The organism is Chitinophaga cymbidii (assembly GCF_007992715.1).
In the GTDB taxonomy this organism is placed as follows: domain Bacteria; phylum Bacteroidota; class Bacteroidia; order Chitinophagales; family Chitinophagaceae; genus Chitinophaga; species Chitinophaga cymbidii.
This window is the reverse complement of sequence record NZ_BKAU01000002.1, coordinates 57,672-173,014: the sequence shown is the minus strand read 5'-3', so window position 1 is coordinate 173,014 and position 115,343 is coordinate 57,672. Positions and strand designations below refer to the sequence as shown.

Sequence of the window (115,343 nt, the reverse complement as noted above, 5' to 3'; positions counted from 1 at the left end):
GCCCGCTTTATCCGCATCCACAAAAACAAGGTCGAACACCTCATCCAGCTGCGGTATAATTTCAGCGGCCTTCCCGGTATGCTGCACGATCTTTCCGCTGAGGCCCGCTGATGCAAAGTAGCGGGACGACATGGCTTCCAGTTCTTCGTTGATATCGATCGTGTGCAAAATGCCGTCTTCCGTGAGGCCCTGCGCGAGGCAGATCGCGGAGTAGCCGGTGTATGTACCGATCTCCAGTATCCGCCGTGGGCGCAGCATCTGGCTGACCATCGTCAGGAAACGGCCCTGCACATGGCCGCTGAGCATATGAGGCTGGTCTACCTTCAGGTAAGTCTCCCGGTGTAAACGGTACAGCAGCTCCGGTTCCGGTGTGCTGTATTGTTCTGCAAACGCCTGAATGTCCTGCGGTATTACCTCCATGCCCTGTTTTTTTGCAAACCTACGCAATAATCGGGAGGCAGCAAGGCATGGATGCCTTTTCATGGTATCTTAACGGGACCGCCTTAGAAGTTGGGCCGCAGCTTGTTGGTGGTGTAGAATACCCGGAAGTACTCCACCACTTCATCGGCGGTGTCGAACACTTTCAGCAGGTCCAGATCTTCCGGGTGAATATTGCTTTCTTTCTTCATCATCACCGCGCTGATCCATTCCAGCAAACCGGACCAATAGGCTTTCCCTACCAGCACCAGCGGCGTTTCCGTCATTTTTTTCGTCTGGATAAGCGTCGCCACTTCAAAGAACTCGTCCATCGTGCCGAAGCCTCCGGGCATCATTACGAAGCCCTGTGAATATTTGGCGAACATCACCTTGCGTACAAAAAAGTAATCGAAGTTGATGCTCTTGTCATAATCAATAAAACTGTTGGGATATTGCTCATGCGGCAGCGTGATGTTCAGTCCCACGCTTTTGCCGTTGGCCTTCTGCGCGCCTTTGTTGGCGGCTTCCATGATGCCGGGGCCGCCGCCGGAAATAATACCGAAGCCATCGGTAGCGAGGCGCTCCGCAATTTCACAGGCCAGGTCATAATAAGGATTGCCTTCCCGCGTGCGCGCGGACCCGAAAATAGAAATGCAGGGCCCGATCTTCGCCAACACTTCAAACCCTTCCACAAACTCTGCCATGATCTTGAAGATCTGCCAGCTGGAATGGGCTTTGGTTTCCGTCCAGTCACGATCTTTCAGGTTCTTTAACGACTCATTCATCTGCTGTTCTTTTTTTTGTTTATCTAAACTACAATTTTTTACCGGAGTGAGGGCCGCGTTATGCTGCTTTGTGCGCACAGCCACAGGCCCGCGTACGTCAATGCGCCGTTCAGGATCAGCAGCTCGTTACCGAATCTGTATCCGCCGAACCACTCCGCGGAATATTTTTTCAGGATAAAACAGATCAGGGGCGCGATGATGCACACCGGGATAGAAGCGCCGTCCGGCGCCTTGCGCCGGCTCAGTATGCCGAACGCGAACAGGCCCAGCATGGGGCCGTAGGTGATGGTGGAGAGGAACAGTACGGTATCGATCACCGCGCTTTGATTAAAGGCTTTAAAAAGCAGCACCGTCAGCAGCAGCAACACCGCGCAGGCGATGTGAATGCGCTGCCGCAGTCGCTTCTTCCGCCCGTCCATATCTTCCGTACTGTAACCGAGTATATCGATGTAAAATGAAGTGGTCAATGTAGTGAGTACGCTGTCCGCGCTGGAAAAGGTTGCCCCGAGGAGGCCCGCTACGAATGCAACCGCGGCAAAAGTACCAAGACCGTTCAACGCCACCAGCGGGAAGATGCTGTCCGTTCCCGCGGGCATCTGCATGCCGTGGGCGCGGATGAACTCATATAGCAGCACGCCGAGCGACAGCAGGAATATATGCACTACCAGCTGCATGACGCCGAAGGAATAGACGTTCTTCTTCGCTTCGCGGAGCGTGCGGCAGCTGAGGTTCTTCTGCATCATATTCTGATCCAGCCCCGTCATCGTTACCGCTATCATCATCCCGCCAAAAAATTCCTTCGGAAAAAAATCCGGCTGCTTCCAGTCCCAGAAAAATACTGTAGCCTTTTCGCTGCGAACAATGTTACTGACCAGCCCGCCGAAGTCCCACCCGAGATCTTTTGTGATCATCACGATGGTGATCACCACGGCCGCCACCAGGAAAACAGATTGCAGCGTATCCGTCCATACCAGCGTTTTGATGCCGCCACGATAAGTATACACGAGCATCAGCGCGATCATAATGGTAACGGACAAAGCGAATGGCACATGATAATGATCGAACATAAAAAGCTGTAACACGCCGGTGACCACAAACAGGCGGGCCGCGGAGCCTGTGAGCCGGGAAAGGATGAAGAACACCGCGCCCATCTTCTGCGTGAGCGGGCCGAAGCGTTGCTGCAGATAAGTGTAGATAGAGGTAAGATGGCGGCTGTAATACAGCGGCAGCAGCACCATGCCGATCACCACATAGCCGAAGGCATAACCGAGCACCGTTTGCAGGTATGCGAAAGCGCCGGTGCCTACCTTGCCGGGCACGGAAATGAACGTGACGCCGGACAAAGAATCGCTGATCATGCCGATGGCCACCAGGTACCAGACGGAGTTGCGGTTGCCGATGAAATAGGATTGCGCGTCCGCTTTGCGGCCGGTGAGGTAAGAGATCAGCAGCAGCAAAAAGAAATACGAACAGATGAACAGTACGAGTAATCCGGGCGCCATTGCAAACGGGTTACAGGCCGAGATTCACGCCGCCGGAAAAGATGGGACGGTTCATATAGGGTGAGTTCCTGTCCTGCAGCACATCGTAGAGGATCATAAATGTAATGGCGGAGTTGCCGCCGATCGGTTGGGCGTAACCGCCGCCGAGCAGCAGGCTGGGCGTAAAGTAACTGTCTTTTCTAACGATGCGTTCGTCGCCGTAAGTTGTATTTTTTACAGCGATCCTGTTATACTCCGGTTGCGCATGAATGAAGAACTGATCAATGGGATAAAAGCGGGCGAACACGCCGCCACCAAAGATGGAATAATTATTTCGTTCGGTGATCTCCCCTTCATACCGAAAGCGCTGCGCGGCATATTGCGCGTTGATGTTGATGCCCGCGGCGAACATGGGAGAAAAGCGGTAGCCTATCAGCGGGGATACGTTCACAAAGGTATAGTCACCAAATGAAAAGCCGAGCGCTCCGCCAACCATCAGCCTGCTTTTATCAAAACCGCGGGAGCTGTCGGTTACATAACCTTGCGCGGATGCGGCATGCACGCTGAAGAGCAATATAACGGCGAGGAGTAAACGTTGCATAGTACATATTTATGTCCGGCTAAATTATCGGTTTTCCGGCAATTGGCAGGCATATTAAATGTTAAAATGAGGGGCACAGCGATGCTCTTCTTGCCCTGCCGAAAGCGCGGTTCGGATAAACGCCGGTGTACACAAGGCTCAGCTCGTATGCGCCCTGGCGGCTGTTCGCCACGGCAAGATTGGAAGAAGTAACATCGTAATTGAACATCAGGCGCACGTTGCTCATCTGGTAGCCAACCACGAACGGAAAAGCATCCTTCACGCGGTAATACAATCCGCCGAACACCTGCTTGTCGCCGTCACCGGAGAGGTTGTAGGCGGCGTAAAAGCCGAACATCGTTTCGCTGGAATTGGCCTGGCGGGCGTAATAGGCGCCGGGGTTGAGGATGATGTAATCGCTCATTTTCAGGCTGGCATTCAGGAAGCCGATGTACCGCGGCTCTATCTGGTTGTTGCCGCTGTAAAAGGTTTCACGGGGCTTGTTCACATGATGCACGGAAAAGCCGCCGTTAATGTAGATATTGTCGGTCGGGAAATACGCATAGTTCATGCCTACCTGCATATCGAAATACCCGATGGAGGAGTTGTCGATCGGCTCGCCGGACACCATCTGGGAATCGAAGAACTGTCCGTTCCACTGGGTGCCGAAGGTCAGCTTGCTCAGGTCTACCCGTTTATTCGCATATCCGAAATTGAAGCCGGCGGACAACAGACTGCTTTGCCCCAACAGCTGGTGATAGGCCACGGAGCCGTAAGCCTTGGTGGAAGTGAGATTGCCGGTGCCCGCCACATCGCGGAGCAGCATGCCGCCAACGCCTACCCATCCATATTCCAGCTGATCGCGGAACAGCTGGAAATCGCCGAACAGCGACATCGTTTTATATGGAACGGGGATGGTGGCCCACTGGTTGCGGTAATTGATGCCCAGGCGGTAGTTGCCATCCGGGATAAAACCTGTATTGGCGGGATTGGTGGAAAGCGGTGAGTTGAAGAACTGCGAAAAGTGCAGGTCCTGGGCGGAAGCTGAAACAGCACCCGTCAGGCAACAAACCAGGATCATGTGGTAGGCAATCTTTCTCATAACCAAACTATCTTAACAAAGTAACGTTTCCTGTTTTGGTCACCCGCTCACCATGACTGAACTCAATATTCAATACGTAAGCATAAGCGTCCATCGGCTGGAGGGCGCCGTTGAAGCGGCCGTTCCATCCCAGCTTCTGATCGTTCGACACGAACACCAGCTGGCCCCAGCGGTTAAAGACCTTCATTTCGTATTTCGTTATACCGAAGCTTTTCACTTCCCATATATCGTTGATACCGTCTCCGTTAGGCGAAAATGCGGTAGGCACGTCAAACAGCGGGTTCACGATCGCGCTAACGGTCTGACAGATCGTATCATGGCATCCGAACTCGGTTTCCGCGATCAGGCAAACCTCATAGGTGCCTGTGGCGAGATACTGGTGCGTGGGGTTCACGGCCGAAGAAGTATCCCCGTCACCAAATGTCCACCAATAGTGTGCCGCACCTGTGGAAGTATTGGTAAAAACATGCGGCGTGTTCTCCACGGGCGTAGTGGGCTGGTAGGTAAACCCTGCCACCGGCGGAGGTAACACCGTGATATACATGGAAGTATCGTCCGTGAGGTTACAGGTGTTCGGGTCGTTGGCGATCATGGTCACGAGGTAACGGCCCGGTTGTGTGTAGATGTGGGTGGGGTATATTTCTGTGGAAGTTGTTCCATCCCCGAAATCCCACTCGAAGGTCACACCTCCTTTGGAGGTGTTATCGAATATAGCCGCGTAAGGCGCGCAGGAGCTGTCCGGCACTTCGAACAGGGCGAACACGTTGGCCGCCACACGAAGCTGGCGGGTGATCACTTCCGGCGCGTTACAGTAATTGGTGTCGATGAGGGTGAGCGTTACCGTGTACACGCCTTCCGCGGCGTAGCTATGCGTTTGGGTGCTTTCATCCGTTGTATCCGTGGGCGTGCCGTCGCCAAAGTTCCACACGAAAGACCGGTTGGTGAACGGTTTGCCGGCGGGCGCTACGGATGTATTGTCAAATTCGTAGTTCAGTTCGGTGCAGGGGTCCAGGCGGCGGTCGGTGAAGCCAACAGTAGCCTCGTCCGCCCGTACGCGGATGTCCAGGAAAGCGGTGTCCCGTAAATTACAGCTGGCCGGATCGTACTTGATCATCATCACGGTGTAATCTCCTACCACGCTGTAGGTATGGGTCATGGTGGAGCTGGTGTTCGTTACTTCAGGGGTGCCGTCGCCGAAGTTCCAGGTCCAGCTTTGCGCCGGTACGTTGGTGGTATCGAGGAACGTGATGGTGGCGGGCACGCAGTAGTTCCTTTTTCTTTCCTCCGTGGTAAGCCCGGCCCGTACACCGTCCAGGTTAAAAGCGATCTTCAGCGCACCGAGGTTACATCCGTCCGGAATGCCGCTGTTATAAGCGCCGGGCGTGGTGGGGAAGCGGGGCTTGCGGCCGCTGCCGCAGGCGGCGCAGATGGCCTGGTAGATCACCCCGTTCTGGTCAAAGCGGCTGGTGCCGCCGTCTACGTGTTCGGCAAGACCGTTACCGCCGTAGAAAGTACCATACAGGATGCCCAGCGCATCGCGCTGCATCACGAAGAAATAAAAGTCGCTGTTATCGGATGTGGGCTTGCGGGCGTCGGAAGTTACCGGCAGGCCGGCGGTGCCCGAGTTTGAAAAATTATTGCCGGAGTTCAGGGAGCCGCCCCACCCGGACACATACACGTTCTGGCAGCGGTCTACCAGGAAGGCTACGGGTGACAGGCTGGGCTGCGCCGCGGCTTTGCCGAAGGTGGTGGAATAAATGAACCCGGAAAGATTGGGCCGCAGCTTGCTGATGAACTGTTTGGAATTGTCGTTATAGAAAGTGGCGGTGCCGGTAGGCTGCTGAATCGGCCAGTTGCCTTCCGTTGTTCCCATTACATATACATCGCCGTCCCGGTCCAGCTGAATGCCATACACCTGGTCCGCCCGGCTGTTATCAGAGCCCATGAAGGTGGATTGCAGGATGGACGTGCCGTTGCCGGCGATATGGGTGATGTAGCCGTCGCATGCTCCGCCCCTGTAAGCAGGATACAAAGCGCCGGCGCGTGTCGGGAAATTGCTGCTGGCGGTGCCGCCGGCCACGTATACGCTGGTGCCGTTGTTAACAGCCAGCACATATGCCGCATCCTCCGCACTGCCGCCAAGGAAGCTGGCCCACTGCAGGCGCACGTTCGGCGTGAGCTTGATCACCACGCCATCCTGGCGGCCGCCGCCGTAAGACGGCTGGAAAGCCGTTGCTGAAGCGGGAAAATCGCCGGATTGTGTGGAGCTGGCGATGTAGATCGCTCCGGCGCCGTCTATCACCACTTCGCTACGGGCGTCATCCCCGTAATTCCTCAACAGCACATCGGTAGGCCCTTTTTTGTCCGGCCGCATATTGACGCCGTCGTTGCTGGTGCCGCCGATCCGTACAGACCCCATCAGCGCGTTGCCGGTGGCGGACAATTTCGTCACCGTAATATCAAAACCGCCGCCGGGGCCGTAAGTAGTGTCAACGGGGAAGTCGGAAGAGTTGGTGCGGCCGGAGATCACCAGCTGGCCCTGCGCATCCACAAAAAGACTGTGCGGCTGATCTTCGCCGCCACCGCCCACATAGGTGGAGTAAACGATCTGCGAGCCGGCGGGATTGAACTTGGTGATGGACATATCGAATGAACCGCCGTTGAAGGAGTTATCGTAAGCGCCGGTGGAAACGGGATAGCCGGTATTAAAGGCAATGCCGCCCGCATAAAAGTTGCCCTGCGCGTCGTAGGTAGCGGTAAAGCCCCAGTTGTCCGCGCGGGAGCCGCTGAGCGTGGCGAATACCACGGTGGGATCTATCACCAGCGGATACTGGCTGTCGTATTTGCCGGACACCTTGAAGCGCACGGTTGTTCCGCTTAACTGGTAAGACACGTTTACGCGCTTGCGCTGGCTGTTGATATACTGGTAAGCGAAGGGCGCCAGTTCTATGGCTTCTCCCACGGAGGTCTGCACATGCAGGTTGCCTTTTTTCAGCGAAAGCGCCGTAGCGCCGGAATAGGAAAACTGTATGTTATCAGGATTGCCGCCGGGATGTACGATCAGATCATATTTCATCTGTCCGCTTTCCGAATATACCTGCATATCTATATTCCGGTACAACTCTTTGTACAGCAGGCTGGTATATGCGCCGATGCCGGATTTCCAGCGGGAGCGGTCGTTACCAAGTATATAGGTGATATTGTTTTCGCGGGTGGGTTTGGAGGGAATGATCTCCGGGTTGGGCAGGGTGTTGAGGAACTCCAGGTCGTACGCATGGCCCCTGACGGGGGGATGGGCGATGCCGCCGTTCTCGCCGTTGCCGGAACCGGGTTTGCCGGGGAGCTTGCCGGGCAGGTTCACGTGACCGGGGTCCGGGAAATAGATGGGCTTGCCGCCGGAGGAATCCTGCATGTGGCCGTGGTTCAGCTCGGGGATGCTGGCCAGGTCTTCTTTGCTTAGCAACAGGAACCGGAAACCGTTTTTCTTTACGAAGATACTGGCCGTAGCGAGGTCCGCCCGGTATTGAAAATCGCCGGTCCACTGGCCTTTGTTCTCAATATATTCGAGGGGCGAAAAATTGCTGCTGCTCTCCTGTCCCCGCGCAGGCACACCTATCATAAAGAGGAGACAGACTTGAAGTGCAATAAAAAGGCCGATAGGGTGAGTAGATTTCAAGCGGTTCTGATTTTTAAGATTGTTTCCTGTTAAAGTAATATACTTATTTTAACGGTTTGTTACCTCAATTTGTTACGGTTTAACGGAGAAATGGCGGATTGAGTGGCGGCCGGCGGGTGATGAACGTTTTCGGTAAAGGCAAGCAACAATTTCATAGTCAATCCTCCCCCGCCGGCGCATCCAGCAATACAACGAAAAAGTGATCAGGATATTTTGCTCCATGCGGATTTTGACCGTTGGGTGGCGAGATAGTCGTGAAGGGGTTTATTCTCAGCCAGTTCCAGGTCGGGATCTTCTTCCAGTATTTTTTCGGCGGACTCCCGGGCGGCCGCGAGCATGGCGCGGTCCTGCACAATATCGGCCAGCTTCAGGTCCAGCAGCCCGCTTTGCCGGGTGCCTTCGATATCGCCCGGCCCCCGCAGTTCCATATCCTTTTCCGAGATCACAAAGCCGTTGTTCGTCTGCACCATCACTTTTACCCGCTCCTGCGAATCTTTCCCCACTTTGTTGCCGGTCATCAATATACAATAGCTCTGTTCCGCTCCCCTGCCAACCCGCCCGCGCAACTGGTGCAGCTGCGACAATCCGAACCGCTCGGTGCTTTCTATCACCATCACGGAGGCATTGGGCACGTTCACGCCTACTTCTATCACCGTGGTGGCCACCATGATCTGGGTGTCGCCGGTCACGAAGCGGTGCATGTTGGCTTCCCGCTGGTCTACCGGCTGGCGGCCGTGCACCATGCTGATGTAATATTTCGGTTCGGGGAAGAAGGCTTTTACCTCTTCGTATCCTTTGGTAAGGTTCTCGTAATCAAGGCTCGCGGATTCTTCGATGAGGGGGTAAACGATATAAGCCTGCCGGCCTTTGCGTATTTCGTCCTTGATGAAATCCATTACCTGCGGGCGCTGGTATTCCGTGCGGTGTACGGTGGTGATGGGCTTGCGGCCCGGCGGCATTTCGTCGATCACGGATACGTCCAGGTCGCCATACACGGTCATGGCCAGCGTTCGCGGGATAGGCGTTGCCGTCATCACCAGGATGTGCGGCGGGATATGGTTCTTTTCCCACAGGCGTGCCCGTTGGGCCACGCCGAAGCGGTGCTGCTCATCCACGATGGCCATACCGAGGTGGGAGAATTTCACTTCATTTTCCAGCAATGCGTGCGTGCCGATGAGGATGTGGATGTTGCCTTCCGCGGTTTCTTTCAGTATTTCCTTGCGCGCTTTGCCTTTAACGTTTCCCGTCAGCAGCGCCACTTTCACCGGCATGTCTTTCAGCAGCTCCGAGATGCCTGCAAAGTGCTGCTGTGCCAGTATTTCCGTGGGCGCCATCAGGCATCCCTGGAAACCGTTGTCCAGCGCCATCAGCAGCGTGAGCAGGGCCACCATGGTTTTGCCGCTGCCTACATCGCCCTGCAGCAGGCGGTTCATCTGCCTGCCGGTCATGGTATCCTTGCGGATCTCCTTGAGCACTCTTTTTTGCGCGCCGGTGAGCGGAAAAGGTAGATGATCGTTATAAAAAGTATTGAACGTTTCGCCGACCGCGCCGAAGACGAATCCCTGGCTCGCTTTATGCCGCCGGATCTTGAGGCGGCAGATGCGTATCTGGGCGAGGAACAGCTCTTCGAACTTCAGCCTGCGCTGCGCCTGCTTTGCTTCTTCTTCGGAAGCGGGCAGATGTATCTTGAAAAAAGCCCTGGCGCGGGGCATCAGGCGGAACTGCTGCAGCACCGGCGCGGGAATATTCTCGGGTATCTCGCCGGGTGAAAGCTGTTCCAGCAGGTTGCGGGTAAGTTTTCCTATAGCCTTCGCCGTTAGTCCGCGCGCTTTGAGTTTTTCCGTGGTGTAATATACCGGCTCCAGGTGTTGTTTGCCGGTGGCGGTTTCTTCCGTGAGCAGGTCCATTTCCGGATGTGCCATCTGCACGGTGCCGTTGAACTGCGATATCCTGCCGAATACGAGGTAGGCCACATTTTCCCGCAGGGATTTCTGCATCCATTGCCATCCCTGGAACCACACCAGGTCTATCCGGCCGGTTTCATCCTGCAGGGTAGCCACGAGCCTTTTGCCTCTTTTCTCTCCTACTACTTCCATGTGTATGATGCGCCCCCTGATCTGCACGAAGTCTTCAAACCCGCTCAGGTGACCGATCCGCTCCACTTTTGTGCGGTCGATGTACCGGAAGGGGTAGTATTCGAGCAGATCGCGGAAGGTGTGCAGGTTGATCTCTTTCCGCAGCAGCTCTCCTTTCTGCGGGCCTACGCCTTTCAGGTATTCGATCGGATTGGATAATATGGAAGTGATGAGTGACATCGATGCACGAAGTACGGCATTTTCGGAAAGAAAGGCAACAGGGTGTGAGGCGTGGGAGCACAGCGGGACGCCTGTTCCTAAAAAAAAGCAAACAGCCGGGGCGACTGTTTGCTTTACAAATATGATGCGGTCAATCTATTCTGCGATGGCTTCTACCTTACCTTCCACGAACAGTTTCATCCATTCGGAGGTAACGGATTTCGGTCTTTCGAGCGACAGGCCGAGGGCGCGGTCCCAGCAGAGGGAGGCGAGTACGCCGAGGGCGCGGGAAACGCCGAACAGCACGGTGTAAAATTCATATTCCACCAGGCCGTAATGCACGAGCAGCGCGCCGGAATGGGCGTCTACGTTAGGCCAGGGGTTTTTCACCTTGCCGAGATCTTTCAGGATATCGGGCACTGTTTCATACACGAGCCATACGATGCGCACGAGCTCTTCATCGGGCAGGTGTTTCTTTGCGAACTCCATCTGCGCGGTGAAGCGGGGATCGGTCTTGCGGAGTACGGCATGGCCATAACCCGGCACCACTTTGCCTTCGGCAAGGGTCTTCTTCACGTATGCTTCGATCTGCGCTTTGTCCGGCATGCCGCCGCCGAGTTCTTCGCGCATGTCCAGTATCCATTTGATCACTTCCTGGTTGGCGAGGCCGTGCAGGGGGCCGGCAAGACCGTTCAGTCCGGCGGCGAATGACAGGTAGGCGTCGCTGAGCGCGGAGCCTACGAGGTGCGTCGTGTGTGCGCTCACGTTACCACCTTCGTGGTCGGCGTGGATCACCATGTACAGGCGCATCAGTTCCTTGAAATCTTCATTCCGGTAGCCGAGCATGTGCGCGAAGTTGGCGGCCCAGTCCAACATGCCGTCCGGTTGTATGTGGTCGCCGTTCTTGTATTTGCGGCGGTAGATATACGCTGCGATGCGGGGGAGGCGCGCGATGAGATTCAGCGAATCTTCATACATGTAGCTCCAGTAATCTTTTTTGCTCATACCGTCAGCATACGCTTTTGCAAACACGGATTCGGTTTGCAGGGCCATCACGGCCACGGTGAACATGGTCATGGGGTGAGTGGAAACAGGCAATGCTTCGATGGCGTCAAACACATGGTTCGGCACGTGTGAGCGGCGGCTCAGCACGCTGCTCAGGTTCTGTACGTCCGCTTCTGTCGGCAGCTCACCGATCAGCATGAGGTAGAACAGACCTTCGGGCAGGGGTTCCTGGCCGCCCGGGGCTTTCGGAAGATGCTCGCGCAGTTCAGGAATGGAATACCCACGGAAACGGATACCCTCATTCGCATCCAGCAGCGAGGTTTCAGTCACCAGTCCTGTGATCCCGCGCATCCCCTGGTAGGCCTGCGCCACAGTCACCTCATCTATTTTCTTTGTGCCATGATTCTTGAGCAGGTCCTTAACTTCTGCGCTCAGCTCATCTGCCTTTGCCTTGAATTTCTCTTTTATATAACTCATTTTCCCGCAATGATTTAGAAAAATTAACGAATTCGATCAATAGACAAAAGTAACGATTAATCGCATAAACAGTATCCCTGCATGCAGATTTAACGTATTATTTCAGCCATTTTTTGCGAAAAAATGCGATTATTTTGGTGCGCGCAGATACAGCCAGAAGGCCAGCGCGCCGAACAGGAAATTGGGTATCCAGGCCGCCAGCAGCGGGTTCAGGTCTGCTTTCGTGGCGAATACAGTGGAGAATTGTAAAAATAAAATATATGATGCGCTGATCACGATCCCCAATGCGAGGTGCAGGCCGCTCCCGCCACGAACTTTACGGCTAGAAATGATCGCGCCGATGAGCACGAGTATAACAACAGCCACAGCCGCGGAGGTACGCCGGTATTTTTCCACGTAATACACGCTCAGCCCTTCCGCGCCCCGCAGCTCTTCCCTTTCCAGGTAGCGGTTCAGCTCCGGCGTGGTCATCCCTTCCTGCCGGTTCTTTTCCTCGATCAGCTCGGAGGGATGCAGCGGTATCTTCAGCACGGAATCCTGTTTCGAGGTCAGCTTTTCCCGCAGGCCGTCGATCGTGCGTTCGGTAATATATTCCAGCTTCCAGGAGCGGCCCACGGAATCCCATACCACCCTTTCCGCGCGGAGCTTGTATTTCACCTGCTGCCCCTCGATGGTTTGCATGGTGAAGTCGGAGCCGGTCTTGTAGTTGGGATCGTAATAGTCAAAGGTGATATAACGCACGCTGTCTATCCGCAACGTTTTGTTGCGCATGGCCTCGGCGGTCTTCGGCCTGCTTACGTATTTGTTCTCGAACGATGTGCGGATGCGGTTGGCTACCGGCACCACGTACTGGTTCGCGGCCCAGAGGATGCCGGCAAAAAGCGCCGCCCCCACCCAGTAAGGGCGCAGGAAACGGCGGAAGCTCACGCCACTGCTCAGGATGGCTACGATCTCCGTTCTGTAGGCCATCTTGGAAGTGAAGAAAATAACCGAGATGAAGATGAACAGGGGAAACAGCAATGCCGCAATATGCGGAATGAAGCCGATGTAATAATTCGTCAGCACGAACCAGAAGGAAAGGCTGTGCGTCATAAAGTCATCGATCTTTTCCGTGATGTCTATCACCACCGAGATCACCAGCAGGATCATCAGGGAATAGACGAAAGTGCCGACGAACTTGCGAAATATGTACCAGTCGATCTTCTTCATATAAATTATTGCCAAAACTAATGTTCCTGCCGCATCAAATATGCAATATTATCGTATGATGTGCAATTTTAACATTGTGTTGTTACAGCCTTGTTTTCAGCTGCGGTATCATGCGCTGCTTCCAGGCGCCGTAAGTTCCCTGCAGTATCTGTTCCCTTGCAGCCTTCACCAGGTCCAGGTAAAAGCAGAGGTTATGAATGCTGGCGAGGGTGAGCCCGAGGAACTCGCCCGCCACGAAAAGGTGCCGCAGGTATGCTTTTGAGTAGTTCCGGCTGGCATCGCAGGGATTCATTTCATCCACCGGCGAAAAATCCGCCGCCCATTTTTTATTGCGGATGTTGATCACGCCGTTCCAGGTGAACAGCATGCCGTTGCGGCCATTGCGGGTAGGCATCACGCAGTCGAACATATCAATACCCAGCTCAATATTTTCAAGGATGTTCCAGGGAGTGCCCACGCCCATCAGGTAGCGGGGCTTTTCTTTGGGCAGTATTTCCGTGACCAGGCCGCACATTTCGTACATCTCCGCTTCCGGCTCCCCCACGCTCAGGCCCCCGATGGCATTGCCCGCGCAGTTGCGGGCGGCGATCGCCTCGGCGGATATTTTGCGGAGATCTTTATAGGTGCTTCCCTGCACGATGGGAAACAGCGTTTGTTCATGACCGTAGGCCGGCGAAGTTTCGTTCAGCCGTTTGATACAGCGGTCCAGCCACCGGTGCGTCAGCTCCATGCTTTTTTTGGCGTAGCGGTACTCGCTCGGGTAAGGAGGGCATTCATCGAACGCCATGATGATGTCCGCCCCGATGGTCCGCTGGATGTCCATCACGTTTTCGGGCGTGAAAAGGTGCCGGCTGCCGTCGATGTGGCTCTGGAACACCACACCTTCCTCCTTTATCTTCCGGTTGGCGGCGAGAGAGAACACCTGGTAGCCACCGCTGTCCGTCAGTATCGGCCGCTCCCATCCGTTAAATTTATGTAAACCGCCGGCTTCCCGCAGCACGTCCATACCGGGGCGGAGATAGAGGTGATAGGTGTTGCCGAGGATGATCTGCGCGTTGATATCCTGGCGCAGCTGCTCCTGGGTAACGGCTTTCACGCTGCCCACGGTGCCTACCGGCATGAATATGGGCGTTTGTATGGCGCCGTGGGCGGTGGTGATAACGCCGGCCCTGGCCCCGGAGGGATCGGTGGTGATCAGATCGAAATTCAAGACATCGGATTTTTTCAGGGGGCAAAGGTATTGAATATTGGGGAGGTAATTTTTCCACAACCTTACATACATAATTAAAAACATATATTTTTGCCCCTTATGTCAGACAATCCGGGGATTATCATTTTCTATTGCTTCGCCGCTACCGCGGGTATACAGGTGCTTTACTACCTGATCTTCTTTTCAAGAGTGGCTTTTTACAAGCGGAAATTTGAGGAAGAACACCCTCCGGAAGAACAGCTGTCCGTTATCATCTGCGCGAAGAACGAAGAACGCAGCCTGCCGAAAAACCTGCCAACGGTGCTGCAGCAGCGCTATCACCGGCAGCAGGACCCGGCCTATGAAGTGATCGTGGTGAACGACAACTCCGAAGATGATTCCAAATATTACCTGGCATCCATCGAAAAAGGCTATTCCCATTACCGTCATATCGAGATCAAGCAAACGGCGCAATTCATTCCGGGCAAGAAATACCCTTTGTCCATCGGCATCAAGGGCGCGCAATATGATACCGTGGTGTTGACGGACGCGGACTGCAAGCCGGGCAGCATTTACTGGCTGTCTTTAATGGCGCAGGGGTTCCGGAACGGCAAGGAGATCGTGCTCGGCTACGGGCCTTATTATAAAAAGCCGGGCTTCCTGAACAAGGTGATCCGTTACGAAACCTATTTTTCCGCATTGCAATACCTTTCCTTCGCCCTGTCCGGCGTCCCTTACATGGGCGTGGGGCGGAACCTGGCTTACAAAAAGGAATTGTTCTTCCGGCATAAGGGATTCACCGCGCACCAGAACCTCGCTTCCGGCGATGACGACCTGTTCGTGAACCGCGCGGCCAACGGCGGTAACGTGGGCGTGGTGATCAACAAGCTGGCCTTTGCCTACTCCGAGCCGAAGACGAAATGGAAACACTGGTTTAACCAGAAGACCCGCCATATGTCCACCGGCAAGCATTACAAGTTCGGGCACAAATTCCTGCTCGGCCTGTTCTCCCTTTCCCACTTCCTGTTCTATCCCGCGCTGGTGGCGGCGCTGTTTTATCCGCCCATGCTGCTGATCACCCTGTACATTCTTGGCGGCAAAATACTGGTGCAGTCCGTGATCACGTACCTGGCGCTCAAACGGCTGGACGAGAAGGATTTATTCTGGTATGCGGGGCTGATGGACATTCTCATGTTCCTATATTATATTATCTTCACGCCCGCATTGTTCTTCAATAAAGGAAGAACGAAGTGGAAATAAGCGATGGAGGTTGTATTAAAATATTTCAGCGATTTTACACCGAAGCAGCTGGACCAGTTCAGCACACTGGCGCCGTTGTACAGGGAATGGAACGAAAAGATCAACGTCATTTCCCGCAAGGATATTGACGCGCTTTACGAGAAACACGTTTTGCATTCCCTGGCTATTGCCGCGGTGGCCGAGCTGCCGGCGGGCATGCAGGTGCTCGATTTGGGCACCGGCGGAGGATTTCCCGGCATTCCGCTAGCCATTTTCTTCCCGGAAGTGCAATTCCACCTCGTAGATTCTATCGGTAAAAAGATCAAGGTGGTGGAGGCCGTTGCGGAAGCGCTGAACCTCACGAACGTGACTACCGCCCACTCCCGCGTGGAAGATATTAAGAACCGCAAGTTTGACCTGGTGGTGTCCCGCGCGGTGGCGCCGCTGAAGGACCTCTGGCGGTGGAGCAAGCCCCTGGTGAAAAAGGGGGCGCCGGCGGAGCGGCCGTCCGGACTGATCTGCCTCAAGGGAGGCGACCTGGCGCAGGAGATTTCGGAAAGCGGCTGCCGGCCCAAGATGGTCAATATCCATAAGATATTCCCGGAGGAATACTTTATGGAGAAGTTTGTTGTAGCCGTAAAATAACCCCTATACCCGTCATTTCCCGCTGATACTGAACGATTTCCGTGCAGTTGGCAACAATTCAGCAAAAATATTCTGCACCTTTACAATATGCAATTCACTGGTTCGTCTACCTAATTAAGATGAACGAGTGGCTTTCCATACAAAAATCCATGGCAGCAGCGGAACAAAACGAACGCATTAAGCAAACGGTGGAAAAGGAACGCAAACGGCTCCTGCATTTCATCCGGAAACGGGTGGATAATGTGGCCGATGCGGAAGACATCCTGCAGGATGTGCTATTCCAGTTCACCCAATACCTGCGCCTGGGAACGGATATCGACTCGCTCACCGGCTGGCTCTTTGCGGTGACGCGCAACCGCATTACGGACTGGTTCCGGAAAAAGCGGGAAGACCGCTTCTCCGATACCATGCTGCCTTCCGCGGAAGGCGACGGCCCGCTGTACCTTTCAGACATCCTGCCGGACACTTCGGCGCAGACGGACGAACCGCTGCTGCGCAAGATCATGTCGGAAGCGATCATGGAAGCAACGGATGAGCTGCCGGAGGAACAACGTTATGTTTTTCTGCAACACGAGGTAGAGGGGCGCTCATTCAAGGAGATTGCAGCAGAAACAGGGATCTCGGTCAACACCCTGCTGTCCCGCAAACGTTACGCCGTGCTTTACCTGCGGGAGAGGCTTTCGCAGGTCTACCGGGAATTACTGAATGATTAAAACAACTGATCTTATCGGGTCACTAAAAAATTAAAACGATGAAAAAGAAACGTATTGTCTGGAAAGTCTTTGCCATTCTGATGATGGTGGCGCTCTGCGCCCTCCTCCTGGGCTATGGCACCATGCTGCTCTGGAACTGGCTCATACCCGAGCTGTTCGCGGGACCGGTGATCACTTTCTGGCAGGCGCTCGGATTGCTGCTGTTGTGCAAGCTGCTGCTCGGCTTTCCCCATAAACACCATGAAGGCGGATGGGCCGGCAAAAAGAGAAAATGGCGGGAGCACTGGGAAGCCCGGATGGGCCACATGACGCCGGAAGAAAAAGAACGCATGAAAGACCAGCTGTCCCGCTGCATGGGCGGACGCTGGGGAGGATGGAAATCCCCCCGGGAAGAAAATCCCGGCGACAACGAAAATAAAGACGAAGAACAACCCAAAAACTGATCATCTGAAACCTGACTTTATGCTTTACCTAAACCCAAGTGCTATGATCGGCATCTTCAAAACCAATATCGGCACCTATCACGAACGAAATCTCGTTATCAGGGCAATTTGCAATAACTTTGACGTAACCTCCTGCAACGTGGATATCGAGGATTGTGATAAAGTATTACGCATCGTAGACATGAAAGTGGATGAACATCACATCATCAGCTTCGTCAAACAACAGGGGTTCCAGTGCGAAGTACTGGAATGATCACTAACGGCTAACAGAAAAACCTTATGAACAAAGAAACCATTAAAACCATATTGGAGAAAAGCTTTACAGACTTCACCTCATTCACAGATACCCTTTCAGATCACCGCTTCATCGTTTCTCCCGAAGGAAAGTGGTCGGCCGGGCAGCAACTGGACCATCTCATCCGCAGCGCCAAACCGGTGAACACCGCCATGGGCCTGCCTAAAATACTGCTTCGTTTCTTTGGCAAACCCGTATCCCGCTCCCGTTCTTACGAGCAGGTGGCGGAATCTTACAGACAGGTATTGCAGCACGGCGGCGTAGCGGCAAGGCCCTACATCCCTCCGGTAACGGAAGCGGAACAACGCGGCATCCTGCAATTGCAGTTCCATCAGCAGAAAGAAAGATTGTTGCAGCAGATCGAACAGTGGACGGAAGAAGACCTGGACAAATACCAGGTACCGCATCCGCTCCTGGGCAGGATGACCATCCGCGAAGTGCTATATTTCACCGCCTACCATAATCAGCATCACCTGCAAACGCTGGAACAGCGCGAGCAGAGAAACCCTTCGTGGTCTGAACAGCTCGAGCGGGCTTTGTTCTGATTTTCCCATGATTGTCGTAACTTCAGGAAGATAATTAACCCCATTTCATCACCGGACCGCATCAGGCTACCCCAAAAGATTTTCAGCAAGCGCCTGCTGCGCCGCCAATGTTAATTCCATGAAGTACAAACATTCCCTGCTGTTAGGAGGGCTGCTGCTTTGCATGGCAGTCCGAAGTACCGCCCAGAGCGAGTTTGCGAGAGGATGGATCTTCCCCCTCGAGCTAGGCCAGGGTGCTGTGACCGCATTGTCCGCATCGCCGGACCTCTATCTTGCCACACTGGCTTTCTCCCCGCAAATCACCGTTGTACCCGGGCGACTGCGCGCGGGCGTGACCGGCGGCAGCGCTTTCACCAACAAACGCTTCTACGGCATCGGCGGCGGCCGCCTGTCGCTGCTGCTATGGAACGGCCCGAAAGTGCTGGAAAGTACGGTATTCAATGTGCAACTGGTGGGCGAACACCTCTGGGGCACGAAAGACCAGCGGCTGGCCGGCGGGGGGCTTACCGCGGAGATCGGTACCATGGCCACGATATCCGTTAAAACGCACCGCGATTACATGCTGAACAACTGGTGGTTCCAGGGCACCCTCGGCCTGCACCTGTTCAGAAAAAAGATAGCTCCGCCACCCGATCTGTAACCCAAAAACGCATCCATCATGAGCAAAACAGCCCTTGTTATCAGCGGTGGCGGCTCCAAAGGAGCCTTTGCCGTAGGCGTGCTGAAATATATGGCCGCCACTCCCAAAATTAAATTCGATACCCTTTGCGGCACCAGTACCGGTTCTCTCATCATTCCCATGGCGGCGATCGGCGAGATCAACCTGCTGGAAAAACTCTACACCACCCACGTCACCAGCGACATCATCCACACCGGCAACGTCATCAACCGCTTCGCCAGCAAAGACGCCTACTCCCTCTTCGATGCGCAGCCGCTCAGCCTGCTCATCAAGAACACGTATACCGATCAGTTCTACAACTCCCTGCTGCAAAGCAAAAGAGCAGTATATCTCACCACCGTCTGCCTGCAAACCGGCAGGATCGTTTACTTTACGAACAACGACCTGCCTATGACCTCGCCGGACTATGATGTGATACAGGTGCATGACGCGGGCACCTTCCGCCGTGCGATGTTCGCCTCTTCCTGCCAGCCGGTGTTCATGCCACCGTACCAGGTGGTGGAATCGGAAAGATGGCAGTATGTGGACGGGGGCCTGCGGGAATATGCGCCCATCGATCTGGCGATAGACACCGGCGCCACAGAGATCTACGCCATCCTGCTGACGCCGGAAACACCGGACGTGGACGATCATCATTTCAAAAGCCCTTTCGAAATACTGCAGCAGACGCTCGACTGGTTCACCATGGACGTTGCGATCAACGACCTGAAGATGCCAAAGTTCATCAACCGCAGCCTGCAATATCTCAAGGCCGTAAAATCAAAAATGAGATCGGCGGGTATGAAGACAAAGGAGATAGAAGCGTTTTTTGATATTCCTTTTGAAAATCCCTTTGTTGGTAAATCTGATCTGAAGCTGCACATCATCCGCCCGGAGAAGCCCCTTGGCGGCGGGCCCGGCGGGCTTACCTTCAATCCTGCGGAGATGAAGAAGATGGTGGCATATGGGGAGGAAGTGGCGAGGAAGTATTTTGAAAGTTTGTAAATCGGAGCTGGTTTGGAAGAAGTTTTCTTCCAATAAGAAAGCGCCCCGTTCGGGACGCTTTCACTATTATACTTTTACTGACTGACAACCTTATTATTACTCCTGTCCACATCCGCCAGTCGCATGCTCGGATCGATCTCCACACTCTTCACCTCCGACAACGGCACATCCAGTGTAACCGTATACGTTGGATGCGTCCACTTCCATCCGTCATGCACCACCCATTTCACAGACGGCGTTTCGTTCTGCTTGCCGCCGAACATCAGCGTCAGCGGAACATAATGCATCTCCTTGCTGCCGTTGGACAATTCAATCTGCAGATCTACCGGCATCGGGAACTCGCCTGTCCGGCGCAGGAGCACCACCGCTTTACCATCCGCGTTCTGGTAAACGCTGTCCAGTGCGTAATCGATATGCTTGGTAGTGTTCATCATGTATTGCAGGTACCAGTCCAGCTGCAGCCCGCTTTCCTTTTCCATCACGCGGATGAAATCATGTGCATTGGGATGCTTGAAGCGCCAGTCGCGGTAATACCTTAGCAGCCCCGCATCCCGCTGTTTCGCGCCGATCACATAGCCCAGCTGCTCCAGGAACACCGCGCCTTTTGAATACGCGCTGGCGCCATACCCGTAGTTGCTGCTGTAATGATCGGAATGTGTGCTCATGGGCTCTTCATACCCGCTTCTCACCAGGGAGAAATAGGAACGGTACGCGGAGGCCAGGTGCCAGCGGCCCTGCAGGGAATCCACGGTGTTGCCGATCGTATTGTCTTCCGCGAAGGTGGTGAAACCTTCGTCCATCCAGGGATAGAGGCTTTCATTAGTCGCCAGCATGCCCTGGTACCAGCTGTGCATCCATTCATGAATGGCTACGCCGTACAGGCCGTTCATCTTGCCGTTGCCCATGATGAGCGTAGCCATCGGGTATTCCATTCCGCCGTCGCCGCCCTGTATGAACGAATATTGCTTGTAGGGATAAGCGCCGAAATGCTTTCTGATATAGGCGTATGCGTTAGGTATCATTTCCGCCAGCTGCGGCCAGGTCTGGCGGGTAGTATCATTTTCAAGATAAAAGAAATGCGCGGTGAAACCATCTACCTGCTTTTTGATATGCTTGTAGGACGGGTCTGCGGCCCATACGAAATCATGCACATTGGGAGCGAGGAAGCGCCAGGTAAGCGTGCCGCCCTGCGGGGCCACCACTTTTGTGCCGGCGCTTTCGTAGCCGTGCCCGATGGCGTTCGGGTTTTGCAGATAACCGGTGCCGGCCAGCACATATTTTTTATCGATGGTGATGCTAACGTCAAAATCACCCCAAACGCCGTAAAATTCACGGGCGATATAGGGCGTGGGATGCCAGCCTTCCTGGTCATATTCGCAGAGCTTGGGGTACCACTGCGCCATGGAGTAATCGATCCCCTCCTTGTTGTTCCGGCCGCTGCGGCGGATCTGCACGGGCACCTGCGATTCAAATTCCATGTCGAACACCACTCTGCTTTTAGGCAGGATGGGCCTGTCCAGCTCCACGACCAGGATCGTTTCTTCCGTTCTGTACGCCTGCTGGTGGCCGTTCATTTTCAGGGAGTTCACTTTCTGGTAGCCGATCTCATCGGGCTGGAGCTTTGAAATGCGATCTGTTACACGGGCATCCCAGTCATAGCGCGTATTTCCTTTCGCGTCCTTCCCGAGCACCGTTTTCCCCAGCTCCTGGCTGCGCACGTCCATCATGCTGCCGGGCTGAAAGGCATTCCAGTAGAGGTGGTAATATACACGGAACAGGGTATCCGGCGAGTTGTTGGTGTATTCCAGCCGCTGTTTGCCGGTAAACCGGTGCGTCTGCACGTCCATGCGGATATCCATTTTGTACTTCACGCGCTGCTGCCAGCGGTCGGGCTGGGCTGTTGCAACCGTAGTCCCCAACAGGAGCAAAACTGCCGGGAAGAAAGATTTTCTCATAGTTCAGATCGTTGGATAAAGGACGAAAATAGTGAATTTATTTTCTAGTCCTCATCCATCAGGCGGATCATATCGTCCACCCAGCCGGGATCATCGCGCAGATATTTCTGGCGTACGGGGTGTTGCAGGTCGAGCCCCTGCAATCCTTTCCAGGCGCGCTCGAATTTTGATTCGGCTGCTTTCCGGTTCTGCGTCATGTGATCATAGGCTTCGGAACGCGGAACAGCGCCGGATTCCATCAGGCCGGTAAAATATTGTTCCGTCAGTGTTTTAAGCTGACGCAGGTATGCCTGGTAGAATGCTTCCCGCGCCTTTCCCTGCACCGCGTGATCTGTCTGCTCCTTCCACACCAGGTACGCGCGCTGATCGGCCATATAGACCCATTCCACCACATTGATATATTTCCCTTCCGCTTTCAGGGATGCATTCATGGCATCTTCCAATGCGGTGAGCACAATTTCCGTGTGTTCGTTCCGCAGCACCACCACGTCCTCCTCTTCCCGCGAAGCGGTAAAATGGTATTGCGTGATGATATCCTGCCAGATCTCTTTTACATCGTCCGGGAAAGATGCATATCCTGCGTGCATAGTCTATTTTTTATACGTTTTCGTGGCGGGATCATAAGTATAACCGTTCTGTTCCAGTATCTGCACTTCCTTTCCAAAGCCGGTGCGCTTGCGCACGGTGTTGGCGGGAGGATCGGTGTACACCCAGTCGCCGGTTCCCTTGTCCCTTTCAAATATAAATATTTCCTTCTTCGGATCGGTGGCCACATAGAATATGTCATCGCGTTTGATGGCTTCTTCCAGCCAGGGGCGGTTGTATTTCTGGAAGAAAGTACCGGGCTCATAGAACCCTTCGCCAACGTTCAGCACATTGAATCCGCCTTTTTTTGCACCGAAATCCGCTGTTTTCAGGTTGCCGAAATTATCGAACAGCTGCGGCATGTCCGTATAGGTGATCTTTCCATCCTGTGCGACATACGCGCCGAGAATGGTGGTGGTTTTGTCGGGATGCGCCACAATGCTGGCCTTGCTGGAGAAGTTGCCGGTGAGCGGCACGCTCTGGTCTTTCAGGCCATGATAGCGCATCAATTTCTCCACCGCTATCCCCATGTCTTTCATCGGGTCGTTCACGAGCGTTTTGGTATATTTCGTGGGATAAAGCCGTCCTTCATCGAGATAGAACCCGAGTATGCGGCCGGACTGAATTTCACCGATCAGCAGGCGGCCCTGCGTGGTTTCATATTTGATGTAGTACTCGCCGGCATATACCTGGTCGTACATATTGGGACCGGTCTCGTTCCAGAAGTCTTTCGCCGTACTTACATCCGTGCTGCCTTTCAGGATGATCAGGCCGCGTGTGCTATCAATATTGTTCCACTGTACGTCCACCGAATGCGGAACATCGGGTTCGAGTTTTGTAGCGGGCCTTTCGAGGATGGAGCGGTTGACCTGTTTTTCTTTGGTTTCGGGATAGAAGGTAAGCTCCCGTCCATCCGGCGTCTTCACTTTCAGCATGCCGTCCGCATCCGGACCTGTCACATTTTCTTCCCCATAGTACTCCTTGATATCCTTCACGGCTTTATTGCCGGGTTTGTAGCTGATCCGGTCGCCGGCAAATGCGTTCTGCTTAAAGCCGATCTTCTGCTGGAACTCCACGATCTTTATCTTCTCTATCGCAGATTCTACTTTGAGCAGCTCGCTGTCCACATCCCTTTCGTACTGCACGTCTTTGGCCGCTTTTATTTCACGGAGGATGCCCGCATATTTTTCCAGCAATACCCGTTGTTCGCTGAGGAACTTCACTTTGGTGGGCGTATCCGTATCTCCTTTTGCAAGCAGTTCCGCCAGCTTCGTTTGTGAGGAACTGATCTCTCCTCTCAGCACCGTGATCTTTTTGTTGATGATGCCTACCCTGGCGGAAAGGCCAACGGTGTACATGCCTTCCGTGAGCGTTCTGGCGAGTACGCCGCCGGCTTCAATGGCGGCCAGCGTCACCAGTTGCTCGTAGATGAACAGCGGTATCTCCTCTCCTTCCGGCAATCCCTGGCCGGTGACTATGCGGCGGCCAAGGCTGTACCCGATGAATGCGCCGCCGGTTACGGAAATCCTCCAGACGGCCCCCGCATTCTTCATAACGCGGCCGATGCCGGAAAAGATGAACGACAGCGCAAGGTTTTCGAGGAATGCCTTCCCAAGTTCCTTTATGCCGCCTTCCTTGCCCAGGGCGCCGCCCTGCCCGATGCCCGCGGCGCCGAGCGCCTGGCTGAACGCCTCGCCCATGATCGTCATGGAAAGCGCGGATACCGCCACGGAAGTAACCATGAATGCGGCCGTTCCCTCCGTGAAGAACACCGCCGCCACACCCGCGCCGATGCCGCCGGAAAGGATCACGATCGCCGCCGTCACCAATGCCATAGCGGTGATAGCCGCCACTTTTATTACAACGGAAGCATTGGCGCTGTGCGCAGCATAATTGGCATATATCTGCTCGTACAACCCTGAATAGTCCATCGCGTTGCCTGACAGCGCCGTGGGGAACAGGCCGGTGGTCTGGTCCCTGTGCGGGAAGCTGTCCGCTGTGAGCCGGGTGAACCCGAAGTCCTGGTACACCCTTTCACGGATCACTTTTCCGAAATCGCCATCGATCATCAATGCGTTCAGCTGGCCTGCGCTGATCTGCTCTTTCACCGTCGCCAACTCTTTCGTGATCGTTTTAAGGCCCGAGCGGAGCGGTTCCATGCCTACCGTTTTCACCTTTATCCCGAAAGCGATCTGGTAGGCCGTTTCCTTATCCGCCAGCACTTTGCGGTAGTAGTCGCGTTTATCTTCTTCCACGCCCAGCATCGTCAATGCTTCGGCCTGATCTTTCGCGCTCATGTCCGGGAAACGGATGATGAACGCGCGGAATGCATCTTCATCGTCCTCCAGCATTTTAAGGCCCGCATGTGCTTTGGTCACCACGTCCAGCGCCAGCCGGTTGCCCGCGGTCATCAGCTTGTTCAGCATCACATAGGTCAGCGCGTTCTGCAGGTATTTTTTATCCTTGATGACATCGCGGAAGGAAGTATCGTGTAAAACGCCTTTGTCCAGCTGCCCGTCGAGGTATTGCTGCACCTTATCGCCGTTGGGCGAGTTGTAGAGATAATGCAGGAGCGGTGGCGCCCCGGTGTCACCCGGCTTGGAAGGGTCTACGACCGTCACATCGCGATCGAAGTAATCGATGTTCCTGTTGAACCACAGCTTTCCTTCCACATACTTTCCATCGATATGATGATATTCAGCGGTTCCTTTTACATAGAGCGCCACAAAAATGCCGTCCTCCAGCTGCGTGCAGTCTTTCAGCCTTTCCGGGAATTCCACGTCATCATCGATCTTGTCCCACAACGTCATCGCTTCATCATGAGAGATGGGCTTACGCGCATAAAAGCCACTGTTCTTCATCCGGTAGATGATCGCTTCGCCACCGGCTCTTCCCCTGCCTTCGCCCGCGGTGATCGGATCTGGATAATAGAGATTGTTCACCACTTCGTCCATGTCCATTTCCTTGCCATCCAGCACGATCTTCTTGGCCGTCACGGTTTCATCCACCGTCCGCACCCGCACTTTGTTAGCCGCATCGTTAAGACGCAGCTCGTTGACGATGTTGAACATGTCCATCTGCGTCATCTGGTAGGTATGGAATTTCCCGTCCGGAGACTGCACGGTGATACCGTCCCATTTGCCTTGCCGGCGGATATGCTTTTCTGCTTCTTCCAGCGTTTTGGTTTCTTTATCCTTCAGCTTTCTTGAATTGTCCTGCAATGCGATGGCGGCGTAGGGCACATAGGTCAGCAGCAGGTGGATGGCCGCATTATATTGCTGTTTTGGCGGGATGTCGATCCCCACGAGGTCCTGCGAATATTTTCCGATGAGGCTGTTGAGGGAAGTGACCTGCTGATCATGGATGGGATCGGCGCTGTCGGGATCGCCACCGGGAAATGTATGATTGAAAAGTATGGAGATGGATGAATTGGAAACGCCCTGGTTGAGTACTTCTTCCACGATGGCGGTGCCGCTGTCTGCGGTAAATTTGAATGACTTCGGCAGATCGGTATCTGCCGTCATCACGATGTTCGCTTTCACCTGGTTGCGGGTATGGATGCTGATCCGGCGGGTGATACGGAGCACTACGCCTTTCCCTTTGGCTACGGGCGCTGAGGGCATGGTCGTATGCGGCTCCGGTTCCTTTCCGGTAGGTTCTCCCCTTTCTTCATACAATTCAAAAAATTCCGGTTGCTCCTGCGGCGGCTCTCCTTCTATCGGGGGATTGAACTCCGGGCCTTCGAGCCGGAGCCCGCCGCCCTTACCCTCTTCCGGCATATCCAGCTTCAATCCCCGCTGATCGCTGCCGGGCGTATCGGGCGGCAGAAATTCACTCGCCACATCCGCGGGGATATTCAGCAGCTCTATCCGCACATATCCTTTCACCAGCGTTCCGGGATAAAGATGGTCTACCCATACTTTCGTATAGGCGTGTTCCAGTATCATGGCGTTCTTCCATACCTGCAGGTGTTTTTGCTGGTCGGGTTCCTTGGGGGCACGGTGGATGTTATTGCCGTTCTGCTGCACCACGTGCGTCAGCTCATGCGCGAGAAGGTGCCGGCCGGAAGAAGAGCCGGGATCGAATTTACCGGCATTGAAATAAATATCGCTGCCATGTGTGAATGCCTGGGCGTTCAGTCCGTCAGACAACTGCGCGGCCTCTCCGTCCGTATGCAGCCGAACGTCCCCGAAGCTGCGGGAAAAGCGGCTTTCCATAAAATCTTTCGTGGGGCCGGGAAGCGGCGCGCCGCTTCCTTTGCGCCGTACAATGGCCTGCGATGCGGCGTCGTTCACCACGGGATCGCCATCACCGCTCGCCTGCAGGAAAACGGTATTCTCCTCCCCGCTTTCTTCCTCGCGCTGCAGCTTTTCTTCTTCTTCCGCGCAATGTTCGCAAACGCGCTGTACGGGCGGCGCGGCGGGTTTGAAGAACGACGGCTGTGTGACCTTGTCTGCCACCTGGTCCGCTTCCCTTTCCAGTGCATCGCCCGGCGGGCTTACTTTCAGTTTGGGTTGCACAAAGGGTTGGAAAAAACGGGGCGTACCGGCATCCGGACCACTGGAAACATTTCCAGGCTTTGGGGTTGTGTGTGACTGCTTGTTCAAAACATGGGTCTGATCAGGGGATCGTAACGCCCTGTGTGGTGACGGGCAGGTCCAGCATCCAGTTTCCTTTGTCCATTTCGTTCAGAAACGTTTTGGTGCGGTAAACGGTGGGATGGAGGATCTTCTTTGAATGCGTGGCCAGCCAGTGCTGCCTTGTTTTTGTGTAGGCCTTGATCCATGCCTTTTCATCGCCGCCGCGCAGCGGCGTGCGTTCGGGGAAACGCGAGCGCAGGAAAGCGGGAACGGCGCCGGAATGGATGTAGCTGTCGTATATCACCAGCAGGCTGAGCGGCAGCGCGAACTGCTCCGCGTTGAAGAAATGCAGCGCGGGCTGGAAGTACAGGATCTCAAATGTTTCATCCTGCGCCTGCCGCATGAGCGCATCTTCGCGCGCACTTTTTTTCAGCAGCTCTTTGAATGCCTTGTCGTTTACCAGCGGCACCGATCCTACCTTTGGAATGTAGGGCCGGAAGTCTTCCGCAAACATGCCGTTGAGCGCAATATAACGTTCCAGCAAATTGCGAAGGTTGCCCTGTTCGGTCGTCTGGCTGCGGCCGTAGGTGATCTGCCGGCTGCCGTTCCTTCCATCCGGAAAAATAACGAGGGCGTCATATTTGCCTTCCGGCGTGCCTGTTTCAAATACGTTTACAATTCGGATGATCTTCGTTTTGATACCTGGAGTGATCATGGTAGCGGTATTGAGGATGATGAGATTATTTTCCTTCCTTTTCCAGCTCCCGCCGGACGCCTTTGAGAATATCCGCCTGCGACACTGTAAAGTTATTCCTTTCCAGCGCATTCAGGGAGATGTATTGTACGATATTCATGATGTGCGACCCCGTGAGGTCGTATGCCGCCGCGATGGCCTCCAGGTCCGTATCTTCCTGCAGCCGGAGCTTCCGGGGGAAGGACTTCTGCAACAGCAGCAGCCTTTCCGCGGGGCGGGGCGGCGGGAAATAGATGATGGAGCTGAACCGCCTGATAAAAGCGTCGTCCATATTATTCCTGAAATTGGATGCGAGGATCGTGAGGCCGGCATGCATTTCTATGCGCTGCAGGAGGTAAGAAACTTCCTGGTTGGCGTATTTGTCATGCGCATCCCTTACGCCGGTGCGCTTGCCGAATATCGCGTCCGCTTCATCAAAGAAAAGTATCCAGTTCTTGTGCTCCGCTTTATCAAAGAGCGCGGCGAGGTTCTTTTCGGTTTCACCGATGTATTTGGAGATGATCATCGAAAGGTCTACCCGGAATACTTCACGGCCGGTATACTTTCCGAGCAGCGTGGCGGTGAGCGTTTTGCCGGTGCCGGGCGGGCCGTAGAAAAGCACACGGTAGCCGGGTTTCAGCTTTTTTCCCATCCCCCATTCCTTCATCAGCGTATCATGATGCTTGATCCAGCTTTCCAGTTCATGCACCTGCCGCCATACGCTTTCCGGCAGCACGAGGTCGTCCCATTCCATTTGCGTGGTAATGTGCTCCGCGGGGAAATGCATGCCGGGTTTCGGCAGCGCTACTTTGCCGGTGGTGAACACTTCCGCGTATTCGGTGTCCAGCATCAGGCGGCCGCTCAGCGCGGGCTCGCCGGTGCGCACTGCCTCGAGTGAAAGGATGTGATGCCGGAATAAAAAGCTGGCATCGGAGAACAGCGTCAACAACGACAACCTTGCCATGGGATCGGTGCCGGCCAGCAGGAACAGCGCGGTTTCGCCGGTAGGCAAGGTGCCGCGGTGGTGCTGCCCCTTGATGCCGCCGAACTCCGGCAGCTCGCCGCCCTGCGGCAGGAACTGCTGCATGATGTTGTCGTAGAAGCCGGTCAGCACATGCGGCGCCAGCGCCGCCAGCACAACGATCATCTCCTCGCGCGAAGGCAGCGAGTGACGCGCGAACCGCGCAAAGGGCGTTTCATCGTAAGGCTGCGGGGGACTGAGATCATACTCCACCGGCGGGCCGTTCTGCAAATGCATGGCGAGCCGGCCGGTCACGAAGCGCCTGAAATAATCCAGCGCCGTCACCAGGTAATTCTCTGCCTGCCCGTTGCCGTTGATATGGCCTGTTAATTCTTTTTTTATCCGCGTTGTTTCCATTATGCATGATTTAAGCTACTGCCGTTCCCTCCGCTGAAGGAACAGGCAACGGAAAATCTCCCATCGGCGCCACGCGCTGCCGCAATCCCGCGCAGTATTCGGGGCTTACGCCATTACCCTGGCAGGCGGCCAGTGTTCCGTGCGCCACATCGTGGCCCACGGTACCGCTGGAAATATGCCACAGTTCATGCGCGAGGGCATTACAGTTGGTATTGGGATTGTCCCGCTGGTTCGCGGCGATCACGGCGTAGGTACGGCCGGTGTAGGTGGCGTCAAAGCGGTTGTCTACCGTTACGCCGCCGCCGGAATCGGCTACATTGTCCACTACCAGGATGGGAATGCCCCTGCTGCCGTCGAAGGTATTGCCTTCGCCCAGCGCCTGTGCTTCTTCGAGGTAGCTCCAGGTGCCGTCGCCATGATCGTCCAGGAAAGTGAAGTCGCCGCCGCCGCGCAGGAGCGTCCAGTTGAATTCGCATTTCAAGCGCAGGCAGCAGTTATTCAGGATGGTGCGGGCGCCGTTGATCTGGTCCCTGATCCAACGCATGGTGGCCCTGGTGGCGCGCCTCCTGAAGTAAAAGGTGATCCAGAAATCGCGGATACCGCCATCGCAGCTGTCACAGGCGCCGTCGCTGCAGGAGCGTTGCACGGCATGATCGGAAGCGCCTTGCACGGATGCATTATCATTGACGGAGCGCTGCCCAACACGGCCTGAAGCGCCCTGCTGCACCACATGCGTCAGCTCATGCGCCAGCAACTGCCTGCCGGACGCGGAGTGCGGTGCATACTCGTTGGTATTGAAATAAATGTCGCTACCGGTCGTGAACGCCTTGGCATTCAGATCACGGCTTAACTGCACCGCATCAGCATCCGTATGTACGCGCACATTACTGAAATCCGCGCCGATGCGCTGCTCCATAAAATCTCGCGTTTCGCCGGGAAGCGATTGCCCCCGGCCTTTGCGGGACTGTATCGACTGCTCCACGGAAGGATGCACAGCGCCACCGCCATCGCCGCTCTTGCGGTGAACGGACGTAATGCTGTCTGACAAAGGTTTACGGTGCGCATGTTTTTCCTCATCCTCCTTTTCACATGCCGCGCACTTTCGCTGCACCTGTGTATCCGGCATCCGCATCACCCTGTCCGCCATCGCGTCTGCTTCCTGCTCGTGCGCGTCACCGGGACTGTTCACCGTCAGCTTTGGCTGCACAATGGTATGCGTGCCGAAAAAATTTCCGTGGCATGTTTGCGACGGGGTATTTTTCTTTTCTGATAACAGGTTTGCGGTATGCATAAAAAACTGTTTTGAAGGTAAACGCTATCTGTCAAGGTCAAACTGAAGGTTCACACCCAGCAAGTGGGTATACGGACTATTTCCCAGCACATCTATCAGGCCCGTGTAATTCACACCCGCACTGAAGCCGCTCCACCGCACGCCTACCGTGGCGCTTAGCGGAATGTTCAGTGATTCCGGGCGGCGGGGATCTTCCGGATCGTACAGCAGGCCGGTGCCGATATCCACATACAGCGGATGCGCAAGACGGTTCAGGCTGAAATCCAGCGTGGGGCCGAACATGAGATTGCCGCTGCCGGTGTTCAGCATCATTTCAAATCCCGCGCGGGGTGTGACAAGCCCGAGAATGTCCGAACTGCCGATCCTTCTGCTCAGCCGCAGGTCTATCACAAATTCGGGGTCTTCCGACAACGTGATGGCCGGCGTAATGCCTAACTGCGTCACAGGGTTCGCGAGGGCGCGTGATGAAAATCCTTCCGGCCGGTAGATGCATCCTTCCAGCTCATTGCTGATGAGATCAGCAAAATGCTGGTAATGCCGCGGGCGCACATCATCGCCGGAATGCATGATGGAAGTCCGGTCGCTGTGGCCGAAACCGAGCGCTGCCCAGCCTACATATTCATCGGTAATACCGAGCGTATGCCCGAATTCATGCGCGATCCGCTGCTGCGTTTGCGCACCCATGTTCACGGGCACATCATGCGTATCCGCCAGCGTGATGGTGCGGGTGGGCTGATTGGTGAATCCGGTGGTGCTGGATTGTTCCACATTCACGTCAAAGCCATGCCTGTCCCGGCGCGGTTCGTTGTGATTATTGAGATTTACGTTCACGTCCACGCCGGATGCGCTGCAGGGGCAGCCGGAAGATGTTCTCAGCTTGTGTTTCCGCGACCAGACGGTTTCTACCTGGTTTTCCGCCGCGGTCATGTAAGCCGTTTGCTGTGAGGCATTCATGGAAGAAGGGAACTGATAGTACCAGTCCTGGCTATAATTCAACGTACAGGCCGCATCATCGAACTGGTAATTGCCGGCATGGTCCTCCCCGCTGTGAACCGTACGCTGGATCACAGCGGGAGGCGCCTTGCCGAAGAAACCGGCATGTTCATGCGCGGGCGGAAAGAAGCTGCCGTTCTTTTGCCGGGAGCTGCTTTCCGCTGTCGCGCTTTTTCTATGAATGGTCTGTTCCATGGATGTTAGCTTCTTTTCAAGCTGCAGCCTGTTTCATCTACATTACTTCTTCTTTTTCCTTGCCGCCAGCCAGATGAGCAACAGGATGATCAGGAGGATGATCCAGATGCTCCACGCCGGCAAGCCGAGTGATTTCAGCCATTCGGTGATCTTGTCGATAATGGAACCGGACTTGCCCGCATCCTCCAGGCGGCCGGTATGAATATCCTGCCCCGCGACGGACAGCGTGGTGTTCGCGTCTATCTTGCCGGAGAAGGTGATCACGTAGCTGCCGTCCTGGTTATCCTGCACTGAATCGATCTTTATTTCAGGATTGCTGACGGAGAACGCATTGCCGTAGCCGGGGCCCAGCAGGAAGCCTTTATAGGTAGTAACCGGTTTGATGGTCATTACCAGGATGCCGTTGTTGATGGTGGTGGAAATGGACGATTGGGCCGCGTCGATGCCGGCGAATGTGGTGTAAAAGCTTTCCGCATGGATACGTTCGATGGTGCCGCCCGCGGAATCTACCGCTTTGACGCGGATGAGCAGGTTGTAGGTACCGGATACCGTCAATCCGTCGAACGTACCTTCGTATTTGCCGTTCGATGTATGATTCAGCGCAAAGGTGTTCTGTGATTTGTTCAGCAGCGTATTCCGGAAGGCGCTGTCGTTCGCCATCAGCTGATCAAACTTCTGCTGGCCGGGCGATCCTGCGTCCTGCGCAGTGGAGAGCTTGGCCGTGAACGGATTCGTTCCGAGCATGTTGCCGATATCGCCGCCCGGACCGATGACTACGCCTTCCACCGTTGCATTCTCGATAGCATGCCCCAGCCAGTCCAGCTGCATGGTTACCGGGTATTTATCCTGCACCTTCGGGCGGAGGTTACCCAATGTTCTGTTCATGTGGAAGTAGTGATCATCCGCAAAAGAGCTGAGCTGTACGCTGCTCACTTTTGCAATGGAATCGGACATCAGCACTTCCCATTTCCCCTGCGGGCTGAGCGGTGATTCGCCGCTGTTGAAATAATATGTAAGGAGAAGACTGTTGGTGTAGTTACCCGAATAACTCGGTTTAGCCCTGAACGTTACATTCACGCCGTCCTGCAATACCCTCATCTGGTAGATCGCATGCAGCAGCTGGTTGATCTCGAACTTCCGGTCGAACCGGAATTCCAGCAGCAGCTTGTCTACACGGTTGTTCAGCGTGAATTCCTGCAGCTTTTGCATGCCGCCGCCGGGAGTGATCTTGGTATTGGTACGGGCGATGAGCTGCGGGCTGGAACCTGCCAGCATGGAAGCAAATACAGCATCGAAGGCCGCATCGAGATCGAGGCCGGTTTCTGAGTGATTGTAAGTGGCGAATGTATGTCCCGCGAGGTTCTGCAGCATTTCGTTGAGGTTGCCGGGCGCATGCAGGCCAATGGTGAACATCTTGGGGCTGCCGGGTGTATTGGGGATGGGCGTACCGCCGATGTTCTGGCCGTCGTCGCTTACTTTCGGGTTCTGATTCTGTTCACCGTCGGTGAATACTACAATGCTGCGGCCTTTGTTGGCGTCAGACAATTTTGTCTGCGATACCTGGATGCCTTTGCCAAGGTTCGTCAACCCTGTCGGGTTATTCGCCATCAGGTCTGTGGTGATGGTATTCTGCACACCGGCGTTCACGGGGATGAATCCGTTGCAGCAGGCGGAGGCGGGCGTTACGTCCGTATCGAAATAGGTAAGGCTGATCTGATCAGCCGGGCGGTTGAGCGCCTGGTATTTGTTCACGAAGCTGCCTACGGCATTTTTCAATGCCTCCCAGCGCGTCATGGTAGACAGCGAAAGGCCCATACTTCCGGAGCGGTCCAGCACCAGCACCACCTGCAAATCTCTGCTGATGGTCACTTCAATCACGCGGTTGCGGGTAGCGGAGGCATCTTCATTGGTCACAACGAGAGTAAAGGAAAAGGTGCCCGTTGCGGTAGGTGTGCCGGTGATCTTCACGGTTTCCGCGTTGGTAATGGGAGCGCCGGGGTCTGCCGGTAATTCCACCGTTAAACCTTTCACCGTAAATCCCCGGGGTGTTTCCACATATCCGGGCACGCCGGCGGGCTTGTCGTTATAATCCCACAGCACCGTAGCCGCGGCGCCCTGCACACCAATTGTTTTAGGCGTACCGGCTGGGATGTTCACGCCAAAAGGCAGGGAAAAGGGATATGGCGGCTCATCCGCATTGATATTGATCAGCGCCTGCGCGCTGGTCAGCAACGGAGCCAGCAGTACAAACAGGAACAATAAACATTTGACTTTGGTCTTCATGATATTTGATTTTTATTTTTTTAAATCCATGTAACATGCAGCATTTGCTTCATCCAGGGCAGCTTCACAACGGTGTATCCCCAGGGCAGGCGGGACAGCAGCACGTCCTGCGCAAGGGGTTCTACGTGCAGCAGGTATTTGCCGCCCGCGGGCAGCAGCTTGCCATCCCGTTGCAGGAAGCCTTCCTGCAGGCCATCCGGACTGGTATTGCGCAAAGCGTTCCAGTGATGGATCACAGCCTGCAGTAATTCCCGGCAGGCGTTCTCTTCTTCTTCCGTTAACGGAGGTTCCGCGGGAATGGGCGTTTCAGGGTCCAGCCCCGCGAGTATCTTCAGGAAAACGAGCCGGTATTCATGCAAGCCTGTTTCGCCGAAAGCCAGCCGGGACAATAACTGCAGTGCTCTGAACGGGCTTTGGGCAGAGCGCCACTGCTGATCTTCCCACAAACCTGTTATGCGGAAGAGGGTTGCCAGGAAAGGATGCAGCAGCACCATGCCGGCGGCCTGTACAAAAAGCGCATCTTCTTCTTTTGGTTTTTCACCGGCGGATTTTCGCTGCGTGGACTGGCTGGCGATGTCCGCCATTATCTCTTGCATTTTTGCTTCCTCCGTTATATGCTCCGGTGTTTCCAATGGTGCTGTCCTTTCCGGCAGGGCGCTTTGCGTTTCGGGTCCGGCGTTTGGGGCTGCGTGATCCTGCCATGCTGTTGTCTCGTCCCGGTAATCCCGCAATGCGGCAACGTGTCCTTTCAATATGGTATCCTGCCCGCACAGAGTTATCATCAATTCCGCAATCTTCAAGCTAAGCGCATTTCTTCCGCCCGCTGTTTTTTCCAGCAATAAAGGCAGTTGCATGCTGCCGGCGGATTCCATCCACATCATCCAGAAATATTGGTGGATCAAGGGCCGCAGCGCAGGGAAGGATGCCAGCGCAGGCAGTAATATCTTCAGCTGCCGTGATCCTTCATCCCCTTTCATGTCCAGCAATTGCAGGCATCCGCCTATCCATTCCGCACTGAAATGATTGCTGATCCTGATCCTTGCCGCCGCTGAAGTTTGCAATGTTTCTTTCAGTGTTATCTTTCCGCGTTCATGCAGGGAGCGCAGCCAGTTCAGGTTAAAAAGTTCATCCAGGAACTCCGGGTGGCCGTGCATTCTGTGCCACCAGGGAAACCGGCCGGTAGCGAGGAAACTGAGCAGTATCTGCTGTACGGCCTTTGTTTCGGAAAGGCGTACAGCAGATGGTTTGTCTGTTGCCGGAAGGCTTTGCGCAGACGGTCCCGGTTCATTAGCATGATCATCATACTGATCATGTTCCATGATTTCATGCGCACCGGCCAGTTCCTGCAACTTCCTGCCCAGCACCTCTTTCAGCTTGCCATATGCCTCCTTTTCAAATCTTCCTGTTGCAAAAATGCCGAGGTCTATTTCCAGTTTTTCAATAACAAGATGTTTCCCTTTCAATGGAAGCTCATCAAAACAGGCTTCTATGCAAGGTTTGACGATAGTATGCAGATAATGCGCGGCGCGCTGCTCCCATTCAAGGTTCACCTTTGAACTGGCGGCGCTTAGCTCAAATACCTGCCGCTGGATGATATGTGTTGTTCTATCCGGCATTTCAGCTTTCGAGTGCGGTATAAATATTATTGAGTACCAAAGCCAGCTGGTCACGGCGGGGCGCAATGTTTGCTTCTACCGGTTCGTCTACCAGGTATTCAGCGAGCCAGGCGCGGTACTGTGTTTCAAAGTTGTTAAAGCTGGCATCCGCGTTGGTGACGGGGGTGCCGGGCAGCGAGCTGTCTACCCACAATATCCTTGGCATGATGTGGGCGGGACAGGCTTTGCGGACCTGTTGTTCGGCCAGCTTTCTGAATTCGGGATCTCTCCACCCTTCCGGCTGCGCCGGTTGGCGGGGGCTTCCGGCCACGGCGAAATTGCGGGCGTAGCCGGAGGGGAACACGAAGCTGATCTGGAAGGACCAGGCATCGGGGGTTTCCGTCATGTTGAGCACAGCGGGATGCAATGGCAGGTGTTCCACGAGATAAAATCCCTGCATGCTGAACAGCCGGAAAATATGCGTCCATATGCGCAGCATTGCTTCTCCCGCCAGCTCGCGTGTGGCGTAGTCCAGCGGCGCGCGGGCCAGCACGGTGCCATCGGCGGCCAGCAGCATCACCTGGAAAATGTTGGGCGCGGGGTGCTGCACTTCATAATTCGTAACGTCCGCGCCGCGGCTGATCGCCATTTGAATGCCCGCCTGCGCTGCTGCTATGGCCAGCGGGTCTGTGGCAGCCGTGTAATCTACCTGGCCTGTCAGCAATTCATCGCCGTTGAACGATGGTTCTTCCCATAGCCTGAAACGCTTGCGGATGGGGGGATTCGGCGGTTGATCAAATACTTCGAAATAATCGGTCGTATTATGCACGACCATTCTTCTTTCCTTCACAGCAATGCCGAGCATATGGTACAGCCTTTCTTCCAGCGGTGTTAAAGCAAAGCTTGTCCAGAGCTGTATGATGTCTTCCACCATGTCTGTGATGCCCGTTGCCGCCAGCGCGGGAGAGGCAAACAGTTCTTCACTCTCGGCAATGAAAGCGGTATCCGCGGGCGTTCGTTTGATGGTCAGCCGCAGGTCCGCGCCATCGGGCCTTGTATCGTAATTACCGGCAACGGTAGCCAGTGAACAGGCTTCCACGGCCTGTCTTCTGCAAACAACGGCTGAAGGGGAAGGCGCCGCGCTGCGCAGTAAAATAATTCCTTCCGCGTCCGTGATCGTCCATATGAAACCTGCCGCTGTGCTTTGTATCTGCAGCAACCTGTCCGTGCGCCAGAGCGGGTTCCCATATGCCTGCGCGCGGTCCCGGTTCAGTACCGGCAGATCATGCAGGAATGCGGATTTGGCCCTGATCAGCTGGCGGGATGCGGTATTGCGTTGCGCTGCCTGCCTCGCCAGCAGGGTGTTCAGCGGCAAGGCCGCGCTGTCCGGCACAACAGACGCTTTATGGTAAGCCAGCGCGGCGGTATCGTACATATCTTCCCCGAAAACGGCGAGCAGGTGGTTCAGCACACGGTTGCGGCGCGCGAGGAACTGCTCGCGGCTTTCGCCGGACTGCGCCAGCGCTGACACATAACCGTTGTTCGCATCCTGCCGGAAGTCGTCCCAGGTGGTAGTCAGCGGATCAAAGCTGCGGAGCAGCTTCGCCACGTCCGGCAGCTGGTACAACGGCGGGAGGAAAAGCGTTTGCTCCAGGTCGGGGTCTGAAGAAAAGTAGGCGTTGATATTCGATAGCTGTCCCGCGAGTCCCGCGGTCAGCTGTTCAAAAAAGAACATATACCCTTTCAGCTGCAAAGCCAGCGCTTTTCGTTCATCCGTCACCGTTTCCGGCAGGCCGGCTTCTCCCACGCCATATACAAGCGGCAGGTCGTTCTGAATGGGATAATAATCTCCGGTAGCGTATTGCCCGCCCACCGGGAGCGGAATATCTTCAAAGCTGGTGGCTTCCTGCAGCAACTCTGCCGCTTTCTTCTCTTCCACCAGCTCTATCACACGTTGCAGATCGTATCCGGCTTCCACGCCGTTGCGGAAGAAGGTGATACGGGATTTGGTGAGGCTGAGCCTCGGAATGTGCCGCTGGCTTTCCACGAGGTGCAGGCAGTCGCGGGCATTGGATGTAACGGGACGGTTGTCCAGGTAATTCGCCAGGCTGAGATTGCGCACCGCGGCGATGTTGCGGGCGCTCACATCTTCGCGCTGGATGATGTCTGTGCCGCGCTGGTCCCTTTGCTGAAGGATGAGGCGCAGCATGTCTGAGGTGTACAGTACGTCGGGGAGGCTGGTGGCGCTGAGGGAGCCGTCCTGCAAAAAGCCGGCATCCATGGAAGGGCCTTCAAAGACCTTATCCGGGGAATGGTTGGCCAGCAGATCGCCCAGGCTGCTAAAATGGTTGACGGGCGCCACAAACCGGTCTATGCTAAAGAAAATGTCCGCCAGCAGGTCTTCCAGCAAAACGCCGGGGTTCACATCAATGATCGCTGAAACCGCGATCTCCTGCAGGTGCACCGCTTTATAATCAAAGAAGTCCTCGCAGAGGTTCCGGTAATCTTTCAGGTACCGGCGTACGCTGCGCATGGCGTTATTGGCGTCGCGCACGCGGTCGTTGAAGCGGTTCATCAGGGCGAGGTCGGTGGGACCGTTGTCAATGAGGGAAGTGAGCACGTCGCTTATTTCCGGGAGAATAAGGGGCAGTTCCGTCAGCGGATTTTCCATCGGCGTTGTGACCTGTGCCACCACCCATAAAAGCGCCGTCGCGGCGGGACCAACGGGTGGTTGATAGTCTACATTGATGCGCGCGAAATAGGCGCCGCTGCCTTCAATGAGGTTCCATTCATTGCCGGAACTCATGTCGAAGGTCACATTGGTAAACGTAACGTCTTCGCTGAAGGGGCGCGCGTCCGCATCATCCCAATACGGGAAAGCAATATCCACATTATAATCCGCCGCTAACGCCGCCGGATGCACGACAATGCTGTACGTGCTGCTGTTCAGCGCGGCTTCTTCAAATTCGAGCAGCACGCTGTACCTTCCGCGCGGATCTGTGCTCAAGGGGAACAGCCAGGCGTTCTGCACCAGCGGGTGATCTATCAGTACTTTCCGGAAGTCGCGCAGGGCAATGGGTGATACCGGTAATATTTCGGCGGCGCTGTAAAACTGCTGCCGGTGGCCGGAAATATCGCTGGCCACCAGGTCGCGCATATCCATGCCGCTTCGCAATCCCATTTCGGTGATGGCATAACAGAACGCTTCCAGCAGGGTAATACCGGGGTCGTGGAGATTGTGGTCTGTCCAGCTTTCTGCGGCAACAGCGCGCAGGAACTGCATGCCTTCTTCGCGAAGGAAAGCAAAGTCCTGGCTTTTCATTGCCGGGGGCGTAACAATGATGGGGGTTGCTTCGGCCATGGGGTTATTGTTTTTGACGGGCTGTTTCCAGTTGCGCTTCCAGTTCCTTTACGCGCTGCGCCAGTTCCTGTATGGCGTTTACCATCACGTAGGTCAGCGCGTTACCGTTGTACATCAGTACATCGTCTTTTGCTTTTTCGTTATCCTTTATTTCTCCGCCGGAGATCATGTAAGGAAATATCTGCTGCATCTCCTGCCCGATGATCCCTACTTCTTCATGATCAGCGGGTACATTCGGCAGCTTGTCGTATTTAAAGCGAACGGGGCGCACCTGCATGAGCTTGTCCAGCCCGTCGTCAAATTCCTTTACATCCTTTTTGTAACGCACGTCGGACAAAACGGTCCATACATTGCCGTTGAGTGTTTTGCCGGCGTCTCCGTTCACCTGCAAGAGGTGGTTGTTGGTAGCGCCGGGCAGCGTTGCGTTGTTACCGATCACCACAGGCCCCGTAGGGGCAACGAACAAACGGGTGGTGGTGCGGTTGTGCGTGATCGCGATAGGCTGACCACTGGGCGCATTGAGCGCTACATCGCCCGCGGCGCCCTGGCGCAGCGCGAAGGCGGTATTGCCGCCGCTGTGGTCCGTATGGCTGAATTGCGCGGATGTGGCAAAGGCGCCGTTGCCGTTCGCCACTACGGCATTCCCGAATTTTACACGGTCCGCGGGCGCTGCGTTGTTGCCGAGTGTGACTTCCAGCCGGAAAGCAGGGGCGGCCACAAAGTTGCCGATGCCCACGTTGCCGCCGTTAAATGCCACGCTCGGGCCGCCGGCCACGGGCTGAAACGCACCGCCGCCGCCACCGACGTTATTGAACGTACCGCCGTCGAACACCTGGAGATTTCCGCTGTTGAAACGGATCGTTCCGGGCACGCCTGTTGCGGGATTGCCAAGGTTCACGCCGCCGGGGATATTCAGGTTGTTGTTCGCATCAACATTCACCGAGTCATCTATCTTGGTGACAAATGAATCTATGAGGTCGCCAAAGTCCGCGCCAGTGGGACGTTCACCGTCTCCGAACTGCTGTTTTAAATAAGATTTGCTACGTTCTGGCATGATTGAAATTTTTAACTATTATGAAATGGGTACAAAATCAAGTCCGATGATCATTTGCCCGATACCGATCTGCTGTGTGCCGGTGCAGACCTTGCTGCCCGCCTGCAAAGCTTCTATGCGGTGCGTGCTGTTGGATACGAGGATGGTATCCGGTCTTGTGGCGGCGGCGATCTCCACGGGTATGCCTACTACAAAATCCACGCTGATGGTTTTGCCGATGCTGCCGCCGATGGTAGCTTCCGGCGTATTGCCGATGATGAAGTCCAGCCCTATTTCCATATCTCCGATCCCTCCGCCCAGGAAGCTCTCTCCCTCATGACGGTGATACAGCTCGAAGTCCGTTACATGGTCCACGTACTCCCTGCCTTCAATGAAAGCCAGTATCTCGGAGGCGTGCACCTTTCCGCCGAATACGATATCGCGTCCTTCTTCATAGGCCCAGGGGCTGAGGAATTTCTTGATCTCTTCATTCAGCACGGTGGAATAATATCCCGGATCAAATTCGGGATGGAAGCTCACCTTGCAATCCACCAGCAATGTTTCATAGCTGGGGTTGGTCACGTGCACATTTACAAAAGGCGATACATAATTCGCGCGGATAAAATCGCTGATCTCCCGCAGGTGGTTCTGGTTCACCTTCGGTTGCAAAGGATCGCCGGTGGGGCGTTTGCGCCAGTCGGGCACCACCACCATCCGCACGTCGCCGGGGCGCAGGGACTGGTCGGTATCGGAATGCGGCAGGCATTTTATTTTGTATATCCCGGGATAGGCTTCCAGCACGAGGCGTTCATAATCCCATCCTGACACCCCGCGGTTCCTGTGCCGCAGCCTTTCGCTCACGCGGCGGTAAAATGCGTCGTCCGCTTCAGCGTTATGCCCACCGAACGAAGGGAAGGGCTGCATCACTTTTTTGATGGAAGGTATTTTCACCACCAGCTTGCTGATCGTTTCCGGCGGCAGCGGCGCGGAGAGATGCGCTTCATATCCGCGCGCCTGACCGTCGGGCAATACCAGCTTTGCCCTGGCGGCTTGTGTGTTGATCTTGCTGAAAGCCGCGGCGCCCTGGGGGTTGTCGTCCACACTCACCCTGATCCACCGCATGCCCGCAGGCATCAGGCTGTGCGCTTCCGTGGCGTCCGCGCCGATGTTCACACGAACGATGCCCGGCTTCTGGAAACCGCCGGTGCTTTCTTCCTGTATGTCCGCCGCTGCAATGCCGCGCCAGCGGTTGCCTGCGAGATAGCTCCAGCGGAGGTCACCGGAACGCAGTAATGCTTCGCCTTCCACGCTGCCTTCTTCTATCTGGAAAAGGAAAGACACCGTTTGCGGCACCGCCGCCTTTTCCAGTCCGATGTACAGCGCGCCCTTGCCGGGTTGCGGTGCTATCAGCAGGGCCGTGTCGCTTTTGGCGGTTTCACCGGGACCGAACACGTCCTGCATAAAATACTGGTCGATGCCGTTCGGATCATCCGGTTTAAAAACATCTTTGGCGGTATAGTTCAGCTGCACCGATCTCAACACAGGCGTGTAGGGCGGTTTGGGCAATTCGGGTTTGGGGCCGATGTTGTTGTACTGGCTTAACAGGATCACCTGCTGCGTGTATGCGAAGGGGAAAGTCTTATGGCCGAATGCTTCAAAAGGCGCTTCCACCGGCATGTTCCCCAACCCGGACCGTGTGGGGCCGGTGAGCACCAGGCGGACAAACCCCTGGTTGACCTTATTGTCGAACCCGCCGGAAAGCTGCAATGCGGGATCCCGTTGAAACGGTGTGTTGACCGTTTGCGTGGTAAAAGAAGTTTTGTTCACGCCTACCAGTTGCGGCAATGCGGTGCCGACGGGATTGAACAGCGCTTCATTGTTTACCAGCCTTGTATTCCAGTTGCGGTTCGATAAAATATCCATCGCCGTGGAAAAGGCGGAATGCGCGATCTGGTTATTGCCATAGTTGGCATATTGATCGATGAAACTTTCGGGCGGGTCCTGCCATTCGAGTGTTACGCCTACCGAAGTGAGCGTTTTGGAAAAGGCTTCCTGGCTGCCGACGTACAGGTTGTTCAGCACCATGGGCGCGCTGCCGAAGGGAAGCACAGGTTTGTCTGACGGCTGAACGGACTGGTCATTTTGCAGGATGAGGTTCTTCATCCCTTTTACTTCCACTTCAATGCCTACATTTTCCACTTTCAATTGTGACAGCACTTCCATCATATACCGCTCCGGTTTCAGCAGCACGCGCAGCACCGGCCATTGCGTGCTGTAAGCGCCCTGGTGCACCGCTTCGTTATAAGCGGTAACAGCGGGCAGCGATTCGGGGATGTCGATGGACAGTTCGAGGGTGAAGGGATTTTCCACGTCGGGGTCCTGCACCAGTACGCCGGGGACCAGTTCTGCTTTCAGCGTAAGGTTATCCGTGATCCATCCTTTCTCTCCCGTCAGCGCTACGTTCAGCATGGAGGTGAGCACGAGCTTCGGAGAGGTGAAGCCTTTGAAGGAACGCAGCTGAATGCTCATGCGGATGCTGCGTGTGCCTTCCGCCAGGAGGAGGTTGGGAGATGCTACGGCCCATCCCAGCGATGCGGGCGTCATTGTTCTTAATTCCGGTGGCAGCGGGAGCTGTGCGGAGCCGAACGGGCGCCAGGCGGTGAGGGTGTTGTTCAATACTTTGGCGGCATCGTCCGCTTTAAAAACAATACGTTTGCCGGTAGGGTTAGCATCTGTGTAGCTCGACCTGATCATGCTCACCACCGCATGCGAGATCACCTGTTCGCTTTCCAGCGCATACCGCAAAGGCAATCCTGCAGCCGTTTTACCGGCATCCAGCAAAACACCCGGTTTCACCAGTACCGGCTGCGCGTTCTTGCTCAGCTCAAACAGCACATGCACTTCGTCCGGTGTGGGTGCGCTTCTTTGCAGGCGCAGCACTTCTTCGTAATAATAGTCCAGCCGCTTTTTGGTGAGCGTGTTCAGGTCATCCTTGGCGTAAGCGTATATTTTCAGGAATGCGAGCAGCAGGGCGAGGTGCGGGGAAAGGTCCTTCTTCACCGCGAGCATCGCCAGCAGTTCGCTTTCGGAAATGATGCCCGCGCTGTTGCGGAACTGCTCGAAGAAAGGCCGCCAGTCGCCCTGCGGGAGGTTGTTGCGGTCGTAATATCTTATCTGCGCGGCCATCTCGTCCACGAAGCGGAGCAGGTCCGTGGTGCTGCGTCCGTCTATCTTCACGTTGGCGGGGTCCAGCGCGGGCTGCGGGCGCAGCGACTGGTTCACTCCGTCTGTGGCGAGCAGGTACTGGTAGATATTTTTACTGGTAATGGTCATTTTACTTTTCAGTTAGATAGAACGGGAATACCAGGTTGTTTCTCTTGTTGGTGCTGCGAACGGTGTAGTCTACACGAATGCTGATCTTCCCGGATTCCATCGCGTCCGGCAATACCCGCACTTCATTCAGGTTCACTCTGGGCTCGTACATCAGCAGCGCCGTTTCAATTTCCTTTTCGATGGCGGTGGCGGAGGATGTGCTCAGGGATTCAAACAGCCAGCGGTCGCGCTTCCAGCCGAAGGCCGGCTGCATGACGCGCTCTCCCAGCTCGGTGGACAGCAGCAGGCTGATGCTGCTGCGTACGCTTTCTTCCGCTTCCAGCATGACTACTTCTTTTTCGAACTTGTCGAATACCGGCGGGAAGCTCCAGCCTTTTCCTAAAAATGCTTTTTCGTTTGCCATAGCTTGCTGTTTTAAAAAATCACCCAATAAGCACCGTCGGGCAGCCCACTACGATAGATCCCCCGTGCGCCGTGCTGTCTCCCATTCTCGCGGCGGGCATGCCACCGATCAGCACTGTGGCCGATCCCATCACCACGCTGTCCGGCGGGCCGGTACAGGTGAGCATGTCACCCATTCTCAATGCGGGCATACCGCCGATCAGCACCGTGGTTCCGCCGGGAGGCAAGGCGGGGCCGCCCACGTGGGGCACTGTTCCTGTTACCATCGGGCATACATGCATGTCGCTTACTCTTGCTGCGGGAGGCATATCTCGTCAGTTTATTTGTACAAGACTTCCTTTGACCACGGTTACCGCGCTGGAACTTACTTCCAGGCCCGCGGTGCCTTCCGCTTTGAATTGCGTGCCGGCTTTCAGGCCAAGGTCTGTCTGACTTTCCATTTTGATCGCTTTGGAAGCTTTGAGCGTAAGGTCGCCCGCGCTTTCCAGCGCTATTCCGGAAGACGACATGATGATGCTGTTGCCGTTCTGGTCCGTGATATTGATCTCGCCCTTGTCTTCATCCAGCACCAGCTTGTTCCCTCCGGGCGTATCGATCGTGAGTGTTTTTTTATCATCGTTGAAAAGGATGCGCATGCCGCTGCGGGACGTGTATCCTTTTTCGTGGTTATCATCGGCGGCGGTGAGTGGCGGCGCTTTGGCGCTGCTGTGCAGTCCGCCGAGGATCACAGGTTGCCGCGGGTCGTCATCGAGGAAGCCCACGAGCACTTCGTCATCTATTTCGGGGAGAAAAAAAGTACCGCGGTTGTCGCCGGCATCCAGTGTGGCCACGCGCGCCCAGGAGCCTTCGCCGTCCAGACCGATGGACGGAATTTTAATGCGTATGCGGGATTCCGAGGCCGGATCGCCTTCCAGCGCGGTGACGATGCCGGTGTGCAGGCCGTTGATGCCGGGCAGCAAAGCGGAGGCGGGGTGCGACTGGTCCATAAAGGTTTCTGCGTGCTGCTTCGGCGTTAATCCCAGCTGGAGGTCCGTAAGCCAGTTGCCCTGCGTGATCTCGTGCCTTGCGCCGCTGATCCAGGCCATGCCGTTGAAGCGGTCGCCCAGCCCTTCTAGCGCTACGGTGATGCCGGGCAGGGCGGATGCGAAGCCCTGCACTTTTGCCCTTCCGCACATAAAGGCCATCCTGCTGCGGAGGAGTTTGGTATCGGCCCAGCTTTGCACTTCCTCTTCGCTGAGGGTGCCGGGCTGCCGCAGCACAAATTCTTCCGCGCCCGCGCCGGCGCTGACCGCTGCAGGATCGAGGTTGCCGGGGTTGGGCCATCCGGGATCGGCGGCTTCGGCTTCCAGGAGGTCCTGTGCGGCGGGGTCCCAGCTTTGCGCTTTCACGCCGCCGTATTGCTGCAATCCATCTATCTGCATGTCAAACTCGATGAGATTGGTGCCGAAGCGCAATGTAGCGTCCGCAGTGGCGGCTACCGCGGGTTTGATGATATCCACCTGCCCGTCATGCGCCACGCTGATAAAACCTACAGACCCGATGCGGCTCATGAGGAAGTCCCAGTCCGTTACATCGTATTGCACCATCCCGGCGTGCGTAACGGGCGTATCTTCAATATCTCCACTCAGGCCGAAATTGCCGAGCAGCGTAGCGGCGATGTCGCTGTCTTTCTGATCTTCAAACAACGCGCTGTTGCGCGCCACGGTCATCAGCACCGCCTTGTCCCTGCACTCCACCTGCAGCTCCGTACGCATCAGCCGCGCGCGCAGGGAATGGCGGGTAACGATGCCTGAAAAGATCATTTCGTTGATGCCGTGATAGCCGGCCAGTATCTCAATTTCATTGCCGGGCACAAAGAACGCGGCATTGCTGACGGCCCAGTCCATCTGCATCACGTCGCCATCCTCGATATTGATCGTTGCGGAAGGAATGCGGTTGGCTTCGGTATGCACCACGATCGAGCGGATGAGGGTGCCGGACGGAATATCTTCACCGTTCACCCGGATGGTCCACGTCACCAGGCTGGTATCCTGCTCTATCGGTAGTAATGCGGTTTCTGCCATGATCATTGTTTTTTAGCCGGTGGAAAAGTGATGTCGCTGCCCTTTCTCAGCCTTCTGAAATCGTAGAGCTTGTTCGTTCTTGCCACTTCGATGTAGTATTCCGGTTTGCCGTAGATCTCGTGCGTCATCAGCGGGAGCGTATCGCCGGCGATCACCGTGCGCTGATGTGTGAGGTCGGGCGATTCCTTGCCCTCCTTGTTTTCGCGGAGAATGTCCGAGATCGCGCTCTGGAAAGACACCTGCGCTTCCACCCGCAGGGGCGTGCCGTTCACGTCGAACAGTTTGTAGTTGAGCGCCATGCTGATCATCACGCAATCATAGATCTGCCGGCCCCATGTGATCTGCACCCAGCGCGGCCCGTGGCTGGCGGGATCGAAGGTGTAGACCACCTTCGAGAATTTGGCGATCTCCTTCATCACGTCATACTTTTCGTCGTCACTGAACAGATCCGCTACCGCGCCGGCGATGGGAATATTGTCCAGCGGCCCGGCGGGCGGCGGCACCACGCCGGTTCCATCGAAGATGATCGTGAAGCTCATGGAGGTGGGCGACATATTCGCCAGCTTCGGCGCGCTGTCAGACGTGCCGATGGCATCGCTGCGCTGGTAGTTGACGTTGTGGTTGATGGAATACGATTCGGGGTTGATCTGCACGGCGTACTGGTCTTCCTTGACGGTGCTCAGCACGCGCGTAGTGGTTCCCGGCACCGTGGGCCTGTAAGCCTGGATGATCATCTTCACGAGCTTTCCTCCGCCAAATATTGCGTCCAGCATTATCTTTCTTTTTGTTTTTCTAAAATTCGCATCACTTCTTCCGCGCATAATGCAATGATCCTTTGCAGCTCCCCTTCGCTGAGTCCGGCGCGCGGAGCGCCGCTGCTGCCGCCGGGCGTACCCGATGCGTGCTGCGGGGGATCTTCCACCCGCGCCCTGATAACAAGTTCTCTTACTTCAATGGGCATGACGGTTTGTTTTTACAGGCCGATGTTGATGTCAACGGAAGCGGACAATCCCGCTGCCAGGTCGAGCCCTACGCTGATGGGATCGTAGTATTTGAAATACTGGTAGCTCAGCACCAGCGTTTCCACTACTATTTCGTTGCTGCCCGCATTGATGCCTGAAACTTCCAGCCGTTTGGGGATGGCGTTGATCAGGTACCAGTTGTACAGCGGCACATGGTCCGCGTTCATCAGCGAGATGAGCACATTGCTGGGCTTGAAGCGGAATTCGTCGATCGCCTGCCGGGCCCAGTGCAATACGCCGGAGCCCAGGAACTTGCCGCGCTTCATGGTCACATCGCCATACTTCGTGCGGGTGGGCAGGTTGTGCGAGAAGCGATGCTCCCCGCCTTCCGCTTTCGTTTCCATTTCAATGTCCACGCTGAGGCCGGACACTTCCTGGAAGCGCACGTCGTTCGGAAACTGCGGCAGCACTTCAAACAGTACGAGGAAGTGGAAGCCGGGCTGCGGATAATCGAATGCTGACATCGGGATCAATCATTTTGGATAACGAGCCCTTCATGCGCGAGCTCAATCGTTTCAATCGCCACCTCGTTGCCGTCTGCCTTCAGGTCGGTGGACTGCACCTTGATGGGCCATGCGTTCTTCACTTTCCAGACCACCACGGGCTCGTGGCTTTCGTTGAGCAGGCTGATGGTGACGTTGCGGCGCTCGATGGTGTTGAGGGCTACCGTGTTCCACCAAACGAAGAAATCATTGTCGCCCTGGAACGTGCCGCGTTTCAGCGTGATGTTGCTGTACTTCTGCATGCCGGGCATTTTGATCTTGGTATACTCGGGGCTTGCGCCGTCGCGGTATTCGATCGGGTCGGTCTGCACATCCAGACCTGAAACCTCGGTAAAACCAATACTGGCACCACCCCATTCAACCTGGAAGTGGAATTTTGGAAGCGGATAGTTCGCCATAACTTATTGTTTTAAAATGTTAGGATTCCTGCATTTTGTGGGAGAAGCGGAGTACGATAAATTCCGCGGGGCGTACCGCCGCCATGCCGATCTCCACGATCAGCCGGCCTTCCAGTATGTCCTGCGCCGTCATCGTTTCACCCAGTCCCACTTTTACATAAAAAGCTTCTTTGGTGGTAGCCCCGGCCAGCGCTCCCTGCCGCCATTGCAGCGTGAGGAAGTTTTCTATCATGGCACGGATGCGTACCCATGTATTGGCATCGTTGCTTTCAAACACGAAAGGCTCCGATGCTTTTTTCGTTGACTCTTCCACGTAAGTAAAGAAGCGGCGGACGTTCACGTAGCGCCATTCGTTGTCGTTCCCCGCGAGCGTTCTGGCGCCCCATACGAGGATGCCTTTGCCGGTGAATGCGCGGATGGCGTTGATGGACTTGCCGGTGTCGTGCACGTTCAGGCTGCCCTGTTCCTGGTCCGTCAGCTTGCAGGCGGGCTCTACCACGCCGCGCAGGCTGACGTTGGCGGGGGCTTTCCACACGCCGCGCGTGCGGTCTGTTGAGGCATAGATCCCCGCCACGGCGCCGGATGGCGGCAGCAGGCTCATGTCTTTCCGGATGCGTTCGTATACCGCTTTGAAGAAAGGATGTTTGGCAAAAAGGTTCTTTTCCGCCTGGTCCGTCCGGAAAGCCGCATCCTGTATGAGCGCGGTGAACGCCTGCGCGATGGTATCGAACGCGGTCTGGAAGATGGGAGAATTGGCGGCCAGCTGCGCGGTCTGCGCCACGGAAGGTGTTGTGAAGTCCGTTGCGTCCGCGATGATCGAATCAACAGTCACGCCACCTATCCAGTCTTCCGTATCCAGCGAAACATATTCTCCGTTCACCTCATCTTCATCGCGGGTGGTGGAGATAGAGTTCATCACGTGGGTATTCTTTTCGAACTGGATGAGCCTGATCAGCTGATCACGCAGGCCGGTATCGGCTTCCAGCGAAGCCAGCAGCTGCACCAAACCCGGTGAATTGCCGGCATCGTCTTCGAGGTCGCGGAAGGCCAAGGCAAGCTGCTGTACAAAATCCATCATGGCGGTGAACAACGGCCTTACCTGTATTGCAGTGGTGGCAGCCATCACGGCTGCGCGCAGTTGTGCGAGGTGCGCGCTCAGCGGATTGTAGTTGCCCCTGTTGAGCGACACGGCGGTGACCTTTGAGAACACGCGCTGCTCTTCCGCCACACCCGCGCGCAGATCGGTGACAAGCGCATCCAGTGCGGGGTTCCCCGTCATGGTATCGATGGTGGCGTCGGGGATGACAACGGGTATGGCCTGGTTGTCTACAAAAGCGAGCTGTGAAAAACGGATGTCTTTCAGGTAGGTGGTGCTCAGCCAGGGATAGTAGACGGCGGCGTATTTGAGGTTCTCCGTCCCAACGCGGTTGCGGAATTGCGCGATGGGCGTGGTGGCGTGATCGGGCGCGCGGTATCCTTCCATCAAATCGAGGATGCCGAAACGGTCCTGCAAGCGGCCGCACTGGTCAACGATGGCCTGGTGCAGATTGCCTGCCTGCGGGAAGTCCGGCGTTCCGTCCGGGAGGCGGAGCGCCATCGCATCGGGACAAACGATCAGGGTAGGTTCGTCTACTTTTTCGATGGCCTGCAGGCCGCCGCGGAGCCCGGTGGTGTTATTGCCAAAGACCACTTCAGCGGCGTAGTTGCCAACGGCCACTACATAACAGGGGCCACCGCCGTTGTCGAAATAATGACGGATGGCGTCGAAGAGATAATACCTGCGGCCATTGACGGGCGTGATGTTCAGAATGTTGAAACCTGCGCCGGGGTCTACCTGTACGGTGTATGAAGCGGGGTCGTAAGCGCCGCCGAAAACGGTGGTGAAATCAAGCAGTGAAGTGAGGCGTATGGGTATGTTGATGAGCGTTGCGCCGGCGGTGTCCGCCGTTACCGCGGTATGCCCGATGAAGGCGGGGATGGCGGTGGCGACCGCCGCTACGGAAGGCGGGATCAGCTGCAGCTCTTCAACATATACGCCCGGGGTTTTATGATCCATGATCGATCGGCTTTAAAGATTAAGATTCCTGCATTTTGTGAGAGAAACGGAGCACGATGAACTCTGCCGGGCGAACAACTGCCATGCCTATTTCCACGATCATGCGGCCTTCGAGGATGTCCTGCGCGGTCATCGTTTGCCCCAGGCCCACGCGCACGTAGAATGCCTGCTCGGGTTTTGCGCCGGCCAGCGCGCCCGCGCGCCATTGCAGGATGAGGAAATTTTCTATCATGGCGCGCACTTTCACCCAGGTGTTCGCGTCGTTGGGTTCGAATACGAATGCTTCCGATGCTTTCTTGGTGGATTCTTCCACCATGTTGAAGAAGCGGCGGACGTTGATGTAACGCCATTCATTGTCGTTGCCCGCAAGCGTTCTGGCGCCCCATACGAGCACGCCCTTGCCGCTGAACGCCCTGATGGCATTCACGGATTTGCCGGTAGTGTGCACGTTCAGGTTTTCCTGCGTGGCATCGTCCAGCGCCACGGTGGGACGGTTCACGAAGCGGAGGCTGACGTTGGCGGGGGCTTTCCACACGCCGCGGGTGGAATCCACGGTAGCGTATATCCCCGCGATGGCGCTGCTCGGCGGCAATACCACGGGCATGGCGGTGATGGCGTTGCGAATATCGTGATAGAGCTTGTTCGCGCGGTGGTATAAAGAACGCGGCTCATCCGCCGGAGCGGGATTTTCGAGGCGCAGTACGGTGTTGGCGGGTACTGCAGCGCCGTCCAGCGTGCCGGTGATGGCAACCGTCGTTTCATCATAATTATAGCTGAGCGTTGTTTGCAGCTGCGGGTAGTAGGCCGCGCCGTACAACAGGAAATTGTTGCCGATCAGGGTGCGGATGCCGAGCGTGGCGCTGTCGATCACATCTTCCCCGCCGGGAGCGGAGTAGTCGAGGTGCCCGTTGAACACATCGATGATCGTAAAGCGGTCTTTCAGCTCATTGCATTGCGCGAGCGCGGCCTGGTACAGCTGGTAGAAATCGCCGCGGTCCAGCTGCAATGCGTCGGGGAAGACCAGCAGGGTGGGTTCGTCTTCCTTGCCGATGGCCGTCAGCCCCGCGGTATGTTGCAGGAGGGTGGGCGCAACATTGTCCGCACCGACGGATACGATGTAGCAGGGGCCGCCGCCGTTGGCGAAATACATTTGCAGGGAGTAGTACATGCGGTAGAAAGCGGCGGGCGCTGCGGGAGGGGTTTGCACGATGTTCTGCCCCTGCGGGTCTGTGTTCACCGCCGCGGTAAAGGTCTCCAGCCTGGCGCCGAATACCGATTCGTATTCCACGAGGGATTTGATACGCACGGGACGGTTGATCAGGGTATCTCCATTGAGCGTGGTATTCCTGGTATAGCCGATGAAGGCCGGAATAGCCGTTTCAACCTGCGCCACAGAGGGCGGAAACTTTGGCACCTCGTCGATGTAGACGCCGGGTGTTTTAAGGTCTGCTAAATTTAACATGAGCGGTTATTTTTTAATCATGAGCTTAAAAAATTGATACTGTATTCCCGGGGCTGCGGATCTATATGCCATGCGTCTTTATATATTTCAATGATCCCTGCGGCATCGGAACCGATGGCCTGCTGATCGAATACAACACGTTCTTCCACGGGGCTGCCGCCTTCCAGCCGGACGATGTGCGCGCCTTTGGGTGCGAGGCTGAGATCGAAGCCGGCAGTCGTCTGATCGGCAGCGATAGGGTTGTTGATGGAATAGCTGACGGCGGCGCCCGCGGTGATCTTCCCCGCCCGCAGCGCGGTGTAGTCGCCCGCGTCGAAGGAAGTGGAGAGCACGTTGGTGCTGAGCGCGCCGCGTTCCGCATTGCCCACGGCGGCCGCGGCGGTGAGGCGCACCACGTTGCCCGCGAGGTTGCTGTCTATCGCGCCGGCGGCATTGAGATTGTTGGCGTAAAAGATCATGCTGCCGAAACGCTGCGCGCCGCTGTCGAAGAAATCAGGTTTGTTGCGCAGCAGCAAACGGAATGCGAATACAACGGGTAATGTGATCGGCGTGGCGGGCACCCAGCTCACACCGTTGTGATGCTGGCGGACGAAAGCCACCAGCCCGCCGGGAGCCGGCCGGGTGAGGATGCCGTAGTTCCTGAACACATCCGCGCCGGAAGGGGACTGCTTCACGATCACGTCGTCTCCCGCGTCTGTTCCGTTGATCTGAATCCTGATCCTGAACTCCGGATGGTATCGCCATGCGATCACATTCATGTTCGTTTATTTTAAAAGATTGCTTTTGAGATTAACTTCGGTGATAATGCCCGCGCCGTCCTGATCGGCATCCTGGATAACAGCCATCCGCATTTTGTAGGCGACAGAAGGAATGTATTTTCCGCCCATGACGCTCCATAGCTGGTTCAGTTCTTCAAAGCTGGTGGAATACAGGTCAAAGATGATCCTGTCCAGGTTCAGTGTACCGAGCACGGGCGTATCCGCCGGGGTGAATACGAACCTGCGCTGGAAAAAAGCGATGACCTGTGATATCCTGTGCAGCGCAATGCCATAGTTACTTTTATTCGCGCCGAAGAGCACATAGATATTGAGGTATATCTCCGGCTGCCGTTCAACGCCTTGCGGAAGGCCGCCGGACGTGAATACTGTACGGCGAAAGGGAAGATTACGCAACGACTCCTCCTGCTCGATATTGATCACTGAAGCAATGACCTTATCGCTGAGGCTTTGGGATGAGTTGTCCTGGTAGGCATCGGCAAACGAAATGTTTCCCAGTATGACTTCCGGATCAGCGGTCCCTATGTACGTGTTTAGTTGCGTAATGATTGCATTGAGGACCTGGTCAATCATTGACTTGTGATTTTTTGGGGTGCAACTATCTAATCAAGCTGAAAATGGGGCTTAAAGCTAATTCATGCCAATCTCTCTTGTTGAATTGTACAGCATAATCGGTGTATTATTTCTTTTTGGGGTTTATGCTGTGATTCTTTTGGGGCCTTTCACTATGTAATATTAGGAATTAAATTTTAATTGACAAAAAAAACGGCATGCGTATAAATACCTGAATTTTGCGGGGCATAAAAAAACAGCCGCGTCTTCCCTTCCGGTAGTTTCGCGGCTGCATCATCATGGCGATCCATTATTTTATCAGCTCCGCCAGTTGCTCCTGCAAGGCAAAACCTCTCAAATTCTGTGCAACGATCCTGCCTTCCCGGTCGATCAGGATATTCCAGGGAATGCCGCGCACATTATAGTATTGTGCAATTTCATTTTTCCGTCCTTTCAAATCTGACAGCTGCGTCCATGGCAGACGGTCTTCTTTGATGGCTTTCTTCCATTTGTTTGCATCATCATCAAGGGAAATGCCTACGATAGTAAAACCTTTCGATTTGAAAGTATCATACGCTTTCAGCAAATTGGGATTCTCGGCGCGGCAAGGCCCGCACCAGCTGGCCCAGAAATCTACCAGCACATATTTTCCGCTGAAGCTGGAAAGGGAAATTGCGGTGCCGCTGGTATCGGCCTGTGATAAACCGGCAATCTTTTCTCCTTCCGCGCTTCTTTTCATGACGGGCAGCATAGCGGCAACTCTTCTGCCGGCCGGCGTTCCGCGGACTACTTCCGCAAGCGTGTTATAAAGCGGGTAAACAATGTTATACTTCGGGCCGCCGAAATCTTCGGCCAGGTCTTTTACCAGTTGTAATGAAAACAGGCTTTGCGGATGTTCCTGCACATACTTTTTTACATTTTCCGCATGCCTGCTTCTTGCCAGCTTCAGCAGCTGCTCTCCGATCTTCGGTCTTTGTTCCAGCGGCGCGTCGGTGAGCTGTTGCAGCAATTCCTTTTGTTTGGGGCTGAGTTCCCTTGCGGCAACATTGAAGCGGTCCGCTTCGCCCTGCACATCGGAACCTGTCAATGTAAAAACATGCAACGAATCTACATCCGCCGTCAATTGCAGGTAACCGATATCCGAAAAGAAGCGGATCTGTTTACGGTTTGGCAGGAAAGTGGCGTTCACCCGCTGCGGCTCCTGCATGTCAGTCAGCCAGGTAAATTTCCCATCGCGGATGGATACGGTATCGTTTTGATACGCATCATCCCTGTAATAACGGAAAACCACCGCGCCATCCCGGAAGCCGTGTATGTTCCCGTCCATCCGCATGTTATATCCCTCGTCAAAAATTCCCATCAGCGTATTCATCAGGTCGCGGTTACGTTTGTTTTTGGCGATGATCTTACCGTCCGGCCCTACGAGCACATTCTGCGGAATGCCTTTGATGCCGTAGAGCACAGCGGCCTCGTTATTTCTTGCTTTCAGGTCAGACACCTGCTGCCAGGGCATGTTGTCATCCCTGATGGCCTGTATCCACGCATCGCGGTGGGTGGAATCGTCCAGCGACACGCCCAGCACGGTAAACCCGCTGTCTTTGTAAGCATCGTAGGCTCTCAGCACGTTGGGGTTTTCCAGGCGGCAGATGCCGCACCAGCTGGCCCAGAAATCAACCAGCACATATTTTCCGCGGAAAGAGGACAGCCGGATGGAATTTCCGCCCGGATCTGATTGTGTAAAATCCGGCGCGGGCGAGCCCACGGCTATTTTGCTGACGCTGGCGATCTGTTTTGCCAGGGCTTTTCCTTCGGCTGAATTTTTAAACTTCGGGCTGAGCGCTTCGAACAACGGCGTGACCGTTTCCGGGTCCAGCGCTATGCGGTAGCCGTACACCATGTCCCAGGAAGCATCCGCATCGGGATGACGCCTGATGATGTCCGCTACTTCCGCATTGAATTTTTTCCTGGTTTGCGCCTGCGTTGCTTCAATCGCCCGCATGGAATCCCGCATGCCACGATTGAAATACGCCCTTGTATTCAGCGAGGTGAATATACCCGCATATTCTTCTCCATGTTGATAAAATTCATCCTGCACGGCGGTATTGGGACTGCCTGTGACGGTTGCCGCAGCCAGGGAACCGGTAGTGTTGATGGTTACTTTGCCGGGTTGCAGGTAAAAGCGCCGGGCAACATATTTGCCGCCTCGGGGATTCATGTATATCCTGGCGGATACCGGTTTATGCAACTTGCCTTTGAATACAAAACGCCCGTCTTTTTGCAGCACCACGGAATCGGTTGCCATTTCCTTATCATTCAATGCATATTGAAGATATAATGTGGCCGGGTATTGCGGGGCTGTCACCTGCCCGGTGAGCGTGAAAGGTCTTTCGCGGGCGGACTGCGCCTTTGCAACGACCGTTGCGGTCATGAGCAGGGCGGCAGGCAGCCATTGCCTGAATAATAATTGATAACGCATAATATGTCTGGTTTCTGTTTACGCTAGAAATATCCTTTAGTCTGCTTGAGGTTTGGGTTGGAATTGATAGCGGATTGCGGAACGGGATACAACACGTCCGTGGATTGCCATTTACTGCCTTTCAGCTCGAACAGTACTTCATCGGCCCTCGATTTGAGCGGATCATTGATGCCGGGCAGCCTTTTGAGGTCCAGCCAGCGTTGCCCCCATTCGCAGAAAAATTCGATACGGCGTTCATGCTCAATGGCGGCCATCAGCGCAGCTTTGTCGGCCGCATCGGTTTTAGGCAGACCGGCTCTTGACCGTACGCTGTCAATGTCCGCTGCCGCCTCCGCATAATTGGATTGCTGCGTGCGGGCTTCGGCGCGGATCAGGAATTGTTCGGACATACGCAACGCCTGGTTATATTCAACGGCGCCAACACCCGCCATGTACCTGTATTTGGCGGGATAGGGATAGTCGGCGCCGCCGTAGCTTTTATAGCCGACCCAGTGGGTCTTCCGTTTGTCGCCGGGTTCAAAGGCCGCGAAGAGATCATCCTGTATTACAAACTTGGGTGTTACATTCAGGGCGGAAGGAACAAAGTTGTTGGCGATCCATGAGCTGGTAATGCCATTTACAAACTGCAGGATGCCTTCGGTATTGTTGGCGAGAAATACCTGGTTGAGGGAATCGTTCATCCTGAACAATCCCGGGTTATCGATGACGGAAGTGGCCATGCTTTCAGCGAGCTGCCATTTTCCCCTGTACAGGTACACCCTGGCGAGCAATGCTTCAGCGGCCCAGGTGGTAGCGCGTATCCGCCTGCCCCCATAGATGTCTAACGTAGACGGCAGTACGCTCTTCGCATCGGTAAGATCTTTTTCTATCTGATCATACACCACATCCACGCTATCTTTGGGCTGCCTGCTGGTGCTATGTACATCGGTAGAGATTACCAGCGGCACGGCGCCGTACTCATTCACCAGGTAGAAATAGCACAGTGCGCGGAGGAATTTCGCTTCACCGGTGGTCCGTTGGCGGTATGCTTCGGACAGCGGAGATTCCGCCATGCCCTCCACAACGGAATTGGCGATGTAGATGTTTTTATAGATCGTGCTCCATAATCCATCTACATAATATATCATCGGCGTTAAGGAATTATTGGTGAAGTCATCATAATAATTCATTGAATAGGCGTACACTTCATCCGCGGACATACCATTGTACATGGTGATGGAGGTGCTCATGTCGCTTCCGGGACTGGGATTCGCCACACTGGCATACAAGCCTACCAAGGCGGCTTCCGCCGTGGCGGAATCGAGGAAAACGCTGTTGGATGCCAGCTGATCTCTCGGCGGACCGATCTCGATCAGTTTCTTGCAGCTGCTCATGATCGATCCGGCCAATAACACTATACAGGTATATAAAAAGCGTTGTGATTTCATTTCCTTGTTGTTTAAAGTGAGCAATGGATGCCGGCGATGATCTGCCTTAACGGCGGCAATACGGCTCCGCCGGTTTCAGGATCAAATCCCAGGTAGCTGGTGATGGTGAACAGGTTTTGCGCCCTGATGAATGCTCCGGCTGATTTCAACCTGATGGATTCCGTCCAGGAGGATGGAAGCTGGTAAGACAGGTTCAGGTTTTTAAGTCTGATAAAGCTGGCATCTGAATAGTTGCCATCAGAAAGCAGGTAATAATTTTTATAAGCGTAGGAGGCTTCGCTGCCGGAGAGTACAGACGGACGGAAGCCATCGGCAACGATCCGATCATCCTGGTTGGACAAGCCTCCCGGCTGCATGCCTACTGCGGAGCGAACGGAGGATTTCATCTGTTTCACGAACTGCAGCAGCACATCCAGCTGAAACCTGCCCAGCTTGAGCGAGTTGCTGAAACCTCCATAAAAATCCGGAATGCTGGCGGATATGATCTGGTAATCCCCATTGGCTGTCTGCAACAATCCCTGTGTGAATTTTCCATCCTTATTGAGGTCTTCCACGGTGGCGATGCCGTCTTTCAGACCGGTATAATGATAACCGTTATAATTATTGATCGGTTGTCCTTCTATAAATACATAGGCATATGCTGTCTTTTCCAGGCCGGGGAAAGAAATGAGCTTGTTACGCGGTATGGTGATGTTGAAGGCGCTGCTCCAGGAAAAGCGCTTGCGGCTGATATTCTTCGTTTTCACATCCAGTTCCCACCCGGAGCTTTGCAGCAATGCCGGCAAATTACCGGTAAAGGAACTGAAGCCTGACTGGGAAGATAACGGCGCCGTTACCAGCTGGTTGTCTGTACGGCTGGAGAACCAGGAGGCGGACAGAAATATCTGGTCATCCAGGAAACCTGTTTCCAGGGCGATGTCCAGCTTGCGGTTGGCCTCCCAGCCATAGTCAGGGTTGGCGCTTCGCAAGGGATAAATTCCCGCGCTGCCATACTGGTAAAAGAAATTGCCGTAGGATGCCAGGTATCCATAATCCGGTATCTGGTCGTTCCCGGTTGTTCCGTAACTGGCCCTGACCTTGCCAAAGCTCAACCAGGGAAGCGCTGCTTCCGCCCATTGCTCGCTGCTGAATATCCAGCCGGCGCCAACGGAGCCGAAGCTGCCGAACTGCCGGTTGGGACCGAAACGGGAAGACCCGTCCCTGCGGCCGGTGAGGTTGAAGAGATAACGGTCTTTCAGCACGTAGTTGATCCGTCCGAACCCGGAAACATATTTGTATTCCCTGAAGCTGCTGCTTTTAAAGGTAATGGTGGAAGCGGCTGTCCACGAGCTCATCAGCCTGTCGTTAGAGAAGCCGGTAGCTCTTACAAAATAAGGCTCAACAAAGTTGGATTGCTGCCAGGTGCCGCCCACCAGTACGCTCAATCTGCCGCTGCCCAGCGGCCTGTTGTAGGTCAGCTGCGGCTCTACGATATAGCTTTCAATGTAATTGGACCTGTAAGTAGCGGCGGATTCTCCTGTGCCGCTGCTGGGGTCAAGGGATGATTTCGGCAGGCGCGTTTCGTTCGTCTGCGCTATTTTGTTGTAACCAAGACTGATTTTTGCGTCCAATCCGGGTAATATGGTGTATCGCAGGTTGGCATTCGCCAGCAGGTTGTCTGATTTGAAGCTGGCGGATTGCAGTAAAAAAGATTCGGGATTGGTGAATCCGCCCGTCCAGTTCAGTCCGCCGTTTTCATTATGTACCGGGTAGTTGGGCGGTAAAATGTACACGTAGCGGGTGAGATCGCTGGACACCTGGTTGTTGGATTCCTTCGTGTACATCGCGGAAACTCCCAGCGCAAATTTACCGTTGCGGGAGGTGTTGTCTATCCGCAGATGGGAGGAGTAGCGTTTGTAACCCCAGTCGCCGGGGAATACGGTGGATTCCCGCCGGAAGGTGTTCGAAAAGCGGTAATGCAGATATTCGCTTCCGCCCGAAAAGGCGCCTGTAACCTCGGTCTGGTTGGAGGTGCCGCCGATATAATCTTTCAGGAAGTCCCTGGATTTGGTGGTATCCCAAACGGTGAGGTCCGGCGCATTGGAAAAATCAGGCGTCACATTATCGTTCGCGAAAGCGGTCCGGCGCAGGGCCAGGTATTCGGAAAGGTTCAGCATCGGCAAATAGCGGGTTACCTTTCCGCCGCCGGTATAAATATTGAAATCGAAATGCGGTTTGGAGGCGTTGCCTTTTTTGGTGGTGATGAGGATAACGCCGTTAGCACCTCTTGATCCGTAGATGGCGGTGGCGTCCGCGTCTTTCAATATGGACACGCTGGCGATATCTGTAGGATTGATGGAGTTCATCGGATCAATATTCCCGGAAGCGCCCGCGCTGGCAAAGGGCGTTTCCACAAAGGGCACGCCGTCGATCACAAACAACGGCATGCTCTTTTCGCTGCCAGGCATGGGAATGGATTGTTGCTGGCGGATGGAGATATGCATCTGGCTGCCGGGGTTGCCGTTGGAACGGGTGATGAAAAGGCCCGGCACATTTCCCTGCAATGCTTCCAGTACATTACTGACGGGTTGCCGTTCGATGTCTTCCGCTTTTACGCTTGCCACGCTGCCGGTGTTAAAACGCTGCGTGGTGGTGCCGTATGCCACGATCACGCTTTCGTCCAGTTCATTGGTGTTCCTGGGCAGATATAGTATAATACTGCCCGCATCCGGTTTCAGTATCTTCGTACCATCTACCGTCACCGGCCCGCCCGCTTTGAGCGACACCAATTGCTGAACGGGTATCTCCACAGCTTTGTATCCTATAGAGGATATGATCAGCACAGCGTCTTCCGCGAGTTCCGAAAGCTGGAAACGCCCGGATGCATCGGAGGTGGTTCCTTTCCCGGTATTCTTCACCCGGATGGTGACGCCGGGAATGGGTTGATTGTCGGTGCCATCCAGCAGCTGTCCTGAAAACGAGAACTCTACCGGTATTTCCGCAATGATCGTTGTGACGTTGAAAGCCGGAGCTGGTTTGCGCGACATCACGATCGTTTTATCCTGTATGATGTATTTCAGGGACTGCTCTTTCGATAGCTGATCCAGGAAATCTTTCAACGGCATGTTGCTGACGGACAGGGAAAAGGTCTTGTCCCCGGAGAATAATCCTTTGTTGGCAAGCACAACATAACCCGTTTGATTCTCGATAGCGTTAAAAACTTTTTGCAGGGTGAGCTTGTTGCCGGAGATGGTAAGATGCTGCGCTACCCCGGTTGCATGGACGGACATAAAAGCCGCTGTAAGTAAAATAACTGTTAATCTCATGACCCTCCAGATTTGGTTGATAAGCCTGCCGCCTCCATGGAGGATAGGCGGACTGCAGCTCCGTATTACACGGAACAAATAGTTTTTTTGCATAAATTGCAACGATTTGGTTGTTAAAAATTGGTCTGGAAACCGTTTTGAATCAACTGAATTTTATAGCCGTCACGGTGGCTGCCGTGACGGTTTTTATATGTCGGTTGGTTTATTCTCGTATTGTCAGTGTTCTGCCTTCGAGTGTACAATGCACCCCCAGTTCTTTCAGCACCACCAGGAGTCCCTGCAGGCTTACGCCCCTGGTCATTTTCCCTGCCAGCTCAATATCCGGCACATTCTTTTCGTACATCACCCGGATGTCGTACCAGCGTTCCAGCTGCCGCATCGCCTCATCCAGCTTCACGCCGTTGAAGTTGAACAGGCCGTCTTTCCAGGCAATGGCTTTCTCTATGTTGGCCGCCGCTATTACTTTTATTGTTTCGGGCTGCGTGCTGTTGGCGATCTGCGCCTGCTGGCCCGGCTTTATCACCACGCCGTGCCCGCGTTGCAACACACGGACCGATCCCTCCAGCAGCGTGGTGTTGATCGTTGATTCATTATCATAAGCGTTCACATTAAAGTTCGTTCCCAACACTTCTACTTCCGCTTTGTTGTTCACGTTTATCCGAAAGGGCCTGCCGGCATCATGCGCTACTTCAAAATAGGCTTCCCCTGTTACGTCCACCTCGCGCACCGTTCCGGGAAAAGCGGTGGGGTAACGGATGGAACTGGCCGCGTTCAGCCATACCCGCGTGCCATCCGGCAATTCCAGCTGAAACTGCCGCGCGTTGGGCGTGCTCATGGTATTATATACGGGTTCTTTCCCGTTGTTTTCATACACAAGCCTGTTGCCGGATACTTTGCCTCCCTGTAAAGTAACCGTGCCGTTACGCACACTGTCCAACGCCACCCGGGAACCGTCGGACAAAGTAAGGATCGCGCCGTTCGTACCGGGCGCGATGTCTGTTGACTGAACAACGACCGGCGCTTGGACGGTTTCGGGCTGATACGTTTTCCAGAGAAATGCCGCTCCTGCCAGCAGTATGGCAACTGCCGCCGCCCAGCTCCATTTACGGACGGGCATCCGCTTAACGGGGGGGCCGGCTTCCTGCCTGTCTATTTCCCGGTGAATGGCGGCCAGTAATGCCGGACTGGCGGGCGCCTGCGGGGAATCCATACGGGCGATCATTTCGCCGTATTCATCCATCAGGGCTTCTACTTCCGCTGCGGGAAGCGTTTTCAGCCATTCCTGAAAGGCGGCATGCTCTTCGGCGGTCACCTCGTTGCGGGCGTATTTGGCGAGTATGGTTGATTGATTGATCATATCTGTCGTATATAAGACGAATCTCGAAAAAGGAAGGGGACGGGGTGGTGAAAAAAAAATGTCCCGGTTAACCGGGACATCCACTCACCAATAGTTTACATGATCTATTTGGCCACCGTCATCTTTCCACTTAATATTTCCCCGATCTTTCTGTCAAAATCAAGCATCCCGATATTCCTGGCAACAATGTTCCCTTCAGGATCAAGCATGATATTCTGCGGTATCGCCGTGATGCCATATGCTTTTGCGGAGGGAGATTCCGAGATCTTTTTAAGCTCGCCGATCTGGATAAACGGCGTTTTATCCTCCCGGATCGCTTTCAGCCATCGTTCTTTGCTATCATCATAAGACACTCCTACTACTATAAAGTTGTTGTGTTTATATTTTTCATACACCCGCGTTAATTCAGGCAGCTGGTACCTGCAAAAGCCACACCAGCTCGCCCAGAAGTCAAGCAGCACATATTTCCCCCTGAAATCCGCCAGTGTATGTTTGTTGCCTAGCGTATCATAGCTTACAAAATCAGGAGCGGGTTTCCCGATCACGATATTCTTTACAGCATTGATCCGCTGTACGGCTCCTTCGTACCGCGGTTCCGTATGGAAGGATGAATCCAGCACGTTCAGCAGTGCTTCCAGCACATAGGGGTTATCGTCAATGACCGTTGTACGGCTCTTCATCTGCTCCCAGCTGATAAAGGAAGACGGATGTGCAACGATGAATGCGTTCTGGGCTTTTTTATACTGCTCCTTCCATTTTTCCGCCATCGCCCTCCCCTCGTCAGTTGACACGTCTATGGAACGATAATCGGGATAGCCTTTCAGCAGATGGTCCTGCAATTTTGTGAACGCCATCCAGTCGTCCTGAACGGGGCCGCCTTTAATGCTGAATGCTTTCCAGTCAGGATGCCCCGTTATTTCAACCGGGCTGCCGGGTTCGATATAGAAGATCAGGCCATCGTCCGGCTTCGCTGGCTTTTTATGACGGACCAGGGAAAGAAAGGCCATTGTGGGCCGGGTGATTTTACCTTCCAGCGAAAAGCTGCCGCTGGCGAGGGTTAGCGTATCCCCGTGCTTCCCGTTTTCATCAATGTACCATAGCGTAAGCGTATCCTGAACATATGCCGGGGGTACCTTTCCCTTCACCGTGAATGTTTGGGCAACGGGCTTGTGCTGTGCCCATACAAAAGTGTTCATCATCTGGCAAGCTGCCAGCAAAATCAGTTTATTTAACATATCCATCGTTTTGCGTAAGATTAGGAGCGTTTAAAGTTTCATTGTTGGGGAAAGGATAGACTACGTCTGTCAGCTGCCAGGAAGCCCCTTTGAGCGGCGCCAGCACCTGTGCGGCCATACCGGTACGTTTCAGATCGAACCAGCGGTGTCCTCCTTCCAGGAAGAACTCGATGCGGTTTTCATGCATGATCGCGGCGATAAGGTCCGGCTGGGAAATGTCGGGATTAGTCTCCGCAATGAGCGGCAGACCCGCGCGGCCCCGTATTTCATCCACATCAGCAATAGCATCCGCCAGGTTATTTTCCCGGGCATACGCCTCGGCTCTTATCAGGTATTGCTCTGCCAGGCGGAGCAGGATGATGTATTCAGGTTTTACCGAGCCATAGGGATGGAACCGGATTTTGGCTTTATTCAGGTAGTAGTATGTTTCGCCATTCACTATGGTGCTGCCCACCCAGTTCGTCCTGCGCTGATCGCCGGGCTCAAAAGCATTCACCAGTCCGGGCCTCATCCGGAAAGCGGGCATCAAACCCGGGCCCGGAGGCTGCAGGAAGTAAGATTCCGCCGGCCCCAGGTATAAGGAGATCACAGGCGCCAGCTGCATGATCGCTTCGCTGTTATTCGCCAGAAAGGTCTGCTGCAGGTCCGTGAGTGCATACATTTTCGAATCGATGACCGCAGTAGCCTCTTTTGCGGCGTTTACATAATCTTTCCGGTAGAGGTACACACGGGCAAGCAATGCGGTGGCCGCCATTTTGTTGGCGCGGATCTTTTCGGCGCCTGGCCCGGGATAAGCGGTCACCAGCATGGACTGCGCTTCTTTAAGGTCCTGCACGATCTGGTTATAAATGATGGCAGTGTCCGTATTGGATAGCGCGGCATTCTGATTATAATCCGTAGAGATGGCCAAAGGAGCCCTGCCATATTCATTGGTCAGGTAAAAATAGAGGAGCGCTCTTATAAACCGCATTTCCCCGCCCAGCTGGTTTCTCAGCGACTGGCTCAATGCGGTGGTCTTGTCAAGATTTTCAATGATGAGATTGCATTGGAAGACCATCGTATATGCATCATTCCAGTTGTTGTCGTTCAGTGCGTTATTTTTCGGATCGATGTCGTTCACGGCAAACTGGTCGTAGCTGGCGGAGGTCGAAGAGGTAACCAGCTCGTCCGCGCTCAGCCCCGGCAATACCGTTACCAGTCCGTTCAGAAAGCTCATGTTCAGCGCATTGGCTTTGACAGCCGCGCTGTATACGCCGGCAACGGCTGACACTGCGGTGGCCGAGTCGGAAAAGACCACGCCGGTCGTCAACTGGTCTATCGGCAGGGGTATATCAATGTTCTTTGAACAACCGCCCAGCAACGCTGCTATCAGGGTGCCGCAGATGCAAACGCTTCTATTGATAGTGGAAAAAAATTTCATCTTGCGCTGAATTTTAAAAGTTCAATTGAATACCGCATGCAACGGTGCGCAGCGGCGGTGTAATACTCAGGTCCTGCATTTCAGGATCGCCTACCTTATACGCCGTGATGGTGAAGAGGTTTTGCCCCTGCACATACACCCGGGCCATGCTCATGCGTGCTTTAGCCGCCCATGCAGTGGGAAGCGTGTAGGACAGGGAAGCGTTGGCAAGGCGGATGTAGGATGCATCCGTATATATGCCGCTTGACGTGATGTAGTTTATCCACGCCTGGTAGGCCGCTGAAGAATAGCTTTGCGTAAGCCGCTGAAATTTTGCGGCATCGCCGGGCTTCTGCCAGAAATCATTCATCTCCACGGGTATGTTGGCCTGGTGGCCGGGCGGACTGTAGCCGGCGCTGGCTGCGTAACTCTTGCCGGTCTGTTTCCGGAAAGAGAAAAATGCATCGAGCTGAAAATTCCTGTAGGTAATGGAATTGTTCATCCCGCCGTACAATACGGGATCGGTATGGCCGGCATACAGATAGTCCGCTTCATTCAACAATCCATCTTTATTAACATCGGTATACGTAAATACGCCGGTCTGCTGATCTATTCCTGTGTACTGATAGTTGTAGATGATGTTGAGCGGCTTGCCCAGCACGTAGGTGTTCCGGTAAGAAGAGTTGGCGAGGGTAGGAAATTCATCCAGCAAATTTTTGGGAATGGTGATGTTGAAGCTGGTGATCCATTTGAAATCCTTCTTCTGCATGTTCCTGCTCGTCAGCTGCAGCTCCCAGCCTTTATTGACCACTTTTGCCGGCAAATTGGCCACAATGCTGGAAAAGCCGGTGATCTGCGGCAGCTTGTATTGTACCAGCTGGTTGGAGCTGCTGTTATGAAAATACACGACCGAAGCCTGCAGCCTGTCCCTGAAGAAACCCATCTCCAGCGCCACTTCCTTTTTCACCGTTTTTTCCCAGCGGTAATCCGGATTGAACAGTTTCACCGGAGCGATGGAAGAATAAGTGGAGTAATTGAACGATGCGGGTTTCCAGGTATCCAGGAACTGGTAATTCGAAATCTTGTCGTTCCCTGTCACACCAAAGCTGCCTCTTAATTTGCCGAAGCTGAGGAAACTAACGGGCTGCATAAAGGATTCATTGGAAAAGATCCAGGCGGCGCCGGCGGAACCGAAATTGGCGAACTGCTTATTGGACCCGAAGCGGCTGGAACCGTCGCGGCGGGCGGTGAGATTGAGCAGGTACCGGTCATCCAGGTTATAATTCACTCTTCCAAACACTGCCGTATAGCGGTAAGGCGAGTTGCTCCGGCTGCCCGAAACAGAAGTGGCCCCTGTCAATGATTCCAGCAAGGCTTCCGATGGTTGTCCGAATACGTTGGTCCGTTGCGCAACGGTGTTGGTAGATTGAAAAGAGCCTCCTGCCAGCAGGTTGAGCCTGCCGTTACCCAGTTGCCGGCTGTATTCCGCCTGCGGCTCTATGAGGTAACTCACGAACTGCGTTTCCCCGAAGTTGGAGGAGTTGCCCAGCTTTGCCAGCGGGTTCGTGGAAGACGCAGGGCTGAGCTTTACCTCGTGGGTGAGGATGTTGTTATACCCGCCATTGACCCTTAAATGGAAACCGGGCAGCAGCTCATAACTGATCCTCAGATTTCCCATCAGGTTACCTGTGTTGGCGGTGTATTGCTGCCTGAAATAAGCCATCGGGTTGCTGAGAGGGCCTTGCGTGTTGATGCCGCCTTCATTAAATGCGAGGGAGCCATCCGCCTCGTAGAGCTTGAGGTTGGGAGGAAGGTTATAGTACCGGGAAAAGTCATAGTTGGGCACCGTGTTCTCGTCTGCGCTGTAGCTTCCGGTGAGCGTAACGTTGAACTTTTTGTCGGATGACCCGTGATTCAGGCTGAAGTGCATGCTGCCGCGTTTCAGGCCCAGCGAGCCGGGAAGCACGGTGGTTTCCCGGTGATAGGCGCCACTTACAGTGTAGGAGGTATTTCCCGAACCGCCGGACAGGGTAACATTCACGTCGCTGGTGTGCGCCTGGTTCCTGCCCAGCAGCTTGTTGAAGTCCGTATACCGCGTTGTATCCCACGCAAGAATATCGAAGGCATTCTGCAGCGTGGGCGTTACGTTATCATTCAGGAATGCTGTGCGGCGAAGCGCTGTGTACTGCTCCGTATTCAACGTCCTGATCGGTTTAACGACTTCGGAAAAACCGGTATAGGCATTGACGCTTATGCTGGTCTTGCCCACCTTTCCCCTTTTTGTAGTGATCAGCACGACCCCATTGGCCCCTCTTGATCCATAGATGGCGGTGGCATCAGCGTCTTTCAGCACTTCGATGCTTTCAATGTCTGAGGTGTTCAGTCCTGCGAAAGGACTCACGCCACCGGGGGCGCTGAAAAGACCCGCTGGGTCACCCAGCCCGGAAGGCAGGATGCCGAGGTAGGAGTTATTGGCCGCCACGGGAATACCATCGATGATAAATAAAGGCTGATCATCGGTGAGGGAGCGGTCGATGGCGGTACGGCCTCTTACTTCCACTTTAAAACTGCCTCCCGGAAGCCCGGTGCCCTGCGTCACCAGCATGCCGGGCACCCTGCCGGCCAAAGTAGCCAGTACATTGCTTACCGGTTGCCGCGCGATCTCTTCCGAAGTGATCCTGGATACATTGCCTGTGCTTAATCTTTGCTTCTCGGAGTAGTACCCTTTGTTGATCACCACTTCGTTCAATTCAGCCGAGGCTTTGGATAAAACAATCGTGAGCGTTCCGCCGGAAAGCATGGCGGCAACTACTTTAACGTTTTTAGACCGGAAGCCGATAAAAGAAACTGTTATAACATCGCCTTCATTGATGTCTGCGTTTAAAACGCCATCGTTGCCCGTTACGCCTGCATTCTTTGCGTTCCTGACCGAAACAGAGGCGCCGGCAAGGGGTTTGCCGTTTTCATCAACAACTTTTACCTGAACGGGCGCATGCTCCTGGCGGTCAGCCGGCGGAGCAAAGGCCCGCGTAACATGAATGGTCCTGCTTTTAATAACATACACCAGCTGCTGCGGCTTCAATAGCTTGTCCAGCACATCCAGCAGCGGCTGATCTTTAAAGTCTACGGAAACCGGCTGCGCATGCATCAACGTTTCAGCAGTGTACAGAAAAGAAAATCCTGTCTGGTCCTGGATAGATGCAAACACCTTTTTAAGCGGCGCGTTCCTGACAGCAATACTTACGTTCTGCGCATCTGAACGGGCAGCTACATGGAGGCTGCCTGCCAATAGAAGAATGGAAAATAATTTCATCGCCAGTAAAAGTTTTCCGGTTTTAGGCCGATGACGGCTCGCTTTGTGCGAAGTCAACGCTAAAGGGATTTTGGTTGTGCGGCGGTTGCTCCCACGAGCCGACCATCCACAAATAGCAATTTTTAGCATACTTTTGTGCTGTTTGGGTGATGTAATAAGTAGTCCTGTCAGACTTTTTAGTTGATGTTACCCAGACTTTATTCCGGGAAGTGTTAGTCGCACTTTCCGGTTTTGCTTGGATATATATTTGGTTGGTTTTATTTACTATCCGGACTTATTATCAGGGTCCTGCCTTCAAGCCTTGTATGAATGCCAAAGCCATTTAAAAAATACATGAGGTCGGACAGCTGCACTCCCCTGTCCATTCTACCCTCAATGTTTACCGAAGGAACAGCGCCTTCATATTTTACAGTGATATCATACCAGCGTTCGATCTGTTGCATCACCTCTTTAAAGCCTGCCGATTCGAAGTTGATAAACCCGTTCTTCCATGCAAGTGTTTGTTCGATGTTTGCCTCCGCCACTTTAATTTTGAATTGCGGAGGATAGATAATGGCCTGCTGCCGCGGTTTGAGCACAACGCTTTCCATCCCCGAAGGTGAAACCCTCACGCTGCCCTCGACCAGCGTGGTCTTCACGCCATCTCCATCTTCATACGCATTTACATTAAAGGATGTTCCCAGCACATCTATCGTAGCGCCGTTTAAAAGAACGCTGAAGGGCTGGTTGGCATTCCTGGCTACCTCCAGGTAAACTTCTCCCGTGATCTCCACATTTCTTGAAGCGCCGGAGAACCGGGCGGGGAATTGTATGCTGGATGCCGCGTTCAGCCAGACTTTCGTTCCGTCCGGCAAAACGGCCTGGTACTGGCCGCCGCGTGGCGTAGCGACCTTGATTATCTTACCGGCATCTGCAATACGTTCTCCGTCAGTGTAAGTAATGGACGAGCCGATCGCAATGCCTGTTTTGCTGTTGGACAGATCGAACGACCTGTCGCCGGTGGTCAGCACCGCTTTATTGGTACCGGGCGGAATATTGTCCTGCACCACGACAACGTTTTTCTTTAATGGAGCAGATGACTGTTCAGAGGATACGATGACGGCGGTGGCGGCGCCGATCAGCAATATAACAGCGGCAGCCCAGCCCCATTTCCGGAGGAAGTATACCGGGCGGCGAACGGGAGGTTTGTCGATATCAAGGATACGGTCTGCTTCCAGATCTGATTCAACCCTGTCAAAAGGCTGCCTGCTTGCTTCGTTCATCCACGCAACACCCAGCGCTTCGGACAGCTCCGGTTGTTCGGCATTATTCAGCAACTGCCGCAACTCTTCCAGTTCCTGGTCAGCAATTGTTTTTGCAACGTACCTGTTGATCAGATAAATGAATCTTTCCTGGCTCATAAATGATACTTTTCCCCGCACATTAAGATGCAGCGGTAAATAAAAAGTACTATCCGGCCATTAAATAATTGTAAAAAAATAAATGAGCCAGAGGAAAGGCCCGAAGCCGGCGGCCACCAGGTGGTCGCGTATCAGCTTCAGTACGGTGTGCAGCACATTTTTTACTGTCTGGGGACTGATGGACAATTGCGTGGCGATCTCTTCAATTTTCAGGCCCTGTTTGCGGCTCATTTCATAGATCGTTCTGCGCTGGGGAGAAAGCTGGCTGATGGCTTGGTGAACCGTTCTTTTGATCTCTTCCAGGTGGGCCACCTCAAAGGGCGTGGACGGATTATTTGCAGCGCCGGAAACCGAATAGGCATCCAGCCGTTTGTTATAATTGAGCTTTTTGCGCAGCATGAACAGGTATTCGCGGGAAGCTATTTTGAAAACCCAGGCACGGAAATTCTCGATCTCCGGCAGTTTATCCCGGTTCATCCAGACTTTAAAAAAAGTTTCCTGCAAAATCTCCTGCATGTCTATCCCGGAATCAGCATACCGCCGGATCAAGGGTCTCAGCTCTTCACAATAAAAATGATACAGTTCCCTGAAGGCGTGCTCATCACCTTCCGACACATATTGCAGGAGTAATTTTTCATTATGTAATTGGTTGTTCTTCAATATATATATCCTCCAATAATCGCCAGGCAGATCGCGCCCGGAAGATCGCCATGTTTTGCGATATATTCCTTCAGAAATACCCTTGCCTTTTGCAGCTGCTTTTTCACCACGTCGCGCGAAACCTTCATGTGCGCGGCGATCTCATCGATAGAAAATCCTTCCAGTACGTTCATGGAAAAAATGATACGCCGCCGCGGGGGCATTTTATCCATTCCTTCGCGCGCGATGGCGAGGTATTCCTTTAATTGCAGTTGTTCTCTTGTATCGTTGGCAGAATATGGTTGCAGGATGGCATAGTATTTTTGATGCCGGTCCCGGATATCGCGCAGTTTCAGGATGTCCAGCAGGCGGTTCTTCGCCATTCTTTGCAGGTAATATTCCAGGACGGCGATGCCGGACAGCTCCTGTCTCTTCAGCCACAGCTTTACAAATACGTCCTGGATAACAATATCGGCCAGGTCTGCATCGTCATTCGTAAAGGGATATAAAAATAATCTTAACCGTGGTTCAAAATGGTGATAGAGCGAATCAAAAGCGGACTTGTCGCCGGCTTCCAAACGTACAAGCAGCTCTTTTTCGTTGTATGAATAATTCGTTGACAATGAAGTTTACCTCCGGGATGGGACAAGGCGAAGTTAAATTAAAACCCTGGAACTTCACAGTGGGGCTTAACACCCTGCCACGATGATCACGATCTCGCCCTTCACGCCTTTCTCCGCGAAGTAGTCGCGCACCTCCTGCAAGGTGCCGCGTTTGTTTTCCTCGAACATCTTGGTCAGTTCGCGGGAAACGCAGCATTGGCGGTCCGGCCCCCAGTACTGGATAAAGTCTTCCAGCGTTTTCACGAGGCGGTGCGGCGATTCGTAAAAGATGAGGGTGCGTTCTTCTGTGGCGAGCTGTGTGAGTAAGGTATGACGGCCTTTTTTCGGGGGGAGGAAACCTTCAAAGGCGAAGCGGTTCATGGGAAGGCCGCTGTTGACGAGGGCGGGAACGAAGGCGGTGGCGCCCGGCAGGCATTCTACCGGGATGCCGGCGCGGATGCATTCCCGTACCAATAAAAAACCGGGGTCTGAAACGCCCGGCGTGCCTGCGTCTGTGAGCAGGGCCATTTGCTTGCCGCTTTGCAGCTGCTGCACCAGATGCTGCAACACCTTATGCTCGTTATGCTGATGATAAGGTGTTACAGGCTTCGTGATGCCGTAGTGCTTCAGCAGTACGCCCGATGTGCGGGTGTCTTCCGCGAGCACCAGCTCCACCGTTTCCAGTACCTTCACCGCCCTGTACGTCATGTCCGCCAGGTTACCGATGGGGGAAGGAATGATGAAGAGCTTCGACAAGATCTATTGGATATTAACTTCGTAAAATTCCATTACCTGGTTGGCCAGCAGCTTCTGGCAGGCGTTCTCCGCAATGTGCTGCGCGTCTTCTTTAGACGCTGCTTCGATCTGCAGCGTGATGTGCTTGCCGATGCGCACGTCGTGAACATTGCCAAGGCCGAGATTCTTCAGGCCGCCCATTACGGCTTTACCTTGCGGGTCCAGCAATTCTTTCAGCGGCATCACGTTGATATGTGCGGTAAATGTCATCTTTCTTAAAAATTTGACGCGAAACTACGTGTTTTTTATCTAAAAGTTCAGGCCGCGGCCTCACTTTTCGGCGCTTTTCGGCGGTACAATGAGGGACAGGCCCACGTATACGGCGAATATAAAAGGCACGGCGGCGTAGCGCAGCACCGGTATGCTCACCAGCGTGACCGCCACCAGCAGGAAACGCGGCCAGTTGTCCTTCACCGAGAAATTTTTAAACTTCAGGCTGATCATGGGATGAGAGCTGACCATCAGGTAGCAGAGCAGGAAGATGATGCCGTACAGCACCCAGATGTTTTCCAGCCAGTGCGCCAGGTTGTAAGGGTTGTACAGCATGATGAGGGGGAATGAGGCCACGAGGAAGCCTACTGCCGGCGTGGGTACGCCGATGAAATGCTCGCTCTGCCGCGTATCAAGGTTGAACACCGCCAGCCGGTATGCTGCGAAACAGGGCACCAGCAAGGCCGGCGCAAGATTGAAGTATGATACGTCGAACACATCGGGCTGTTGCAGGTACGCGCTGCGCAGCAGCCGGAACAGGATCATGCCGGGCACCACGCCGAAAGTCACCACGTCCGCCAGGGAATCCAGCTCCCTTCCCAATGGTGAGGATACTTTCAGCAACCTTGCCACAAACCCGTCGAAATAATCGATCACGCCGGCAATGACCACCAGCAGGGAAGCCCAGTACACCGGGGCCGGGTTCGTAATGCTGTACTCGGTGCCGTTGAACTCGGCGATGTACTGCGGCGCATGCAGGATGAAAATGATCGCGAGCGCGCCGCAGAACAGGTTAGACAGGGTAAGGATATTCGGGACTTGTTTCATTTTTATGATATTACGCTTTCATCAATGCCTCGATCTCATCCGCCGTGATAGGAATGTTCTTCATCAAATCCACGTTGCCGCCGGACTTCAGCCAGAGGTTGTTCTCAATGCGGATACCTATTTTTTCCTCCTCGATGTAAATGCCCGGCTCCACGGTCATCACAGCGCCTTCGGGAATGGGCTGGAAGAAGGACGGGCCGAGGTCGTGCACATCCACGCCGAGATGGTGGGAAATGCCGTGGTAGAGGTATTTGCGGTAAGCCGGTGCTTCGGGGTCCTGGTTTTTGATGTCCCCTTCCGTGAGCAGGCCAAGCTTTACGAACTCCTTCCCTGCTTCCACGCCTACCATTTCATGATATTTTGCAATGGTGATGCCGGGCTTCAGGATGGATTTGGCATAGTTGTGCAGATGGAGGCAGGCGTTGTAGATCTCACGCTGGCGCGGGCTGAACTTTCCATTCACCGGTACGGAGCGCGTGAGGTCCGCGTTATATCCGCCATAAGAAGCGCCGAAATCCATCAGGATCACTTCGCCGTCTTTACACTCCTGGTTATTTTCAATGTAATGCAGCGTACGGGCGCGGTCGCCGGAGGCGATGATGGAGCTGTAAGCCTCGCCGGTGGCGCGGTTACGGAGGAACTCATGCATGATCTCCGCATGTATTTCATGCTCGTATACACCGGGACGGATGAATTGCAGCAGGCGGCGGAAAGTCTTTTCCGTAATGTCCATCGCTATCTGCATCACTTTCACTTCTTCTTCCGTTTTAACGGCGCGCAGCTCTTTCAGGATGCACGCGGCGCGCTGGTAGTTGTGCAGCGGATAACGTTCCCGCAGGGCTTCGGCGTAACGGTAGTCGCGCACGGGCACGTAGCTGGAACGGCGGTTGTTCTCGTTGGTATTCAGATAGATGGTGCCTGCTTCGTGTATCCATTGCTGAAGGAGGGCGTCCAGGCTGTCCAGCCACACGATCGTTTGTATGCCTGAAATGGCCTGTGCTTCTGCTTTCCGCAGGCGGTGGCCGTCCCATTTTTCTTTCAGTTCGTTGGGGCGTACCAGTACCAGCACTTCCCGGTGATTGGGGTCCGGGTTGCCGGGGTAGAGCACCAGCATGGTGTCTTCCTGGTCGATCCCCGTAAGCCAGTACAGGTCCGAGTTTTGTTTAAAAGCATGGAGCGCGTCCCCGTTGGACGGCAGTTCGTCGTTTGAATTAAAAACAGCAATGGAATCCGGGAGCATTTTAGCGGTAAATCGTTCACGGTTCTTCTCAAAGATCTTTTTGTCCAGCGGCAGATATTTCATTGATTATTTTTTTTCGATGTATGAGGGCTCAAACTTACGGAAAATCAGCAAGCTGCAAAATCGGGCAGTCCCGGTCATACCGTTGCTTACCGGGCAGGCCGCTTGCGGCAATGAAAGTATGGAAGACGATACTGATGGTATTTTGCTTTCAGGCCCGGATGAATACCGCATCGGGCCGGGAAACGGCCATGGTCGCCGAAGGAACAGGCCGGGTCAGGTGGAGGTGAGGTGGACTTGAGGTGGACTTGATCTGCCATTGCCACCGGTAATATCCTATCAGCGTCGTAAAAAAAAATTGCAATCATCACATCCGGTTGAGATATCATCCGATCATCAATACAGTGGCCTTATCCCACTCAGCAGGTGTACTATCTTCACCCAAACTGCCATATAATTCACAAAATAATTATTTCCATCTTCCATTGATTTTACAAAAAATTGAAATCGATTCAATTAGATAAAATCCAATAAACAACCTAAATAGAAGGATATTCTATTAATTTACAGGGCCATATTACCGTTCAAATTTGAAAATATCAAAAAATACCTAGTTTTGCGGATACACCAAAACAATCTTTCTTTATGCAAATCAGCAGTGTAAGAGACACACTCAAGGAGTTGCGCGAACTGGGCATAGAGAACTTTTCCGACCTACACTACCAGTTAAGCCCGGAAGAGCTTGTGGCACAAACCCTGGCGCGCCGTCAGGGAAGCCTGAGCGATACGGGAGCGTTGGTGGTGAACACCGGTGAGTTCACAGGCCGTTCCCCGAAAGACAAATTCATCGTGAAAGACAGCATCACGGCTGCATCGGTGAACTGGAACGATTTCAACCTGCCTTTTTCCGCGGAGAACTTCGAGCGGCTGTATCAGAAAGTTACCAACCATTTTAACGACAAAGACATTTGGGTAAGGGATTGCCAGGCGTGCGCCGACCCTGCCTACCGGATCAATATCCGCGTGATCAGTGAAACGCCCTGGGCCAGCCTCTTTGCCTACAACATGTTTATCCGCCCGCAGGAAGAAGAGCTGGAGCACATTGAGCCGGACTGGACCATCCTGCATGCGCCCGGCTGCCATGCGGACCCGGCCACCGACGGCACGCGCCAGCACAATTTCGCGGTGGTTAACTTCACCAAAAGAATGATCATCATCGGCGGCTCCGCCTACACCGGCGAGATCAAGAAAGGCATCTTCACGATCCTCAACTACCTGTTGCCGCACAACAAAGGCGTATTGAGCATGCACTGCTCCGCCAACGAAGGCAAAGCCGGCGATACCGCCATTTTCTTCGGGCTGAGCGGCACCGGCAAAACCACGCTGAGCGCAGATCCGGAACGCAGCCTCATCGGGGATGATGAACATGGCTGGACGGACAACTGCGTATTCAACTTCGAAGGCGGCTGCTATGCCAAGACCATCGACCTGAGCGAAGAAAAAGAACCGCAGATCTTCCACGCCGTCCGCGAAGGCGCGCTGCTGGAAAATGTGCAGTTTTTCCCCGGTACGCATACGGTGAATTATGCCGACAAGCAGATCACGGAAAACACCCGCGTTTCCTATCCCCTGCATTATATCGACAATGCAAAGGAGCCTTCCACCGGCAACATCCCGAAGAACATTTTCTTCCTGACCTGCGATGCATACGGCGTACTGCCACCCATTTCCCGGTTAAGCCCCGGCCAGGCGATGTACCAGTTCATGTCCGGCTATACCGCCAAGGTAGCCGGTACCGAAGCCGGCGTCACCGAGCCGAAATCCACTTTCAGCGCATGTTTTGGAGCACCCTTCCTGCCACTGCATCCTGCCCGTTACGCGCAGATGCTCGGCGAGAAGCTGCGTCAGCATAACGTGAACGTCTGGCTGGTGAACACCGGCTGGACGGGCGGGCCCTACGGCACCGGCGAACGCATCAAGCTAAGCTATACCCGCGCCATGATCGCCGCCGCACTGAAAGGAGAGCTGGAAAAAGCAGCTTACAAGAACCATGAAGTATTCGGCGTATCCATTCCCGAAGCATGCCCCGGCGTGCCCGACGGGATACTCGATCCGCGCAATACCTGGAAAGATGCCGCCGCGTACGACGCACAGGCAAAAGACCTGGCCGGCCAGTTCATCAAAAATTTCGAAAAATATGCCGCGCAGGCCAATGAAGAGATACTTCAGGCTGCGCCCATAGTTTAACCTGTTTATCGCTGCACCGTTTTCTTTTATAGATTCCCACGTTTTGAGTATAATCCGCAATCAAACACCGGGGGCTGCCTTCAGGGTAGCCCCTTTTTCGTCTAATTTTCCTAATTTTGCGCATGCAAATTTTAGACGGCAAACTCGTTTCCAAAGCAATTAAAGATCAGATCGCAGTCCAGGTGGCTGAATTGAAAGCCCAGGGCAAAAAGATCCCCCATCTCGCCGCCATCCTGGTAGGCAACGACGGGGCCAGCGAAACCTATGTGGCCTCCAAGGTGAAATCCTGCGCGGAGATCGGCTACAACTCCACACTGCTGCGGTTCGACAGCCAGATATCGGAAAAGCACCTGCTCGACAATATCAATATGCTGAACGAAAACCCGGACATCGACGGCATCCTCGTGCAGCTGCCGCTCCCCAAACACATCAACGAAGAGCTGGTGATCAACACCATCGACCCGAGCAAGGATGTGGACGGCTTCCACCCCATGAACGTGGGCAAAATGGTCAGCGGCCTTCCTACCTTCATCCCCGCTACTCCTTACGGCATCATGCTGATGCTGGAACATTATAACATAGACACGAAAGGCAAGCATGCCGTTGTGATCGGCCGCAGCCACATCGTGGGCACGCCCATGAGCATCCTGCTCAGCCGCAACAGCAATCCCGGCAACTGCACCGTTACGCTCACGCACTCGCACACAAAGAACCTGAAAGAGCTGTGCCTGCAGGCGGACATCGTGGTAGCCGCCATCGGCAAGCCGGAGTTTGTAACGGCCGATATGGTGAAAGAAGGCGCCATTGTTATTGACGTGGGCATCAACCGTATCCCCGACGCTTCGAAGAAAAGCGGCTTCCGCCTGGTTGGCGACGTGAAATTCGATGAAGTATCGCCGCGTTCCAGCTACATCACCCCCGTACCCGGCGGTGTAGGCCCGATGACGATCGCCGCATTGCTGAAAAATACCTATCACGCCGCCATCGGCCAGAAAGGGAACCAGAATTAGTACCTTTGCATTGTAAATGAGCACTACTGCCGTACATACCGTCACGCTGCCCGTGATGGAATCTTTCTATACCATCCAGGGCGAAGGCTTCCACCAGGGCAAAGCCGCATACTTCATCCGCCTCGGCGGATGCGATGTGGGCTGCGTATGGTGCGACGTGAAAGAAAGCTGGGACGCGGACAAACATCCGCAACGCGCTATTCCCGACCTGGTGCGGGAAGCCGCGGCACATCCCGGCAGGATCGCCGTGATCACCGGCGGAGAGCCCCTGATGCATAACCTCCACGAACTAACCGGAGCGCTGCACACCGCCGGCTTCCGCACACATATGGAAACCTCCGGCTCCTCGCCGCTCAGCGGCGACTGGGACTGGATCACCCTTTCCCCAAAGAAATTCAAAGCCCCGCTGAACGAAGTCTGCCAGCAGGCGCATGAGCTGAAGATCGTGGTGTACAATAAATCGGATTTTGCCTGGGCGGAGAAATACGCGGCCATGGTGGGCAAGCAATGCAGGCTCTACCTGCAACCCGAGTGGAGCCGCGCCGCGGAAATGACGCCGCTGATCATCGATTATGTGAAAGATCACCCGCAATGGCAGATATCGCTGCAGGTACATAAGTACATCAACGTACCGTAAGCGGCATCTGTATACATCAGCATTTCCATCATAAACCCCCGTTTTTTTCGTTATTTAGTGACCGACTATGAAAAAGATCCTGTTACTGTTATGCTGCATGGCCAGCCTGCACCTCGCTGCGCAAACCGTCACTTACGAAACCGCCGGCAAAAAGGCCAAAGCCTTGTTCGATCAGGCTATTGACGCCATGCGGATATACCAGCCCAAAGATGCGATCAGGCTTCTGCAGGACGCCATCAAGGCGGAACCGAAATTTGCGGATGCATACGGGCAAATGGGACTGGCATACGTGGAAACCCGGCAATACACCGAAGCCATCAACGCCTTTAAACAGTTGCAGGAACTGGACGCCGCCGGCATCCGGCATATCCGGGTCTCCTACTCCAAAGCCCTCGCGGGCAACGGCCAGTTCAAGGAAGCCCTGGCCATGATCACCGAGCATATCGAAACCTCCAAAGCACCTTCGCAAACTTCCCTCAAATTCAGGCAAAACATGGAATTTGCCATTACGCAGGAACAGGTGCCGTTTCAGCCGCAAAACCTTGGCGACAACATCAACTCCCCCGATCCCGAATATTTTCCCTCCCCCACCATCGACGGTAAAACGCTGGTGTATACACGCCGGGTGAAAGGGAAGAATGAAGATTTTTTCATCTCGCAGCGGGACAGCCTGCAATGGCTCGCCGCAAAGGACATGGGCGAACCGGTGAACTCTTCGTTCAATGAAGGCGCACAGAATATTTCGCAGGACGGGGAAATGCTGGTGTTCACCGGCTGCGATTTCCCCGAAGGGCGCGGCAGCTGCGATATCTACTATTCCATCAAAACAGCGGAAGGATGGCAGACACCGAAAAACATCGGCAACGCCATCAATACCCGCGACTGGGATTCACAACCCTGCCTGTCGCCCGACAAGCAATCCATTTACTTTACCCGGGAAACCGCGGATGCGGGCGCGGACATCTTCGTGAGCCACCGCGGGGAAGACGGGCAATGGCAGAAAGCCGAACGCCTTGGCGCCACCATCAACACCTCCGGCCGCGAGATGACGCCTTTCCTGCATGCGGACGGGCAAACGCTGTTCTTCGCGTCGGACGGGCATCCCGGCTATGGCAGCCTGGACATGTTCTATTCCCGCCGCCAGGCAGACGGCAGCTGGGGCAAACCGGTGAACCTCGGCTATCCCATCAATACCATCGGGGAAGATGCCAGCCTCACCGTGGCGGCAGACGGCAAAACGGCCTACTTCGCATCCGACCGCTCCGATTCCCGCGGCGCGCTGGATATCTACAGCTTCGAGCTGTATGAAGCGGCGCGGCCGCTGCCCACGCTGTACGTAAGAGGATATGTGTACGATGCGAAAACCAACGAGCGCCTCAGCGCGTCTTCGCTGGAACTGGTAGACTTGCAGAACAAACTAACGATCGCGAATATACGTAGCGATGAAAACGGCGCATTCCTTGTGCCGTTGCCTACCGGTAAAGACTATGCGTTCAACGTGAACCGTAAAGGATATCTTTTCTACTCGGATAATTTCTCGCTCCGGGAAGCAAAGGCTGATGAACCTTTTGAAAAGAACATCCCGCTGCAACCGCTGGAAGCCAATGCGGTAGTGGTATTACGCAACATCTTCTTTGAATCAAAAAAATACGACCTGCAGCCCGCTTCCACAACGGAACTGGACAAACTCGTAAAACTGCTGACGGACAATCCCACCATGCAGGCGGAGATCGGCGGGCACACAGATAACGTAGGCAGCGACGCGGACAATCAGCTGCTTTCGGAGAACCGCGCCAAAGCGGTGGTGGAGTACCTGGTGCAAAAAGGCATACAGGCAGGCAGGCTGAAAGCAAAAGGTTTTGGAGAAACGAAGCCGGTAGATACCAACGATACGGATGCCGGACGCGCGCAGAACAGGAGAACGGAATTGAAGGTGATCAGTATGTAGACAAAAAGATCTTCGGGCTACCGTCAGCCCGGTCAGAAACGGCACAGCCTGCAAATCCGGTCAACGTCTGCTTTCAATATCCTTTCAAAGCCGCCTTCAGCGCACTGTCAATACGCTTCTCGTGCAACGGTACGCCTTTCGGATATAACGCGGACAGCCAGTCGCCGTACATAATATTCGGCAGCATGATGAACCGCCCCGCAAATTCCTGCTGCAGCCGGATCACAGCGGCATCGCGTTCCGTAGGCGTCACTTTGTAAAAGACCTTTGAAAAATCGCCAAGGTTATCGCCTACCAGCATCGCTATTTCATATTTCTTCGCTACCTGTTCGCGGCGCGGCTCTTTGTCGGAATTACCCGAAGAGAGCAGCAGATGTTCATCATCCGCCTGCGGAAATCCCCAGCGCTGCAGGTTCTGCAAGGTAACGGCGCGCTCTTTTTCCAGGCGGTTGGTGATATAATAAATGGTAAACCCTTTAGCCGCGGCGAACCGGAAAAAAGACAATGCGCCAGGAACCGTATCACAGGCCGCTTTGGCCGTCCATTCCTCCCACAACCGCTGGTCGTATTGCCCACCTTTCAAGGCATAATGCACGGTAAACGGACTGTTGTCCAGCACGGTTTCATCTATGTCCGTTACAATAGCGCGCGGTCGCAGCGTTTGCTGATGGCTCATTTCTTCTACGCGCATCGTTGCCAGTTGATAAGCCTGCAGGCACAATGCTTTGTATTCCGCGGCGCGCTGCTGGTAAAGCGCTCCCCAGGCAGGGCCGTAGGGCAGCAATGTAGTGGTGCTGGTAGTTTTGCAGGCCGTAAAAAACAGCAAGGGCAACAGGAGATAACGAATACGCATAATGATCATTTAAACAGCACAAACATCGTTAAAATACAGTACATTGAAGCTGCATAAAAATTGTTTGTAAACCCATGCTGCAAGAACTTCATTACCGCATAGCGTTAACGCTCATTCCGCAAGTGGGCGATGTTGTAGCCAAAGAGCTGCTGCAACATTTCGGAACGGCGGCCGGCATCTTCCAGGCGCGCCGGCATCAGCTGGAAAGGATTCCGGGCGTCGGGACTTTCAGAGCATCCGCGATCTGTCATTTTACTGATTTTAAACGGGTGGACCGGGAGATCGGTTTTATGGAACGGCAGGGTATTAAAACGGTATTTTATACCGATGATGATTATCCGGAACGCCTGCGGCATTGTTATGACAGTCCCGTTCTGCTGTACAGCAAAGGCGATATGGACCTGCAGGCCGGGAAGATGCTGGGCGTGGTAGGCACCCGCAGGCCCACCGCTTACGGTATAGCGGTGTGCGAAGCGTTGGTGGCGGCACTGGCGCCGCACCAGGTAACGATCGTCAGCGGTATGGCGTATGGGATCGATATTGTTGCGCACCGGGCGGCGGTCAGACACGGACTGCCTACCGTGGGCGTGCTGGCGCACGGGCTGGACAGGTTGTATCCCGCGGTGCATGCGGCAACGGCTTTGCAGATGCAGTCGAACGGCGGATTGCTGACGGACTTTTGCAGCGGCACCCGCCCGGACCGGCAGAACTTTCCGCGGCGCAACCGCATTGTAGCCGGCTTGTGCGATGCCACGCTGGTGATAGAAAGCGGGCAGCGCGGCGGCTCGCTGATAACGGCGGATATCGCCGGCAGCTATCACCGGGATGTGCTGGCTGTTCCCGGCAGGATCGGCGATGCGGCGTCCGCCGGATGCCTGGAGCTGATCAGGCAGAACAAGGCCGCGCTCGTGACCTCCGCGGAAGACATCCTGGAAGCGCTGAACTGGCGGCCCTCCGCGCCTGCAATGACCATGGCGCCGCAGTGCAGCCTGTTTCACGAGCCGGATGAAGACCAGCAGGCAATAATCGCCCTGCTGCATGCGCATCCATCGTTACATATCGATGAAATACAGGCCCGCAGCGGCATCCCGCAGAACAGGATGCATGGTATATTGCTGGAACTGGAAATGCAGGCGATGCTGCGCTCACTGCCGGGGAATACATATCAATTAATCAACACGTGAAAAAGGAACTGTTCCTATTCCATAAAAAACACGTACATTTGCGTGCAATTATTTAGAAAACTACCAAAATAATTGCGATATGCCTGCGGGAAAATCCAAACAGAAATTTGTAGCTGACGGTCTCACCTTCGACGATGTGCTCCTTGTCCCAGCCTACTCCGACGTACTGCCCAGAGAAGTCAATATCTCCGCCCAACTTACCAAAAACATCCGGATCAACATACCAATGGTGTCTGCTGCCATGGATACGGTAACAGAAGCCAGGCTGGCTATTGCGCTGGCACGGGAAGGCGGCATCGGCATCCTGCACAAGAACATGAGCATAGAAAAGCAGGCGGAACTGGTGCGGAAAGTGAAGCGCAGCGAAAGCGGCATGATCCTGGACCCCCTGACGCTCAGCGCCGATTCCACCGTTGGGCAGGCATTGAAAATGATGCGGGACAATGGCATCGGCGGCATTCCCATCGTTGACGGCGATAAAAAACTCATCGGCATACTCACCAACCGCGACCTTCGTTTCGAAAAAGCCAATACCAAACGCCTCATCAGCGAGGTGATGACGAAAGACAAGCTGGTAACGGCACCCGAAGGCACCGATCTCAAAAAAGCAGAAAAGATCCTCCAGCAGCACCGCATTGAAAAGCTGCCGGTCGTTAATAAACAGGGTAAGCTGGTAGGTCTTATTACTTACCGCGACATCCTGCAATTGCAAAGCTTCCCCAACGCCGCCAAAGACAGTTTCGGCCGCCTGCTCGTAGGCGCGGCACTCGGTATCACGCAAGACCTGCAGGACCGCGCCGCGGCGCTGCTGCATGTGGGTGTGGACGTGGTGACGCTGGACAGTGCGCACGGCCATTCCGTTCACGTGCTGGAAGCCCTGAAAAAACTGAAGAAAGCATTTCCGAAGCTGCAGGTGATCGGTGGCAACGTAGCCACAGCCGAAGGCGCGCTGGCGCTGGCCGCAGCAGGCGCCGACGCCGTGAAAGTAGGCGTAGGCCCCGGCTCCATTTGCACCACGCGCGTAGTAACAGGCGCGGGCTTCCCGCAGCTCTCCGCGATCATGAACGCCGCGCAGGCATTGAAAAAATCCGGTATTCCCGTGATCGCCGACGGCGGCATCCGCTACACCGGCGACATGGTGAAAGCCCTCGTGGCAGGCGCTTCCACCATCATGGCAGGCTCCATCTTCGCCGGCGTGGAAGAAAGTCCCGGTGAAACCATCATCTACGAAGGCCGCAAATTCAAATCATACCGCGGCATGGGCTCCATCGAAGCCATGTCCGAAGGCAGTAAAGACCGCTATTTCCAGGATGTGGAAGCCGACATCAAAAAGCTCGTGCCGGAAGGTATCGTTGGACGGGTGCCCTATAAAGGCAACCTCTCCGAGGTGGTGCAGCAATTCGTGGGCGGGCTCCGCGCAGGGATGGGCTACAGCGGCTCGAAAGATATCAAAACATTGCAGGAAGCGCAGTTCGTGAAGATCACTTCCGCCACCGTGAAAGAAAATCACCCGCACGACGTGGTGATCACGAAAGAAGCGCCGAACTACAGCCGGTAATTCACAATAAGTTAATATGCAAGGCCGCCTCTATGCACGAGGCGGCTTTGTTTTTGTTGCCAACTGCCGGGGCGGTCGTATTCACGGCGCAGCGCCACGCTATCCGGGGCGGCCTTTCTTTTCCCCCACCCGCCGATCATTATCCCCCATTAAGCGATTCCCCCTTCCCTTTTATTTTTACTTTTATACTTTTTACATTTGAAAGATGAATCAGACCTTGCGCAAACGCTTACCGCTGCTGCTCAGCCTCCTGGCAGGCGGCCTCATGTGGGCGGCGTGGCCCACCTCCCCGCTGACCTTCCTGGTATTCACTGGTTTCGTGCCGCTGCTGGCGATCGCGGACAAAGTGAACAACCGGGCTAAATATTTCGGCCTGATCTATCTCGCCCTCTGGATATGGAATACCGGCACCACCTGGTGGGTAGGCAATACCACGGTACCTGCCAGCGGCATCTTCGCCAATGCTTTCAACGCATTGCTGATGAGCGTTCCGCTGATGGGCTACAAAATAACGCTGGAGCGGCATAACCGCCTCACCAGCTACTTTGCGCTGATCGTTTACTGGCTGGCCTTTGAATACATCCATCAGGAATGGGAACTGAGCTGGCCCTGGCTGACGCTGGGCAATGCTTTCGCCATGCGGCCCGAATGGGTGCAGTGGTACGAATATACCGGCACGCTGGGCGGATCGCTGTGGGTGCTGCTCGTGAATATCAGCCTGTACGCCGCCTGGCGGAAACGCAAAAAAGGAACGGACGCCGGTTCTTTCCTGTTGTGGAAAGAAGGATGGAAACCCGCACTGCTGCTGGTCATCCCCGTTGTCATCTCGTTTATCGTAGCTGTGATGAACGTAGAGATCAAGAGACTGACGATGAACGTAGTAGTGGTGCAGCCTAATATTGATCCGTATGATGAGAAATTTTCGACGCATTCCGCGCAGGAACAGCTGGCGAAGCTGCTGGACCTTACAAGATCGCAGATCGGGGCGGACACGCGCTTTGTGATCTGGCCCGAAACGGCGCTGTTCACGCAGGGCGCCTGGGAACACGAGCTGAACTATCAACCGGAAGTACAGGCCATCCGCAATTTCCTTCAGCTATATCCCAACGCGAAGATCATCACCGGCGCATCCACCTACAAACAATATCCCGTACCGGGCGAAGCGCCGGCCACGGCCAGAACGCGCAGCGACGGAGGCCCTCCGTACGACGCCTTCAACTCCGCCATACAGATAGACACGTCCTCCAACATCCAGATCTATCACAAGGCCAAGCTGGTGCCCGGCGTGGAACTGACGCCCTACATGCGTTATCTGCCTTTCATGAAAAAGCTGGCGATGGATTTTGGCGGCATCACCGGCAGCTACGGCCTGACGCCCGGCGTGGACATCTTCTCCAACCCTCCGCCTTACGGCAACGTTTTCGCGGCGATCTGTTATGAATCCGTTTACAGCCATTTTGTGGCGGAAAAAGTACGGCAGGGCGCCAATCTGCTGGTTGTTAGCACGAACGACGGATGGTGGGGCAACACACAGGGACATAAACAGCATATGCAATACGCCAGGCTGCGGGCGATAGAAACGCGGCGGTGGGTGGCCAGGAGCGCCAATACCGGCACCTCCTGCTTCATCAGCCCGCTTGGAGACGTGATAGCGCCCCAACCCTACTGGGAACCCGCCGCCATAAAATATGACGTAACAAATAAGAGGCGTTTGACGTTCTACGTAAAATACAGTGGTTTCATCGCCAAAGCACCCCTGATCTTTTGTATCTTGCTGTTGTTGTACACCATTGTTTTAAGGGTAATTCGCAGAAGCTATGTGGAAAACAATCAATAACGGAAACCAGGCAGGCGCCTACTGGACGGAAGGTCAGGGTAAAGCAGTGATGCTGATACACGGATTCGGGGAAGATCATTCCGTATGGGAACACCAGACCGCTTTTCTGCGGATGTATAACCGCGTACTGGTGCCGGACCTCCCGGGCACCGGCCAATCGCCGCTGACAGACAACCTCAGTATTGAAAGCATGGCTGAATTCGTATATGCGATACTGGTAGCGGAAGGGATCAGCCAGGTAACGATGATCGGTCATTCAATGGGTGGATATGTGACGCTGGCATTTGCCGAAAAATATCCGCACCTGCTGGAAGGCTTCGGCCTCTTCAGTTCCACCGCCCGGCCGGACAGTGAAGAGAAAAAAGAAGCGCGGCGAAAATCCATCCGGATGATGGAACAATACGGCAGCGAAGCATTCCTCCGGCAGACGCTGCCGGGCATGTTCTCCGAAAGCTTCCGCAACAAGCAGCCCGCCCGCGTGGAAAACTTCGTGAACAACGCTTTATCCGCCGGCAAAGAATCGCTGATCGCCTATTATGAAGCCATGATCGCGCGCCCGGACCGTACCGCGGTGCTGCGGGAGAGTAAGGTACCGATATTGTTCTTTGTGGGGAAAGATGATGCCGCCGTGCCGCCCGACAGCGTACTGGAACAGGTGACCCTTCCGGCGACCGCCAGCATACATATTTTCGAACAGGTAGGACATATGGGGCTGCTGGAAGTATACGAGGAAAGCAACCTGATCCTGCATCATTTTATAGCTTTTTGCCAGCGGACAGTATAATTCATTCTTTTGCGCATTTTATTGATAGTAACCATGTTGGGCCTGGTTTCCCTGGCTGCGCGGGCTGATCATATCATCGGCGGAGAAATGTATTATTCCTTCCTCGGCAAGAATGGCAACAATAACCGTTACCGTGTTACGCTGAAGCTGTTTATACGCTGCGATGCCAGGGAGGAGCAGATTGATGCGTATGCGGACATTACCTTTTATTCCGGCAACGGCAACCATATCACAACACTGAGGGCCGATCACGACAATACAGAGCAGTATACCGCTACCGATGTAGATCCCTGTATCGTCAACCCACCGTATGTCTGCTACCAGATCGGCTACTACAGCACCATCATAGAGCTGACGCCCAGCGCCAACGGCTACGTGGCCGCGTTTCAGCGCTGCTGCAGGAGAACGGGGCTTACCAATATCTTTTCCGACAATACGGTGGGCGCTACCTATTCTGTAGTCATCCCCGGCACGCCGAACGGCTTTGATACCAATAACGGCCCCCGTTTTTCAAAGGAAAAAGGAGTAGTCGTTTGCGCCAATAACCGTTTCAGCTATGACTATTCCGCCGAAGACCCCGATGGCGATTCTCTTGTTTATTCTTTTACAACGGCCTACAGCGGCGCAACACAGAACAATCCAAAACCCGTTGATTCCGATCCGCCACCTTACTCGCCTGTATCCTACCGTACGACCTTTTCCGCGGACCAGCCGCTGGGCGACAAGGTGTCCATCGATCCGCATACCGGCATCATCTCCGGCATTGCGCCGCGCAGCGGCCTGTACATTGTAACGGTGACCGCAAAGGAATACCGCGATGGCGTATACATCGGGGAGAACAAAAAGGAATTCCAGTTCACCGTGGAATCCTGCGTGAAACAGGTAGTAGCGTCTACGCAGGACACTTACAAAGATTGCCAGAGCTTTACCATCAACTTTTCCAACAACAGCACACCGGGCAAACCTTATTTCTGGGATTTCGGGGATGGGGACACCCTCACCACCTGGTCCCGCGACGCACTCCCGCATACCTACCGGGACACGGGCACCTACATCGTAAAGCTGGCCGTAGACCGGAACAGCAGCTGCGGCGACAGCATGCTCGCCACCGTAAGGGTATACCCCGTGCTTACGCCTTCCTTCTCCGTCAACGGCCTTTGCACCACCAGGCCGACTGAATTTATCAATACCTCTTATAACCGCTACGGCGTGATCGAATATTTCCGTTGGGACTTCGGAGATCCTGCGGTAACGAATGATACCTCCAACAACTCCAACCCCACGTATCATTTTACCCAACCCGGCGATTATCCTGTAAAGCTGCTCGTACAGAACAGCAAAGGATGCGAACAAAGCTTCTTTGACACGCTCACGATATACGACAAACCGCCGTTCACCGCCACCAACGACACGCTGCTTTGCTACCGCAACGGATTACAGTTCCACGCGGAAAGCCCGCTGCCCGGTACTTTCGAATGGGCGCCCCTGTACAACATCGTGAACCCGCGAACGGCAACACCTTACGCCACACCGGCGGTAGATACCACCTACGAAGTGACCTTCACGGACAACAGCGGCTGCGTGAACAGCAAAAAAATATTTGTAGACGTGCGGGACACGATCTACGTGCGCACCACGGCAGACAGCACCATCTGCACCGGCGACCCCGTAGAGCTGAAAGCCGGCGCCGACGGGGAATACGCTTTCACGTGGACGGACCTCAACACCAACCAGGTAGTGGGTACGGATTCGATCATCACTGTTACGCCTGCACGTTCCGCCACTTATCACGTACGGGTGTCACTTGGGGACTGCTTTTCTGATGATACCGTCAGCTTCCGCGCCGTGGACCCGCCGGTGGCGTATGCCGGTCTTGATACAACGGTCTGCTACGGCGAAAGAGCCTTTCTGAACGCCAGCGGCGGCGCCTTCTACAAATGGCAGCCCGCCGGTACGCTCACCAGTCCGAATAAACCGAACACGATCGCATGGCCGCAGGACACGACCCTTTACATCGTAACGGTAACGGATACGCTGGGTTGCCCCAAAGCAGTACCCGATTCCGTTATGGTGAACGTAGTGCCGCCCGTTCCCGCATTTGCCGGCAACGACACCATTATCATCAAGGGGCAGTCCCTACAGCTGAACGCCTCCGGCGGAGAAACCTACCGCTGGTCGCCGCCGGACGGGCTGAGCAGAACGGACATCCACAATCCCGTTACCAGCTATAACCGCGACATCACCTATCATCTGCAGGTATATACGAGCGAAGGCTGCCTCGGCGAAGACGATATTCTCGTCCGTTTCATGAGCGGGCCGGAGATCTACGTCCCCAATGCTTTCACGCCGAACGGCGACGGTGTGAATGATGTATTCCGCCCCCTGCCGGTGGGCATCACCAAACTGGAACTGTTCCGTATCTACAACCGCTGGGGCGAAGAGATCTTCCGCACCAATGAATACATGAAGGGCTGGGACGGGAAAATGCGCGGCAGGCCCGCCGATGCGGGCACTTACGTATGGATCGTGCAGGGCACCAATACCGCCGGTGAACTGATGGAAAAAAGAGGAACGGTCACGCTGATACGATGATCATTTTCGCTTACACTTCACTCCGAAAACATTACACTTAACGATCTTTTTTATGTTGCTGCAAAACGCCTAAATCCCTTTATTTATCGTAAATTATAAGGAATAAGCCTCTCCCCATGGGCAAGTTTCTTCTGTTGGCACTAACAGGCATTTTATTGCAATCCACGGTGATAGCTTATCATATCATTGGAGGGGAGATTTATTACAGATATGTGGGATATAACAGCGCCAACGGAAATTACCGCTACCTTATTACACTCAAGCTTTATCGTGACGGCGACTTCGTCTGCGGTACCCGCCAGGGTTGCCTGGACTACTTCGAGAACCCCGTTCCCGTGAATATATTCAACGCGAGCGGACAGCGCGTGCTGCCCTCGCAGCTGCTGCACATCCAGTACACCCGCTCCATCCGCGATACGCTCAAGAACCCCTGCCTGGCGCCGCAGACCATTTACCTTGAAGTGGCCTTTTACGAAGGCGATACCATCGAGCTGCCACCCGTGCAGGGCGGTTACTATATTTCCTACCAGCGTTGCTGCCGCGGGGAAAGCCTGACGAACATCTACAATTCGGAACGCGAAGGTTCCACTTTCTACACCGTGATACCCGGCAGCGAAACCGGCAGGATGGACAACAACAGTGTGTATTTCGGGATCGATGAAGCGCCGGTCATCTGCTCCAGCCTTCCGCTGCGTTACAATTATTCCGCGACGGACCCGGACGGGGACAGCCTCACCTATTCGCTTTGCAGCGCACTGGCCAGCAACACTTCCAGGGGTACCGAAGCTGCTTCCCCGCCGCCATATACCACCACCGTAAGCTATATTCCGCCCTATCACGGCGGCGACCCGATGGGCGGCAACCCCGCGTTGTCCATCGACAATAACGGGCTGATAACCGGTACGCCAGGGCGCTCCGGTAAATTCGTGGTGTCCGTGTGCGTATCGGAATACGACCGGCGGACAGGCCGCCTGCTGGGCACGCATCATAAGGACATGCTCATCACCGTCTACTCCTGCTCCACCCGCATTGTGGCCGCCACACCGCCGGTATTGAACCATTGCAACGACACGCTCGGGTTCGCCGTGCCTATCACCAATACCAGCACGGCAGGGTTTACCTCCACCTATCACTGGACCTTTAGCGACGGCTCCGATACGCTGACCAATAGCCGCGACGTATTCTTCCACCACTTCCCCGATACGGGCGTTTACTCTGTAAAGCTGGTGGTGAACCCCGGCCTGCCCTGCACAGACAGCATGACCGGCCGCATCAACAATTACCCCGGTCTGCGTGCAGGCTTCACCGTTAGCGGGCTTTGCCGGGAAGATCCGGTGTATTTCGAAGATCATTCTACTTACCGTTACGGGGACATTACGGAGCGGCGCTGGGATTTTGGGGTGGACGGCATGGACACGGACGTATCGCTGCTGCAGCGGCCTGTTTTCAGGTATCCTACCGGCGGCGTATACACGATCTCCCTGGCGCTGGCAACGGACAAAGGTTGCGAGGCAACCGTCACCCGGAACCTGCGCCTGTTTGAAGTGAATCCATTTGCCGGCAACGATACCATCCTGGCCCGGGGGCAAACCCTGCAACTGCAGGGCCAGGGCGGGGATATCTACAGCTGGTGGCCGCCGACGGGGCTTTCCAACCCCAACCTCCGCGATCCCGTGCTCAACTGGAACAACGAGATCAGCTTCGTGCTGCGGGTAAGCAACCAGCAGGGCTGCTTCGGATATGACACCATCAATGTAAAATACTACACCGGCCCGCAGTTCTACGTTCCCAACGCCTTCTCCCCGAATGGCGACGGGCAGAATGACTACTTCCGCTTCATACCCGTGGGCATCCGGGAATATTATTACTTCCGCATTTTCAACCGCTGGGGCGAGCTGGTGTACAGCTCGCTGGACTTCCGCCGTGGATGGGATGGTTACTACAAAGGCCGCCCCGCCGCTATTGACACCTATCTCTGGATACTCGAAGGCGTAGACCTGAATGGAGAGAAACTTTCCAGGAAAGGAACAGTAACTTTGGTGCGATAAAACCGTTTACCACCATGCAAGGAAAAATAGCCCTTATCACCGGCGCTACGGCCGGATTCGGAGAAGCATGCGCCCTTACGTTCGCCGCGGCGGGATACCACCTTATCATCACCGGCCGCAGAAAAGAACGTTTGCAGGAACTGCAACAGCAACTGGAGAAGACATACCACATTCATGTAAAGCCGCTAGCCTTTGACGTTCGCGACCGCGCCGCCGTGAACGAAGCGCTCGGCTCGCTGGATGACAGCTGGCGGCGGGTGGACGTGCTGGTGAATAACGCCGGCCTGGCGCTGGACCTCTCGCCGGTGGACGAAGGCAACCCGGATGATTGGGATACGATGCTGGATACGAACGTAAAAGGACTACTGTACATGTCCAAAGCCGTGATCCCCTGGATGAAGGCCCGGAAGCAGGGGCAGATCGTGAATATCGGGTCTACCGCCGCGAAGACGGTATATGCCAAAGGAAATGTATACTGCGCCAGCAAAGCCGCCGTAGATGCGTTAACGCAAGGCATGCGCATCGACCTGCTGCCCTATAATATCAAAGTGACGGCCGTGCACCCCGGCGCCGCGGAAACAGAGTTTTCCCTGGTACGCTTCAAAGGCGATGAATCAAAGGCAAAAGACGTGTACAAAGGCTTCACGCCGCTCAGCGCGAAAGACGTGGCGGACGTGGTATTCTATTGCTGCTCATTGCCGCCGCACGTGTGCATCAATGACCTGGTGCTCACCCCAACGGCACAGGCCAACGCCTATTACATCCACCGTTAAAAATTACACATACGTGTTATTGATATACGTTATATATTTTAACTATATTTGAAACCCTATATATTATGAAAATGTGTGGATGAATTGGTAACGGCCCGGAGCCGTATGCCTTATAAATACCACGAGCCTATTGATAATCCTATAACCATATCCCTATGCTAACATTTATCACGATGTACGTCATCAGACTGTACTATCCCAGATGGAAAGAATTCATCAGTTTCTACCTCGACAGTTCACGTAGGAACAATTATGGCCGGTGGGCCATGCGCCAACGCTGGAAGAGCGAAAAATCGTACTCTTTCGGTTACAACTGAAAAATATGTTTTTCATCATAAAGCCTCTTGCATTGCGAGAGGCTTTATGATTTTACAGCGCTACCCGCTGCACACACACCATCTCCCGCTCCTTCACCCGCTTCTTGTAAGCCACCAGCACCGATCCCTCCCCCACCGGTTCCAGCACCGGGAAACTGGCAAACACCTCCGGCGGGGTAATAAACCCTTTCGCCACCGTTTCCCCGTTGCCGGCCTTGTGCTGCATCCCGATGCGGTTGCCGGAAGTATCGGCCGCTTCGTCCCACACCAGCGCCAGGCCCCCGTTGCGCAAGGTGGTCAGCTGCGGATGCTTGGCCGTGGGCAATGCGCTGATGCTTTCTTTCTTCGTGTAGGTAATGCCGTTATCCGGGGACTGGCAATAGAAAACACCCTGCCCGCCGCCCATGGTGAACCAGGCAAAGTGCAGCCCTTCAGCGTTCTTCACCATCGTGGGGCCGGTGTGGGGGCAGCCGCGGATGGCCCAGTTATCCGGACTGATGCGCACGGGCGGCGAGAAGGTTTGTCCGCCGTCTGTGGAAACCATGTGCACCATGTCGCGGATCGTATCGTTGATGATGTCGCGGAAAGCGGCGTGCAGCGCGCCCTGCGCATCTACGTACAAGGCAGTACGGCAGCACTGGCAGACGGTCTGCGCGATCTGCCTTTCCTGCCCGAAGCCCGGTTCACGGCCGGTGGCCGCGATGTACAAAGTGGAGCCTTCCTGTTGATGATGCTTGCGGTTGTCCAGCCAGATGGCCACCGCCTCGCCGGAGGGCAGCAGCGCCATGTCAAAATAACGCTGGTCGTACCCGGCGGTATCGGTCACCAGCGGAACGGCAGGCAGCCAGTGCTGTCCACCGTCCGGAGAGCGGGTGTACAGCACTTTGCCTGCGTATTTATTCCTCGGATCATTGCTTTCGGTGCCGAACATCACGATCACCTCGCCGTTGGGACGGAAAAGTATCTTGGGCAGATTTTCCGCATGCGGCTGAATGCCGGTAGCCGTGGCCACCTTCTTTGCGGCGGAAAATGATTTTCCTTCATCAGCAGATACGGCGTAATAAAATGTACCTGTTTCCACACCTTCATCCTGCTCCACCCAGCTGACCACCAGCGCGCCGCTTGTATCGCGCGTCATGTAAGCGCAGGAAGCATCGCGCAGGGTATCAGACAACACCTGCTCCATGCCGCCCGAAAAAACAGCGGGGTGGCAGGCGCTGATCAGTACCGGTATCCAGATAAAAACACTTTTTCTCATCATCATTTTTTTGCGGTAAATGTGTAGGCGACGCCAAAGTTGAAGGTGCGGTCCGGCCCTGGGCGGTAACTCTTGCCAAAGGCGCTTTTCTCCGCCGTGGTGGCATACATCACGCCACCCACGTTCCGGCAGTTCACCCAGCATTCAAATCCCCCGGTACTATACCCCACGCGCGCGTTAAACAATTCATAACCTCCATATTCCTCCGTGTTCGCGGGGTCCATGTAATACCGCCCTACATGCTGCCATTCAAGACCGGTACGGATGCCTTTGAGGAACGCCGGTTTCCAGGTGATCTCCGTATTGGTGATCGTAGCGGGCGCGCCGTTCATGCGGTTCCCGTCGTAGTGCGTGCCCTTATCCTCATACTGCAAAAAATCATGCTGCGCCCAGGTGCCGCCGGTGCGAAACAACACATTGGGTATAGGTGCATAACGGAGATTCCATTCCACGCCGCTGTGGCGCGTTCTGCCGGCATTGCGGTTTTCAGAGGAGCCGTCCGCCAGGCGTACGCTCACGATTTCATTCCTCCCGTCCATGCGGTACACGCTCGCGTCTATATATCCCTTGTTGCCCGCAAATGCAAACCAGCCGCCGGCTTCGTAGTTATTGTAAGTGGCGGGGCGCAGGGACGGTACTTTCACGCCTCTGTACAGTTCGGAAATGTTCGGTGGCGCAAACCCCACGCTGTAGTTCGCATACACACCGCGGTCGCGGCCAAAATCATACGTGAGGCCGAGCTTGGGCGTCCAGGCATGGAAGAAATTGCGCTCGTCGGGCGAACCGGTGAACGCGGATGGCGGAAGGTGATTGTCGAAATTAAAATCCATGCGGTCGTAGCGCAATGCCGCCGTCACTTTGAGTTTGGCGACAGGGCTCATTTCCGCCTGCGCGTAGACAGCAGTATTCACGAGGCCCACACGGTAGTCCGTCAACGCAGAATCCGTCCGTGTAAAACCGGTGAAGTAACCGGCGGCATCCCTGTCCACATCAATGAACTCCGCGAAATAGGTAGCGGGACTGTAATCCGCGCTCATACCGGCGATCAGCGATGCGCTCTTCCAGGCAAACTGCTTTTTGTGCTGCGCCAATACGCCGTAGCTCTGAAAGGCGTCGCTGTTGATCTCGCCACGCGCTTTCAAAGGGTTGGATGTTGTTTTGATGGCGTAGAAAGGGTTCTGGCCGATCTCGTTATGCCGGTAAAAGGCGGTGAAATTCGTGGTGTTGGTTTCATTCCACTGGTGGGCTACGGTACTGCGTACACGAAGTGTCTTCACCAGCCGGTAGGAAAAAGTATGGAAGCTCTTGTAGTTCTTGCTGAAGAAATTGGCGCTGTCCACACCACCTGTCTGATCCGTTTTATAATCAACGACGGAAACGCTGTTGGTCCACGTAGTGCGGTCGCTGAACTGGTATTGTGTTTTGAGCGTCAGCGCCAGCTTGCGGAAGTCGCTGTGGTCGAGGTACCCGTTCCGCTGGTCCGCGTAGTAGCCGCCAAGGAGCACGCCCAGCTTGCCTTTGGTGCCGGATACGCTGAAGTCCGTGCGTTTGTATCCCCAATTGCTCATCTCCGCCTGCACTTTTGCGGTGGGCAGGATGGTGGGGGAAGCGGTGATGAAGTTCACGGCGCCGCCCACGGCCTCGCTGCCGTACAGTGAAGAAGCGGGACCGCGGATCACTTCCACGGTTTTGAGGGCGGCCATGTTTATTTCGATGAGCGCGTTGTGGTTAAAGTCGCCGGTGGTGCGGATGGGCAGGCCGTCTTCGAGATAAAGGAAGAGGCTGCGGTAGCCGATCGGCTGTCGGATGGCCATGGTATGCTGTTCGTTGCCGAGGTCTACCATGTACACGCCGCTCACTTTGTTGAGCACCTGTTCCAGGGAAGTGGCTTTTGTTTCCCGCAGCGTTTGCGTGGAAATAGTGCTGATGGCGATGGGCGCATCGGTGCGGAATTGCCGGTGGCGGCCGGCGGACACGATCACTTCGTTCAGGCGCGTGGTCAGCGGGTCCAGGTAAACGATCATATTGCCTTCCCTGTCAACAGAAAGGCGTTGCGTGGAATAACCCACATGAGAGATATAAATGGAGTCAGGCATGACGGGCAGCGAGAATACGCCCTGATCGTCAGAGCGGCAGGCGCAGGTCTTTGCTTTGATGCTGACGCCGGACAGGGCTTCGCGGGTCTGTGCGTCCACGATCCTGCCTTGCAGCTGCTCCTGCCCGTAAACGGGCACGAAGATGCCTGTTAATAAGAATAGTTTCAAAAAACGCAGCATGTTGTCGCTTTTAATGGGTACGTGCATATGCGCCCGCGCGTTGCCGTGCGCCGGAATGGGCGCGAAAATGCGGTCGGGGTTTGAATGCCCGTACCTTTTGAAAGGATGAAGATTGAGATGCGGTGTTAAACAGTCATCATGCCTGCGGAGGATGAAATACTGCGTTTAGGGGATCGATGGGGGAACCGCTGTTATAGGCGGTGGATATTTTCACGACAGTAAAATAAGGCTGTAATACTGATTGCAGTTCAATGGCTGCGATCACTACTTCGTATTTATCTTTTACGGCATTGCCGTTCTGCTCTTTCTTCGTTTCCTTTTCCATCTGCTTCATCAGATGACACTGGCCGTTACAGGCCAGTTCAGGCTTCGCCTTGTTCACGCAGAGCACACGCGCAATGTACTCCTGGTTCAGCATATATTCCGCCAGTATCAGTCCCTTGCCGAATGTTTGCAGCAGCAGGCCCGTTAATGTTACTATGACGAATACATATCTCATACGATAGTACAAATGTAGGCGCTGCGCCAACGCATCACAATGATTTAAATCATTATTCATCAACAAAACGGGAGACCTTCATCAGCAGATCTCCCGTTCAATAGCTATTGCGCCAGCATAAACCGTAGCGTCAGCCCCCCTCGTGTATTGGTGATCGGGTAGGCCGTGGAGATCACCGGTATGGTCTGACGGCGGTCGTAGAAGAATTTGATGTTGAGGCGGTTGTTGATCACATAGTCGATGGACGGCGCTATGCCGATCACTTTTTGTCCGCTGGTGGGGATCACGATGTCCGCATCCAGCCGGTTGTTCACGGTTTTATCGTCACGGAAGCTCATGTCCAGCCGGAAGTTCAGGTCGTTCTCCAACCTTGTTCCGCCATCCTTTCCAATTCTGAAAGGCATGGGGAATCCGCGCACACGGTATCCCGCGCCGATCACGATTTCGCTGGAACGCATTTCGCTCAGCTGGTAATCGATGAGGCTAAGGCTGAGCGTGCGGCTGCGCTTGAATTCCAGCCTTGCGTTCAGGGAATTGGTAAAGGTCATGTCCAGCCCGATCAACGGCGCGAACTGTTCGTTGACGGTCATGTTCGGCAACAGGAAGTAAGGCACATAGTTGCCGGACACGGAATCGCGGAAGGCCGGATATCCCATCAGCAACGGATCGTAGAACATCAGCGCAGTGTTGTACGAGTTCATGCTCAGCGTACCGATGTAGGCATGCGTGAGGGTGAAAACGGACAGGAAGTTGCGGAACGGCGCGATGCGGCTCAGGCCGTTGTAAGATATACGCCAGTTCGGCTTCGGCAGGATGTTCTTGAACGGATTGGTGCGTACGGTGCCCGCGCCCTGTTTGAGCAGGGAAATGGTTTCCGGGTTCTTGCCGGTGTAAGCCGCCAGGAATGCGGGTATCAGCACATCCTGCGAATAACGGCCGTAACCATAGCGGTATTCCGGATCTTTCGGATCAAATACGGGCAGGTTGGGATCTTTGCTGTAAGGGTTGGTTTCACCGAGGCGGCGGGAAATGATCTTGCGGTAGTTCTCGAAATCGCGGAAGGTCTGCGAGATGCCGTCCACTTCATTGATCTTGCCCCACATCGTTTTGATGGCTACGAAAGTGATCTCGAAACCGCCGGCGTCGTAAGGGCTCAGGTGTCCGAAGGTGCCGTTGCCGGTGGTATCCTTATACAGTTCGGTATATGTTTTTGTAAATGACTTCGTCAGGTTCAGATCGATGCGCAGGTCGCGGATCGGCTCCAGTTGCGCCTGCGCGTCCAGCCGTTGCGTGAACTGCTGCTGGAACTGGATGTTGAAGAGCGTGTCGCGCGTCAGCAATCCTTTTTTGGAGAAGTCGTCCAGCCATTTTTTGTCCGGCTGCTGCCCAAGCACAAACCCGATGCCCGGCGCCATGGACGCCCAGTTCATCCCCAATACTTTCGTACTGTCGATATACCCCGGCAACCGCGTTCCCGCGTTCTCGGTATAGTTCACCTGCACCCGTTTGAGCGACATCAGCACGCGCATCAATCCTTTCACCAGCCCGCCCGTTTCTTCTTCTTCCTCCTGCTTTGCAGCAGGCTGATTCGGCTTTTGCTGGCCGTTGTTCATGTTCATCTGCGGCATGGTATTTTTCACCGCGGTGGCATTCATCTTCCGCAGCCACTTGCTCTTGTTGTACAGGTCGGTGAACTTCAGCTCCGCGGATACAATTTTTGACTGCGTGTTCTCGATAGCGTTACCGAGGTACATGGCCAGGCGGGACGCGCCTATCCAGCGGTAATCCGTGCTGTAGCTCAAGGCCACGTTCGTCCAGTTCAGCAGCGGGAACTTCGCCGTGGGCAACGTATAGGTCACGGAAGCGGTGTGATAATAATTCGTGGTACGGCCGCCCTTGAAGAAGTTGCTGCGCACGCTGTCCTTCTTCGGGTCTGTATCGATGCGGCCTATCGGCTCGTCGATGCGCGCGAGGTTGGACGCATTGAAGTCGAGGGACAGGTTACGGGTGAAGTCCCATTTGAGCGTATAATACCGGTCGAAGGTAAAGTACTTGTCGTATGTTTCCTGCAGCTGGAAAGGCCCGCCGCCCACGTTCCGCAGGCGCGTGGCGCCGAACTGGCGGGTCACGTCCGCACGGAAGCTCAGCTGCGTGGGCACGTAGTTCAGGTTAAATTCCTTCAGCAGCGCCAGCCAGGGCGATTTGCTCTTGAAGAGGCTCTTGAAAGGCTCGAGGTATTTCGGCGCACCGGAGAAATTATATCCCAGCCCGGCCCGGTGCTTCGTCAGCACATCGCTTTCTATCACCGGGTTGCGGCGGTTGATCTGCGAATAGGAATAGCTGATATCAAAATTCTCCAGGTCCCATAGCCGGCTCTTCGTTTTACCGACGGCCATCTTGCGCACGTTGGTGAAGTTGAGGCTGGTGATGGACGTGAAGTCCTGCGCATTCCGCTTGATGGAATCGCGCTGCGCCTTGTCCAGCGCCAATGCCAGCTTGTCTTTCAGCTTGATGTCCAGATCGTACGGATCATATTCCGGGTTGCTGACGGTCTGTGAGTAGCCGGCGTATACGGGCACGGACAGTCCGGTGCGCTTGGGCAGCAGCTTGCCGAGGTCGAGGTTCGTGGCCACGTCGTATTGTAAATAGTTGTCCCGGAAGCGTTCGTTGTTCCGCTGGTCGATGGCGCCGAAGCCTGCGGTGTGCATGTTGCCGCTGAAGGTCAGCGATCCGAGGTCGGACAGCTGGAGGTCTACTCTTGCGAGCGCGGCATATCCGCCTTTTTCATCCAGGCCGGTCAACCGCAATTCGTTAAACCATACTTCGGTACATTTCGGGATACCGTCGTCCGTCGGGTTCAGCACACCGATCATCACGCCGCGCACATCGCCAAGGCTGGGGTTCCCCATCACGGCGATGATGTTCTTGCCGTCCTGCTGCACATAAGGTATCAGCGGCGAAGCGCCGGCCACGTTACGTGCCTGCTTCAGCCGCGTGAACTTTTGCAGGTCCAGGTCCAGGCGGTTGGAATCCGGCCATACCTGTGTTTCCGTGGGAGAGCTGCCCCAGGGCGTTACTTCCAGCGGAATGCGGTATTCGTAATAGTTTTCGGTGAAGTCGCTGCCCACGCGGATGATGGCCTGCAATTCATTATTCTTCAGTGAGGTCTGGTCCGTTACGGCTTCCGCGTGTACAAACATCTGCAGGCGGTTGTACTGGCGCATGTCCAGGTTGAGGTTCTTGTACAGCGCGCGGGATTCACCGTCTTTCAGATTGCATATCTGCGCGGACAAAGACTGTTCGTTCAGCAGGATGTTGGTGTTGTTGGTGCTGAGGGTATTCTGGCGCAGGATGCCGGGAGGCAGCACGTATGGCACCGGTTGGCGCCTTGCGTTCTCCTCGATGTTCACCGCGGAAGAGTTGAAGGTGGTGGATTCATCTACCGGGATGGGATCACCGGGGCGCAGCTCATACTGGAAGCGGCGCCACTGGTTGCGCACCAGGTCCAGCTTCGCGAAGCGCAGCACTACGGAATCTTCAAAGCCGGTCAGGAACATGCGCATGAAGCGGATGGACTTGAAGTCCGGGATATTGCCCACTTTTCTGTCGTATTGCGTAACCGGTATCTTGAACTGGTACCAGGTTTCCTGGCGGGTGGTGCCGCCGGGGCCCTGCACGGTGGCGGTGAATTTGTCCACTACATAATTGGAGCCCACCTGCATGTCCGGCTGCAGCTCCACGCGGTACTGGAAATATTCTTCCGTTTCGTTCATGGTATTATCCCTGTTCAGGTCTTCCGATTCGGGATAGTTGGTGCTGGCCTGTGAGAACTGTGAGTTATCGTTAGATACCGGGGAGTTGCCTTCCGGCAGGTTGATCCTTTTATAACGTTCCAGTATGCCGGCCTTCTGCTGGTCATAGTACCCGTCGCGGTACCAGCGGTAGTCGTCGTTGGAGGGGTCTTTGCTGGCATCCTGGTACACCTGGGAGGAAGAGCCGAACATCATAGCCAGATCGTCGAGGTAATCTCTGCGAAAATGTTGTTCGTCAGCGCTTTGCAGGCCGTCGTACCCAACGTCCTGGTACCGGCGGACGTTAGGATCATTATCGAACGCCTGCGTGATCTGCTGCTGGAACTTCGGCACGCGGCCCCAGCGGGACGAATCCAGTTTATTCAGTTCCGTATTCGGGTCGGCCATGCCGTTCTCGAAAGATTTGCGGCCGTCTTTCAGCACGTCTTCAGATACGTTGCCGAGGTTGAAATACAGTTTACCGCCGCTGCTGGACTGGTTATTGATGAACGGGTCCTGTATCCAGAATTCGATGAACTCGATATTGGCGGTTTCAAAATCGCTGTTGTCGATCGAGCGCATGATGCCGCCCCAGCGGGTTTGCGGGTTGCGCAGGCGGCCGGTGGGCGTCAGCGCGGCGGGCGTGGATTCAAAATTATACGGTCCTCTTTCTTCCGGGTAGAAGGCAAGGTCAAGCGTGCTGAGCTGGCTTTGCCCGAATTCGGTGGAGCGGTTGGGGAATACGTCTTTCTGGTAAACGAGGCGCGTGCGCGGATCGAACTGATCTTCTTCCGTGATGCCGGGCGGCAGGTTCGGCGATCTGGGCACCTGCAACGTTGGCTCAATGATGTACCAGGCCAATAAAGCCCTGTTCCTGCCGTATGCCAGCGAATCGTTGTATTCCGCTTCGGGGAACAGCACGGTGCCGGCGGCGTCCGTGGCGTCTTTGGGCGTGGAGGCCAGTACCCAGCTGGTAGCCGGGAACTTGAGGTCATAGCCGTTGCGCGCACCTTCAAAATCATCGATATACACCTGTCCCTGCTTGCTGCCGGCTTCGTTCACCAGCTTGCTGTGGCCGGGAATGAGCTTGGCCACTTCACCGGTGAAGGCGATGTTGGCGGGACTGGTGGCATTGAAGTTCGGGAGCTTGTCCAGCAGCCGGGTAAGGCCGCGCCAGTCTGAAATGTAGTTCGCATCCAGCCCTACGATGGTATTTTTAATGGGATCGTCCCCGTAATTCACTTTCTGATAGTAAGGACGTTCGCTCATTCGCACAATAGTACCGCCGAGGTTCAGCTTGTCGTTCACAAAATAATCCAGGCGGGTGCCCATGTAATTCCTTACCTGCTGCCCGAAGAGCGCGTTGTTCTCGAACTGCACGTTGATGGGCACGCCGGAGCTGAGTACGCCGCCGTTGATGATCTTGATGCGGCCGAGGTTGTAGTCGATGATATAGTCAACGTTCTCCCTCAGCATTTGTCCGCCGGCCGTTACGGTCACGGAGCCGGGGGGGATGTTGTAGGCGTTGAGGGAGATCTCGGAGGAATTGCTGGATTTGTAGGAACCGCGCAGGATGTACCTGTTGAGGTTCGGGAATTGCTGCGCGATCACTTTGATGGAGTCGTACAGCATGGGATAGAGATATTGCTTTTCGAGAACGGGGTCGCCGCCGAAGGCTCTGCGAAGGCCGTCGTTGAAGGGTTCCAGCACCGGGAAGATCACCTTGCCGTTCTGCGAATTGATCGTATATCCTTCCACGTAGTCGAACACGCCGTCCGGCTGCGGGTCGTTCTGGTTGTTGAGGCGGTCGAGGTTCAGGATGCTGATGATGGGGGCGCCGGTGAACTGGCCCCTTGCATCGGGGATGTAGCGTTTTTCGCTGGGCACGCGGTCGTCGTTGCCCGGATCTTTATATAATACGTCCAGCTTGAAATCCTGACGGTTGATCTGGAAGGCGTTGGTGGCGTAAATATTTTTCATCATCAGGTCCCAGATCGGCAGGGCGGGACGGGCGGAGGTGGCTTTCAGGAGCTTGAGGAACAAGATCCGCTGGTTGGCGGAGTTGTTCTGGTCCGGCGGCACGTCCTGCGAAAACTCCCCTACCTGGTACACGCGGCCGTTGTAGGTGTACTGGTAGGCTACGGCGAGCACTTCGTCCGGCTGCAGCTGCTGGTTGAGGGAGATGAAGCCTACCTGGCGGTTGAGGATATAATCGGTGGAATCCAGTTTCCGGGCGAATGTTTTTTCGAACTCCTGCACGGGCTGCAGACCCATGGCGAGCAGGCGGCTCACCACGGTGCCGGAGTTACGGGAGCCGGGATCGCTGATGAGGTTGCTGTAGAGGTCGTTCGTATTCCTGTCCGGCAAGCGGCTGCTGGTGAGCACATTGATGCCGGGGTTGTAGGGATCGTACTCGGCGAGGTCCATCAGGCCCACGATGTCGCGGGTATTGGTGGTAGCGCCGGTCTTGTTGGTCACCCACACCTCGATGCGGTTGATATAAGCCTGGGAGCGGATGACGGGGAGGTTGCCCATGGCATAGTTGAAGGTATCCCGGAAGAACTGCGCCAGCAGGAAGTGCCGGTTGTCTTCATACTCATCCGCCTTGATCATGAAATCCTGAACGCTGTTGCCGCCGCGCAGGGTCATGTTCTGCTTCTGCGATTTCTGGTTGGAGAGCACGCTGGTAACGGTCAGCCGTCCGAACTGCAGCTGTGTTTTCACCCCGAAGAGGGACTGCACGCCGGAAATGAGGGAGCTGCTGAGCGGGAAGCTCACGTTGCCGGCCTCGATCTTCTGGATGATCTCGTCTTTGTAGCCGGTGTATTCCAGCTTTACCTGGTTCTCGAAGTCGAAAGTGGACTGGGTATTATAGTTGGTGATGAGCTTGAGCTTTTCGCCGATGCGGCCCGTCACGTTCATATTAATGTCTATATCGAAGTCGAACCCGCCGTTCTTCCGCGCTCTTTCCACGAGCACGGGGTTTTTCACGTTCTGGCCCTGGTACCCGAAAGTGAGGCCGAGGCTCCCCTGCGGCTTGATGTCCACCTTCGTTCCGCCAAACACCCGGTCGAACAGCTTGTCGCCATAATACAACTGCGGCGCCTGGGAGCGCTGGTTGAGATTGCCGATGGTGCTGGCCCTTTTCTGCCAGTAGTCCTGTTCGCTTTGCTCGGCCTGCAGGCGGTAGAACTCGCCGAAGGTCAGCACCGTGGGCTGGCGGTAGTTCTGGCTGCCGATCTTTTCGGTAACGGTATATTGTTTGGTGGCGGGATCGTATTCTACAGATTTGTGAATATTGCGGGGGTCCTTCAGGTCGATGGCATTGCGCACGGGGTCCGTAACACTGGTACCCCTCCGGTCGCGGATGGGGTATTTGAGTGTGTCCCGGCGGGAAGTATCTTGTTGTGCAGAAGTATCAGTTTTCCGGTTAACCGCTATGTCATGCGCGCTTCTATAGGCATATCCCGAACTATTTCTGTTTCTCGCGGCCGTGTCAACAATGATAAAAGATACAACACCTATTATTGCAATAGCACCATAGTATTTCTTAGCCAAGCGATCTTAGGTTTTATAGAGGTCAAGGACATAAATTTATAAAGTTTTGAGGGATTTCTTTATAAGTAATTCCAGTTCATTGAGTTGCGGCTCCGCTTTCAGCACCCTCTGTACTGCCTGCTCAGCCATATTTCGGGCTATACCCAGGGTAACCAATGCATTTAACGCATCTTCCTGTATTGTATTGTGAGAAGTTACGGATAAATGTAATACATCTTCTTTATGTCTCCGCATTTTATCTTTCAGCTCAAGAATGAGGCGCTTGGCGGTTTTCGCCCCGATGCCCTTCACGCCTTCCAGCATTTTTTCATTTTCCATGAGGATGGCGCGCTGGATATCTTCGGGCTGCAGGGAGCTGAGCATCATGCGGGCGGTGCTGGCGCCGACGCCTGAAACGCTGATCAGTTGCAGGAATATGCTTCTTTCGGCCTCATCGAAGAAGCCGTACATGGTGTGGGCATCTTCCTTGATGTGAACGTAGGTCAACAATTTACAGCTGTCGAGGGCCTGTATCCGGGAATACGTATGGAGGCTTATCTGGACCTCATACCCTACGCCATTGACATCCAGGTGTACGAGGGCGGGGGATTTCCAGGCTAATTTTCCGTTTAAATATGCTATCATAAGGATGAATCAGGCGGTAAATTTAAATCATAAATAGAAATATTCGTTTAAGTCGTATTTTTACGCCCATTTTATAACTTATCCTAACAATATGAGCAAAATAACGGCCGCTATTACAGCGGTGGGTGGGTATGTTCCCGACTATGTACTGACTAACCAGGAATTGGAAAAATTGGTTGAAACAACAGACGAATGGATCACCACCCGAACCGGCATCAAGGAGCGGAGGATACTGAAAGGCGAAGGTAAAGGCACCTCGGAGCTGTGTGTGCCGGTGGCCCTGGAGATCTGCAGGAAACGGGGCATCACGCCGGAAGACATCGACCTGCTGATCGTGGCTACGGTAACGCCTGACATGGTGTTTCCCGCTACCGCCAACGTAGTTACGGATAAGATCGGCGCCAAAAATGCCTTCGGCTTTGATATCAGCGCCGCCTGCTCCGGCTTCCTCTATGCGCTGGATACCGGTGCGAAGTTCATTGAAAGCGGGCGTTACAAAAAAGTAATGATCATCGGGGCGGATAAAATGAGCTCCATTATTGATTACACGGACCGCGCCACCTGCATCATCTTCGGCGACGGCGCGGGCGGCGTGCTGCTGGAACCCAACACCGAAGGCTATGGGCTGGTGGACAGCATCCTGAAAAGCGATGGTCACGGCCGTGAGTTCCTCAACATGAAGGCCGGTGGTTCCGCCAAGCCCGCTACCGCGGAAACAGTGGCCAACCGCGAGCACTTCGTGTTCCAGGAAGGTAAAACCGTCTTCAAATACGCCGTGGCCAACATGTCTGAGGCTGCCGGCGATATTATGAAACGCAACCACCTGACGGCGGAAGATATCACCTGGCTCGTTCCCCACCAGGCCAACCTGCGCATCATCAGCGCCACTGCCAGCTACATGGGCCTACCGGAAGAAAAGATCATGATCAACATACAGCGCTACGGCAATACCACCGCCGGCACTATACCTTTATGCCTCTGGGATTGGGAAAAGCAGCTGAAGAAAGGGGATAACCTGGTGATGGCGGCCTTCGGCGGCGGGTTCACCTGGGGCGCCTGTTACGTGAAATGGGCGTACGACGGGGATAAAATATAAAAGACACATGCGGATAGCCCCGGATGGGGCTCCTACTATTGAAAGGTGCGGGCAGATGGGATTTCCATCCACCCGCACTTTTTTTGTCAGCTATAGCGCAGGCCGGCTGCCGGGAAAATTCCATGCCGCACATTATATTATATACGGAATTCCCGCAGCAGATTTACACCTCAAACACAAACCCATGCCGCGTCAGCGCTTCATACTTCTGCTTATCGAACCGGTAAAGGTGAGCGCCTTTTTTTGACGTGGACTTATCTTTCTCGTCCAGCTTCTCCATGATGCCCATCGCCAGTATTTTCTTCCGGAAGTTGCGTTTGTCCAGCTCCCGCTGATAGATTTCTTCGTAAAGGTCCCGCAGCTGCGGCAGGGAGAATTTTTCCGGCAGCAGCTCAAACCCGAGGGGATGAAAGCGCGCTTTGTCGCGCAGCCTCGCCAGGGCATCCTGCACCATCTGGCTGTGGTCGAATATCAGATCGGGTATCTGGTGAAGAGAGAGCCAGTGAGCGCCATATTCGGTGGCCAGCACGCGGTCATGCTCCTGGATGCGGATGAGGGCGTAATACGCGATGGAGATCACCCTGGCGCCGGTGTCGCGCTGCACATCGCCGTAACATTTCAGCTGGTCCATGTAGATATTATCGAGACCGGTAGTCAGCTGCAATACCCGCGCAGCCGCATCGTCCGTGCTCTCTCCTTCCTGCACGAACCCGCCTACGAGCGACCAGGCGCCCTCCATGGGATCTACCTTCCGCTTCATCATCAACAGCTTCAGCCGGCCATCTTCAAATCCAAAAATAATGCAATCCACCGCTACGAGATGTCTTGGCGAATTGGCGTAAAATGACGGAATACTCATACAATCTGGTATAGATTCTTCTGATTATAAAACGTGAAATTATTTTCTGCTCCTTGTATACTCAATGAAATCCGTTGCCGGTATTTTATGCATACCGGTCTGCCGCAACATCGTCACCAGCTGCCCCCGGTGAAAGGTGGAATGATTGAACACCGAGAGAATGGAATGCGCTACGGCCGATTTACAGATCCCTTTTTGCGGATGATGATATTCGATCGTATGCGCCAGCTTCACATCGGAAGCCGTAGCCACCAGGTCTTTCAGCTGCTCGCTCTGCCGGGTGAACAGATGCGTGAATTCCTCCCAGTCCCCCGTAAAGCTCTGCGTGGGCACCAGCACCGGCGACGCCAGCTGCAGGCGCTGGTACCAGATGCTCTCCCCGTCCCAGATATGATAGATAGTCTTGCGCAATGTGGGATAACTGCTGCCAAGGTCCTTGTCCAGCTGCTCCTCGCGCAATCCGTTGAGTAAGGTCAGCATCCGCTGGTTCGCCCAAATGTTGTACATGGCATACCGCAGTAGAAGATCCTTCATCGAATATCTTATTTTTACAAGGTAAATTCATTAACAAGATAATCAACATTTCAATAACATCTCCATGAAACAAGCACCGCTATCAGGTTTCAGTTCAGTCTGCGTACACGCCGGCCACGAGCAGGACCCGCTATATGCCCATCTTACGCCTATCTACGCTTCTTCCACTTTTGTGTATGATTCGGCGGAACAGGGGATGCGCCGCTTCAGCGGGCAGGAAGAAGGGTATATCTACACGCGATGGGACAGCCCGAATTTCCGGGAAGCGGAAGAAAAGATCGCGGCGCTGGAGGGTTTCGGGCTGACGGATGAAAGCGGCCGCCCTCTTGCGCTGAAGGCCATTCTGCACGCTTCCGGCATGGGCGCGCTCACCACGCTGTTCCTCGCCCATCTCAAGTCCGGCGACAAGGTCATCTCCCACTATTCGCTCTACGGCGGATCGGAAGAGCTGTTCACGAAGATATTGCCGCCGCTCGGGATTGAAGCGGTGATCGTAGACATGCAGAACATCGACCAAACCGCCGCCGCCATCAAGGCCGATCCATCCATCAAAATGATGTACCTGGAAACGCCCGCCAACCCTACGCTTAAATGCGTTGACCTCGAAGCGCTGATCGCCCTCGCGCGGCAGCACAACCTGGTTACGGCGGTAGACAATACTTTCGCTACGCCCTACCTGCAGCAGCCTTTCGCTTACGGCGCGGATTACGTCTTCCATTCCACCACCAAATTCCTGAACGGCCACGGCACCGCCATCGGCGGGGTGCTGGTAGGCAAAAACTTGGAAATGATGAAGGGACAGGTGGATAAAGTGCACCGCCTCCTCGGCAATAACAGCAACCCCTTCGATGCCTTTCTGCTGACGCAGGGGATCAAAACGCTGGAAGTGCGCATGGAGCGCCATTGCCACAACGCCATGGAAGTGGCGGGTTTCCTGGACGGGCATCCGGCCGTGGCGCGGGTGAACTACCTTGGCCTGGCGGACCACCCGGATTTTTCCATCGCCTCCCGGCAGATGAAACATCCCGGCGCCATGCTGAGCTTTGAGCTGAAAGACGGCATGAAAGCGGGCATGCGCTTCATAGACCGGCTGCAGATGTGCCTGCGCGCCGTATCGCTCGGCACCTGCGACACGCTCATCTGCCATCCTGCATCCATGACGCATTACAGCATCCCCAAAGAAGTCAGGGAGAAATATGAGATCACGGACGGCCTCATCCGCGTGAGCGTAGGCATTGAATCCGTTACCGACATCCTCAACGATCTTGAACAGGCTTTACAATAACAGGTATGATCAACATCCGGAAAGCAGAAAGGAAAGACTGCCCGCGCATGATGGAGCTGGTGCGCGAGCTGGCATTATATGAAAAAGCGCCTGAAGAGGTGACGGTTACCCTGGAACATTTCGAAGCAACCGGCTTTGGCCCGAACCCGGTCTGGTGGGCCTGGGTAGCGGAAACCGACGGGGTGATCGTGGGCATTGCGCTCTACTACATCCGGTACTCCACCTGGAAAGGCGCGCGCATGTTCCTGGAAGACATCATCGTTACGGAAAGCTGGCGGGGTAAAGGCATCGGCAAATTGCTGTTCGATCGGCTGATCGAAGACGCGAAGGAAAAGAAATTCTCCGGGATGGTATGGCAGGTGCTGGAATGGAATGAGCCGGCCATCAACTTTTATAAAAAATACAACGCGAAGTTCGATCCCGAATGGTGGAACGCCAGCATTGAGCTGTAACCGCCGGATGCGGCCGGTCTGCCTGCACTACTGCTTCTCGAATATCAGCAGATCCTGCAAACCCGTATAGTTGGGGAAGAAACGGCCGATCGTGAAAGATCTTCCGTCGGCGTCCATTTTGAAATATACTTTCTGCTGGCTGGTTTTAAGGATGAGGGAATCGCCTTCCAACGTGTAAAAATATACGCCGGAGGGAGAGCTTAAACTGGAAGATGCGGGCAAGTCCCTGCACTGGAAGAAAAAGCTGTGTTCCTGCCGGTTCTGCGCGCCGTCGGCCGTGGGTGTTACATCTCTGAAAACGATCACTTCTTTGCGCTGGCTTTCTTCCAGCCATCTTTCATCGCTCGAGGTTTCTTTTTTGCAGGCCGCTAAGGCCAGAAGGCCGGCCAGGAATAAGGATATGCGCATGGCAGGTGGTTTGTGACTGTAGAACGCGGAGGGGAAAGGAAATGTTACATGATAAAGCGGCTGGCGATGACGGATGGTGTGGATGGCGGAGGCAGATCGCGGATGATGCGGACGGCGCGGATTACGGCTGGTGCGGATGGATAGAAAAACCTTTTTGAGCGGCAATTCCGTGATCCGGACCAGCCGGTTTTATGCCCGGTGCGCTGCGCAAAAAATTGGCAACGCTTGCTTTTGGCAGGACGCCAGCGGCGTTATTTTTCCCAGCCGGTTGTTTTACCCCCGCGAGAGCAATAATTATTTTGCGATCGCCTCTTCCAGTCCGGTGCTGATACCGTCCACCGTTACATTTTTATCGATTTTCTGGATCAATCCCTGTAAAACCTTACCGGGGCCAACTTCCGTGAATCGCTTTGCGCCGTCGGCGATCATGGCCTGAACGGATTGCGTCCAGCGGACAGCGCCGGTGAGCTGGCTGATGAGATTCTTCCGTATCTCCGCGGGATCAGTCACGGCTTTGGCTACAACGTTCTGGTAAACGGGGCAGGAAGGCGTGTTGAAGGTGGTCTTCTCAATAGCGGCCTGCAGCTCCGCCTGGGCGGGGGCCATCAGCGGGGAGTGGAAAGCGCCGCCCACCGGGAGGATCAGCGCCCTTTTTGCGCCGGCGGCCTTCATCAGCTCGCAGGCTTTCTCCACTGCGGGCACCGTGCCGGAGATCACCAGCTGGCCGGGACAATTATAATTGGCGGGCACCACGATGTCGTCTGTGATGGAAGCGCATATCTCTTCTACTTTGGCGTCGTCCAGCGCGAGCACGGCGGCCATGGTGGAAGGCGTGGCTTCGCAGGCTTTCTGCATGGCATTGGCGCGGATGGCTACCAGCCGTAATGCGTCTTCAAACGCAAGGGTATTATTGGCCACGAGGGCGGAAAACTCACCGAGGGAATGGCCCGCCGTCATATCCGGTCTGGGATTGTCGAGGCAAAGGAAAGCGATCACGGAATGCAGGAACACAGCGGGTTGCGTTACTTCCGTGCGTTTGAGGTCTTCCTCCGTTCCGTTAAACATGATGTCTGATATCCGGAAACCCAGGATCTCGTTGGCTTGCTCAAATAAAGCTTTGGCCCTGGCATTGTTGTCATATAAACTTTTGCCCATGCCCGGAAACTGTGAACCCTGACCTGGAAATACGTAAGCGTGCTGCATATGGCTAATAATTATCTGTTTATCAGTGTGCAAATATATATAAAAAAATATGGTTTAATCCTCTGTCAAAAAAAGGCACAGAATTAAACCATGTTCTGAATAAAAAATTCATTTTACCGGCCGATCAGCTTCATGAACTCCGCGCGGGTGGCGCCATGTTCAAACTGTCCGGAGAAAGCGGAGGTGGTGGTCCAGGAGTTTTGCTTTTGCACGCCGCGCATCATCATGCAAAGATGCTGCGCTTCGATCACCACCGCCACGCCCTGCGGTTGCAGCGTATCCTGGATGGCGTCCAGTATCTGGTGGGTCATGCGCTCCTGCACCTGCATGCGGCGGGCGAATACGTCCACTACCCTGGCGATCTTGCTCAGTCCCGTGATATAACCGTTAGGAATATACGCTACGTGCGCTTTCCCGAAAAAAGGCAGCATATGATGTTCGCACATCGAATACAACTCAATATCTTTTACGATGACCATCTCGCTGTATGCTTCCGTGAATTTTGCACCGTTGAGAATGGCTTTTGCATCGGCCTGGTATCCCTGGGTGAGGTATTGCATGGCTTTCGCCATACGTTCCGGTGTTTTCAGCAGGCCCTCCCGCGTTGGATCTTCCCCCAGCAATGCGATGCATTCCCTGTAACTGTCCATCAAACCGCTCGTAATCTCTTCGTCGAATGATTCTTTCTTGTTATATGCCATGTGCTGTTGATTATCAATTATTTTCCACCGTAGTATTCCACGTAGATCTTCGGTGTTTCATGCAGGCGGATGCAATGCAGCTGCACGGTATCGGGCAGATGTTGCTGTAATTGCTCCCAGATGGCGATCGCTACGTTTTCTGCGGAAGTGAACTTGTCCTTCATAAAATCCACATCCATATTCAAGTTTTTATGGTCCAGCTTCTCCACGATCACATCCTTGATGAGCACGCCTAAGGTTTTGGCGTTGAATACGAAACCGGTTTCCGGGTCCGGCTCGCCCTTGACGGTCACATGCAGTTCGTAGTTATGCCCATGCCAGTTGTCGTTAGCGCATTTGCCAAAGACTTCCAGATTCTGCTCCTTGCTCCACTGCGGGTTGAATAGCTTGTGTGCCGCATTAAAATGCTCCACGCGCGTTAAATAGATCATTTTGTACTCCTGTAAATTTCTGCAAAAATAAACTAAATCGATGAGAGTACACGGCTGAAGGGCTTAACTTTACAGTATGAAAGTACTCATCACCGCCGCCACGCTGCCGGAAATAAAGCCGCTGGCGGACTGGCTGGAACAGGAGAGAACAGACGGGAAAGAGATAAAAGTGCTGATCACGGGGATCGGCATGTTCAGTACGGCCTACCAGTTAGGCAAACATCTGGCGGCGGAGCGCCCGGATCTCGCCATACAGGCCGGGATAGCAGGGTCTTTCCGGCGGGACTGGGCGATTGGCGATACCGTGCTGGTAAAGCAGGAAGTGCTCGGGGACCTTGGCGCGGAAGATAACGGTCAGTACCAGGATTTGTTCGACATTGGCCTCTGGCAGTATGATATGCCGCCGTTTACACATCATCATTTAATCAATACATTACAGCGCCTCCCCGCCGGGGCTCATCGGTTACTGCAAGGCACCGGGGTGACCGTTAACACCGTTTCCGGCTCCGCCCCCACCATCGCAAGGCTGGAACAAAAATACCAGCCTGACCTTGAAAGCATGGAAGGCGCCGCTTTTCATTACTGCTGCCTGCAGGAAAACATCCCCTTCCTTCAGCTTCGCGCCATCTCCAACTACGTAGAGGTGCGGGACAAAAGCAAGTGGAACATTCCGCTGGCTGTACAAAATCTGAATAACACCCTCCGCAGCCTGCTGCAGGAGCTTTAAAATACGGAAACATGCACCTCACACTAGGATTCTCTCCCTGCCCGAACGACACCTTCATCTTCGACGCACTCGTCAACAAAAAGATCAACACCGGCGATCTCCACTTCGATGCACAACTGGAAGACGTGGAAACGCTCAACCAGTGGGCCATGCAGGGAAAGCTCGCCATCACCAAGCTCAGCTTCGCGGCCGGACTGAAAGTAGCGGACCAATATGAACTGCTCAACAGCGGCAGCGCCCTGGGCAGAGGCTGCGGCCCCCTGCTCATCGCACGGAAAGACATCCCGCTTGCCGACGTAAAAAACCTCACCATCGCCATCCCCGGAGAAAATACCACCGCCAACCTCCTTTTCAGCATCGCCTTCCCCGGCGCCGTCAATAAAAAGATCATGATCTTCTCCGACATCGAACAGGCAGTGCTGAACGGCGATGCAGACGCCGGCGTGATCATCCACGAAAACCGGTTCACCTATCAGCAAAAAGGATTGGTAAAGCTGATCGACCTCGGCGAATTCTGGGAATCCAGAACGGGACAACCCATTCCGCTCGGCGGCATCTTCATCCGAAAAGACATTCCCGAAAACGTCCGCCAGCAAGTAGACGGGCTGATCCATCAAAGCCTGCAACATGCGTTCGCGCAATATCCCGCACTATCGCCTTACGTAAAGGCACATGCGCAGGAGATGGATGAAGCGGTCATGCGTCAGCATATCGATCTGTATGTGAACGAATTCAGCCTCGACCTCGGAAAAGAAGGCTGGACGGCCATCGCCAAACTGAAAGAGATGAGCGGGCAGCCTGTATGAGATATCAATGCTACGTCTGCGGCATTGCCCGCCCATTGCATACTTCCGCCCCATTTCCGGTAGCTGGAACGCGGCTGCTTCCATGCAGCCAATGAGGAAATCATCAGCCAAGCGTCAACATACTGTTTACCAAAACCCGAACTTCATTTACCCCAAACGGAGATTAACATCCGGTTTCCCGCTATGGTTTGCATTTCTCCCTTAGTGGTCGGCTTATGTATGCAATTTTGTGAACCATTCACAAACTGACCTAGAAATGCAAAAAAAACATTGTTGGATATTTCCGCTTTCCCTCCTGTTGCTGACAGCCTGTTCAAAAGGTTCCGGCCCCAATGACACGCCCGTTGAACCGGAGCCTTCCGGCGTGAAGACCGGCGTTTACCGCGTAGTGAACCTGGTAGCAGACACCACCGCCAATTCCTCCGGCAACGCCGTTTCCATGTACTACAGCCTGGAAGAGAACAAAGTAGTGCCCGAATCACAGCGGCAGACCGGCAACTGGGATATCGTTTTCTACGGTATTTATAACAGCAGCGTTTTTCCGAACAACGGCGCCGCACAAGGCTCGCCGGGGTATGGCGGTCCGGGTAAAGCGCAGATCTACCTGGTGACAGACCGGGAATTCGATGCGCAATACTATGACACCACGAATTTCAAACCGCATACCCTTCCCATCCCCCAATCATTATTCCCCGTGGCTTTTGCGGCGGTGAAAACAGTGGATGAAAGCAGGTTCCGCACCCGCGACATCGGCCTCGATCACTTCCAGGGCGATCAGGACGGATGGGGATATTATGACTTCTACGGTTCGCTTTATCCCGACAATCCTAAAAAGGCGCACGTGGTGTACACCATGCCCCGCGTCATGATCGTCAAAACGCATAAAGGCAATTATGCTAAAGTGATGATCGAAAATATTTACAAGGACAATCCAGCGGACCCTGACCGCGACAACAAACCAGGCTTTGTAACCTTCACATATGCCATCAATAAAGAAGGCGGCAAAAACCTTGATATCAAACAATAAACAGCACAATGAACAAACATCTACGCCCCCTGCTGTCAGCATGCTGCATCGCTGCATTGCTGATAACAGCCTGTACAAAAACCGATACCATTGCCCCTCCGGAGCGCTCCCAGAGCAGAATGCTGGAATATAAGATCGTGAACGTGCAGGGCGACCCGATCATTGGTACGATCAATGATGAGGACAGCAGCATTACCGTATATCTGCCATTTTACCTGCAACTGTTGACACTGGAGCCGGAGATCACCGTTTCCACCGGCGCCACCGTGTCCCCCGCCAGCGGCACCCTGGTGGAAGACCTGCTGGACGTATTCCGGAACGGCCGCGAGATCAAATACATCGTAACCGGGAAAGACGGCAGCAAAAAAACATACACGCTGAACATCACCGTACAGCAGCCGCCCGTTGTATTGGAGGAGCTGTCTACGGCCGAGAGCATCAGGAATTACAACGTGCGCTCCACCACGCTGAGCCTCCGCATAACGCTGCAGGGTTCCGGGTTCAGTGAAAACCGGCAGTTGATGAAGATGGAAATGGTGGATGATGAGGGTAATATTTATCCCCTGGGCATTGCGACGAATAACTTCAACGACACGCAAAGCCTGAATATCAACCTCAGCAGAAATGACCAGGACCTGTTCAACAGCTTTGAAACTTCGAAGACGTTCCGCATAAGGGTGTATAACTATGCGCGCCAGGCTATCACACAATATCCCATCCAGATCACCAAAACCTGATTATTACATGAACGCTTATAAATCCATCAGCTTCGCTTTGCTGGGCATTGGCCTGCTGGCCGCCGCTTCCTGCAAAAAAGAAACAGCATACGCACCCTATCCGTATAACGACATACAATCCCTGCAAATCACCGCCGGCGATGAAACGATCAACGCCGCGATATCAGGCGACAGCATTATTGTTTACTGGCCGTCGTATATCGACAAACCGGAAAAGATCAGGCCGGAGATCACCGTATCTGAAAATGCCACCGTAACACCGGCTTCCGGCGCTGAAACAGATTTTGTGACCGGCGCGAAATACAGTGTTAAAGCGCAGAACGGCGATGTAAAAGATTACTTTCTGAAAGTAGTGATCAACCAGCCACCGATCCAGCTTGCCGAAGCGGAATACCTCACTTACCTCGTGGAAAAAGGAGGCAGCTATACGTTCCCCAACGGCACTTACCTCCGCTATGTGATCCCCGACCCGGCCGTTACCAGCTTCTATATCATAGACAGCACGGATACCGAACACCAGCTGGAGATCAGCTTTACGGAAGGCGATCACGACATGGTGGTAACAGTGCCCGATAATAATACATTCAAAATGGGCGGTCACAAGATCAGGATCGTCAGCGGTACGCAAACCGTCATTTCCGCGAATTACGTTTTTGGCATCGTCTACCCGGCTTCCCTGAAAGGAACGGCCGATCCGCTGACCACATCCATCGCGGTAAAACGCGGCGGGGAGATCACGTTTACCGGCTCGGGGTTCTTTGAAATGAAGGAAGCGGTTGTTCACACCTACGATGCCAACGGCAACGAAAGCGAGCTGGCTACCCTGGAACTGGTGTCTTATACGGCAACGGCGGCCACCTACCGTGTGCCGGCCAGTTTCCCCCTTGGTACGCGCGAGATAGGATCGTATACCGCCGGCAGCGTGAACATCGCCCTGCGCACCTCCGACTATTTCAGCAGCTGGAGCTGGTACGATCCGCCCAAAGTGACCTTACCGCTTAATGCGCCTTTTGATGGCAGCCTCACGCTTACCGTTACCGAGTAAAACCTTATTTATTCATAGCATTCAGCAACGTCTAAACCCTTTGTTTATCACATTCATTAAATCCTTTTTATGAAAAGAAACATCCTCACCCAATCGGCGCTGACCATTTGTTCCGGTGCGTTGTTGTTCTTCGCGTCCTGCTCCAAGAATAATGACGACATCGTTGCCGGTGAAAGAAAGATAACCATTGAAGACGCCCTTTCTCTGACAATCCCGAACGGCGACAGCGCAACATTGAGCAATAACGGTTCACAAGGCAAAATCTATAATAACGGCGGTATCTATACCGTGAAGAACTTCAGGCAGGCTTACACTTCCGGCCCCGGCCAGCCTGCAGACGGCAATTTCTACTGGGATTTCCCGAACAATGACGCGGGCAACCCCGGCGCGCATTCCATTAAATTCAGCGGGGTAGCTACCGGTGATATCTCTGCTAAAACCGGCAGCGAAATACGTTTCATCGATGAGCCGTTCAGCTCCGTGTCTTACGGCGACTGGACTTCCGCCAATACACCGCAGCCCTCTGCCTCCGGCAGCGGGTTCATTGGCATGGACGATGTAATCAGCTTGCTCGGCAACCCGATACCTTCTGCTGTTGAAGCTTTCGCGAACGGCGCGGGATGGTATATCTATTTCTGGGATGATCATACGGTGGAACCCGTAACAGACAGAACGATGCTTTGGAAGAGCGGCACTACTATCTTCAAATTCGAGATCACTTCTATCTATCAAAACGGAGTAACAGGCGGATCATTCCCGTACTATAACTTCCGCTATCAGCAACTGACACCCTGATAACCCGGACGTTGCTGTACCGGGGCTGACCAAAGATAATGGTCAGCCCCCTTTTTATGGCGTCAGCCTTCATTTTTCAATGCCTTCCCATACACTTCCAGCGCCCGCTGCCGCGCTGCATCATGCGCTATAATGGCGGATGACATATAAGCCGGCTCGTCCATCTCCGGCACCCAGCGGCGCACATATTCCAGCCCTTTATCGAATTTCTCCGTTTGCAAAGCCGGGTTGAACACCCTGAAATAAGGCGCCGCATCACATCCGCTGCCGGCTGCCCATTGCCAGTTGCCGTTGTTGGACGCCAGCTCGTAATCCAGCAGCTTTTGCGCAAAGTACGCTTCTCCCCACCGCCAGTCGGTCAGCAAATGCTTTGTTAAAAAACTGGCCGTGATCATGCGGACGCGGTTATGCATAAAACCCGTGGCATTCAGCTCCCGCATACCCGCGTCCACGATCGGGTAACCGGTTGCTCCCCTGCACCAGCGCGCAAATTCTTCTTCATTGTTCCGCCATTGAATGGCATCATACGCCGGCCGGAAAGAGCGGTGCACCAAATGCGGGAAATGCGATAGTATCATCTGATAGAACTCCCGCCAGATCAGTTCTTTCAGGTAGGTTTGATTCAGCTGCCGCGCTTTCCGCGCCAGTGCGCGGATGCTGATGGTGCCAAAACGCAGATGCACCCCGAGGCGCGAGGTGCCTTGTTCCGCGGGGTAGTCGCGGGTTTTGTCGTAATGCCTGATCAACGCATCCTCCGGCGTACTGTCCGGGAAATTACGCACCGTTTCCTCAAACCCGATCGATCGCAGGGACGGAACCGGGATCACTTCCTGCTGATAAAAAACGGTATGGTATTCTTCCGTGGGATATGAGCGCAGGTGCCTGTCATCCAGCTTGGACAGCCATTTTT

General features: G+C 54.6%; 88 protein-coding genes (2 of these 88 cut by a window edge). 28 read left to right on the top strand and 60 right to left on the bottom strand.

The genetic code is table 11. The features are described from left to right. The 10 genes from CCY01nite_RS11725 to tgt all read right to left on the bottom strand — a co-directional run. A protein-coding gene (locus CCY01nite_RS11725; protein ID WP_146861412.1) for an O-methyltransferase crosses the window boundary here: on the bottom strand, nt 1-420 show its 5' portion. Its footprint begins 222 nt before the window's first position; the window shows 420 of its 642 coding nt (coding positions 1-420); it begins with the start codon at nt 418-420; its stop codon lies off the left edge, out of view. 83 nt (nt 421-503) lie between these two features. Beyond that, on the bottom strand, nt 504-1,202 hold the full coding sequence (locus CCY01nite_RS11720; RefSeq protein WP_146861409.1) for an LOG family protein: 699 nt from the start codon (nt 1,200-1,202) through the stop codon (nt 504-506). A gap of 38 nt (nt 1,203-1,240) precedes the next feature. Further along, the gene (locus CCY01nite_RS11715) at nt 1,241-2,704 is read right to left on the bottom strand and encodes a sodium:solute symporter (RefSeq protein WP_146861406.1); all 1,464 of its coding nucleotides are present in this window, start codon (nt 2,702-2,704) and stop codon (nt 1,241-1,243) included. A 10-nt stretch (nt 2,705-2,714) separates the two neighbouring features. Then, nucleotides 2,715-3,284, bottom strand: coding sequence for a hypothetical protein (locus CCY01nite_RS11710; RefSeq protein WP_146861403.1), 570 nt, complete (start codon nt 3,282-3,284; stop codon nt 2,715-2,717). Between the two features lie 61 nt (nt 3,285-3,345). Further along, a complete protein-coding gene (locus CCY01nite_RS11705; RefSeq protein ID WP_146861400.1) occupies nt 3,346-4,365 on the bottom strand; it encodes a PorP/SprF family type IX secretion system membrane protein in 1,020 nt (339 codons plus the stop codon). A 7-nt stretch (nt 4,366-4,372) separates the two neighbouring features. Then, nucleotides 4,373-7,984: a T9SS type B sorting domain-containing protein gene (locus tag CCY01nite_RS11700; protein ID WP_146861397.1), complete on the bottom strand. Its 3,612-nt coding sequence runs from the start codon at nt 7,982-7,984 to the stop codon at nt 4,373-4,375. 260 nt (nt 7,985-8,244) lie between these two features. Beyond that, nucleotides 8,245-10,356 carry an ATP-dependent DNA helicase RecG gene (recG, locus tag CCY01nite_RS11695; RefSeq protein WP_146861394.1) on the bottom strand — a complete coding sequence of 704 codons (2,112 nt, stop codon included), beginning with the start codon at nt 10,354-10,356 and terminating at the stop codon, nt 8,245-8,247. A gap of 135 nt (nt 10,357-10,491) precedes the next feature. Continuing rightward, nucleotides 10,492-11,817, bottom strand: a complete 1,326-nt coding sequence (locus CCY01nite_RS11690; RefSeq protein WP_146861390.1) for a citrate (Si)-synthase, eukaryotic — start codon at nt 11,815-11,817, stop codon at nt 10,492-10,494. A 129-nt stretch (nt 11,818-11,946) separates the two neighbouring features. Continuing rightward, nucleotides 11,947-13,026 carry an LptF/LptG family permease gene (locus CCY01nite_RS11685; protein ID WP_146861387.1) on the bottom strand — a complete coding sequence of 360 codons (1,080 nt, stop codon included), beginning with the start codon at nt 13,024-13,026 and terminating at the stop codon, nt 11,947-11,949. Between the two features lie 82 nt (nt 13,027-13,108). Next, nucleotides 13,109-14,236 carry a tRNA guanosine(34) transglycosylase Tgt gene (gene tgt, locus CCY01nite_RS11680; RefSeq protein WP_146861384.1) on the bottom strand — a complete coding sequence of 376 codons (1,128 nt, stop codon included), beginning with the start codon at nt 14,234-14,236 and terminating at the stop codon, nt 13,109-13,111. Nucleotides 14,237-14,335: 99 nt separating this feature from the next. Here tgt and CCY01nite_RS11675 point away from each other — a divergent pair, with 99 nt between their 5' ends. From CCY01nite_RS11675 to CCY01nite_RS11640, 8 genes are all read left to right on the top strand, one after another. Beyond that, a complete protein-coding gene (locus CCY01nite_RS11675; protein WP_146861381.1) occupies nt 14,336-15,475 on the top strand; it encodes a glycosyltransferase in 1,140 nt (379 codons plus the stop codon). A 3-nt stretch (nt 15,476-15,478) separates the two neighbouring features. Beyond that, on the top strand, nt 15,479-16,099 hold the full coding sequence (gene rsmG, locus CCY01nite_RS11670) for a 16S rRNA (guanine(527)-N(7))-methyltransferase RsmG (RefSeq protein WP_146861378.1): 621 nt from the start codon (nt 15,479-15,481) through the stop codon (nt 16,097-16,099). Nucleotides 16,100-16,248: 149 nt separating this feature from the next. Beyond that, nucleotides 16,249-16,812 carry an RNA polymerase sigma factor gene (locus CCY01nite_RS11665; protein WP_146861375.1) on the top strand — a complete coding sequence of 188 codons (564 nt, stop codon included), beginning with the start codon at nt 16,249-16,251 and terminating at the stop codon, nt 16,810-16,812. Between the two features lie 38 nt (nt 16,813-16,850). Next, nucleotides 16,851-17,255, top strand: coding sequence for a hypothetical protein (locus CCY01nite_RS11660; RefSeq protein WP_186831024.1), 405 nt, complete (start codon nt 16,851-16,853; stop codon nt 17,253-17,255). Between the two features lie 43 nt (nt 17,256-17,298). Further along, nucleotides 17,299-17,508, top strand: a complete 210-nt coding sequence (locus CCY01nite_RS11655; protein WP_146863565.1) for a hypothetical protein — start codon at nt 17,299-17,301, stop codon at nt 17,506-17,508. Nucleotides 17,509-17,534: 26 nt separating this feature from the next. Then, nucleotides 17,535-18,095, top strand: a complete 561-nt coding sequence (locus tag CCY01nite_RS11650) for a DinB family protein (protein ID WP_146861372.1) — start codon at nt 17,535-17,537, stop codon at nt 18,093-18,095. A 118-nt stretch (nt 18,096-18,213) separates the two neighbouring features. Then, on the top strand, nt 18,214-18,735 hold the full coding sequence (locus tag CCY01nite_RS11645) for a hypothetical protein (RefSeq protein ID WP_146861369.1): 522 nt from the start codon (nt 18,214-18,216) through the stop codon (nt 18,733-18,735). 18 nt (nt 18,736-18,753) lie between these two features. Then, a complete protein-coding gene (locus CCY01nite_RS11640) occupies nt 18,754-19,758 on the top strand; it encodes a patatin-like phospholipase family protein (protein ID WP_146861366.1) in 1,005 nt (334 codons plus the stop codon). A 74-nt stretch (nt 19,759-19,832) separates the two neighbouring features. Here CCY01nite_RS11640 and CCY01nite_RS11635 read toward each other — a convergent pair whose 3' ends face one another. From CCY01nite_RS11635 to CCY01nite_RS11455, 37 genes are all read right to left on the bottom strand, one after another. Then, nucleotides 19,833-21,713: a M1 family metallopeptidase gene (locus tag CCY01nite_RS11635; protein WP_146861363.1), complete on the bottom strand. Its 1,881-nt coding sequence runs from the start codon at nt 21,711-21,713 to the stop codon at nt 19,833-19,835. Nucleotides 21,714-21,757: 44 nt separating this feature from the next. Beyond that, the gene (locus tag CCY01nite_RS11630; protein WP_146861360.1) at nt 21,758-22,300 is read right to left on the bottom strand and encodes a hypothetical protein; all 543 of its coding nucleotides are present in this window, start codon (nt 22,298-22,300) and stop codon (nt 21,758-21,760) included. A gap of 3 nt (nt 22,301-22,303) precedes the next feature. Then, nucleotides 22,304-26,818 carry an eCIS core domain-containing protein gene (locus CCY01nite_RS11625; RefSeq protein WP_222614370.1) on the bottom strand — a complete coding sequence of 1,505 codons (4,515 nt, stop codon included), beginning with the start codon at nt 26,816-26,818 and terminating at the stop codon, nt 22,304-22,306. Nucleotides 26,819-26,918: 100 nt separating this feature from the next. Beyond that, the gene (locus tag CCY01nite_RS11620; protein WP_146861357.1) at nt 26,919-27,593 is read right to left on the bottom strand and encodes a chitosanase; all 675 of its coding nucleotides are present in this window, start codon (nt 27,591-27,593) and stop codon (nt 26,919-26,921) included. 25 nt (nt 27,594-27,618) lie between these two features. Beyond that, nucleotides 27,619-28,989, bottom strand: coding sequence for an ATP-binding protein (locus CCY01nite_RS11615; RefSeq protein ID WP_222614369.1), 1,371 nt, complete (start codon nt 28,987-28,989; stop codon nt 27,619-27,621). A gap of 10 nt (nt 28,990-28,999) precedes the next feature. Further along, nucleotides 29,000-30,280, bottom strand: coding sequence for an eCIS core domain-containing protein (locus CCY01nite_RS11610; RefSeq protein WP_146861354.1), 1,281 nt, complete (start codon nt 30,278-30,280; stop codon nt 29,000-29,002). Between the two features lie 24 nt (nt 30,281-30,304). Further along, complete coding sequence (locus CCY01nite_RS11605; protein WP_146861351.1) at nt 30,305-31,468, bottom strand: hypothetical protein; 1,164 nt, start codon at nt 31,466-31,468, stop codon at nt 30,305-30,307. A 42-nt stretch (nt 31,469-31,510) separates the two neighbouring features. Further along, nucleotides 31,511-33,751, bottom strand: coding sequence for a vWA domain-containing protein (locus tag CCY01nite_RS11600; RefSeq protein ID WP_146861348.1), 2,241 nt, complete (start codon nt 33,749-33,751; stop codon nt 31,511-31,513). Between the two features lie 20 nt (nt 33,752-33,771). Next, the gene (locus CCY01nite_RS11595; RefSeq protein WP_146861345.1) at nt 33,772-35,367 is read right to left on the bottom strand and encodes a contractile injection system tape measure protein; all 1,596 of its coding nucleotides are present in this window, start codon (nt 35,365-35,367) and stop codon (nt 33,772-33,774) included. A 1-nt stretch (nt 35,368) separates the two neighbouring features. After that, the gene (locus CCY01nite_RS11590) at nt 35,369-38,707 is read right to left on the bottom strand and encodes a hypothetical protein (protein WP_146861342.1); all 3,339 of its coding nucleotides are present in this window, start codon (nt 38,705-38,707) and stop codon (nt 35,369-35,371) included. 4 nt (nt 38,708-38,711) lie between these two features. Then, entirely contained in the window at nt 38,712-39,761 is a 1,050-nt protein-coding gene (locus tag CCY01nite_RS11585; protein ID WP_146861339.1) for a tail fiber domain-containing protein, read from the bottom strand. Between the two features lie 18 nt (nt 39,762-39,779). After that, nucleotides 39,780-43,073 (bottom strand): baseplate J/gp47 family protein, encoded by a 3,294-nt coding sequence (locus CCY01nite_RS11580; RefSeq protein WP_146861336.1) that lies wholly within the window; start codon nt 43,071-43,073, stop codon nt 39,780-39,782. Between the two features lies 1 nt (nt 43,074). Further along, nucleotides 43,075-43,476 (bottom strand): GPW/gp25 family protein, encoded by a 402-nt coding sequence (locus CCY01nite_RS11575; protein WP_146861333.1) that lies wholly within the window; start codon nt 43,474-43,476, stop codon nt 43,075-43,077. A gap of 19 nt (nt 43,477-43,495) precedes the next feature. Further along, on the bottom strand, nt 43,496-43,783 hold the full coding sequence (locus tag CCY01nite_RS11570) for a PAAR domain-containing protein (RefSeq protein ID WP_146861330.1): 288 nt from the start codon (nt 43,781-43,783) through the stop codon (nt 43,496-43,498). Between the two features lie 6 nt (nt 43,784-43,789). Further along, complete coding sequence (gene vgrG / locus CCY01nite_RS11565) at nt 43,790-45,538, bottom strand: type VI secretion system tip protein VgrG (RefSeq protein ID WP_186831023.1); 1,749 nt, start codon at nt 45,536-45,538, stop codon at nt 43,790-43,792. A gap of 2 nt (nt 45,539-45,540) precedes the next feature. Next, nucleotides 45,541-46,311: a CIS tube protein gene (locus CCY01nite_RS11560; protein WP_146861324.1), complete on the bottom strand. Its 771-nt coding sequence runs from the start codon at nt 46,309-46,311 to the stop codon at nt 45,541-45,543. Beyond that, entirely contained in the window at nt 46,311-46,499 is a 189-nt protein-coding gene (locus CCY01nite_RS11555; protein WP_146861321.1) for a DUF5908 family protein, read from the bottom strand. The genes CCY01nite_RS11560 and CCY01nite_RS11555 overlap by 1 nt, the downstream gene beginning before the upstream one ends. 12 nt (nt 46,500-46,511) lie before the next feature. Further along, nucleotides 46,512-47,024: a phage tail protein gene (locus CCY01nite_RS11550; RefSeq protein WP_146861318.1), complete on the bottom strand. Its 513-nt coding sequence runs from the start codon at nt 47,022-47,024 to the stop codon at nt 46,512-46,514. Nucleotides 47,025-47,029: 5 nt separating this feature from the next. Further along, entirely contained in the window at nt 47,030-47,461 is a 432-nt protein-coding gene (locus tag CCY01nite_RS11545; protein WP_146861315.1) for a phage tail protein, read from the bottom strand. A 19-nt stretch (nt 47,462-47,480) separates the two neighbouring features. Continuing rightward, a complete protein-coding gene (locus tag CCY01nite_RS26885; protein ID WP_246129918.1) occupies nt 47,481-49,517 on the bottom strand; it encodes a phage tail sheath C-terminal domain-containing protein in 2,037 nt (678 codons plus the stop codon). 19 nt (nt 49,518-49,536) lie between these two features. Next, complete coding sequence (locus CCY01nite_RS11535) at nt 49,537-50,979, bottom strand: phage tail sheath family protein (protein ID WP_146861312.1); 1,443 nt, start codon at nt 50,977-50,979, stop codon at nt 49,537-49,539. A 17-nt stretch (nt 50,980-50,996) separates the two neighbouring features. Then, complete coding sequence (locus CCY01nite_RS11530; RefSeq protein WP_146861309.1) at nt 50,997-51,737, bottom strand: hypothetical protein; 741 nt, start codon at nt 51,735-51,737, stop codon at nt 50,997-50,999. A gap of 6 nt (nt 51,738-51,743) precedes the next feature. Continuing rightward, entirely contained in the window at nt 51,744-52,328 is a 585-nt protein-coding gene (locus CCY01nite_RS11525; protein WP_146861306.1) for a Pvc16 family protein, read from the bottom strand. A gap of 289 nt (nt 52,329-52,617) precedes the next feature. Beyond that, nucleotides 52,618-54,783 carry a redoxin domain-containing protein gene (locus tag CCY01nite_RS11520; RefSeq protein WP_146861303.1) on the bottom strand — a complete coding sequence of 722 codons (2,166 nt, stop codon included), beginning with the start codon at nt 54,781-54,783 and terminating at the stop codon, nt 52,618-52,620. A 23-nt stretch (nt 54,784-54,806) separates the two neighbouring features. Beyond that, nucleotides 54,807-56,210: a RagB/SusD family nutrient uptake outer membrane protein gene (locus CCY01nite_RS11515; protein ID WP_146861300.1), complete on the bottom strand. Its 1,404-nt coding sequence runs from the start codon at nt 56,208-56,210 to the stop codon at nt 54,807-54,809. A gap of 11 nt (nt 56,211-56,221) precedes the next feature. Continuing rightward, nucleotides 56,222-59,515 (bottom strand): SusC/RagA family TonB-linked outer membrane protein, encoded by a 3,294-nt coding sequence (locus CCY01nite_RS11510; RefSeq protein WP_186831022.1) that lies wholly within the window; start codon nt 59,513-59,515, stop codon nt 56,222-56,224. Nucleotides 59,516-59,717: 202 nt separating this feature from the next. Then, nucleotides 59,718-60,872 (bottom strand): FecR family protein, encoded by a 1,155-nt coding sequence (locus CCY01nite_RS11505; protein WP_146861294.1) that lies wholly within the window; start codon nt 60,870-60,872, stop codon nt 59,718-59,720. 104 nt (nt 60,873-60,976) lie between these two features. Continuing rightward, entirely contained in the window at nt 60,977-62,107 is a 1,131-nt protein-coding gene (locus tag CCY01nite_RS11500; RefSeq protein ID WP_186831021.1) for a TlpA disulfide reductase family protein, read from the bottom strand. Then, on the bottom strand, nt 62,097-63,527 hold the full coding sequence (locus CCY01nite_RS11495) for a RagB/SusD family nutrient uptake outer membrane protein (protein WP_146861288.1): 1,431 nt from the start codon (nt 63,525-63,527) through the stop codon (nt 62,097-62,099). The genes CCY01nite_RS11500 and CCY01nite_RS11495 overlap by 11 nt, the downstream gene beginning before the upstream one ends. 13 nt (nt 63,528-63,540) lie before the next feature. Then, nucleotides 63,541-66,819, bottom strand: a complete 3,279-nt coding sequence (locus tag CCY01nite_RS11490; RefSeq protein WP_186831020.1) for a SusC/RagA family TonB-linked outer membrane protein — start codon at nt 66,817-66,819, stop codon at nt 63,541-63,543. A gap of 257 nt (nt 66,820-67,076) precedes the next feature. Next, nucleotides 67,077-68,219: a FecR family protein gene (locus tag CCY01nite_RS11485; protein WP_146861281.1), complete on the bottom strand. Its 1,143-nt coding sequence runs from the start codon at nt 68,217-68,219 to the stop codon at nt 67,077-67,079. A gap of 60 nt (nt 68,220-68,279) precedes the next feature. Then, nucleotides 68,280-68,834, bottom strand: a complete 555-nt coding sequence (locus tag CCY01nite_RS11480) for an RNA polymerase sigma factor (protein WP_186831019.1) — start codon at nt 68,832-68,834, stop codon at nt 68,280-68,282. Nucleotides 68,835-68,875: 41 nt separating this feature from the next. After that, a complete protein-coding gene (locus tag CCY01nite_RS11475) occupies nt 68,876-69,481 on the bottom strand; it encodes an RNA polymerase sigma factor (RefSeq protein WP_146861275.1) in 606 nt (201 codons plus the stop codon). Between the two features lie 66 nt (nt 69,482-69,547). Next, nucleotides 69,548-70,216 (bottom strand): 16S rRNA (cytidine(1402)-2'-O)-methyltransferase, encoded by a 669-nt coding sequence (gene rsmI / locus CCY01nite_RS11470; RefSeq protein WP_246129917.1) that lies wholly within the window; start codon nt 70,214-70,216, stop codon nt 69,548-69,550. 3 nt (nt 70,217-70,219) lie between these two features. After that, nucleotides 70,220-70,465: a phosphoribosylformylglycinamidine synthase subunit PurS gene (gene purS / locus CCY01nite_RS11465; RefSeq protein ID WP_146861270.1), complete on the bottom strand. Its 246-nt coding sequence runs from the start codon at nt 70,463-70,465 to the stop codon at nt 70,220-70,222. A gap of 60 nt (nt 70,466-70,525) precedes the next feature. Continuing rightward, a complete protein-coding gene (locus CCY01nite_RS11460; RefSeq protein WP_146861268.1) occupies nt 70,526-71,293 on the bottom strand; it encodes a CDP-alcohol phosphatidyltransferase family protein in 768 nt (255 codons plus the stop codon). A gap of 10 nt (nt 71,294-71,303) precedes the next feature. Further along, nucleotides 71,304-72,596, bottom strand: coding sequence for an aminopeptidase P N-terminal domain-containing protein (locus CCY01nite_RS11455; RefSeq protein WP_146861265.1), 1,293 nt, complete (start codon nt 72,594-72,596; stop codon nt 71,304-71,306). A 582-nt stretch (nt 72,597-73,178) separates the two neighbouring features. Between CCY01nite_RS11455 and pckA the strand changes: the two genes are divergently transcribed. From pckA to CCY01nite_RS11435, 4 genes are all read left to right on the top strand, one after another. After that, complete coding sequence (pckA, locus tag CCY01nite_RS11450) at nt 73,179-74,780, top strand: phosphoenolpyruvate carboxykinase (ATP) (protein WP_146861262.1); 1,602 nt, start codon at nt 73,179-73,181, stop codon at nt 74,778-74,780. A 122-nt stretch (nt 74,781-74,902) separates the two neighbouring features. Next, entirely contained in the window at nt 74,903-75,790 is an 888-nt protein-coding gene (gene folD, locus CCY01nite_RS11445) for a bifunctional methylenetetrahydrofolate dehydrogenase/methenyltetrahydrofolate cyclohydrolase FolD (protein ID WP_146861259.1), read from the top strand. Nucleotides 75,791-75,806: 16 nt separating this feature from the next. Then, nucleotides 75,807-76,427, top strand: coding sequence for a 7-carboxy-7-deazaguanine synthase QueE (locus CCY01nite_RS11440; protein ID WP_246129916.1), 621 nt, complete (start codon nt 75,807-75,809; stop codon nt 76,425-76,427). Nucleotides 76,428-76,494: 67 nt separating this feature from the next. Further along, on the top strand, nt 76,495-78,375 hold the full coding sequence (locus tag CCY01nite_RS11435) for an OmpA family protein (protein ID WP_146861255.1): 1,881 nt from the start codon (nt 76,495-76,497) through the stop codon (nt 78,373-78,375). Between the two features lie 73 nt (nt 78,376-78,448). Here CCY01nite_RS11435 and CCY01nite_RS11430 read toward each other — a convergent pair whose 3' ends face one another. After that, complete coding sequence (locus tag CCY01nite_RS11430; RefSeq protein WP_186831018.1) at nt 78,449-79,228, bottom strand: 5'-nucleotidase, lipoprotein e(P4) family; 780 nt, start codon at nt 79,226-79,228, stop codon at nt 78,449-78,451. Nucleotides 79,229-79,302: 74 nt separating this feature from the next. Here CCY01nite_RS11430 and dprA point away from each other — a divergent pair, with 74 nt between their 5' ends. From dprA to CCY01nite_RS11395, 7 genes are all read left to right on the top strand, one after another. Next, entirely contained in the window at nt 79,303-80,412 is a 1,110-nt protein-coding gene (dprA, locus tag CCY01nite_RS11425) for a DNA-processing protein DprA (RefSeq protein ID WP_146861249.1), read from the top strand. A 79-nt stretch (nt 80,413-80,491) separates the two neighbouring features. After that, entirely contained in the window at nt 80,492-81,970 is a 1,479-nt protein-coding gene (gene guaB, locus CCY01nite_RS11420; RefSeq protein WP_146861246.1) for an IMP dehydrogenase, read from the top strand. A 205-nt stretch (nt 81,971-82,175) separates the two neighbouring features. Beyond that, on the top strand, nt 82,176-83,807 hold the full coding sequence (gene lnt, locus CCY01nite_RS11415; protein WP_146861242.1) for an apolipoprotein N-acyltransferase: 1,632 nt from the start codon (nt 82,176-82,178) through the stop codon (nt 83,805-83,807). After that, the gene (locus CCY01nite_RS11410) at nt 83,788-84,591 is read left to right on the top strand and encodes an alpha/beta fold hydrolase (protein ID WP_146861239.1); all 804 of its coding nucleotides are present in this window, start codon (nt 83,788-83,790) and stop codon (nt 84,589-84,591) included. The genes lnt and CCY01nite_RS11410 overlap by 20 nt, the downstream gene beginning before the upstream one ends. 9 nt (nt 84,592-84,600) lie before the next feature. Continuing rightward, the gene (locus CCY01nite_RS11405; protein WP_146861236.1) at nt 84,601-87,183 is read left to right on the top strand and encodes a T9SS type B sorting domain-containing protein; all 2,583 of its coding nucleotides are present in this window, start codon (nt 84,601-84,603) and stop codon (nt 87,181-87,183) included. 116 nt (nt 87,184-87,299) lie between these two features. Then, complete coding sequence (locus CCY01nite_RS11400) at nt 87,300-89,231, top strand: PKD domain-containing protein (protein ID WP_146861233.1); 1,932 nt, start codon at nt 87,300-87,302, stop codon at nt 89,229-89,231. 14 nt (nt 89,232-89,245) lie between these two features. Continuing rightward, the gene (locus CCY01nite_RS11395) at nt 89,246-90,004 is read left to right on the top strand and encodes an SDR family NAD(P)-dependent oxidoreductase (protein WP_146861230.1); all 759 of its coding nucleotides are present in this window, start codon (nt 89,246-89,248) and stop codon (nt 90,002-90,004) included. Nucleotides 90,005-90,373: 369 nt separating this feature from the next. On the opposite strand, the gene CCY01nite_RS11390 is transcribed toward CCY01nite_RS11395, so the two are convergent. The 5 genes from CCY01nite_RS11390 to ruvA all read right to left on the bottom strand — a co-directional run bounded on the left by CCY01nite_RS11390 (nt 90,374) and on the right by ruvA (nt 102,327). Further along, the gene (locus CCY01nite_RS11390) at nt 90,374-91,579 is read right to left on the bottom strand and encodes an exo-alpha-sialidase (RefSeq protein WP_146861227.1); all 1,206 of its coding nucleotides are present in this window, start codon (nt 91,577-91,579) and stop codon (nt 90,374-90,376) included. A gap of 2 nt (nt 91,580-91,581) precedes the next feature. After that, nucleotides 91,582-93,843, bottom strand: coding sequence for a TonB-dependent receptor (locus CCY01nite_RS11385; RefSeq protein ID WP_246129915.1), 2,262 nt, complete (start codon nt 93,841-93,843; stop codon nt 91,582-91,584). 148 nt (nt 93,844-93,991) lie between these two features. Beyond that, the gene (locus CCY01nite_RS11380) at nt 93,992-94,354 is read right to left on the bottom strand and encodes a hypothetical protein (RefSeq protein WP_146861224.1); all 363 of its coding nucleotides are present in this window, start codon (nt 94,352-94,354) and stop codon (nt 93,992-93,994) included. 104 nt (nt 94,355-94,458) lie between these two features. Beyond that, nucleotides 94,459-101,703: a T9SS outer membrane translocon Sov/SprA gene (gene sov / locus CCY01nite_RS11375; RefSeq protein ID WP_146861221.1), complete on the bottom strand. Its 7,245-nt coding sequence runs from the start codon at nt 101,701-101,703 to the stop codon at nt 94,459-94,461. A 36-nt stretch (nt 101,704-101,739) separates the two neighbouring features. After that, nucleotides 101,740-102,327: a Holliday junction branch migration protein RuvA gene (gene ruvA / locus CCY01nite_RS11370; RefSeq protein WP_146861218.1), complete on the bottom strand. Its 588-nt coding sequence runs from the start codon at nt 102,325-102,327 to the stop codon at nt 101,740-101,742. A gap of 91 nt (nt 102,328-102,418) precedes the next feature. Between ruvA and CCY01nite_RS11365 the strand changes: the two genes are divergently transcribed. Beyond that, nucleotides 102,419-103,423: a beta-ketoacyl-ACP synthase III gene (locus tag CCY01nite_RS11365; protein WP_146861215.1), complete on the top strand. Its 1,005-nt coding sequence runs from the start codon at nt 102,419-102,421 to the stop codon at nt 103,421-103,423. Between the two features lie 163 nt (nt 103,424-103,586). On the opposite strand, the gene CCY01nite_RS11360 is transcribed toward CCY01nite_RS11365, so the two are convergent. Further along, nucleotides 103,587-104,282: an NUDIX hydrolase gene (locus CCY01nite_RS11360; protein WP_146861212.1), complete on the bottom strand. Its 696-nt coding sequence runs from the start codon at nt 104,280-104,282 to the stop codon at nt 103,587-103,589. Nucleotides 104,283-104,321: 39 nt separating this feature from the next. Continuing rightward, entirely contained in the window at nt 104,322-104,816 is a 495-nt protein-coding gene (locus CCY01nite_RS11355; RefSeq protein WP_146861209.1) for a DinB family protein, read from the bottom strand. 64 nt (nt 104,817-104,880) lie between these two features. Here CCY01nite_RS11355 and CCY01nite_RS11350 point away from each other — a divergent pair, with 64 nt between their 5' ends. Continuing rightward, on the top strand, nt 104,881-106,101 hold the full coding sequence (locus CCY01nite_RS11350) for a trans-sulfuration enzyme family protein (protein WP_146861206.1): 1,221 nt from the start codon (nt 104,881-104,883) through the stop codon (nt 106,099-106,101). Between the two features lie 5 nt (nt 106,102-106,106). Next, on the top strand, nt 106,107-106,553 hold the full coding sequence (locus tag CCY01nite_RS11345; protein WP_146861203.1) for a GNAT family N-acetyltransferase: 447 nt from the start codon (nt 106,107-106,109) through the stop codon (nt 106,551-106,553). A gap of 27 nt (nt 106,554-106,580) precedes the next feature. Here CCY01nite_RS11345 and CCY01nite_RS11340 read toward each other — a convergent pair whose 3' ends face one another. From CCY01nite_RS11340 to CCY01nite_RS11325, 4 genes are all read right to left on the bottom strand, one after another. Further along, on the bottom strand, nt 106,581-106,961 hold the full coding sequence (locus tag CCY01nite_RS11340) for a hypothetical protein (RefSeq protein ID WP_146861201.1): 381 nt from the start codon (nt 106,959-106,961) through the stop codon (nt 106,581-106,583). 294 nt (nt 106,962-107,255) lie between these two features. Then, nucleotides 107,256-108,164 carry an ACP S-malonyltransferase gene (gene fabD / locus CCY01nite_RS11335; protein WP_146861198.1) on the bottom strand — a complete coding sequence of 303 codons (909 nt, stop codon included), beginning with the start codon at nt 108,162-108,164 and terminating at the stop codon, nt 107,256-107,258. Nucleotides 108,165-108,277: 113 nt separating this feature from the next. After that, nucleotides 108,278-108,865 (bottom strand): GTP cyclohydrolase I FolE, encoded by a 588-nt coding sequence (gene folE / locus CCY01nite_RS11330; protein ID WP_146861195.1) that lies wholly within the window; start codon nt 108,863-108,865, stop codon nt 108,278-108,280. Between the two features lie 17 nt (nt 108,866-108,882). Continuing rightward, entirely contained in the window at nt 108,883-109,296 is a 414-nt protein-coding gene (locus CCY01nite_RS11325; protein ID WP_146861192.1) for a 6-pyruvoyl trahydropterin synthase family protein, read from the bottom strand. Between the two features lie 76 nt (nt 109,297-109,372). Here CCY01nite_RS11325 and mqnB point away from each other — a divergent pair, with 76 nt between their 5' ends. The 6 genes from mqnB to CCY01nite_RS11295 all read left to right on the top strand — a co-directional run bounded on the left by mqnB (nt 109,373) and on the right by CCY01nite_RS11295 (nt 114,433). Further along, on the top strand, nt 109,373-110,023 hold the full coding sequence (gene mqnB, locus CCY01nite_RS11320; protein ID WP_146861189.1) for a futalosine hydrolase: 651 nt from the start codon (nt 109,373-109,375) through the stop codon (nt 110,021-110,023). Nucleotides 110,024-110,034: 11 nt separating this feature from the next. Continuing rightward, entirely contained in the window at nt 110,035-110,829 is a 795-nt protein-coding gene (locus CCY01nite_RS11315) for a 1,4-dihydroxy-6-naphtoate synthase (protein ID WP_146861186.1), read from the top strand. 256 nt (nt 110,830-111,085) lie between these two features. Then, the gene (locus CCY01nite_RS11310) at nt 111,086-111,856 is read left to right on the top strand and encodes an HmuY family protein (RefSeq protein WP_146861183.1); all 771 of its coding nucleotides are present in this window, start codon (nt 111,086-111,088) and stop codon (nt 111,854-111,856) included. Between the two features lie 8 nt (nt 111,857-111,864). Then, on the top strand, nt 111,865-112,593 hold the full coding sequence (locus CCY01nite_RS11305; RefSeq protein ID WP_146861180.1) for an SGBP N-terminal domain-containing protein: 729 nt from the start codon (nt 111,865-111,867) through the stop codon (nt 112,591-112,593). Nucleotides 112,594-112,600: 7 nt separating this feature from the next. Then, nucleotides 112,601-113,638, top strand: coding sequence for an SGBP N-terminal domain-containing protein (locus tag CCY01nite_RS11300; RefSeq protein ID WP_146861177.1), 1,038 nt, complete (start codon nt 112,601-112,603; stop codon nt 113,636-113,638). 69 nt (nt 113,639-113,707) lie between these two features. Then, nucleotides 113,708-114,433, top strand: a complete 726-nt coding sequence (locus CCY01nite_RS11295; protein WP_146861174.1) for a hypothetical protein — start codon at nt 113,708-113,710, stop codon at nt 114,431-114,433. A 62-nt stretch (nt 114,434-114,495) separates the two neighbouring features. On the opposite strand, the gene CCY01nite_RS11290 is transcribed toward CCY01nite_RS11295, so the two are convergent. Further along, on the bottom strand, nt 114,496-115,343 hold the 3' portion of the coding sequence (locus tag CCY01nite_RS11290) for a cryptochrome/photolyase family protein (protein WP_146861171.1). 457 nt of this gene lie beyond the right edge of the window; only the last 848 of its 1,305 coding nucleotides appear in the window; its start codon lies off the right edge, out of view; the stop codon is at nt 114,496-114,498.

Coding starts and splice junctions, on each gene's coding strand:
- CCY01nite_RS11720 (WP_146861409.1), bottom strand. CDS start 1,202: ATGAATGAGTCGTTAAAGAACCTGAAAGATCGTGACTGGACGGAAACC.
- CCY01nite_RS11715 (WP_146861406.1), bottom strand. CDS start 2,704: ATGGCGCCCGGATTACTCGTACTGTTCATCTGTTCGTATTTCTTTTTG.
- CCY01nite_RS11710 (WP_146861403.1), bottom strand. CDS start 3,284: ATGCAACGTTTACTCCTCGCCGTTATATTGCTCTTCAGCGTGCATGCC.
- CCY01nite_RS11705 (WP_146861400.1), bottom strand. CDS start 4,365: ATGAGAAAGATTGCCTACCACATGATCCTGGTTTGTTGCCTGACGGGT.
- CCY01nite_RS11700 (WP_146861397.1), bottom strand. CDS start 7,984: ATGATAGGTGTGCCTGCGCGGGGACAGGAGAGCAGCAGCAATTTTTCG.
- recG (WP_146861394.1), bottom strand. CDS start 10,356: ATGTCACTCATCACTTCCATATTATCCAATCCGATCGAATACCTGAAA.
- CCY01nite_RS11690 (WP_146861390.1), bottom strand. CDS start 11,817: ATGAGTTATATAAAAGAGAAATTCAAGGCAAAGGCAGATGAGCTGAGC.
- CCY01nite_RS11685 (WP_146861387.1), bottom strand. CDS start 13,026: ATGAAGAAGATCGACTGGTACATATTTCGCAAGTTCGTCGGCACTTTC.
- CCY01nite_RS11675 (WP_146861381.1), top strand. CDS start 14,336: ATGTCAGACAATCCGGGGATTATCATTTTCTATTGCTTCGCCGCTACC.
- rsmG (WP_146861378.1), top strand. CDS start 15,479: ATGGAGGTTGTATTAAAATATTTCAGCGATTTTACACCGAAGCAGCTG.
- CCY01nite_RS11665 (WP_146861375.1), top strand. CDS start 16,249: ATGGCAGCAGCGGAACAAAACGAACGCATTAAGCAAACGGTGGAAAAG.
- CCY01nite_RS11660 (WP_186831024.1), top strand. CDS start 16,851: ATGAAAAAGAAACGTATTGTCTGGAAAGTCTTTGCCATTCTGATGATG.
- CCY01nite_RS11655 (WP_146863565.1), top strand. CDS start 17,299: ATGATCGGCATCTTCAAAACCAATATCGGCACCTATCACGAACGAAAT.
- CCY01nite_RS11650 (WP_146861372.1), top strand. CDS start 17,535: ATGAACAAAGAAACCATTAAAACCATATTGGAGAAAAGCTTTACAGAC.
- CCY01nite_RS11645 (WP_146861369.1), top strand. CDS start 18,214: ATGAAGTACAAACATTCCCTGCTGTTAGGAGGGCTGCTGCTTTGCATG.
- CCY01nite_RS11640 (WP_146861366.1), top strand. CDS start 18,754: ATGAGCAAAACAGCCCTTGTTATCAGCGGTGGCGGCTCCAAAGGAGCC.
- CCY01nite_RS11635 (WP_146861363.1), bottom strand. CDS start 21,713: ATGAGAAAATCTTTCTTCCCGGCAGTTTTGCTCCTGTTGGGGACTACG.
- CCY01nite_RS11630 (WP_146861360.1), bottom strand. CDS start 22,300: ATGCACGCAGGATATGCATCTTTCCCGGACGATGTAAAAGAGATCTGG.
- CCY01nite_RS11620 (WP_146861357.1), bottom strand. CDS start 27,593: ATGATCACTCCAGGTATCAAAACGAAGATCATCCGAATTGTAAACGTA.
- CCY01nite_RS11615 (WP_222614369.1), bottom strand. CDS start 28,989: ATGGAAACAACGCGGATAAAAAAAGAATTAACAGGCCATATCAACGGC.
- CCY01nite_RS11610 (WP_146861354.1), bottom strand. CDS start 30,280: ATGCATACCGCAAACCTGTTATCAGAAAAGAAAAATACCCCGTCGCAA.
- CCY01nite_RS11605 (WP_146861351.1), bottom strand. CDS start 31,468: ATGGAACAGACCATTCATAGAAAAAGCGCGACAGCGGAAAGCAGCTCC.
- CCY01nite_RS11600 (WP_146861348.1), bottom strand. CDS start 33,751: ATGAAGACCAAAGTCAAATGTTTATTGTTCCTGTTTGTACTGCTGGCT.
- CCY01nite_RS11595 (WP_146861345.1), bottom strand. CDS start 35,367: ATGCCGGATAGAACAACACATATCATCCAGCGGCAGGTATTTGAGCTA.
- CCY01nite_RS11590 (WP_146861342.1), bottom strand. CDS start 38,707: ATGGCCGAAGCAACCCCCATCATTGTTACGCCCCCGGCAATGAAAAGC.
- CCY01nite_RS11585 (WP_146861339.1), bottom strand. CDS start 39,761: ATGCCAGAACGTAGCAAATCTTATTTAAAACAGCAGTTCGGAGACGGT.
- CCY01nite_RS11580 (WP_146861336.1), bottom strand. CDS start 43,073: ATGACCATTACCAGTAAAAATATCTACCAGTACCTGCTCGCCACAGAC.
- CCY01nite_RS11575 (WP_146861333.1), bottom strand. CDS start 43,476: ATGGCAAACGAAAAAGCATTTTTAGGAAAAGGCTGGAGCTTCCCGCCG.
- CCY01nite_RS11570 (WP_146861330.1), bottom strand. CDS start 43,783: ATGCCTCCCGCAGCAAGAGTAAGCGACATGCATGTATGCCCGATGGTA.
- vgrG (WP_186831023.1), bottom strand. CDS start 45,538: ATGGCAGAAACCGCATTACTACCGATAGAGCAGGATACCAGCCTGGTG.
- CCY01nite_RS11560 (WP_146861324.1), bottom strand. CDS start 46,311: ATGCTGGACGCAATATTTGGCGGAGGAAAGCTCGTGAAGATGATCATC.
- CCY01nite_RS11555 (WP_146861321.1), bottom strand. CDS start 46,499: ATGCCCATTGAAGTAAGAGAACTTGTTATCAGGGCGCGGGTGGAAGAT.
- CCY01nite_RS11550 (WP_146861318.1), bottom strand. CDS start 47,024: ATGTCAGCATTCGATTATCCGCAGCCCGGCTTCCACTTCCTCGTACTG.
- CCY01nite_RS11545 (WP_146861315.1), bottom strand. CDS start 47,461: ATGGCGAACTATCCGCTTCCAAAATTCCACTTCCAGGTTGAATGGGGT.
- CCY01nite_RS26885 (WP_246129918.1), bottom strand. CDS start 49,517: ATGGATCATAAAACCCCGGGCGTATATGTTGAAGAGCTGCAGCTGATC.
- CCY01nite_RS11535 (WP_146861312.1), bottom strand. CDS start 50,979: ATGTTAAATTTAGCAGACCTTAAAACACCCGGCGTCTACATCGACGAG.
- CCY01nite_RS11530 (WP_146861309.1), bottom strand. CDS start 51,737: ATGAATGTGATCGCATGGCGATACCATCCGGAGTTCAGGATCAGGATT.
- CCY01nite_RS11525 (WP_146861306.1), bottom strand. CDS start 52,328: ATGATTGACCAGGTCCTCAATGCAATCATTACGCAACTAAACACGTAC.
- CCY01nite_RS11520 (WP_146861303.1), bottom strand. CDS start 54,783: ATGCGTTATCAATTATTATTCAGGCAATGGCTGCCTGCCGCCCTGCTC.
- CCY01nite_RS11515 (WP_146861300.1), bottom strand. CDS start 56,210: ATGAAATCACAACGCTTTTTATATACCTGTATAGTGTTATTGGCCGGA.
- CCY01nite_RS11510 (WP_186831022.1), bottom strand. CDS start 59,515: ATGAGATTAACAGTTATTTTACTTACAGCGGCTTTTATGTCCGTCCAT.
- CCY01nite_RS11505 (WP_146861294.1), bottom strand. CDS start 60,872: ATGATCAATCAATCAACCATACTCGCCAAATACGCCCGCAACGAGGTG.
- CCY01nite_RS11500 (WP_186831021.1), bottom strand. CDS start 62,107: ATGTTAAATAAACTGATTTTGCTGGCAGCTTGCCAGATGATGAACACT.
- CCY01nite_RS11495 (WP_146861288.1), bottom strand. CDS start 63,527: ATGAAATTTTTTTCCACTATCAATAGAAGCGTTTGCATCTGCGGCACC.
- CCY01nite_RS11490 (WP_186831020.1), bottom strand. CDS start 66,819: ATGAAATTATTTTCCATTCTTCTATTGGCAGGCAGCCTCCATGTAGCT.
- CCY01nite_RS11485 (WP_146861281.1), bottom strand. CDS start 68,219: ATGAGCCAGGAAAGATTCATTTATCTGATCAACAGGTACGTTGCAAAA.
- purS (WP_146861270.1), bottom strand. CDS start 70,465: ATGACATTTACCGCACATATCAACGTGATGCCGCTGAAAGAATTGCTG.
- CCY01nite_RS11460 (WP_146861268.1), bottom strand. CDS start 71,293: ATGAAACAAGTCCCGAATATCCTTACCCTGTCTAACCTGTTCTGCGGC.
- CCY01nite_RS11455 (WP_146861265.1), bottom strand. CDS start 72,596: ATGAAATATCTGCCGCTGGACAAAAAGATCTTTGAGAAGAACCGTGAA.
- pckA (WP_146861262.1), top strand. CDS start 73,179: ATGCAAATCAGCAGTGTAAGAGACACACTCAAGGAGTTGCGCGAACTG.
- folD (WP_146861259.1), top strand. CDS start 74,903: ATGCAAATTTTAGACGGCAAACTCGTTTCCAAAGCAATTAAAGATCAG.
- CCY01nite_RS11440 (WP_246129916.1), top strand. CDS start 75,807: ATGAGCACTACTGCCGTACATACCGTCACGCTGCCCGTGATGGAATCT.
- CCY01nite_RS11435 (WP_146861255.1), top strand. CDS start 76,495: ATGAAAAAGATCCTGTTACTGTTATGCTGCATGGCCAGCCTGCACCTC.
- CCY01nite_RS11430 (WP_186831018.1), bottom strand. CDS start 79,228: ATGCGTATTCGTTATCTCCTGTTGCCCTTGCTGTTTTTTACGGCCTGC.
- dprA (WP_146861249.1), top strand. CDS start 79,303: ATGCTGCAAGAACTTCATTACCGCATAGCGTTAACGCTCATTCCGCAA.
- guaB (WP_146861246.1), top strand. CDS start 80,492: ATGCCTGCGGGAAAATCCAAACAGAAATTTGTAGCTGACGGTCTCACC.
- lnt (WP_146861242.1), top strand. CDS start 82,176: ATGAATCAGACCTTGCGCAAACGCTTACCGCTGCTGCTCAGCCTCCTG.
- CCY01nite_RS11410 (WP_146861239.1), top strand. CDS start 83,788: ATGTGGAAAACAATCAATAACGGAAACCAGGCAGGCGCCTACTGGACG.
- CCY01nite_RS11400 (WP_146861233.1), top strand. CDS start 87,300: ATGGGCAAGTTTCTTCTGTTGGCACTAACAGGCATTTTATTGCAATCC.
- CCY01nite_RS11395 (WP_146861230.1), top strand. CDS start 89,246: ATGCAAGGAAAAATAGCCCTTATCACCGGCGCTACGGCCGGATTCGGA.
- CCY01nite_RS11390 (WP_146861227.1), bottom strand. CDS start 91,579: ATGAGAAAAAGTGTTTTTATCTGGATACCGGTACTGATCAGCGCCTGC.
- CCY01nite_RS11380 (WP_146861224.1), bottom strand. CDS start 94,354: ATGAGATATGTATTCGTCATAGTAACATTAACGGGCCTGCTGCTGCAA.
- ruvA (WP_146861218.1), bottom strand. CDS start 102,327: ATGATAGCATATTTAAACGGAAAATTAGCCTGGAAATCCCCCGCCCTC.
- CCY01nite_RS11365 (WP_146861215.1), top strand. CDS start 102,419: ATGAGCAAAATAACGGCCGCTATTACAGCGGTGGGTGGGTATGTTCCC.
- CCY01nite_RS11360 (WP_146861212.1), bottom strand. CDS start 104,282: ATGAGTATTCCGTCATTTTACGCCAATTCGCCAAGACATCTCGTAGCG.
- CCY01nite_RS11355 (WP_146861209.1), bottom strand. CDS start 104,816: ATGAAGGATCTTCTACTGCGGTATGCCATGTACAACATTTGGGCGAAC.
- CCY01nite_RS11350 (WP_146861206.1), top strand. CDS start 104,881: ATGAAACAAGCACCGCTATCAGGTTTCAGTTCAGTCTGCGTACACGCC.
- CCY01nite_RS11345 (WP_146861203.1), top strand. CDS start 106,107: ATGATCAACATCCGGAAAGCAGAAAGGAAAGACTGCCCGCGCATGATG.
- CCY01nite_RS11340 (WP_146861201.1), bottom strand. CDS start 106,961: ATGCGCATATCCTTATTCCTGGCCGGCCTTCTGGCCTTAGCGGCCTGC.
- fabD (WP_146861198.1), bottom strand. CDS start 108,164: ATGCAGCACGCTTACGTATTTCCAGGTCAGGGTTCACAGTTTCCGGGC.
- folE (WP_146861195.1), bottom strand. CDS start 108,865: ATGGCATATAACAAGAAAGAATCATTCGACGAAGAGATTACGAGCGGT.
- CCY01nite_RS11325 (WP_146861192.1), bottom strand. CDS start 109,296: ATGATCTATTTAACGCGCGTGGAGCATTTTAATGCGGCACACAAGCTA.
- mqnB (WP_146861189.1), top strand. CDS start 109,373: ATGAAAGTACTCATCACCGCCGCCACGCTGCCGGAAATAAAGCCGCTG.
- CCY01nite_RS11315 (WP_146861186.1), top strand. CDS start 110,035: ATGCACCTCACACTAGGATTCTCTCCCTGCCCGAACGACACCTTCATC.
- CCY01nite_RS11310 (WP_146861183.1), top strand. CDS start 111,086: ATGCAAAAAAAACATTGTTGGATATTTCCGCTTTCCCTCCTGTTGCTG.
- CCY01nite_RS11305 (WP_146861180.1), top strand. CDS start 111,865: ATGAACAAACATCTACGCCCCCTGCTGTCAGCATGCTGCATCGCTGCA.
- CCY01nite_RS11300 (WP_146861177.1), top strand. CDS start 112,601: ATGAACGCTTATAAATCCATCAGCTTCGCTTTGCTGGGCATTGGCCTG.
- CCY01nite_RS11295 (WP_146861174.1), top strand. CDS start 113,708: ATGAAAAGAAACATCCTCACCCAATCGGCGCTGACCATTTGTTCCGGT.